Here is a 96,475-nt window from a genome sequence, read left to right as displayed (position 1 = left end):
TCCTTCACGATCTCAACCAAGCCGCACGCTACGCCGACCACATCATCGCGATGAAAGACGGTGAGGTCGTCGACACCGGAACCCCGGCCAAGGTCATCACCGAGTCGCTTGTGTCCGAAGTATTCGGACTCGACGCGCGTGTCATCCAAGACCCGGAATCGGGCAGTCCCCTCGTCCTGCCGCGTTGGCCGCACCCCGTATAGAGGCGCACTTCCGTTGCCGTTGCCGTGACTATCGATCATGCGCCTGCGTCGGAGCGAAACGAGAACCCAGGAGAGTGTTCCGCCCAACATCACGCAAGGAAGGGACCCCACACGCGATCAATGACTCACGGTTCCCATAGTCGTCGTCGACGCACTGCCGCCCGGACTGGCGGTGTAGCTACTCAGGCGATCAAGTTCTGAGCCGCACTCGGCGCCCCGCGGTGGGGTCCGACGCGTCGCCTCGTATCGCCGGAGACAGCCACACGGGCGGGCGCTGACTCTATGCCCAGATGGTCAGGCAGGTCTCCCCTCCCAGCCCCGACACCCGCGTGGCTTCGCGCGGTCAGCATAGGCGCGATTCGCGCATAATCATGAGTGCTCGCCCTTCCCTGCGACCGCACTCGAATTACGTGCCCGGGTCGCGGCGTGGGCTCCGCTGAGTCGGTAGCACCGACTACAGGTATGCCATCGGCCGCAGACATCGCAGCAAATGAGGCTTCCGCTGCCGCCACCACCCGATGGGCCTCCACAGACAGAGCTCCAGACAAGCCATAGAGCGCGCCGATCGGAATGGCGCGCTTGCCGTTGAGGTAGCGGAGCACCGTCGTGCGTACCATCCCGGCACGCCTCGCGACTTCGTCGATCGTGAGTCCTCGAGCCGTGCGTTGGCGGCGGAGTTCAGCAGCTACCGCGTCGTTGAAATCGAGGGCGGTGTCCATCCGGCCACCGTAGCAAACAAACACTCGTTCACACAAATCTAATATTTGACAAGCCGACCGAATGATTCCTATGGTGACCAAATGGACACCATCCCCCTCTCCCAGCAGATCGCTCAACGCATCCAACACGCATTGCTCAACCATGGCCAGACGGATACCCAACTTGCGAACGCAGTCGGGATGCCGCCAGAACAGCTCCGACTGAAGCTCGACGGTCAGCTCGACTTCACCGTGGCCGAACTCGACCGGATCGGCGCCGCCCTTGGGCTAAGAGGCTCTGAATTCCTGCCGTCATCTGCAGCAGCGGCCAACGGCCCCACCAGTGTCTGAGCCCGCAGAGAAGGGGCCGATGGGTCCTCGAGAGTACTTGATCACCGAGGCAGAGTTCATCCGGCCCGAGTTCGACTTCGAGAGCGTACGAGACGCCCGGCCAGCAGCGCCTCGCCCGCGGCAGCGAGAACCGCTCCCCCATCCCGTTCACCTCCGAAGCCAGCACCACCGCCTCGACCATCTTCCAGCCGATCGTGACGAGCGAGATGCAGCAGACCCTCGTCCCCGTCGGCGGCACCATCATCGACCACGCAACCTGCGACCTCTCCCCCGACAGCACCAGCACCGCCTGGCGGCGCAACCGGGACGGCGAAGGCGTCGAAGTCATCTGGGACGTCGCAATCTACGCCAAGCTCCCCGGCGAGGACGGCCTCCCCGACGTCCCAGAAGGTCGGCCGGCGCTCGGCACGGCCATCGCCACCTGTGACGAGGTCGGCGACGTCATGAAGGCAAGCTTCCCCCGAACTGACGAAGCCGACGGCCCGATCACCGCAGTCTGGTCACTCGACCTCGACAAGCAGTCCGACAGGACGAAGTCCGTCCTGCAGGGATCCTGGCACGACGCGTTCGGGTTGCCCGACGAGACGACGGTCATCCCCCGCGTCACGACGAAGGCTGTGCCGTCGGTGATGGAGGGAGAGCAGTACGGCGACACCGCCCACCATGAAGACGTCGCCCTCTACCCCGATACCGCCGTGCAGACCTTCACCGCCTATCGCATCGCCGACGGTCAGCCCGTCTGCGACGCCACGACCGAATACCTGACGGAATCGGCACCGATCATGATCGACGGCCGCACGGATATCCCCGGGCCGACCTTCACCGCCACCCGCGACATGGGCACCGGGGTCAACTGGATCGAGCGCACGTATGCCGATGACACGAAGCAGGTGCTCCTCAGCGAGGGTGTCTGTGGGCAGGAGGGTGAGCAGACGCTCTTCATCGACCGCCCCGGACAGAAGCTCGCGAGCACCGGCTTCGACGGCGCCACGCTCGCCGCCGGCGCTGCCGCCACAACGCTCCTCGGTGCCTCGCCCTTCGTCGTTCGTCGTGTCGTGCGGCGCCGAGCCAGCCGGACCGCCTTGAGCGAGGGGATCGCAGGATGAGCGAGGAACAGACTGGCCCCTCGTCGGACCTGAGCCAGGACCAGAACGAATGGGTGGCGATGTATCGCCACGGGTTACGATTCCGCAAGCCACAGCCGGACTATGACGACGTGCGCGACGACTACGAGGACATTCACGGCGACGGCCCTCGGATGGAGGAGGATATCCAACTGAGGATCGTTGAGACTCAGATGGACCTGCTCCTCCGTTTCACCGGGGCATCGGACTACGACATCCACCGAGACCCTGACTCCTGGCTAGAGACGTACTATGCCTTGGCAGGCAAGTGGCTCGGTCGAGATGCAGGGATCGACGAACAGCTCGAGAGCGTCGACCGAGTCCTTTCGCAGACCGGCGGGCCGCTTTGGCGCCCGGACCTGTACCTCCCGTTAGACGAGGTTCACCAAGCTGCGGTAGAGACCGTGCCTGCGAGCCCACAAACCGCGCCGTCGACCTCCGCTTCTAGCTGGCGAGAGCCTCCCCGTCTTATCGACTGGACTCCGGACGAGGACCCGGCCGCGGGGTACCTTCGGGACCTCCGCGCCAATCGCCAACAGGCACTGGAGTTGGGTCTGCCCGAGCGCTCCGAAGACGTGCAGCCGCAGGATTCGAGGGGACGCCTAACCGAGTTAGCTCGGAAGTTCTCAAGCAGAGTCCTCCGACCGCGCTCAGACGATACCCACCGCGACGCTCACCCGCTGCGCCAGCCCGGGTCTGGCGGGGGTCTGGAGCTCTAGAGCGGCCCGCTCTGCGCGACGGGCAAGATCGACACTCCCCAGGATGTCGACACTAGGTCAACTACTAGCGACTCACGTCAATCGGGCGTCGAGAACCTGCCGGAATTCTCGCCCCGGGCCATGCGTTCAGACGGTTGAAAAACGCATTCCGTCGAGCAGTGTTCGGCTCGATCTGGACAGTTCGCCAGCCCCACATCGGCCTGCTCGAGGCGGGCGCGCAGCTCATCGAGGCGGGCGCGTTTCTCGTCGATCTGGCGCACCCGTTCCGCCAGGAGCGGGCGGAGCTGGTCGCGAACGTCGGTGCAGGAGTCGTCCTCCAGCGACCGGAGATGCCGACCGATGTCAGCGAGTGGCAGGCCGAGTTCTTTGCTCGCTTCGATGAGGTCGAGCCGCCCGAGCACGGCGGCGTCATAGTCGCGGTAGCCGTTGCGGGTGCGGCCGGGGATGATGAGGCCGATGCTCTCGTAGTAGCGCAAGGCGGTCGGTGCGACGCCGGTGCGCTTGCTGACCTCTGAGATGCGCATGCGCCGATCCTACGGCCGGGACCACGGATTGACCTTCCAGCGGCTGGAACGTTTACGGTTGAGCCTCGTGCCCCTCAATGCTCGATCTCAGCTCGTGACGGCGCTCGTGCCGTGGCTGGAACGTCACCAGATCGTCCTCTATCTCGCGGCGATCGCTGCTGGCGGCGTCCTCGGCCTGCTGTTGCCCGGCGCGCACCATCTGGAAGTGGCGATCGAGCCGGTGCTCGCGCTGCTGCTGTTCGCGACGTTCCTCGGGGTCCCGTTCGCCGCGATCGGCCGCGCGCTCCGCGACGTCCGATTCCTCAGCGCGGTCGGGGTCGTGAACTTCGTCATCGTGCCGCTCGTCGCCTACGGGCTGTCGCGGTTCGTCGCGGATCAACCGGCGCTGCTATTCGGGGTGCTGTTGGTGCTGCTGACGCCGTGCATCGACTACGTGATCGTGTTCGCCGGCCTCGCGGGAGGAGCCGCGGAGCGTCTGCTCGCGGCGGCTCCATTGCTGATGCTCACGCAGATCCTCTTGCTGCCCGTCTACCTGCTGCTGTTCATCGGTCCCAGCGGTGTCGCGGCCGTCGAGCTCGGCCCGTTCGTGCGCGCATTCCTGCTGCTCATCGTGCTGCCACTGACCGCGGCCGCGGCGACCCAGCGGCTCGCCAAGCGGCACCGGATCGGGCGCGGGATCGAACGCACCATGCTGGCGCTCATGGTGCCGCTGATGGTCGCCACGCTGTTCACCGTCGTAGCCTCGCAGGCGGGAGCGGTGAGCACCGCGGCCCTGCAGTTGCTCGTGCTCGTGCCGCTGTATGCGGCGTTCCTCGTCGTCATGGCGTTCGTCGGCACGGGTGCCGGGCGCCTGTTCCGCCTCGACGTGCCGGCAACCCGTGCCCTGGTGTTCAGTGGTGCCACCCGCAACAGCCTCGTCGTCCTCCCACTCGCGCTCGCGCTACCCGCGTCACTCGCGCTCGCGCCCGTGGTAGTCGTCACGCAGACGCTCGTCGAGCTGGTCGGCATGGTCGTGTTCGTGCGGCTCCTTCCACGGCTGGTTCAGGACCGAAAATCGGTCCGCTGATCCGACCGTCACCTGTGAGTAACTCAGGCGCCGAGAGCGCTGATACTTGCGCAATCCGCTGGGGTCACCCGTATGCAGCACAAGCCGCTGGGAGCAGTCACACGACAGCCGAATCAGTGCCCACGGAAAAGGAACCGGCGGCCAGTTACTTCCCGTCCGTTCAGGTATGGGAATCGCCGGTTTGGTTCTGGTTGTCACTGTCGGTCTCCTTCGGAGCCGTCGGCGTCGAACCCGTCGTCGGGTCACACCACGCATGATGGTCGATGCGCGGTGAGCGGATCGACGAGTTACGGCCCGCGCAGAATCTACGTCGCGATACAACCCGTTCCGTCGAGCAACGGCTCCGCGACTTGGAGGTCTAGCGCCCAGTGCAAGCGGTGGCGCCGACCTCCGGGTCGGCGCCATGTTGTGTTTCTCCTGACACGCCTCGTCTGGGAGGGTGGCGCCCAGTGCCAAGGACTACGTCGCTGTGGCACGGATGAGGAAACCGTTGAGGGACTCGTTCTGGTAGTCGACCTCGAACGAGGCTCGGGCGAGGTCGCGAGTCACTGCTCGAGCCGAACCGCCCGATTGCGGGCTGAGGGCCAGCACTAGCGAGGCAGGAGCGCCGTCGATGACGCGTCGGATCTGTTGGAGCGCAGCAGGTCGATCCGCCCAAAAGTGGACGTTGTCTATGGCCAGGACAGCATTGAAACGTCCCGTGGCGAAGGGCATCTGGTTCGCCTCACCGACAACGAGTTCGAGACGCCCGCTGCGAACAGCGTCATCATTCCTGGATCGCGCGCGACGGTGCATCAGCAGCGAAGGATCGAGACCGGTGACCTGTCCTCTGGGCACGAGAGCGAGCAGCGCTTCCAAACCCATTCCTGGCCCGAATCCGATCTCCAGCACGTGCGCCGCATCGTGAACATCCAGTGCCGCCGTCGCGAGCTCGCGCAGCGCGGATCCGGTCTTCTCCATAAGATCAGCGCCCCGCTCTCCATCCGCGCCCCTCGGGACGACGAATGTATCGAAGATGTTCATTCCCATCCCTGAGGTCGCTCTAACTCGCCTACTTGGCTCAGCCCATTAGCGCACACGACAGGCCCGTTACGTCAAGTGCACTGTCGGCCCCAAATGTGTCCGCCACAACCGAGTTCCGACCTACCGCCTTCGGAAGCGTTCCCGAGCACCCCTTGCGTGACGAGGCAGAAACGTTCGTTTGCGGCGCGCACTCGCCGCAGGGCTGAGAGGTCTCACGTTAACAGCGACCGGCCCCACCTCTGCATCATCACCCTGGATATGCAACGGTTTGCAGGATTCAGTCCTCTCCGGATCAGGCTGTCATGGTTGCCTTTCGCTATCGGCATCGTCGTGGGCGCAGGCATAGCGCCGAAGCTACTGCTGAGGAGCGGCCCCGCTACGTCGCCGCCCTCGATGCAGTCTTGCGCGATCGGCGTTTTCTGGTTCTCGACGATTGCCGTCGCAGGCGGCTCCTGGACGCTGAAGGCTTCCGCGATACTTCTCGTAGCGCTCGGCGTCGGGCTGGGAACGACCTCGCTCATGCAGGCTGCCGTCTACGGAGTCGCACCTGATCGAGCTGGCATGGCGTCAGCGCTACTGAACACCGCCCAATAGATTGGTATGGCCTTCGGCCTCGCAATCCTCGCCGGCGTCGCCGACAGCATCACGTCGGTTAGCGGTGGCACAGGCGCACATGTGCTCGTAGACGGGAACAGGACCGCCCTAATCGTCGGCGCAGGCATTCTACTCGGAGCCGCGGTCCTAGCTTTGTTCACCCCCCAACAACGTGGGTGTCGGGGGTGCGCTGAACTTGCAGCTCATTGCACCGGTGCGGTCCCTCGAGCATCTCGCATACATCGAGAGTGGCCTATGGCTGTCGAGCAAGTGCAGCAATGGGCTTACAGCGGGAGTCGTGCGCGGCGGCAAGCGCAGGTGGGGGCAGTTGAACGATCGGCGTCATCTCTCTTGAGCGTCATGGCCCGCCACCACGCGTTCAATCGGCTGGGTTCTGGTGGAAGCGCACGGGGTTCACTGGTGCTGGAGTACCTCCGCGACGTGGGCGTTGAGAATCCGGGGCAAGTCGGAGGCGCTATCGAACCCGATTTCAAGTATCGACTGGTACTGCAGACCGTCCCACAGTGCGATCAGCCGTGTCGCTTCGAACCGTGCATCCAGGTTCAGACTCTGGTCCGAGGCCGCGCGAGCAAAGAGGTTCTCGAAGTAAGCGATCGTCCGGACGAATCGTTCCCGGAAGTACCCATGGACGGGATGTTCGAGCGACACGGCCTCGGTGGACAAGACGGCATAGAGACCGATCAGCCCGCTTTCCGCTCCTGCGTCTCGTGCGGCCTCCACCCCGACGGCGAGTAGTTCCTCCGTCGGATCGAGTACCGCACCTGCTCGCCTCGTGACCATGTCGTTGTCGCGTTGTCGCATGACTTCGGCGAACAGGTCGGTCTTGCTGGGGAAGTGGTGTCGCAAGGTGGAGGGCGCGACGTTCACCCGCTCGGAGATCTCTCTCATGGTGGTGGCCCCGAATCCGTTTTCGGCGAACACTGTCGTGGCATCGGCCACGATCCGCGCCCGGCGCCTATGCCCCGGCTCGTATCCGCTGCGTTCAGTCAAGACGGTGTCGATCGCCAGGGGCCGCGGGCGAAGGGCGGGTACAGAACCGCCCCCATCCCCGCTCGCTGTGTCACGTGCAAACAGCCCGGGAGGATTCAGCTCCGGGAGATACCGGCTGATGACGAGCAGCCCCTCCCACACCGCCACCCGAGTGCGCACCCCGTCAGATATGGGCTTGGACTCATCCGTCAGCAGTCGTCGGTGATGGGAATGCGAGGCGGCCTGATCGCTACCCCCGGTCATGGCACGCGAGAGGAGGATCGCTGACAGAGCGGCGTATCCGTCCACGCTGCGTGATAGCCGGGCCGCCACCTCAACCGTGAGAGGGCTGGAGCCCATGACTTGACCGGTCTCGTCATCGAATTCCTGCGCGACGGCGTCGAGCAGCGCCTCTTTCGACGCGAAGTGCTTCAGGAGACCGGGACGCGAGATTCCGGCCCGGTCTGCGATGTCCTGAACCGTCACTGCCAGCAGATCGTCCTCCGCGAAGGCGCGGCGTGATTCGCGCACGATGCTCTGTCGTGTTCGCCAAGCAGCATCGGCTCGGGACACCTGCGTACTACTCACATGCACCAGTTTGTCATGAGGTCGAAACCCAAAAGTTACACTCGGGGCTACTTTGAGTTACATAAGCAACGAGATTCAGTTACATTGAGAGCCATAACTTCCATCTGGCCATCCTGAGGAGCCCGTCGTGACAGAGAAGTCCACTCCATCCCCTACCCGATCCACACCCGTCGGCCCGACATCCGCCGCCTACTTACCCACGCTGGGTCTGGCGAACTTCGGCATCTACCTGGCTGTCCTTACGCCGGTGTTCGTCTCGCTGGCGTTCAAGCTGGAGCACATCACGTCGAGTCGCGAGGAGTCTCTCGGCGCGCTCAGTCTGGTGATGGGCGTCGGGAGCCTGTTCGCGATCATCTTCAACCCGCTGGTTGGGCGGCTCTCAGATCGCACCACGTCCCGGTTCGGGATGCGCCGCCCATGGTTGATCGGTGGAACCGCAATCGGGTTCGGTGCTCTCGTTGTAATCGGCCTCGCGCCCAACGTGTGGGTGGTGCTTGCCGGCTGGTGCCTTGTTCAGGCGTCCCTCAACGGTGCGCTTTCCGCGCTCAATGCCACCATCGCTGACAAGGTCCCTGTCTGGCGGCGCGGGCTTGCATCCGGGATCATCGGCATCACGACATCGCTCGGGATTCTCGGTGGAACGTTCGCGGTCAACTTCCTCGATTCCGATCTCACTCGCTTCGCCGTGCCCGGCGCGGTCGGACTGCTCTTCACGATCCTCTTCGCCCTACTGCTGCAGGACAGCGTGCGTCTGGTTCGTCCCGCCGAGCGGTACGGCTTCAAGGAATTCATCGGCTCCTTCGCGTTCAACCCACGCAAGAACCCAGACTTCGGCTGGACATGGCTTACCACCTTCCTCGTGATGTTCGGATACGCCGGCGTCGCGACATTCCTACCGCTCTACCTGACCGACAAGTTCGGCCAGACCGAGAACGAAGCGATCACGGTCATCCTCATCGCCAACCTCGCCGCAGTCGGAGCGCAGGCGATCTCTGGTCCGCTCGCGGGCTACCTGTCGGACCGGTTGAACCGCCGGAAACCGTTCGTCCTCGCCGCCGGCCTCATCATGGTCGGGGGGCTCGTGGTTCTCGCCTTCGCACCCGATGTGAGCATCGTCATCCTCGGGCAGGGCCTGATCGGATTCGGCATCGGCTCGTTCCTGTCAGTCTCCCTCGCGTTGGCCACCCAGGTGCTGCCCGATGTCGAGGACACGGCAAAGGATCTCGGCGTGATCAACATCGCCAACGCACTGCCGCAGTCCATTGCGCCGGCCATTGCCCCGGCGGTCATCGCACTGGGCGCCTCCACCGCGATCGGCGGGTACTCGCTGTTCTACCTGGTGGGTGCCGCAGCGGCACTCGCTGGCGCACTCGTCGTCTACCGCGTGAAAGGAACCAAGTGATGCAGGAACCCACCAGCCAAGAGGGGACCGAAGTCGACAAGAGCTACTTCGACACCGGCCGGAGCGTCTCGGAGCGCGTCGAGATCCTCCTGAGACAGATGACGCTCGAGGAGAAGGCTGGACTGTTCTTCCACACGATGATCACGATGGGTCCTGACGGGGAGCTCTCGACGGGCGACAGGGAGTTCGATCTCCCTTCCAACAGCGAGTACGTGGTCGGCCGCCACATGAACCACTTCAACCTCCTCACCGGCGGCACCCCGGAGGCGATGGCGACCTGGAACAACAACATCCAACGATTGGCAGCGGAAACCCGGCTTGGAATCCCGGTGACCATCTCCACCGATCCGCGGAACTCCTACAGCGACAACCCCCTGGCCGGCCTTCTCGCCGGATCGTTCTCGGTCTGGCCGGAGGCGCTCGGTCTGGCCGCGACGCAGGACGAGGACCTCGTCGAGCAATTCGCATACACCGCCCGCCAGGAGTACACGGCCGTCGGTATCCGCGTGGCCTTGCATCCGCAGGTCGACCTTGCGACGGAACCGAGGTGGGCACGGCAACTGGACACGTTCGGTGAAGATGCCGAGCTGACCAGCAGGCTCGTGACCGCATACATCCGCGGCTTCCAGGGAGCGGAGCTTGGGCCCGCCTCCGTTGCCACGATGACCAAGCACTTCCCCGGCGGCGGGCCACAGAAGGACGGTGAGGATCCCCACTTCGCTTACGGCCGTGAGCAGGTCTACCCCGGGGGCATGTTCGATCACCATCTCAAGCCGTTCATCGCCGCAATCGCAGCGGGAACCACGCAGATGATGCCGTACTACGGCATGCCGGTGGGGACCGAGTTCGAGGAAGTCGGCTTCGGCTTCAACAAGTCGGTCATCACAACGCTCCTGCGCGAGCAGCTCGGGTTCGATGGCATCGTCTGCACCGACTGGGGACTGCTCACCGATGCCGTCGTCGACGGCGAGCCGTTCCCTGCTCGGGCGTGGGGTGTCGAGCATCTGACACCGCGCGAGCGGATGCGGAAGGCCATCGATGCCGGCGTCGACCAGCTTGGCGGCGAAGCCGCTCCCGACGGGCTCGTGTACCTGGTCGAACAGGGCGAGATTACCGAGGAACGACTCGACGAATCGGCCCGCCGACTGCTGCGCGAGAAGTTCACCCTCGGACTATTCGACAACCCGTACGTGGACGAGACTCGCGCAGCCCGCATCGTCGGAGCACCCGAGTTCCGGGAAGCAGGCCTCCGGGCACAACGCGCATCGTTGACACTGCTCACCAACCGCGAGTCGGCCGGCGACGGGATCCTTCCCCTGGCGCCCGGACTCCGGCTGTACGTGGAAGGAATCAACGCGGCTGTAGCGTCCCAGTACGGGACCGTGGTCGATGACCCCTCCGCAGCAGACGTCGCTATCCTGCGCATTCACGCCCCGTTCGAGAAGCGCTCGACATCGTTCGAAAACTACTTCCATGCCGGATCCCTCGAATTCTCCGCGGACCTGATCGATCACATCGATCGAGTTGCAACCGAAGTGCCGACCATCGTCGACGTCTTCCTTGACCGGCCTGCGATTCTCGGTCCGATCGTCGAGTCGGCAGCTGCCGTCATCGCGAACTTCGGCGCCGATCCCTCCGCGCTCCTCGACGTCCTCACCGGACTTGACGCTCCCAGGGGTCGACTTCCCTTCGACATCCCTTCCAGCATGGAGGCGGTCGTGGCATCTCGTTCCGACGTGCCCTTCGACACCGCTGACCCGCTCTTCGCGTTCGGTCACGGACTCACCTTCCCTGCCCGCCGTCGCACCACCCCCTGACCCTGCTACCCACGAACCTTTCACCGAGACCGACCAAGGAGACCACAATGCTCACGCTCGAATCCGCCACTCGTCGCTTCAGCGAGAGGTTCGCCACATCTGCCCAGCTCACCACGGAGGGACGGGAGGTGATCCCCGGCGGCTACAGCCGCACGTCTTTCAACTTCGGCCCCCACGCCGTGTTCGTCGAGGGCGGTGACGGTGCGTACATCGACACGGTCGACGGACACCGGCTCCTGGACCTGAACAACAACTTCACGGTCAACATCCTCGGTCACGGCAACCAGGCGATCAGCGAGGCGCTCATCGCGGCCATTCCTTCGGGTACGTCGTTCGGCAACCCGGTCGCGGAGGAGGCGGCACTGGCGCGGATTCTCATCGACCGCGTCGCCTCGATCGACATGGTGCAGTTCTCGTGTTCGGCGTCAGAGTCCGTGATGAGTGCGATTCGCGTTGCACGCGCGTTCACGGGAAGAACCCTGATCGCGAAGTTCGAGGGGGGCTACCACGGCTTCACCGACCCGGTCAGTGTGTCCGCCCACCCGCACGGTGGCGAGGAATACGGGTCAGACAGCAACCCCCGTCCGGTCGCCGACAGTGAGGGCATCCCTGACGCGGTCGTCGAGCACGTGGTGATGCTCACGCAGAACGACGAAGCAGGCACAGAACGCATCCTCCGCGAGCACGCCGACGACCTCGCCTGTGTGATCGTCGAACTCGAAAGCGGCGCGGGCGGCCACGTCGTGCTGCGAAAGGGGTTCGTCCAGATGCTGCGTCGGGTCACCGCTGAACTCCGCATCCTGCTCGTCATCGACGAGACGATGACCCTGCGGGCCTCGTTCCACGGCATGCAAAACACATACGGCATCGATGCGGACATCACCGTGATGGGAAAGATCATCGGGGGCGGGCTACCGCTTGGCGCGATCGGCGGCCGCGCAGACGTCATGGGCCTGCTCGCCGATGGCAGGGTGCCGATTTCCGGGACTCACCACGGGCACCGGCTCGCCCTGATCGCGGGCATCGCGTGTATGACCGCACTCGACGAAGCGGCGTACGACCGGCTCAACACGATGGCCGGGCGCGTCCTGTCCGAGGTCGGTGAGTGGACCGCGGCGCGGCGGAGTCCGTTCACGATCTTTGGGAGCGGCTACTCATCACTCGCCTACGCGTACTGCCTCGAGGCGGGAATGACCGTGGAGACCCAACGGGATCACTGGCGCAACGTCGACGCCGAGAAGACACAGACCTTCTCGCTCGAACTCGCGAATCGGGGCTTCTTCCCCGTCGCTCGCGGTGAGTTCTCGCTGTCGCTGGCGATGACCGACGACGACATCACGTCGTACATCGAGACGGTGAAGGACATCATCACCGACCTCGAGGCCTAAGCGCGGTCCATGGTTTCAGGCTCGGCGCGGCTAACCACTCCGACCCCCGTTCCGATCGAAAGAGAACCAGCATGAGCCGCCACGCGGTTATCGATCCTGCCATCGGCGAGCGCCTGGTCCAGCGCAATAGCTCGCTCACAGGAGCCCGTCGGACCAACGTGCGGCTCGTCTTCTCGCGAAACGAGCTATTCTTCTACATGACGTAGAACTGCGTATCCGCGCTAGTGAAGGAGCCCCATGCGACCCCCTGCCCGACGAATCATCTCCTCGACAGGGGCTGCCTCGGTCTTTCTCCTGGTCGCCACCGCTTGCGCCGGGAGCGGCGCACCGGGTTCGACTGCGCCCACGAGCGCCACTGCCGCGAACGGGTATCCGGTGTCGTTGGAGAACTGCGGCCGGACCATCACCGTCGACTCTGCGCCGGACCGTGTGGTGAGCCTGTGGCAGTCCAATACCGAAGCACTCCTTGCGCTCGGACTCCGGGACAAGATCGTCGCGGTCCAGGCGGACTACGCCCCCTACCCGGACTCGGTCGCGAAGGCGGCGGATGGGTTGCAGACCATCGGGAGCATGATGGGGTTCCCGTCGAAAGAGGTTCTGTTGAGCGAGAAGCCGGACTTCGTCACCGGGCAGGTGCTGGAAGGGTTCGCGTTCGACGCCTCACAGGGATACGCGTCGGTCGAGCAGCTCGAGCAGGCCGGGGCGACCGTCTACGGCGCCAACCTCTGTGGGGCGACCGATTCACAGAGCACGAAGATCTGGAACATCGACTCCGTGTCCAAGACGCTCCGCGACTACGGCACGATCTTCAACGTCTCGGCGAAGGCCGATGAAGTTATCGCTCGGCTCGATGCCGAGAAGGAGGAGGTCGTCAAGGCCGTCCAGGGCAAGCCGACGGTGAAGACCGCGTACTTCAACGGCGGATCCGGCCCCGTGATCGTCCTGGCGGGCGGTATCTACGATGACCTGATCAGCACCGCCGGCGGCAAGAACGTCTTCTCCTCTGACTCCGTCTACGTCAGTAAAGAGGAGTTCGCCGCCTCGGACGCCGACGTCATCCTCGTCGGCACGTTCCCGGGCCAGGGCTTCGCGACGCAGAAGGCGTTCCTCGAGGAGAACTTCCCCGACCTCCCCGCGGTGAAGAACGGTCGGATCAGTGAGGTGCCGACGCAGGAGACCGACTCGTCGATCTCGGTCATGGTGGGTCTGACGAAGATCGCCAACGCCCTCCACCCCGATCTGGATCTTCCGGTTCCCTCCTCGTGACAGCAGCTCCCGCACCAGCACGGACACACACCCGAGCCCGGCGGCACCCGCAACCGGTGATCGCCATCCTCCTCGTCGCCTGCATCGTCGCGGTGGTGCTCTCTGTCGCCGTGGGGAGCGTGGGCATCGCAACGGGGCGGGTCGTCGAAGTGATCGGAGCGCGCCTGCTCCCCTGGGGCGGTGGCCCGGTCGCCGGGCTCGACGACCAGATCGTGTGGGAGTTCCGCCTTCCCCGAGCATTGCTCGGGTTCGTCGTCGGTGCGGCGCTTGCAGTCGCCGGTGCCGTGCTCCAGGCCGTCGTGCGCAATCCGTTGGCGGACCCGTTCGTCTTCGGTGTCTCCTCAGGCGCCTCCGTGGCCGCGGTCGCCGCGTTGACGCTCACGAGCGGACTGTTCGCCGCCGTGTCGACTCCCGTCGCGGCCTTCGTCGGGGCCTTGATCACCACGGTTCTCGTCTTCGCTCTCGCGCAGCAGGGTGGGCGGGTGACGCCGAACCGTCTGGTGCTCGCCGGAGTGGCGATGTCGTATCTCCTCAGTTCGATCACGAGTTATCTCGTCCTCCGATCCAGCGGGGCCAGCCAAGGCGTCGGACAAGTCCTGTCCTGGCTCGCAGGCAGCCTCGCCGCGGCCACCTGGAGCGACCTCGGCGTCCCGACTCTCGTCCTGATCGTCGCGACGATCCTGCTCGTCCTCCTCGCTCCGATCTTGAACGCCTTCCTCACCGGCGACGAGACAGCAGCCAGCCTCGGCGTGGACGTCGGCCGGATGCGGCTGATGCTGTTCATCATCACCTCACTGCTCGTCGGTGTCGTCGTCGCGGTGAGCGGGTCGATCGGTTTCGTGGGCCTCGTGGTGCCGCATGCCGTCCGCATGGCGATCGGGTCCGACCATCGCTGGGTGCTTCCCGCGTCCGCACTGGCCGGCGGACTGTTGCTGGTCGTCGTGGACATCGGAGCGCGACTGCTCCTCGCGCCGACCGAGGTCCCTGTCGGGCTGCTCACCGCCGTCGTCGGTGCACCGTTCTTCCTGTGGCTGCTGCGGCGATCCGGTCGGAACCAGCGATGAACGCGGCCGAAGGCAGGTCACTGGAAGTCCAGGGCGTCAGCGTGGACATCGCCGGCCGACGGATCATCGAGGATGTCGCCTTACGGGCGCGTTCGAACGTCGTCGGGCTCGTCGGGCCGAACGGCAGCGGGAAGTCGACACTCCTCCGGACGGTCTATCGGATGCTGCGTCCGTCCGAGGGACAGGTTCTGGCCGACGACCGCGACGTCTGGACAATGCCGGCCCGCCAGGCAGCGCGGGTGATCGCCGCAGTCGTCCAGGACAGCCCAGCAGACCTCGAACTCACCGTGGCCGACTGCGTCGCGACCGGACGCCTGCCACACGGACGACTCCTCGCCACCGACAGTGCTGAGGACCGGCAGGTCGTGGAGCGAGCCATGGTGACCGCGGGCGTCGCGGAGTTCGCGGACCGTGATGTCAGCACGCTGTCCGGCGGCGAACGGCAGCGCGTGCAGCTCGCCCGTGCACTGGCGCAGGAACCGCAGATCCTCGTGCTCGACGAGCCCACGAACCACCTCGACATCCGTCATCAGTTGCAGTTGCTCGCACTGGTGCGCGACCTCCAGATCACCACGCTCGTCACACTGCACGAACTGAATCTCGCCGCCTCCTACTGCGATGAGATCGTCATGCTCGAGCACGGCCGTGTCGTCGCCTCCGGAACCCCGGCTGCAGTGTTCACCCCGCATCTACTCGACCGGGTGTTCGGCGTCCGAGCCGAGACCCTCGTCAACCCACTCACCGGGCGCATGCAGCTCGTCTTCGCCGACAGCTGATCGAACCGGTCCGACAGACACGACACCGACAACCGACAACCAGGCACAGGAGTATCTGCATGCATGACGACGACCAGCCCCTCGAGACCACCGCCCTCCCGGGTCACAGGGTGGGGCACGACCCTTCCGCCAGCACCCTTTTCACGGTGATCGGCGATGATCCCACCAAGCAGCAGGCGGTCGACCGCTCCATCGCCGCCCATCACACGCTCGCCGCACGACCCGGAGTCAGCTTTGCGACGGACAAGACGATCCTCATCGTCCTGCACCCGGGTTTCGAACTCCTCGACGTCGTGGGCCCGTTCCACTTCCTCGCGGGAACCGGTGCGACGGTGCAGTTCGTGACCACCGCAACCACCCTTGAACCCGTGCCGAGTGGGAGCGGGCCGACCCTCGCACCTGCGCTCACGCTCGACCAGGTGACCGATGCACCCGCCGTCATCCTCGTCCCGGGCGGCGATACCGGCATCCTCCTCCGCGACACCCGCGCCATGGCGAACCTCGAGCGCATCGGTCGAAACGCGGAATACGTGACCAGCGTGTGCTCCGGCTCCATCGCTCTCGCTGCCGCCGGGCTGCTCGACGGTCGCCGAGCCACCTCGCACTGGTCCGTCCGCCACCTCCTCGGAGGCTACGGCGCGATAGAGGTCGACGAACGCGTCGTCGAAGACGGCAACCGGCTGACCGCGGCCGGAGTCACCGCGGGTATGGACCTCGGCATCCGCCTCGTCTCCTACCTGTCCGGCGAAGAGCTGGCGAAGTTCGCCGTCCTGGGAGCCGAACACACCCCGGAACCGCCCTTCGACACCGGCACCCCGGAGCGGGCCGGCGCTGAGCTCACCGATCTCTCCCGCGAGTTCCTCGCACCGCTCGTAGTCGAGCTCACAGCACCGACGGTCTGACCGACGAGCCCCGCCGCGACCCGGCCGGCGTTCGTCGATACACCGGCGCTGCCCCCGCTCGAAGAGCGGCGCCTTCGGACATCTGGCTCGACTGACCTGTCCGAAGGCGCCGCAGGGCGGGCCCACTACACGGGGCCGAAGAACGTCCTCGACGCATACACGCGGCCAATGTTCATGCGCACCATCAGTACACGTTCCCGGGCATTCTCATGAATGCAACCGTCTCGATGACCTTCCGGCTCGTCGTGACGAGCGAGATCTAGGCGGGCAATCGCCCGTCCGGCATCCGAACCTCAGCTCTCAGCAGGCCCCCAGAACGTGTCCTCCGCCGGGCCGTCCGCGGAGAACAGGCTCACCTCGACGATGCGCCCGCTACGGACGGTCAGGAGGTCGACACCGGGCATGTCCATGACGACGTCGCCACGGGTCCCCGTGAACCGGACGGGGACTGCGACGAGCTCGCCGTTCACCATCGCAGGTCCGGTCACAGCTAGCTGGAAGGTGCCTTCGCTCGTGGCCATCATGCCGCCGAGGAGCGCACCGACACCGTCGACGCCGCGGTGATCACCCGAGAACTGGTTCGCTCCGGGCTGGTGCCACACCACCTCGGGGTCGAACTGCGCCATCACCGTCGGAATGTCACCGCGGCCGAGGGCATCGAAGTAGGTGACGGCGACGGCTGCGGGGGTCTGGTCGATCATGGTGTGTCTCCTTCGTGAGGGTGAGTGGTAGCACCATAGTTTCAGGCGGTAACCTGTTACCTCAACGTAACTAAGGAGTATTCGCGATGAACTCTGATGCGCCTGTCGACGCACCCGTCTGGAACGTGATGCTGCCGACATGCCCGTCGCGCACCTCGCTCGCCCGGATCGCCAACAAGTGGACCGCGATGATCGTCATCGCATTGAGCGACGGTCCCCTCCGATTCGGGACGCTCCGCGAGACGGTCGGCGGGATCAGCGGCAAGGTCCTCTCGGGCACCCTTCGGGATCTGGAACGCGACGGCATCCTCACTCGCACCGCATACGACGAGATGCCACCCCGCGTCGAGTACACCCTGACGCCACTCGGCCAGACACTGCGCGAACCGCTGACCGCTCTCGGCCAATGGGCGGAGCAGCACATCGCTGAGGTCCTCGACTCCCGCGACACCTTCGACAACGTCGTGCATGGAACCGCGGCCCAGCGCACCGACAGCTAACGACGTCATCAGCACGTCTGCGCGCTCGATAGGGCACCACCCACGCCGGCGGTGATGGGCCGCAATCTCGTCGTATAGGCACCTCAGTCCAGCCCTCGACCCCGGAGCGCGGCAGGCTTTAGGCGGAACCTCGAACTGGGGGTTGGCAATACATACTATGTATGATGAACTGTCTATCAGGCCGAGATGAACTCGGACCCCATCGCCAATGAAGCCGACCCGAAATGGATCCACGATGTCCACACAGCACCGTCGTCACCCCCGTCGCGTTCCACGCGCCCTGTCCCTGTCAGCCACCGCTGCCGTCGGTCTCGCCCTGCTCACCGCCTGCACCGCCGGCCCGAGTGCGACGTCGGACAAGTACGGTTTCCCCGCCGCAGAGCAGGACCCCAACGCGGGTCTGACCGTTCTGGTCGACGCTGCCCGCGAGCCGATCGCCAAGGCGTTCCAGTCGGAGAACCCCGACGTGAAGATGACCATCGAGACCTACGACGGCAGCGCCGGCGGCAGCGATTCGTTCAAGACGAAGATCGCCCTGTTCGACCAGTCAGGTGAAGGGTGGCCCGATGTCGTCTTCTCCACGCAGACCAATGACACCGCCTGGGCGGGCGTCGAGCAGAACGGCGTGCAGGCCTTCGCAGCAGTGCTGAACAAGGGGCTGCTCTCCGATGACTTCCTCGACGGGTTCACCCCCGGCGCCTTGGACCCGATGACGATCGACGAGAACGTCTATGGCGTCCGCAACGACCTCGCTCCGGTCGTGTACTGGTACAACGAACCACTGATGACCCAGTTCGGGTATGAGGTCCCGACCACCTGGGAGGACTACCGGGAGCTCAGCGACAAGGTGGCAGCCGAACACCCCGGCTACATCCTCGGGTCCGTCGGAGACGCCTTCACCGGGCCCTTCACCTACTACTGGAGTGGCGAAGCTCCGGTCTTCCAGGTCGACGGCCAGACGTTCTCCAGCGACTTCGCGGATCCGAAGTCGGAGCAGGTGACGGACCTCATCGACCACATGCTCGCGAACGGCACGCTCGTCCAGGACAGCGTGTTCGGGGCAGACTTCGTGTCGAAGTACAGCGACAAGCTGCTCGGGACGCCGGGACCGGCATGGTTCGCTGGAGCTCTCTTCCAGAATCCCGACAGCCTGAACGCTGCGCCGGGCACCGTCGGCGCCGCTGCTCCCCTGCACTGGGAGGGTGAGGCCGAGGTCACCGGCAACGTCGGTGGTGGGATCTGGTACGGCTCGAGCCACTCGAAGAACCTCGACGGAGTCGCGTCCTTCCTGGAGTTCGTGAGCAGTTCCGACAAGGCCGCAGAGCTCGCTACCGGTCTTCCCGCCTACGGCTCCACCGCTGACGCCTGGCTGGGCGCTCAGGCGGCCTCCGGGTACTTCGCGGGCGACTTCCAGGGCGCCATCACCAGTGCCGCGGACAGCGTCTGGGACGGCTGGGGCTTCCCGTCGTTCAGCCCGGAAACCGGGTTCTCCTCGGTCGTGATCCCGGGTCTCGCCGAAGGGAAGACCCTCAAGGAGCTGGTCCCGGCGCTGCAAGCCGAGTACGAGAACCAGGCTCAGGTCCAGGGCTACACCGTCAAGTAACCACCGTTCATCGCAGGTCCCCCTGCGCGAGCAAAGGACACCCCATCACATTCCCAGCACCGACACCCGCCGCCGTCCGCTCCCCCCTCGAGGGGCGGCGGCGGGTGTCCCGCACTCGCCGGCCAGACCGTTCGCAAGCCCGGATCGGAGCTGTCTTCACGTCTGGCTACGCCCTCCTGCTGATCGCCTTCGGCGTCGTGCCGACGCTGTACACGATCTTCCTCGCCTTCACGACCGACGGTGCCTTCGCCGGCATCTCGAACTTCACCCGGATCTTCGGCGACTATCGCTTCCTCCCTGCGGTGGCACACGTGGCCGTCTACCTCGTGGTGTACCTGGTGACGCTTCTCGTGTTCGTCGTCTTGCTGGCCTTGCTCGTCCATTCGATCGGGCGACGCTGGCTGGCGAACAGCCTCCGGTTCGTCTACTACATCCCGGGCGCCCTCGCAGGAGCGTCGAGTGTGATGCTCTGGCTGTTCCTGCTCGACCCTTCCGTGAGCCCGGTGGCTGCCATCCTGAACGCGTTCGGCTTCGAGAATTTCGTGCAGACCGTCTCCGTCGACAACCTGCCGGTCATCTTCACCATCGTCGCGTTCTGGACGGGTGCCGGCGGGTGGATCGTGATCATGTACGGCGCACTCAACAACATCTCCGCTGATGTCATGGAAGCTGCACGAATCGATGGCGCTGGGCCGGTCAAGGCCGCCTGGTACATCCAGATCCCACTTCTTCGGAAATGGATCTCGTACACCGCGGTGATGTCGCTGGCCGCTGGCACCCAACTGTTCGTCGAACCCCGCGTCCTCTCCCAAGCATCCAAGGGTGTCGTCCCTCCGGACTACTCACTCAATCAACTCGCCTACCTGTACGCCTTCAGACAGGGCGACTTCAACGGTTCCGCGGCGATCTCGCTCCTGCTCCTTGCAGTTGCGGCGGCGCTGTCGGCGATCTTCGTCTTCCGAGGAGGACTCTTTGAACGCGACTGAAATCCGATCCGCCCGCTCCGCCGGGCGCGAAAGCCAGAAGGCGAACCGCTCGGGCGGTCGCGAGTACGTATCTCCTGGCCGATGGCTCGGCCGGGTCACGGTCGTCGCCGTCCTCACCGTCTTCGCCCTCTTCTTCGCGATACCGATCATCTGGCTTCTCCTCGCCCCGACCAAGTCCGCCAGCGATCTCGTTCAGAACGCGCCGTTCAGCATCGGATCGATCGACGTCCTGTTGGCGAACTGGGCGAGCCTCGCCGAGTTCCAGAACGGCATCATCTGGACCTGGCTCGGCAATTCCGTGCTGTACAGCGGCGTTGCGCTCGTGATCACGCTCGTCGTGACGATCCCGGCAGGTTATGCGCTGGCGCTCACCGAGTTCCGCCTGCGGCGGACGTTGCTCGTCGTGACGCTCATCGTGATGCTCATTCCCAACACGGCGTTGGTCCTCCCGGTCTTCCTGGAACTCTCGGCGCTGAAGCTCATCGGCAATCCCCTGGCGGTCATCCTGCCGTTCTCGTTCTTCCCGTTCGGCGTGTACCTGACGTACATCTACTTCACGACGAGCGTCTCGAAGGATTTGCTCAATGCGGCTCGGATCGACGGTGCGACCGAGTTCCGAGTGTTCGCCCAGATCGCCATGCCTCTCGCGACTCCGGTGATCGCCCTCGTCGGCTTCTTCAACCTCGTCGGGAACTGGAACAACTACTTCCTCCCGTTCGTCACCGCTCCGGGACGGAAGTCGCCGATCCAGGTCGGGCTCGTCGAGCTGCTGTCGAACGTTCCGCTCTTCAACCCGACCAGCGCTGCATCGGTGACCATCAGCCTGCCGGTGCTCGCGTTGGCGACCATCCTCTCGGTCGCGCCCGTCCTCGTGATCTTCCTGTTCTCCCAGCGATTCCTCGTCTCGGGGATGACGGCCGGAGGGACCAAGGAATGACCGACGAGCAACAACAGCCGGTCCGTCGTTTCGGGATGGCTGCCCGCCTGGTCGGCTCGAAACGCGACGAGTACATCGAGCTGCATCGCAGCGTCTGGCCGCGAATCGAAACCGCTCTGTCCGCAAGCGGCATCCGGAACTTCACGATCTTCGCGCTGGACGACTACATCCTCGGCTACTACGAGTACGTCGGGTCCGACTACGAGGCCGATCAACGTCGCATGGCGATGGACCCGATCACCCAACATTGGTGGTCCTACACCGCTCCCTGCCAACGCCCCCTGCGCGAGGACTCCACAGCTGACAACTGGGAGCTCTTCACCGAAATCTGGCATCTCAACTGATCTTCGTTGCCCGCCGGCTGACGAGCCGAACCGTCAGCGCTCCCCGCCCCATATGCGTTTCCCTACCTACTGCGAGAAGAACCCATGCGTACGAGACAACTCCGCGGACTGAACGTCACTGAGATTGGTTTCGGTGCCGCCCAGCTCGGCAACCTGTTCCGTCCGACGACCGACGAAGAGGCGAAGGAAGCTGTCGACACCGCCTGGAAGAGCGGGATCCGCTACTTCGACACCGCCCCGCACTACGGACTCGGCCTCTCCGAACAACGACTCGGCGAGTACCTCCGCAGTCGCCCACGAGACCAGTTCGTCATCTCCACCAAGGTCGGACGCCGCCTCGTTCCAACACCGGAACGCGCCGCAGCAGGTGACTTCGACCTCGAGGACGGCTTCGCTGTGCCCGCAACCCATCGTCGGGAGTGGGACTTCAGCCGCGACGGGGTGCTCCGATCGATCGAGAGCAGCCTTTCGCGACTGCATATGGACCGACTGGACATCGTCTATCTGCACGACCCGGACGACCACTGGGACAGCGCATCGACCACTGGGCTGGACGCCTTGATCGAGCTGCGCGACCAGGGCGTGGTCGGGGCGGTCGGGGCAGGGATGAATCAGGCCCCGATGCTCGCGAGATTGGTCCGCGAACGCGACGTCGATGTCGTCATGGTCGCTGGTCGCTACACCCTGCTCGATCGCTCCGCGGAGGATGAATTGCTAGCCGCGGCGGTCGAGCGCGGCGTGGCCGTCGTCGCCGCCGGCGTCTACAACTCAGGACTCCTCAGCCAGCCACAAGTACCGGCAGACGCCACCTACGACTACCAACAGGCTCCATCAGAGATCCTCCGCCGTGCGCGAGCTCTAGCCGCCGCGTGCTCCGAGGTGGGGGTGACGTTGCCACAAGCCGCTGTCCAGTTCCCGCTCCTCCAGCCCAACGTCGCCTCGGTGGTGGTTGGAATGCGCACAGCCGAGCAGGTTGAGGGCACCGTCACCTACTACGACTCGACGATTTCCCCGGAAGCATGGCGACACCTCGGGGTGACCTCATGATCATCGACGCTCACGTTCATGTCTGGGATCTCTCCAGCGCGAGCTATTCCTGGCTCACCGACGCCGTCCACCCCCTCGATCGCACGGTTCTGCTCGATGAGTTCCCCAGCATCCGGCCCGCGACTCGCATCATTCTCGTGCAGGCAGCAGACAACGCGGCCGACACCGCTGTCATGCGGGCGCAGGCCGAGCTCGATCCCCGCGTGGTCGGAATCGTCGCTTGGGTCCCATTGGACCAACCCCACCTCGTGGCCGAGCTCGCCCAGGAGTACGCGAACGATCCGCTCATCGTGGGCGTCCGAAACCTCATCCACGAACGCGCTGCTGGATGGCTGGCTGGTGCTGCGCAGACCGAGTCTCTGAACCTGCTGGCGAACGCCGGGCTGACACTGGACTTCGTCACGGCGGACCACGCCGCACTCTGCGAGGTTCCAGCGCTCGCAGATCGCCATCCGGGTCTGCGCATCGTGATCGACCATCTGGGCAAACCGCCGCTGGCCGGTGACGCCAGGGCTCGCGCAGCCTGGAGATCGGCGCTCGCTGACGCGGCGACACGACCGACGGTGTTCGCCAAGGCTTCCGGTCTGCTGGGACCCGCGGACTCTCTCTCCCCTGGCGCAGGTCATCCGGCGCGTCCGTTCGTCGACACAGCGCTCGATCTGTTCGGCGCGGACCGGGTGATGTACGGAAGCGACTGGCCTCTCGTCGAACTCGTCGAAGACCACCGCAAGGCCTTCGATCTCGTCGCTTCAGCCGCCGGCGATCGAGGCGGAACCTCACTCACTTCCGTCTTCTCGGACACCGCCGCCCACTTCTACGACATTCACGGACTGGACTCATGAAACTCGGACGACTGAACACCCCCACTGGCCCTCTGCCCGTGCTCTTCGAGCAGGACGTGACCTACGACCTGTCCCCCATCACCACAGACATCGACCGGGGGTTCCACGAACGCGGAGGAATCGACATCGCGCGTGCAGCGATGATTGCCGGGGACCTCCGCACCGTCGCTTCCGGGCTCGGAACATCGATGGCGGCGCCCATCGCCCGACCGGGCAAGGTGGTCTGCGTCGGTCTCAACTATCGAGACCATGCCGAAGAGACCGGGGCGGCGATCCCGACGGAGCCGGTGGTCTTCATGAAGGATCCGTCCACGGTGGTCGGCCCCTACGACACCATCCTGATCCCCCGACGCTCACGCAAGACGGACTGGGAGGTCGAGCTCGGCGTCGTCATCGGCCGGACCGCTCGATATCTCGACAGCCCCGCGGATGCTCTCGCGACCGTCGCCGGCTACGCGGTGTCTCACGACGTCTCGGAGCGGGAGTTCCAGCTGGAACGAGGCGGGCAGTGGGACAAGGGCAAGAGCTGCGAGACGTTCAACCCGCTCGGCCCATACCTGGTCACGCGCGACGAGATCCCCGATCCGCAGCGTCTAGGACTCCGCCTGTCCGTCAACGGACAGCAACGGCAGAACGGGAGCACGGCAGACATGATCTTCTCGGTCGAGTACGTGATCTGGTACCTGTCGCAGTTCATGGTGTTGCATCCCGGGGATCTCATCAACACCGGAACGCCCGCGGGCGTCGCCCTCGGACAGGCAGACGACGTGTACTTGCGCACTGGAGACGTCGTCGAGCTTGAGATCGACGGTCTCGGCACATCGCGGCAGACGGTGAGCGCGGCGTGAGCGGCCGGTTCGTCGGGCTCAGCGCGATCGTCACCGGAGGCTCTTCCGGGATCGGAGCCTCGGTCGTCTCGGCGCTCCAAGCCGAGGGCGCAAGAGTCGGTGTCCTCGACATCCAGGTCCTCGGGCTCCCAGAAACGGTTGTCGGTCATGCCGCAAACGTGCGGGATCGGTCGAGCGTCACGACAGCGGTCGAGTCTCTCGCTGATGAGTTGGGCGGCATCGACATCGTCGTCAACTCGGCGGGCATCTCCGCCGTGGGCACGGTCGAGGAGAACGACGACGACGATTGGGCTCGAGTACTGGACGTGAACGTCACCGGCACGGCCAGGGTCGTCGCGGCATCGCTTCCCCACCTCAGGCGGTCCGGCCACGCTTCGATCGTCAATGTCTGCTCCATTGCCGCTCTCAACGGACTTCCGCGTCGTGCTCTCTACGCCGCTTCGAAGGGGGCCATCCTCGCCTTGACCTACGCCATGGCGACCGATCACGTCGCGGAAGGTATCCGCGTGAACTGCGTGAGCCCCGGCACCGTCGCGACTCCGTTCGTCGAGCGCATGCTCGCGGGGTTCGACGATCCCATCACTGAGCGGGCGCAACTGGACGAACGGCAGGCGACGGGGCGAATGGTGACCCCGGACGAAGTCGCCGACGCCATTCTCTACCTCGCCTCGCCCGCTGCCGGCTCGACCACCGGCACCGCTCTCGAGGTGGACGGTGGCGTCACACACCTTCGTCCCCGGCGCCCTGTCTCCAACCAAGCGCACGGCTGATCGAACGACATCGGATGAAACCTCCAGCACGCAAGGCAGCGACGACGCAGCCGAACCGCAACGCCATCGACCTCTCGGGAAGAGCATCATGAAGATCACCGGCTACCGCACCATCCATACCCATCGCGACTGGGGACGGCCCGTGGGCGACGTCAACGGGTTCATCGCTTCGGGTATCACCGACGTCGCGATCGTCATCCTCGAGACCGACGCCGGTGTCGAAGGCATCGGAATGGGCTCTGACCACGCGGTCGAGCTCCTCTTCCCTGCACTCGAAGGCCGCGATCCGAGGGCTGTGACCAGTCTCTATGACGCGATGCTGAGCCATGCCTTCAAGGCCGGGCATGGGGGGACGACCTTCGGCGGTATCGCCATACTCGATGCCGCGCTCTGGGATTTGAAGGCGAAGCTCGCGGGCGAACCACTCTGGAGACTGCTCGGAGCCGACGACCGTTTCGTGCCCGGATACGCATCCGGCCTCGACATCGCGCTGACGGACGAGGAGCTGGTCTCCTTCTACACGACGATGGCCGAGCGGGGTTACACCGCAGGCAAACTCAAGGGTGGCCGTGACGTCAACGCCGACCTTCGCCGGTTGCTGTTGATCGCCGACACCCTCAGTGTGAACACCGATCGGCCGGCGCTCATGCTGGATGCGAACGAATCGTGGAATCTGAAGCAGGGTGTGCGATACGTGTCAGAGATCGAGGAGCATCTGGACCTCACCTGGATCGAGGAGCCGCTGCGACGCTGGGACGCTTCCGGCCACCATCGCCTGTCGCAGCAGGTGCGTGCGGGTGTCGCCACCGGTGAGAACCTCACGGGGTTGGAACTGTATCGGCCCCTGTTCGACCACGGCTCAGTCGACATCGTCCAAACCGGAGCCGTCTGGGGTGTGACGAACTTCCTCCGGCTGGCCGTCGCCGCTCATTCGAGAGACCTCCCCATCAGCCCCGTGGGCCTCACGAGCAATCCGGCCGTTGCACATGCCGCCGCCGCGGTTCCAAATCACCTGACGGCCGAAGTCCAGGATCTGCACGCCCCGTTCGCCGTGACGATCGACCAGACGTACAGCGACGGTGGGATCGTTCTCGGGGACACTCCGGGCGGCGGCATCACCGTGGACGAGGACCTGATCGCTCTGACGAGCGCACAGGGAGACTGGCGGCAGAGCGCCGGACCGCATGTCCGTCCGAAGCGCGCAGGTCTGTCGATGACTCCGGCGGGTGGGCCGGGTGATGAGCTACAGGGCATCACCTATACTGCAGTGGATGAGTGAGCCCGCCACCCGATTCGCCAAGCATGCGATCTTCGCGGACGCTGCGGCGAAGGTGCCCGCTACTCGTCTCGGAGTCGCCGTCGTGCACGACCTCGTCACCGCGATCGTCACCGGCGAGGTCGCCGAGGGGTCCATGTTGCCCATCGAGGCGGAGCTCACGGCGCACTTCGGAGTCAGCCGGACCGTCATCCGTGAGTCGATCAAGCGGGTCGAGGAGAAGGGGCTTGTCAGCGTCGTCCAGGGCAGCGGCACGACAGTCCGCTCCCAGGAGTCGTGGAACGTCTTGGACCCGGTCGTCCTCGAGGTCATGCTCGAACATGACGACTCGCTCGGCGTGCTCGATCAACTCGCGGTCGTTCGCAGCTCGCTTGAAGGTGCCATGGCTGCTGCCACGGCCGTCCGCCGGTCCGCCACCGAGCTGGAGGCGATGGAGCACGCGATTCAGTTGATGTCCGACTCCATGGACGATGAACAGGGGTTCGGCGATGCGGACATGATGTTCCACATGGCCGTCATGGCAGCGTCGAACATTCCGCTGGCCGAAAGCATCAACCGCACCCTGTACACCCGGGCACGAGACACCGCTCGGTTCACGTTGAACGGCACTCGTGAAGCGTTCGAGGCATCTCGAGACGAGCACAGCATCGTGCTGGAAGCGATCCGAGCTGGCGATGCCGATCAGGCAGAGCGCGCGATGCGCCACCACATTCTGGAGTCATGGGGTCGACGTCGACCCCCGACTTCACGGAGGCCCTGACGGCTTCAGCACGGACAAGATTCTCGGCTCTGGCCTCAGCACCCGGCCTCCGCTCCACGGGTAGTCTGTGCTCCATGTCTGAGATGCCGCCGTTCAGCCCGACGGTCACCCTCCTCGCCCTGTCCAGAATCTGGGAGGACTCTCTGACCTCAGCGCTGAAGCCGCTGGGCCTCACGACGCGCAAGTATGCCTTGCTCGGACACATCCGTAGCACCCCTGGCATCTCGTTCAGCGATCTCGCGCGACGATCGAGGATCACCGTCCAGAGCACACATGTCGCCGTCGGTGGCTTCGTAGCCGATGGCATCGTCGCCGATTCCACCGGCCGCGCCGGCTCAGCGGCACAGCTCGAGATCACACCGGCGGGGCACCGGATCCTCGCCGAAGCGGCCGGGGTAGTCGCTCGCCTGGACGCCGATTTCGAGACGAGTCACCCTGCTCTGCGCGCGGCGCTCGCTGAGCACATGCTGCAGATGATGCAGTCCCCTAAACTGCGTGAGTAAGGAAAGCTTCAGTCTGACTGATACCTTCAGCTAGGCTGAAGGTATGGAATCCATCCTTCTCGCCGCGCACGTGCTCGCGGGCATTCTGTTCATCGGCCCGGTTGCGGTGACCGCCAGTCTGTTTCCCCGGTTCGCTCCGATCAGCGGTTCGGCACCGGCAGGCGACATCGATGAACACCTCCACGGCCGAGACCGCGCTATCGGTCCCACCGTGGTCGCCTCGGACCGAAGCATCGCCGTCGCCAGACTCCTGGCACGAATCACGCGGGCCTACGGCCGAATCGCACTCGTCGTCCCAGTACTCGGCCTGATCCTCGCCGCGGTGCAGGGCAGGCTCACGGAGATCTGGATCCTCCTCGCGATGGTCCTGACCGCCGTCGCGGGGGCCCTGCTCGCACTCCGGATCACCCCGATGCAGCAAGAAGCGCTGTCCCAACCGGACGACGGATCACGATTGCGATCGCTACGACCCTTAACCGGGATGTTCAACCTGCTGTGGGCAGTGGTTGTCATCCTCATGATCGTGCGTCCCGGCGCGTCGTCGTGAGCGCGTCGCCACGAATCCTGCGCACTCTTGAAGCGCTGTCCGTCCTCGAGCTCGGCAGCATCGCGGTCCTCTTCGGGAACCTCCTCACCGTACATGTGGCTGGCCTCGCTTCGGTACTCGGACCGGTCCACGGCGCGTTGTACCTGACCGTCGCAGTCACGGCGTTGCTCGGGCGTGGACTCCTACTCCGCACCCGGCTCTTGGCCCTCGTCCCGCTGCTCGGTGGAGTATTCACCTTGATCAACGTCCGGCAAGAGCGACGACGATGCACTTCGGCGTCCCCTCCACACACGCCCAAGTCCTCCGCGACGCGAGGCGACAGCGACAGCGACAGCGACAGCGACAGCGACAGCGACAGCGACAGCGACAAGTTCAACGCGAAAGGCACCTCATGATCGCTCAGATCATCCTCTTCGAGGGATTCGACCCACTCGATGTGATCGCCCCCGTCGAAGTGCTCTGCGCCGGCTCGGACGCTCTCGGAGGAACCCTTGACGTCAGGCTGGTGGCACTCGACCGCATCGGTCCGGTCGTGAGCGGAACGCGGAATTTGGAGCTCACCGCAACCCATGTGTTGGAGCCGGAGGCTCCTGGCATCGTGATCGTGCCGGGCGCTGCCGGCCCCACCGTCGGCGACCCCGATTTCGTGAGGACGATTCCGGTCATCCTCGCTGAGCTTGGTTCGAGCCGCTTGCGGGCGCTCATGGGCCGCGCGTTCGCATCACCGGACACCCTGGTCGCCACAATCTGCGGAGGCGGTTTGGCGCTTGGCATGGCAGGCCTCCTGGCGGGGCGGACCGCGGTGCCCCATACGTTGGGGAACGACGTCCTCGAGGCCACCGGCACCACGGTGGTGCGAGCGCGGGTCGTCGACGACGGGGACCTGGTCAGTGCCGGTGGAGTCACATCCGGTCTGGATCTAGGGCTCTATCTGCTGGAACGCGAATTCGGCCCGCGGATCGCGCACGCCGTCGAGCAACTGTTCGAGTACGAGCGGCGCGGAACCGTGTGGTCAGCCAGAGGACTCGACGCCCTTCCGCTCTGAATCAGCCCCGCCGCTGGTTCAGCCCACCCAGCCGACAGGCTCATATCGAAGGACACCGTCATGCATCGGATCATCGGCACCTGGGACCTCGCCATTCGCACACCGATCGGCACCCTGAACGCCGTGATGACGTTCCAGGACGAACAGGGCGTCTTGTCAGGCTTCGCCGCCAGCAGGACCGAGGACGTCCCGCTTCGCGATCTGCGAGTCGCCACCGACGCGCAGGAGGACCACGTGATGTGGACGCAGACGATCACCACACCCGTGCGGTTGGAGCTCGCGTTCGACGTGACCATCGACGGCGACCGGATGACTGGCGATTCGCGCGCCGGACGGCTCCCGCGCAGCACGGTGACCGGCGTTCGCAGAGTTCCGTGACAGCGGCCTCCCCTCCGATGGGTGTGCATCGCAGGGGAGGCCAGCGCGCTGCGTCGGACAACATGAAGCCGAGGACCACTACCGTGAGTTCCATCGCATCGGCTGATCGCAGAACGGCCGAAACTGGATGGGAGATCGCGTGTCACTCGCTATGAATCCGTTGGGGCAGCTCGCGTTGGACGAGCTACGCACACGAACCAGTATGAAGTGGCGAACGCACCCCGCAGACGTTCTCCCACTCTGGGTGGCGGAGATGGACGTCCCTCTCGCAGCGCCGGTGAGAGATGCGGTTCGGTCCGCCCTCGAGCGTGGCGACACCGGCTACGCGACCGGCATCGGATACGCCTCGGCGTTCCAGCAGTTCGCCGCCCATCGCTGGTCCTGGGCGGGACTCGAGCTGGAGCAAACGGCCATCGTCCCGGACGTGATGCTGGGAATCGTGGAGGCGCTGCGTCTCCTGACAGGACCTGGGGACGTCGTCGTCGTGACGCCTCCCGTGTACGCCCCGTTCTACGCGTTCGTGGAGCACGAGAATCGCTTGATCCTCGAGGCTCCGCTGTCGGGTGAGGGCCGGTTGGATCCGTCCGCCTTGGAGGTCGCCTTCGCAGAAGCAGCGCGACGGTGCCCGTCCCCCACTTTCCTGCTGTGCAATCCACATAACCCCACGGGCACCGTCCACTCGCGGGAGGAGCTGGGGATGGTGGCAACACTCGCGCGTCGCCATGGCATCCGTGTGATCTCCGACGAGATACATGCGCCGCTCGCGCTTGATGGAGTCGAGTTCGTGCCGTATCTGTCCGTTCCCGGTTCCGAAAACGGCATGTCGTTGGCCTCCGCCTCCAAAGCTTGGAACCTCGCGGGACTCAAAGCCGCTCTCCTCGTCGCAGGACACGAGAGCCTCGCCGATCTCGCGCGGCTCCCAGAGGAAGTCAGCCACGGTGTGAGCCATCTCGCGGTCATCGGCCATGCTGCAGCATTCCAGGACGGAGGAACGTGGCTGGACAGCCTGCTGTCCGGACTCTCCGAGAATCGACACCTGCTCGAGGAGCTCGTTGCACGCCACCTGCCTCAAGCGAGGTTGCGACGACCGGAGGGATCGTATCTCGCGTGGATCGACTGCTCGAAGCTCGGCTTCGAGGAAGAGCCTCACCTGGGCCAGCGCGCAACCGTTGCTGAGCTCGAGGGCCCGGCGCAATTCTTCCTCGACCATGCAAGGGTCGCCCTGAGCTCAGGTCACGTCTTCGGCACGGGTGGCCACGGTCACGTCCGGCTGAACTTTGCGACCAATCCCCTCATTCTCGAGCTCGCGCTGCGGCGGATGGGCGACGCTGCCAGGGCGAGGGACTGACTCGACAAGTATGCACGGGCCGGCCGGCCCGGCTCACTGCCCCACGCTGCGGTCCGTCTTCCGGGCCCCGGGGCCATCGCCGACACAGGAAGCCGGAAGCGGCACGGCACCGACATCGTCAGCGTCGGCGTCGACAGCCGGAACAGTGGCCGCCCAGGCGTTCATCGCGTCGAGGACCGACTGCAGACCGCGGCCGACCCCGGTCAGTTCGTACTCGACCCGCGGCGGGAGCTCCCCATACGCCGTCCGTGTCACGATCCCGTACGTCTCGAAGCGGCGCAGGCGATTCGTCAGGGTATGGGCGCTGATGCCTGGGAGTGCCGCCTTCAGATCACCGAAGCGAAGTGGACCACCGAGCAGTTCACGGACGATGAGCGTCGCCCACGGGCCATCCAGCAGGGTCAGGAACCGCGCGATCCCGCATTCCGGCCAGGCTTCCGCAGAGAATGACATGAGTTTCGACCCATCTCCGTTAGTGAACTTGAGGTAACCAGTGCATCATATGCACTAATAGTCACATGACCTACCTCATCCACGGAGCGACCGGTGCACAGGGTGCCCCCGTCGCCGCCGCACTCACCCGTTCCGGCCACCACGTCACCGCAGCCGTCCGCAATACCGCCGCCTACACCGCCGGGCCGGCGGTCGCCGTCGACACCGCCGACCTCGACTCCCTTGTGGACGCTTACACCGGTGCGGACGGCGTGTTCGTCCACCTCCCGCTCGGTTCCCCCGCCCAGCAACTCGAGCAGGCGACCACCATAGCCACCGCGGTCGATCGGGCACGCCCCGGTCGGGTCGTCTTCTCCACCAGCGGCTATACTCTCGGCGGCAACAACAACGAGGACGACAGCGCGCACGGTGTGCTCGTGCGTCGTCTAGAGGCAAGCGGCGTTCCGACTGCCGTCATCGCCCCGCGCCTGTATCTCGAGAACTTGCTCCTGCCGCCCGTCATCACCGCTACCCGCGAGGAGGGGATCCTCCCGTACCCGATCCGGGAGGATTTCCTCGTCTCGTGGAGCTCGCACCTCGACATTGCCGAGGTCGCCCTCCGCCTCTTCGAAGACCCCTCCGTGACGGGCGTCGTCACCGTCGGCGCCCTCCCGGGACTCTCCGGACCCGACCTCGCCAAGGCGTTCTCCAACCACTTCGGTCGCGAGGTGCGCTTCCACGCTCAGACACCAGACGAGTTCGGCGAGATGATCATCCCCATCTTCGGCGCAGACGGCATCGCGCCCGTCGTCGACTCCTACCGCTGGCGTGCCACCCTCGACGACGAACTCATCGACGAGACGCGTAGCGCTCAGGCGCTTCTCGGCCTCGCACCACGCTCCGTCGAGCACTGGCTGCGCGACATCGGCGCCTGATCCCAGAGACACTGCGGCGGAGCGGACGACCGTCTCCGCCGCAGCGCTGGAGGTTCGGGGCACGGCTACAGTGAGTGAATGGACCTATGGACGTTGTCCTGCAGTACACGGAAGCACGACAACCGAGACCTCGTGATACGCACGGAATCGGTCCGGTGACATGATGCGCGGAACATACCGGAAAACGGAACATCGTCGACGCGACATCGTTGCGGCGGGGCTGACAGTGTGTCGGGCTGGAGAAGGTTCGACCGGCCTCCTCCGAAAGACGGCCGCCCAGGCAGGTTTGAGCGAGGCCGGAGTGCTCCATCATTTCGCCGGAGTAGGCGATCTGCTGGAAGCCATCCTGGACCGCCATATGGCCGAAATTCTCGAGTGTGCAGCATGCGATCGGGTCTCGGGGAGAGCCAAGCTGCTCTGTCTGTCGGATCTCTTGGACTGCAGCCTGCGAGACCCCCACCTGGCGCATCTCTACCTCACGCGCACCAGCGAACCTGGGTCGTCGGCGAACAACGCTCAGCAGGCGTCGAACGCCTACACCGACGCCCTCCGCGAGTGCTCGCGCCTGGGCTTCAAGCAATGCCACGACGAGGGCCAACTTCGATCAGGGGCCGATATGGACGCAGCGGTCGAGTCGCTGATCTCACTGGTCCACGGGCTCCAGCTCCGGGCGCTGCGAGAACCAGGTCTGAATGTGCGTGCGGTGTTGGAGACGCACATCGGCACCTACCTCCGCGACGGACCTCAGATGGCCTCCGCAGCGGGCTGAGCGATCGTTCGCCCCGAGCCGGGTGCACTGGTGGCCGGGCATGGGTCGATCAGCTGGCATGAGACCGAGAACGACGAACGAGACTTCATATCCACGTAATCAGGAGGCGACTATGTCAAAGACTCGGCCAACGGCGATCTTGGTGCGCGGCGCCCGCGTGCACAATCTGAAGAACGTCGATGTGGACATCCCGTTGAATCAGCTCGTCGCAGTCGCGGGGGTTTCCGGCTCTGGAAAATCCTCCCTGGCGCTCGGCGTGGTCTACGCGGAAGGATCACGCCGATACGTGGAAGCACTCTCCACCTACACCCGCCGACGCATGACGCACGCTGCCCGTGCCACGGTCGACTCGGTCACCTACGTGCCGGCTGCGCTCGCACTGCGTCAACGGCCGGGTGTGCCCAGCGTACGATCGACGTTCGGCACGTCCACAGAGCTGCTGAACGTTTTGAGAGTCGCGTTCTCGCGGCTTGGGTCGCACCTCTGTCCCAATGGACACCGTCTCGCCCCGACGATCGATGTCGCTGCGAACCTGGATCTCCAATGCCCAATCTGTGGAGCGACGTTCTATCCCCCCGGTGCCGAGTCCCTCGCCTTCAATTCAGACGGTGCGTGCTCGGTGTGCACCGGGACGGGATTCGTCCGCGACATCGACGACGCGGCGCTTGTGCCTGATCCGACGAAATCGATCAGCGAAGGCGCCGTCGCACCCTGGGGGATGTTCGGTCTGTCCGTGATGCCGCAGGTCGCTGCTGAACTCGGAGTACGCATCGATGTGCCGTACCACGACCTCACCGACGCGGAACGGAGCATTGTCCTCGATGGGGCCTCGGTCAAGCGCGAGATCCGAGTGCCCTCGAAATCCGGGAAGCTCTTCGACCTGAACTTCACCTACCGCAATGCCCGACTCGCGGTCCGCGAAGCAATGGACAAGGCAACGAGCGAAACGGGGCTGGCACGAGTCAATCGGTTCATCACAGCGCAGGAGTGCTGGTCATGCCACGGGAGCCGACTGTCGAACGACGCTCTCGGTAGCGAGGTCGACGGAATCAACCTGGCCGCCGCGACCAGCAAGGACCTCAGCGCCGTCATGGACTGGATGGCCACGATCCCGAGCCTCGTCTCATCCGAGCTTCGCCCGATGGCGAGGCTGATCGCCGAACAATTCGCCGAGATGGGCACGCGTCTCCTCGAGCTTGGTCTCGGGTATCTCACCCTCGACCGGGCGAGCTCGACCCTTTCCACCGGCGAGCGCCAGCGGGTGCAACTCGCTCGAGCTGTCCGTAACCAGACGACTGGAGTCCTGTATGTCCTGGACGAGCCGTCCATCGGGCTCCACCCGGCGAACATCGACGGTCTGGTCGGGGTGATGCGCGACCTACTGGACGATGGGAACTCGGTCATCCTCGTCGACCATGACGTGCAGGTGCTCCGCGAAGCCGATTGGGTGATCGAGATCGGTCCCGGTTCAGGCGGAAACGGCGGGACGGTGCTCGCTCAGGGAACCGTCGCGCAGATCGGCGCACATCCGAATTCACTGATCGGGGGCTACCTGGTCGGGGATGAGGACGTCATCGGCCGGAAGCGCGCCACAGCCGATGAGATGTTCTCGATGGGCACGATCCAGGTCGCAACGACGCCCGTCCACACGGTCCATGCACTCGAGGTCGCGATCCCGAAGGGGCGACTCATCGCGGTCACCGGCATGTCCGGCTCGGGCAAGACCACGTTGGTGCTCGACAGCCTGGCAGCGGCCATCAATGCAAGCCGGGACGGCACGAAGATACCCGCCCACGTCCAGAGCTTGAGTGCTGCAGGCCTCTCGAGCGCCGAGGTGGTCGACGCGACTCCGATCGGCACCAACGTCCGGTCGACGGTCGCGACCTACAGTGGCATCCTCGACGAGTTACGCAGACTCTTCGCCGCCACCGATGTCGCGCGGGCTCGAGGACTGGGCGCGGGTGACTTCTCGTACAACACCGGGTCCCTCCGGTGTTCCCGATGCGAGGGTACGGGGCAGGTCGTACTCGACGTCCAGTTCCTTCCGGATGTCGAGATCCCCTGTCCGACGTGTGTCGGAACCCGGTACGGGCCGGACGCGGACAGCGTCAGGATCACCACCAGTCGGGGTGACCGAAGTCTGCCGGAGCTCCTCGCCAGCACGGTCGAGGACGCTGGAGACATCTTGGCCGACCGTCCTCGCATCGCTCAGCGGCTCCAGACGCTCAGCTCTCTCGGCCTCGGTTATCTCACGCTGGGCGAGGACACACCGGCACTGTCCGGGGGCGAGGCTCAGCGGCTGAAGCTTGCAACCGAGCTCGGTCGGAAGCATCGAGGCACGCTCTTCATCTTCGACGAACCATCTGTCGGCCTGCATCCTCGCGATATCTCGGTCCTCCTCGGCGTCCTGGATCGATTGCTGGCCACCGGCGCGACGGTGATCGTCATCGAACACGACCTGGACGTGATCTCGAACGCCGACTACGTGATCGACATGGGGCCGGGTGGAGGTGTCGAGGGAGGCAGGGTCGTGGCGACCGGCACTCCTGAGGAGGTCTGCCGCAACCCGGAAAGCGTCACAGGCCGATACCTGGGACCTGCCCTGAAGATCACTGGTGAGCGGACTGTCGGCTGACGGGAAGAACGGATTCGGGCCGGGCAGGTCATGGCGACGCGGTGACGATATGGGGGCGCCCGGTGATGGGGTGGTCGATGATGCGCGAATCGACGTGGAAGACGTCGTTGGTCAGCGACGGGGTCAGCGTCTGAGCCGGCGGACCATCGGCGTGGACACGACCGTCCTTCATGACGATGATGCGGTCGGCGTGGGAGACGGCGTGATCCAGGTCATGCAACACGATGATGCGGGTGAGCTCCACCGCAGCCAGGAGCTCGAGCAGCTCGTGCTGCGCAGTGACATCGAGGTGGTTCGTCGGCTCATCCAGTAGGAGGACAGGCGCGTCCTGTGCAAGGGCACGAGCCAGGAGTACCCGCTGGCGCTCACCGCCCGACAACGTGCTGTAGCGGCGATCCGAGAGGTGAGCGGCTCTGCAGCGCTGCAAAGCAGACTCGATCACATCGCGATCTCGGACCGACTCACCACGAAACCACGGCTGGTGCACATGACGTCCTGTGGCGACGATGTCACTCACGCGGAGACCGTCGTTGTTCGTCTGGTGTTGCGTGACCACGGCCCGCAACTTCGCAGCTTCCCGGGGTGACGCCTCCCACACGTCTGTTGTGCCGATGATGATCTGCCCCGTGTCAGGCTTCAGCGCACGATACAGGGCGCGAAGCAGCGTCGATTTCCCTGAACCATTCGGTCCGACGATCGCGACGAACGCGCCCGGCTCGATATCCAGCGAGAGCTGCTCGATGAACGGCCGTCCTCCCACGCTCACCTGGAGCTCATCGATGGAGAGCTTCATGACCGCCCCTCCGGCGAACGCATCAACCAGAGGAAGAAGGGCCCGCCGACCAAAGCCGTGAAGATCGTGAGTGGATACTCGTTCGGGCTGCCAATGGTCCGCGCGACGAGATCGACGAGGACCAGGAAGACTGCGCCGGACAGCGCGGAGACGGGCAGCAGCCGCCGATGGTCCGCTCCGACCAGCATTCGAACCGCGTGAGGGACGATCAAGCCGACGAACCCGACGCCGCCTGCGACAGCCACCGTGACGGCGGTCAAGAGCGCAGCGACAAGCAGCAGTCCGAGTCGGAATCGACGGAGATCGACTCCCACGGCGACGGCGTCATCGTCTCCGAGAGCAAGCGCATTCAACCCGCGCGCTTGAATGAGCAGCCAAGCACCAGCTCCGAGCAGAGCGACAGTGGGCAAGGCGAGCGTTTCCCAACGAGCCCCTGCTACGCTCCCCATCATCCAGAAGAGGATGCCCCGAACCTGTCCAGGCTCGGCCTGCAACTGCGCAAAGCTGGTTCCGGCCATCGCGACGTATCCCAACGCCACTCCCGACAGCACCAAACGGATGTCCGTGAACGAACCGGACCGCTGAGCGAACGCGAAGACGAGGAGCAGGAGAACCAGCGCACCGATGAAGGCCGCCGCCGGTGTGCTGAGTCCGAACAGCGCGCCGGAGCCGAAGGACATGACCAACACTGCCCCCAACGAGGCCCCGGACGACACACCGACGATATATGGATCTGCGAGCGGATTTCGGAGCAACCCTTGGAGTGCGGCACCGGCCAGTGCGAGGCTGGCGCCCACGACGGCGGCCATGAGAACCCGGGGGACTCGCAGCTCCCAGACGATCTGCTGGTCGAGCGGATCGAGCCCTGCCGCTCGACGGGTGAGGTTCGCACACAACACGGCGATGACCCGGTCTGCGGAGATGTTGACGCTACCGAAACCGATCGCGAGCAGCGCCACCACAACGGTCACGCAGACCGTCGCCGCCAACCACCATGCGAGTGGCGCATTTCCCCCCGAACGATGCGCGGCACTGGCCGCCGGCACCGTTCTAGAACGCGTCGGGATGTGCGGCACGGGCGATCTTGTCGATGGCTGCGGCGTTCGTAGGGCCGACGTACACCCCGTCGGAGACCTTGACGTAGTTGTTGGTCCGTGAAGCCTCCCACTGGGGGTACGCGGCAAAGATCTTTGCGGCCGCGGCGTCGAGGTCCTCCCCCGGCATGAATCCACCGACGACGAGCAGCTGCACATCGGCTGCCGCCAACTGCTCTTCAGTGATGTTCTCGGTCAGGTCGGTGTCCGCGTTGGCGAAGGTACTCGTGACTCCGGCTCGCTCGAGCACATCGTCGAAAATACCGCCGGCCATGACCGCCGGAAGTCCGTTCGCACTCATCATCGACATCCCTGGGAACACGATGAGCCCGGTCGGTCGGTCCGCTCCGTCCACGGCCAGTGAGACGGCTTCGATCTGTTGACGTTGCTCATCGACGAGTGCCTGTGCCGCGGCCTGCACGTCGAACACGTTGCCGACAAGGTTCAAGAAGTCGAAGGACGACTCGATCGTGGCAGAGGCGAACGTCTCTCGTTCGGCGTCAGTCGCATCATCCTTCCCCATGGCACAGTTGGCAGGATTCACAATGGACTCGATACCGAGACCTGCGAGTTCCTCCCGCGTTGCCTGCCCGGCATCCGCGTCGAAACCTCCAGACCAGGTCGATATCACCAGGTCTGGTTTGAGCGCCAGGAGATGTTCCGACGGGATGTCGAAACTCCCCATGTCGAGATTCGCTGTCGGCAGTGCGTCGATCTGCTCGACGAGTTCGGGACTGTCCGACATGCCGTAGTTCTGCGCATTGGCGAGCACAGCATCGCTCAGCCCCAGCATGACCATCGACTCGACTTCGCTGACCGAAGCGCCGTTGAGGAGCACGACCCGCTCAGGAGCTTTCTCGAACGTCTGCTCGTATCCGCAGTTGTCGATCGTGAAGGGATAGCTGGTCGCTCCCCCGGTCAATTTCGTTCCGTCGGTAAGAGCAGCCTCGGGTGCTGCAGCTTGCGCAGAGCAACCAGCCAGTGCCGCCAGGAGGAATGCCGCTCCGACCGCGAGCGCGGTGCGTCGTTGACGGGGAGAGTTCATGAGCGAGATCGCCTTTCACAGGACACGAGTGCGTGGATGGCCCAACCACTGATCGACGGAAGGACCCAGAGCGTGGAGAACACCCGTATAACGCCAAGGTCGAGCACGAGTGCATGATTCACGACGCTACTCTACATCATGTAGAGCAACGATCCATGGAGCTCGCGGGTTTGTTCTACATGTTGTAGAATCAGCTCGGATGCGATGTCGTCACCTGAGGAGCGTCCCATCCAATCGGAGGCCGGCCCTTCCGCTCGTCACGGAGACACACGGGTCGGCCTCCTCCCTCAAGGTGGTGCGCATCAGGGACGATGACCCCGGCCAGGTTCGAAGACACGTCCACGCCGGCACTCAGATACCGAGGTCCCCGAGCCATTCGTGCACCGCTCGAGGCCGCAGGCCCAACAGGCTCACAGCGGACACTGAACCGTCGGTCGCCCGACTCTGAACCTGAGCACGGTGCAGGCGGTCGACGACAGACTGGCCGGACACCGCGCCCCCGTCGGCGAACGCACTGAGCTCAAGGAACGCGTCCTGCGAGATGGCCTCGTAGGCGATCTCACGTTCGAAGTAGCGACTGAAACCAGCCGCGATGTCGGGACCAGACAGCCCCGGAGAGGCACCGACCAATACGCGCCCGCCGACGTGCTGGTGGAAGAGCTGGGTGACGGTGTCCGCGACATCGAGGTGCGAGCTCCAGCGGAGCCTTACGTCACGGTGCATCGGGAGCCGGAGCACCCCCTCGCGAAGCGCTGCGTCGAAGATCTGCGGCGCCAGCAGGTTCTCAAGCGAGATCTGCGGCTCGACGACGGCGAACGGGACACCGATGGCCTGCAGCTCATGATGCAGGATGGCGATGGCCGAACCGGAGCCGGGGCCAATTGCGTGCCCGCTCGTGGACATGACGACGCGCCTGGGTCGAGCGACGCGAATGGCTCGGCTGACCGCCATCATCTGCGCGCGATGGTCCTCCGGTCGTCCCTCAGGGAGGTGGATGAAGACGCCACCCGAACCGCGATAGGCCCGTATCAGAGCTTCGGTGGACGACAGATCTACGACCATGGCCGGGCCTCCGATGCGAGTGACATCTCGGATAGCCCCGATCGCGTTGAAGCCGGCAGCGGTGAGCGCGGTCACGACGGGTGCTCCTTGCGCCCCTGTTGCACCGTGCACGATGTACCTCAGCGACGGACTACTCATCGGCCTCACCCACTTCCTCTGACACTCGCGCATTGGTCGACAAGCGACGTCGGCAGGTTCACCACACCGGCCAGAAGCCGAGGCACATACCGATCGCCATGAGCGCCATGAGGGAGAGGTTCAGACGAACGACAGAGGGAGCCCGTCGTAGGCGGATGAAACTCGCGAGGTACCAGATCGTCGACACACCGAAGGCGACCATGAACGACACACTGATGACGTTCTCGGCCGTCCACATGAGGCCCTGCGGCGGATCCATGTGCCCCTCGTCGTGGGACATGCCGTTCATCAGGACGCCCATGACGACCATCGCTCCCATCATGAACGCATGGAACCCGACCCTGGCCCAGCCAGCGTGATGATGACTCGAGATGGGCGAATCCGGGTCCGTGTGACGAGCCGGAGCGGGAGTGCCGAAGAGCAGCACCAGATAGAACAGGGTGGCCAACGAGAAGACGATGATCTGGATGACCGGAGGAAAAACGGCCATACCCCAGGACCATGGCATCGCGAGCATGGAGAAGCTCATGACCACGTGGAAGATGTCGCTGAGCCGCCCTACTGGGTCGCGATCTCGCGCGGCACGGATGAGGTAGCCGACGCCGGTGACGAAGAACAGGACGGTCATGATGATCGCCACGGGGGTTGGGTACGGCACGGTGTCCCTTCAGAACGTGGATACGGCGAACGTCGAGCAGATGCTGGGGGAGGTGGCAGCTTGGGGTCGAGGTGTTCCTGAAACCATCACGCTCGCGTCGCACGTCGTTGGAATTCCCCGACCAGCACGTCCGTGACGACGAAGGCGGCGAGACTCAGACCGAGCAGCGGAAGGAACAGCCCGATCACCAGCCCCCCGGCCAGGATCGCCAGCACCCCCCACCAGGGTGCGCGTGCAAGCACCTGTGAGGCCGGCGGCTTCCCGACGAGGCGCCCGCCGCCCGTTGGACGGCGCTTCCACCACATCAGGTACCCGAAGATGACCATTGCCATGATCCCGGCCGCGAGCACGAACAACGCCAGTTGATTGGGGAGCCCGAACATCGATCCCATGTGGGTGTCGATGCCCCAGCGCGTGAGCTTCGCCGCCAGTGGGAATTCCGAGAAATCCGTGCGGTCCGTCACTCGCATCGTCGCACCGTCGATGGCGACCGCGTCTACTTCCGTCGGAAAGCTGCGTTGAATCTCCTGGACCACCCACGCCGAGCCTGCCTCTGCGGGGGGCCTGATCTCCACCAACCCCGTGTTGACGTTGACGCCTCGGGCGACAGCCAGTGCTCGCTCGAAATCCCCGGGAGAGGGTGCAGGAGCCGGAGTACCGCCGTCGGACGCACCTCCCCCGCCATGCCCAGCGTGTTCTCCGCTTGGGGATGAACCGCCGGAGAGGTCCGTCTGTACTGACGGAGTCGACCAATCGAACGCTTGACGAAGCGTGCTGAAGTTCCCCCCACCCCATTGCGACCACGAGATACCCGTGGCCGAGAGGAACAGAGCGCCGATGAGTAGCCACACTCCGGTGGATGCATGCCACGAGAAGATGCGGCGATATCCGCGCGCCGAACGATTGGGGCGGAGGAAGTCTCTTTTGGAGCGACTCCTCCGTATACGCGCTATCCACAGCCCGAGGCCTGCCAGGGCGATGATGCCAAGCCAGGATGCGGCGAGCTCGCTGTACAGTCGTCCCGCATCGCCCAGGTGGAGATTGCGATGCAACTGATCGATCCATGTGCGGATCGGGAGAGCGCCACTCGTCCCATAGGCGGTGAGGTCCCCGCGGATCTCCGCGGTCGAAGGATCGACGAAGATCGCTCTCGTCTCACTCTCCCCGAGACGGCCGTCCGCGTACATCACGCGGGTGGTGTCACCCGGGCGAGGTGCCGGCCGCACTGCGACGATGGTCTCTGACCCACCGACAAACGCCTCCGAGGCAGCAATCTGCTCGGCGAGTGGCACGGTGTGACCACGCACCGGCGCATGCAGCTGCTGGGCGTAGACCATCTGCTCCAACTGAGGCGTCAACGCATACAGAGCCCCACTGCCCGCAGCGACGAGGATGAACGGCCCCACGAAGATGGCGGCGTAGAAATGCAGGCGGAGGAGAAAGGACGGAAACCAGCTGCGCCGGCGGGGCAGCCCCGCCGGAGGGCCCGCATCAGCGCCGCGTGCGTCCTGGCGGTCGTGCAACCTGGTCAATACCTTCTCCTTCGGGCGCGTGGAGTCACCGAGTTCCATGAGGATCTGCGGAAACCGAGAGCGTGCTTTCGCATGTGCTCTACAAATAGTAGAGCACATGCGGCGACCCTCCGTGGCAACGGAACATCGGACAGGCGGGATGACATACGCGCGTACTACTGCTTGTAGAGTAGACGAGGGCAGCTGCCCTCCATCGACTGAGAGAGGTACCTCATGTCCGACATCACGACCACCTACTCGGTATCAGGTATGACGTGCGAGCATTGCGTCGCGTCCGTGACCGAAGAGCTCTCCGAGATCTCCACAGTCCACGCGGTGGACGTCCACCTCGAATCCGGATCCGTGCAGGTGTCATCGACCGCGCCGCTCAGCGAAGCCGCCATCCGGAACGCCATCGAAGGCGTCGGCTACACCTTCAACGGCCTCGCCTCAAGCTGAGGCGCCTCTGTGAACGACATCGCAGCGCGGGAGCGACCGAGCCATGTGCAGGCGCTTCGGCGTCCTTTGACCGCTGCGGTGGCACTGTCGGCGCTCATCGTGATCGGGGTGATCCTGGCGGTCGGTGATTCGAGTTACGTCGACCTCAGCAGAGGCGACCCGGGGCCAACCGTGTCTCTTGGGACCGGTGTCCTTCGGCTGATCGCCGAGTGGGCGGGCATCCTCTGCGTGAGTGCGCTCGTGTACGTGGCGTTCCTGCAGGTCCGAAGCGGGCGAGAACGAACCGTTGTCGAGAACATTGCCGAGCTCTCCGTCGTTCGGGTGAGCGCACTCGTCTGGACGCTCGCCGGAGGTGGGCTGGTCGTCTTCGACGCAGCGGATGCGAACGGGGTGACGCTCGAGCGCGTGCTGTCTCCCGGCGGCCTGCCCTACCTCGTGAGCGCGATGGATCTCCCGAAAGCCTGGATCCTCGTCACCGTCGCGGCTTTCATCATCTTCTGCGGCGCGTGGTGGACGCGATCCTGGACGACCACACTCGTCTTAGCGGCCGTGGCGGTCCTCGCCTTGATCAGTCCAGTCCTGGTTCATCAGGTCCTGGTCGGGCCCGGCCATGACTTCGGCAGTGATCTCGCAACCTTCGGCGTGCCGGCAGCCGGGATCGTGATCGGTGTGCCGATCGTACTCATCCTCGTCACGGCGAGAGGCTTCGGGCTCCCGCCACGGACGCTGCGGCGCGCCCGAGTCCTACTCCGAGGCACCTGGGCCGTCGCGTTCGCGGTGGAGATCGGTTTGCTCCTCTTCAAGACCGTGTTGCTGAGATTCGCCCTCACACCGACAGCAGGACTGATCGCCGTCCGGCTCCTCGTCCTCCTGCTCGTCGCAGCGCTCGCGTCAGCACTCATTGCTCGGCTTCTGGATGCTTCCTCCCCGGACGCGTCGAGGGCGGTCGCCCTCAGGCACCTCTGGCCGCTTGCCCTGACGGCCGCCGTCTACATCGGCGTCACCGTCGCGATGACGAGAATCCCCCCGCCCCAGTACTTCATGCCCGTCAGCGCCATGGAAGTGCTGTTCGGCTTCGAGATGCTGAAGACCCCGACGCTTGCCATCCTCTTCGGCGAATGGAGAGGCAACATCTTGTTCGCCGTCGTCGGTGCTGTGGCGGTCATCCTGTACCTCGGTGCCGTCATCAGGCTCCGCCGCCGCGGGGACGCATGGCCGGTCGGCCGCACCGTGGCCTGGGTCCTCGGTTGGGCCGTCATCGTTTTCGCGACGTCCTCCGGATTCGGATCCTATTCCGGCCCGTCGTTCAGCATCCACATGATGGTGCACATGGGTCTGAACATGTTCGGCCCAGTCCTCCTCGCGATGGGCGGCGTGGTCACCCTCCTCCTTCGGGCTACGCCGCCCGCCAAGCGACGAGACGTGGCTGGACCACATGAATGGTTGATCGACATCATCGGCAGCCCGATCGCCCGATTGGTGTTCAATCCGATACTCGTGTTCCTGGTATTCGTCGGGTCGTACTACGCGTTGTATCTGTCGCCGTTGTTCGAGGAGGCTATGCGCTTCCACTGGTCGCATCAACTCATGAACATCCACTTCCTGGTCTCCGGGTACCTCTTCTACTCGCTGATCATCGGCGTGGATCGCCCCCCGCGGCCGTTGCCGCACCTCGGCAAACTCGGGTTCGTCCTCGCAGCGATGCCGTTCCACGCGTTCTTCGGAGTGATCGTGATGACGAGCACCACGCTGATCGCCGGAAACTTCTACGCCTACATGAGGGCTCCGTGGCACGACGACTTGCTCGCCGACCAGCACCTCGGCGGGGGCATCGCCTGGGCTGCGGGAGAAATCCCGTTGCTCATCGTGGTGATCGCACTGTGCCTGCAATGGGCGCGTCAAGATGACCGAGAAGCGAAACGCAAGGATCGACACCTCGATTCCGGGGTGGACGAGGACTTCGACGCGTACAACGACATGCTGAAACACCTCGCCGACCGGGGTCGGCTCCAGCCCCAGCAGCCGACGGCATCCGCTCAACGAAAGGACACTGGATCGTGAACTTCAGCGACGACTACCTCGAACTGAACGTCAGCGGAATGACCTGTGCCGCGTGCGCCGGCCGAGTCGAACGAAGCCTCAACAAGTTGGACGGCGTGACCGCCTCGGTGAATTACGCGACCGAACGAGCCGTGGTCGCCGGACTCACGCCGGCGGAGTCCGAACGTGCACTCGAAGCCATCACCAAGGCCGGCTACGGTGCGGTGGTCCGCACTGAGGGCGATGACGACTGGAACCGCCGTGCCACGGCGGACCGGATCGCCTCCCTGAGACGGCGCCTCACACTCTCCGCGATACTCACCATCCCCCTCTGCGACCTGACCATCATCCTGGCCCTCGTCCCCGATCTGAGATTTCCCCTGTGGGAACTCGTCTGCATCTTGCTGGCCTTGCCCATCGTCTTCTGGTGCGCATTGCCGTTCCACCGTGCCACGATCAGAAATCTGCGCCATGGCACCGTGAGCATGGACACCTTGGTATCGCTCGGCATCGTCGCCTCCTTCGGATGGGCGGTGACGACTCTCCTCATCGGCGGATCGGACGAGCCAGGCTATTGGCTCGGATTCGGGATGACCCCGGCCGGGGCGGACTCGATCTACTTGGACGTTGCGGCAGGCATGACGACCTTCCAACTCGCGGGTCGATACTTCGAGACGCGTTCGCGCCGACGGGCGGGCGACGTCCTCTCAGCACTCGGCAACTTGGCCGCCACGGAGGCGAGAGTGCTGAGATCTGGCGTGGAACACGTCATCCCGACCATCGAGCTCCGCAAGGGCGACACGATCATCGTCCTCGCCGGCGAGACGATCGCCGCGGACGGCACCGTCGTCGCCGGTTCCGGTGTCGTCGATGCCAGCATGATGACTGGCGAGCCGGTTCCGATAGAGGTCGTCCAGGGATCCCCCGTCGTCGGCGGCACGATCAACACCTCTGGCCGACTGACAGTGGAAGCGACCTCCGTGGGAACCAACACGCAGCTGGCACAGATGGCGTCGCTGGCTGAACAGGCCCAGGAACGAAAAGCCCGAGTACAGAAACTCGTCGACCGGATCATCACCGTGTTCGTTCCAGCGGTCATCTCACTGTCACTCGTCGTCGGATTCGCGTGGCTTGCGTTCGGAGCAGCACCTCGAGACGCCTTCGGCACGGCCATTGCGGTCCTCATCATCGCTTGTCCGTGCGCTCTCGGCCTCGCAACCCCCACCGCGCTCATGGTCGGCGTCGGTCGAGGGGCCCAGATCGGAATCCTCATCAAGGGACAGGACGCACTGGAAGCAAGTGGGCGAATCGACACCGTCGTCTTCGACAAGACCGGAACGGTGACGACGGGCCAGATGCGTGTTGCCGGCGCCGTGATCGCAGGCTCTCACATGGAACGCGAGGTTCTCGCCATGGCGCGGTCCGTCGAATCCGCATCGGAGCATGCGATCGCGAAAGCGCTGGTGGAGTACGCCGATGGACTCGGCGCTCATCATCTCGACGTCACCGACTATGAGACGCTCGCAGGGCTGGGTGCCCGCGGGAGCGTCAACGACAAGGAGGTCCTTGTCGGGAGCGAGAAGCTCGTACGCGCACACGGAGCGAGTCTCGATGACCTGCCGATCGGAGACCCGGAACACACAGCCGTGTACGTCGTCATCGACGGCACTACTGCTGCACGATTCGTGCTGACGGATGAGATCAAGCGCTCCGCTCGACCGACAATCGATCGACTCCGGAACCTCGGACTCCGAACCATCCTCCTCAGTGGAGACGCGACGACCGCGACGGAGCGGGTCGGCGCGCTGGTAGGTGTCGACGAGGTGATCGCCGAGGTCCTCCCGACTGAGAAGGCGGCGACCATCAGTCGACTCCAAGAAGAGGGACACGTCGTCGCGATGGTGGGTGATGGAATCAACGACGCAGCGGCGCTCGCCACCGCAGATCTCGGCCTCGCCATGGTTGAAGGCACCGACGTGGCGATGAAGTCGGCGGACATCATCCTCGTGCGCGATGATCTCGGTGTCGTCGTCGATGCGGTCCAGCTGTCCCGGAAGACACTGAGCACCATCAAGGGCAACCTCATCTGGGCGTTCGGCTACAACCTGGCGGCTATCCCCATCGCGGCAGCTGGTCTGCTCAACCCACTGATCGCCGCGGCCGCAATGAGCGTCTCGTCGATCCTGGTCATCTCGAACAGTCTGCGGCTGCGGAATTACCAGCCGACTCCCCCGACCAGGCCGGAGCGGGGGGTCGCACCGTCCGCTCATGGTCAGCAGAACGCTGCCGGAGCTGGTGTGATCTGACGGATGTGGCCCGCCCCATACCGGACGGGCCGCTTTGAGAAATATAGAATGACTTGGCGAACGAGCGACGGAGGACTCATGGCGGGAGAACGTCTACGAGGGCGCGGCGAGCTGGAGAACACGGTGCTCAGGATCCTCTGGGAGAGTGACGAGGCGCTGCGCGTGCGCGAGATCCAGGAACGTTTCCCCGAGAAGCAGCCTGCGATCACCACACTGCTGACCGTGCTCGAACGGCTGCGGTTGAAGGGGAGTGTCCTACGAGAGGCGGACGGGCCGAAAGGGAACCGCTTCGCCGCGAGCACCAGTGAATCCGGGTACGCCGCAGACGCCATGCTGAGTGCCTTGACCGGGGTCGGCGATCGATCCGCTGCGCTGGTGCACTTCGCTGGAGACCTCGATGACGACGACGTGGAGCTCCTCCGGTCAGCGCTCGACGCCAAAGCACGCCGCTCACGCCGTCAGACCTGAGCGATGTTCCTCGTTCTCGCCCTGTTGGGCTATGCCGCTCTCACGATCGTCATGGCTCCGCTCGTCCTCACACGGGGAATGTGGCGACTTCGATTTCCACGGACGGCACTGTTGCTCTGGCATGGCGCATTCCTCAACGGCATAGCGGCAGCTCTCATCAGCATGGTCGTCGCGGTCGTTCTTGCTGTCGGAGTCCACACCGCTGTACCCGACGGTCGGACCAATGTCCTGGAGCCGACGGTCATCGTCCTTGCTGCATGGCTGGCGCTAGGGACTGTCGGCGGATTGATCGCGCTGGTCTTCGCGAGAGCGGAGCCGCTCTTCGAGCTTGATCGTGAGGCCGAGGCATCGTTCTCGGAATTGCTTGGATCAGGCTTCGCGCGCGTGGAACACGTCGGCAACCTCACCGTGAGGTACATCGACTCCTCCCTGCCGGTCGCGTGCACGACACCGGGACGTCGGCCGGAGGTGATCGTCTCGTCGCGCCTGGAGTATGCACTCACCCCTTGGGAGCTGCGGGCCGTCATCGAACACGAGCGCGCTCATGTCAGACATCGGCATGCATTCGCCAAGCGCCTCGCGCTACTGAACTCAGCCTGTCTCCCGACCGTCCGCGGCGCGACACAGTTCAAGCGTTCCACCAACCTGCTGATTGAACTCATCGCAGACGACAGCGCGGCTCGCGTCTGCGGGAGCGATCAGGTAGCCGCTGCTCTCGCATGCGTTGCGGAGCTGAGCGGAAGTGCCGGAACGGCCGTGAGATCCGAGCGGCTCCTCCAGTTGCCGGCGAAGCGACTGAGTGCCGCTGGCCGTCGGCTCATGGTTGCGGGCGGTTGAGCGTCCTGATCGCAGTCTCCGCCATCCTCTACAATATGTAGAAGTTGTTCGGCATCCACCGCGCGTCGGACAGGGAGGGAAGCCGTATCTCCATACTCCTGGTTCTCACTCAGCTCATCGCCCTTTCTGGACTCATCATCCTCATCGGGTTGGGATCGCCTCCGAGGAACGATGACGTGCCGGACCCCACGTTCGTCGAGGAGATCTCGGGATACGCCGAATCACTTCGCCGATGTCTGGCGCGGCTCAGGAGGCGGGACCACTGAGGTGCGGATCCCATCCTCGAGTCGTCTCAGAGGTCACCAGACTCCTCGGCGCGACCCGTCGAGCTCCCGAGCGGGCCGCGCTGAGTGGTCGGAGATTACTCCGACGGGGAAACTGGCGATCAGTAGACGACGTCGAATGTGGCATCCGCTCGATCAAGCACCGTCGAGATCCGCGTGAGCTCCAGTTGACCGTTGATGTGACGGATGTAGCGATCCGGGTAGTTCACCGACCTGAAGGAGTCCCATCCAGCGTCGGCAAGCCCCGGGACTCTCGTGAAGGTTGCGTCTGCGCGGTAGGCGGCTGTCCCGTCGTTCGGCGCCAGCACCAGCTTGAATCCGGAGTGACGGAGGAAATGCCCCGGGTAGTTCACGGACTCCAACGAGACCGCCGAGGGGTCCGACAATCCAGCGACGATGCGCCATTGCGAGTCAGCCTGAGGGTCGAACGGAACCGCATCGATACGGGCTCTCAGACCCGCATGCCTGACGTACGAGCCGGGGTAGTTGAACGACTTCAGTCGCTCGCTCTGCGATCCGCCGAAGCGTCCGAGCAAGCGATCATAGTCGGCACGGGTGATCGGCTTGATGCTGTTGTGCTTCGACCCGAGCGGTGCGGTGAAGTCGGCACTGCTGACGGCGTTCCATGTTCCAGTCGTGATGTCGCCCTGCCAGTTGACGAACGTGCTGTTGGGGCAATAGTTGTCACCCCACAACGTCCAGGAACCAGGGTCGGTCAACGACCGCACCAGTGTCGGAGCCTCAGCACATCCGGGGAGGTTCGGGGCCTCCGAATATTGACGGAAACTGCCCGGCTCGAGCGTCGATGACCTCGCTCCCATGAGGCCTGCGTCGGGATTCGGCCCTCGATAGTAGAGGTAGTTCTGGCCCCCAACACCCGTCACGACGTCGGAGTCGATCACACCGCCCCGTCCACCGTTGTCGAAGAAGCGGACAGCCGGTGACGCCGTCCGGAAATCGGTGGTGTAGGAGACCATGATGACGCCTTCTGGCCCACCTGCCGGCGAGGCGGAGTAGGTGATCCCATATTGCTGACGAACGGGGTCCCAATGGACCGCCGGCGCCCAGGTGTATGACCCGGGGTTTGCCGAGTTCACGCTCAGCAGCCGATCGCCCGACCAGGTGACGAGGTCGGGTGATGTCCAGACATGCAGGTTGGGATTCGCTTGGCCGAAGGGCACACCGACCTCGAGATCTGTCGCGAGGAGCACCCAGGTGCCGTCCTGCAGTCGATGGATGAACGGGTCGCGAATTCCGCCCGTACCGGCCGTCGGGTCGAGGATCGGCCGGTTGTCGTTGAGTGCCTGCCACTGCCTGCCATCGAGACTCACGGCCAGATGGACGTTGTTGGAGTTCCCGGTGCCGTCAAGGCTCTCCCGGAAGTAGGTCATGACGTAGGCCGCATCGGCGTCCGCAGCTGCTGCCGGGGATACCGGGGTTCCGGCTGTCACGAGCCCAGCAAGTATCGCGACGCTGCTGGCGAGCGCGAGGAGGGATCCTCGGCGCAGCCTGGTCGGCAGATGTCCGGTGCGCTGACGCTGTCGCCGAACGTCCGGAGTGTGAAGTGGGAGCATGCTGGTTCCTTCCAAGGAGTTGCGTGATCGAGCGGTGTCGGGTCGAGAGCGCGTCGCGTTCCGACGCTCCTGATCAGTCGATGGCGAACGTCGCATCGGCCGCACCGACCGTGCCGCTCACCCGCTCCACGTACAGGCGATAGTCGCGGTGCCGAAGGTAGGTTCCGGGTGTGGCGATGGACTCGAAGGACGTCTTGGCGGCGTCCGCAAGCCCTGCACGAATCGTGAACGATGCCGCGGCCGCGAACGTCGGTGTGTTGTTGGATCTGGCCAATGTGATGCCGGACGGTCCTGCGAGCAGGTAGTGGCCGGGGAAATTCGCCGACTCGAGCGAGTTTCCTCCGGCGAGGCCCTCGACGACGCGGAACCAGGAGTCGACACTGGGTTTGGGCGCGGCGTCGAGGCGACCGACGTAGTTGGCGTGACGGACGAAACGGTCAGGGAAGTTGTGAGACCGCAGGCGCGAGGGCAGGATTCCGGCGGCGACGGGGATGCCGAAATCCGGGGTGCCGTCGGCGTTCCAGTACAGGCGCTGCACCCTCGCGTGGCGGTTCGGGTCGAACAGCGGATCTCCCGGGATGTCCCGGTACTCACGCGCGTGGTAGACCAGCACGTCGATCTCCCCACCACGCCCGTCCGGCGCGGTCGTGAAGCAGTTGTGACCGGGTCCGTACTGGCTCGTGGCATCGTTCGACACGAACACCGGTCCTGACGACTTGACCCATGAGTTCGCCGAGAGCAGATCGGCTGAGGCGTTGGCCGTCAGCAACCCGAGGCAGTAGTTCGCGTCGGTTGCGCTCGCAGAGAAGCTGATGAAGACACGGTCGTTGCGGATGATGACCGACGGGCCTTCGTTAACTTTGAACCCGCGGGTCTCCCATGATGCCGTCGGAACCGAGATGCGGGTCTGGGGTCCGGTGAGGGTCGACGGGTCGGACATCTCCGAGATGTAGAGGTTGCTCCCGGCATCGATGCCGGGTTCCCCCTGAGCCCACACGAGGTACTGGCGGCCGTTGTGCGAGAAGGTCGTGGCGTCGAGAGAGAACGTGTCGAACTGGGTGACGATCCGTCCCCGTACCGTCCAGTTGGCGGTCATGGGATCGGGGCCATCTGCCTGGAGCACGTACGGGCGGACGCGGAAGGGTTCGCCGGCATCGCCGGCCGCGAAGTAGATGTACCATCGTCCGCCGACCTGATGGATCTCCGGTGCCCAGATGTACCCACCCATCGTCCCGCTCGGCGGCCGGACCCAGAGCGTGCGCTCAGTCGCGGTGGCGAGCCCGGCCAGGGATGGCGCGGCCCGAAGGACGATCCGGTCGTACTCGGGGACCGATGCGGTGAAGAGGTAGCGACCGTCGGGATGCCGGTTGATGTGCGGATCGGCCCGTTGCCGGATCAGCGGGTTCTGTGCACCGAGCGGGAGAAGCGCGGGCGCCGCCAGGGCGGCGCCGGCAACGCCGAGTGCGGGTAGCGCCAGTCCCGCCGTCAGCCCTGCGGCTCCGATCAGCAAGGTTCGACGCGAGAGTGAGGAGGTCGCTTGGGCGAGAGGGGTGATGTTCACGGGGTGACTCCTTCGTCATCGTGAGGTGGGTTGGTGGGAAACGTCACTTGATGGTGAACCGCTGGCACGCGTTGTCGAGGAGGCTGTACTGCTGCAGCCGCGCGCCGTCGCCGGTTGCGCAGTTGGCGAGGTCGATCGACTTCCCGGTGAGTGCCGACACGAACCGCACGGAGCCGTCCGAGAGTGGCGTGAGGCGCCAGGATGATGCGGTCCCGCAGGCCTCCTGCACGAGGCCGGCGCCGTCAGCAGTGGATCCGCCACTCACGGTGAGGCACAAGGCTGGTGCCGAGGCCGGGTGGATGTGCACCGCGCCACCGACGTCGGAACTGAAGGTGTAGGTCTGGCAGGGCGATCCCAGGTACTGATGCTGTTGGAGGATCGCGCCGATCGCCGTGTCGCAGTTCGGCACGTCGAAGGACTTGCCGGTCGGGACGCTGAGGATCTGGGTCGGTCCGACCGGGCGGATCGACCACTGCTGACAGGCGTTGCCGAGCGCTCTCCACTGCCTCACCTCTCCCCCGGCGGCCGTCGTGCAGTTCGCGACGTCCAGCATCTTGCCGTTGGCGCGGTTCGCGATGGTGAGGTAGCCCTCCGATGCCGGGGCGGGGAGCCACTCCTGGCAGGTGTTCGCCAGCCAGGCCCATTGGCGGGCATCAGTTCCGTCCGCGGTTCCACAGTTCGCGGAATCGAGGACTTTGTTGGTCGAGGCGTTCACGAAACGGTACGCGCCGTCCGCGGTCGAATCCATGACCCAACTGGACGCGGCGGTTGCGCTGTTCGCGCAGGCTCCCTGCACCACGTTGCCGCCGTCGACGGTCGAGCCGCCCGCGACCGTCAGGCAGAGGCCGCTGTTACGATTCACGACTTCGAAGGACGCGCCTTCGACACTGGCGGTGACCGGCCCGCGCTCACCGGAGGGCACCGCAATGGGCGTGCCGGTGGCGATCGGCGTCCCGAAGTCCGGCTCGCCACTCGCATTCCACGTCACCTGTTGTGCCCGCGCCGAACGCTGACGAGCGCATCCACCGTCGGCCCTGGCGTTGCCGTGATAGAGGTTCCACGTCTGGGTGCCGTCGGGTGAGGTGAAGAAGTCGTTGTGCCCGGGGCCGAAGACGCCATTCGCCTTCGAGAAGACGGGACCCGCACTTTTGTTCCAGGATGCTGCGAGCACCGGATCACCGCCGGTGTACCTCAGCGTTCCGAGCTGGTAGTCCTCGGTACCGCAGGAACTGGCCGAGAAGACGATCCACGTCTTTCCGTCCTTCTGCAGTGGCACGGGGCCCTCGTTCACCGGCATACCAATGCGCTCCCAGTCGGCCGTCGGCTGGGACAGGATGTTGATCGGGCCGGTGGCCGTCCACGGGTTCGACATCCTCGCGATGTAGTTGCTCTGCAGGCGATTCGGCTCTGGGGAGAACATGGACCAGGTCACGAACAACTCGCCGTTCAGCTCCAGATACGAGCCGTCGATGTTCCAATCGTTCGTCGGTATCGGCTGTCCTTTGTAGGCGTACGGACCGGTCGGGTCGTCGCCGGCGCTCTCGATCACCTGCAGGTGCTGGCGGTCGAACGTTCCGGCTGTGCCCATGGTGTACATCAGGTACCAGCGCGGACCGTTCGGGCCGGTGAGACGCTTGAGTTCGGGCGCCCACATGTTGGCGTTGCGCCCGGCGGTGGTGTCCGAATAGACCGTGACTGGGGCAGCGGTCTTCAGCCCCTCGAGCGTGGGCGCCTTACGCATCACGACCCGGTTGTCCCAGGTGGTGGCGACGAGGTAATAGTTCCCGTCGAAGAACTCGATCGTGGGATCGGCTCCGTCCGGCAGAACGGGGTTCGTGAACGTCGCCTCGCCGATGGCGTCTGCGGGTGACGTCGGCGCAATCAGCGCGCCGGATAGGACGAACAGCAGACATGCCGCTGCGAGGAGGAAACGACGGAAGAGTGACACGGAGAGCTCCTTCGATCTCGAGTCGCGGCCGAGCGCAGCCACAAGGCCGCACTCAGATGCTGCATCTCTTCGCGTGCCGAGCACGCCAGAGCAGCTGACCGTCCGGGTGCGGGGGCACCCTCTTGACGGAAGTCGGACGGCGTCGTCCGTCACCAACGCTCATGAATTGTGAGCGCTATCAACCGGATCACAATGTGCACCATGTGGGGGGTTTAAGTCAACTGATTGCAGCACAGGCGACCTCGGTCAACCGATGAGAGCGTTCACAGCACACTCTTCGTCGTCGACATACCCGCACCTCAGCGACCGCCGGCCGCAAATGCACGGGTGCCGCGGGAACTACGGGCAGGCCCGTCAGCGATACCGACGTCGAGCACGCACCGCCCTGAAACTGAGCGTTGTGTTCTTTTTTGTTCCGAGATATGTTCTCTGCCGTTGCTGCTCAATCGCAGCGGAAAGGACACCCCCGATGACATCCCGTCAGCGCGCGCTCCTCACGACGTCCCAGGCCCATCCCATCGGAGAGGTCGACAGACGTCTCTTCGGATCGTTCATCGAGCACCTCGGTCGCTGCGTTTACGACGGAGTCCTAGAACCCGGACACCCACTCGCCGACGAGAGAGGTTTTCGAAGCGATGTGCTCGACCTGGTCCAGGAACTCGGGGTTACGACCGTCCGTTACCCAGGAGGCAATTTCGTGTCAGGCTTCCGCTGGGAGGATGCGGTCGGCCCGAAAGAGCAACGGCCACGTCGGCTCGACCTCGCCTGGCATTCGACCGAGACGAACCAGTTCGGCCTCGATGAGTTCATCGATTGGGCGGCAGAAGCCGACGTTGAGCCGATGTACGCGGTCAACCTCGGAACGCGCGGCGTGGAAGAGGCGTTGAACGTGCTGGAATACTCGAACCATCGCTCAGGCACCGAACTCGCAGATGCAAGAATCGCCAACGGGCACCGGAAACCGCATGCCATTCGGATGTGGTGCCTCGGAAACGAGATGGACGGCCCCTGGCAGCTCGGCCACCGCAACGCAACGGATTATGGAAAGATCGCGGCCCGAACCGCGCGCGCGATGAGGCAGTTCGACGAGTCGCTCGAGCTCGTCGTGTGCGGCTCGTCCCACGCGCGCATGCCGACGTTCGGCGCCTGGGAACACGCGGTCCTGTCCGAGACGTTCGATGACGTCGACTTCATCTCCGCCCATGCCTACTTCGAGGAGACGGACGGCGACGCGGCGACATTCCTCGCTTCTGCCGTGGAGATGGACCGGTTCATCGAGGCAGTCGTGGCACAAGCGGACGCCGTTGCCGGCGCCCGCAAGAGCACCAAGCAGATCATGATCTCATTCGACGAGTGGAACGTCTGGTATAGCGCCCGATTCAACCAGGAAGAGAAGATCACGGCTCCCGACCAGTGGCCGGAGGCACCCCGCCTCCTGGAGGACCGTTACTCGGTCCTCGATGCGGTGGTCGTCGGTGGCCTACTGATCTCTCTTCTGAATCATGCTGACCGGGTCAAGGCAGCATCGCTCGCACAGTTGGTGAACGTGATCGCTCCCATCATGACCGAGCCCGGAGGGCCAGCCTGGCGCCAAACGATCTTCTACCCGTTCGCGGCGACGTCTGCGCTCGCCACCGGACGCACACTGCGAACCACCTTCGAAACCCCGACCTACGACACCGAGAAGTACGGAACCGTTCGTACGGTGGATGCGGCAGTCACCTTCGACGAGTCCGCAGGCAGCGGGTCGGTGTTTCTGGTCAACCGTTCCCTCACCGATGAGGTCGACGTCGAGCTCACACTGGACGGCTGCGGCTTCAGCCATGTCGAGTCGACTCAGACGGTCTCGGACGAAGATGTCTCGGCGTCCAACACACTTGAACATCAGGACCGGGTGGTCCCGCACCCGAACGTGACCACCCGGATCGAAGACTCGGTCCTCCGCGTCACGCTCCCCCCCGTGTCCTGGACTGCCATCAAGTTGGTGTGAGGCGAGGCCCGGTACCGAGCGAACGCAGACGAACGTCGTGCCACTGTTGCGACAGACCGAGTCGGCCTATGCGGCGAAGCGGTTTCTTGTCGACCGTGCTTCCAAGGTCACCATCGCACGCGAACTGGGGATGTCCCGGTTCCGCGTCGCCAGGCTCATCGACGAGGCCTACGAGAACGGGCTCGTCGACGTGAAGATCAGCACGCCGGGCGACGTTGATTGGGAACTCTCCAGTGCGATTCAGGAACAATTCGGCCTGGCCTCGGCCTCGGTCGTGCAAGTGACGGCTCAGGACGCAAAGACGGTCCGGAGCGCCCTCGGGCCAGTGGCTGCGCAAGTTCTGCGGGACGAACTCCGAGACGGCGACCTTCTCGGCGTGTCCGTGGGGAGATCGATGCTCGACGTCGCTCTGTCCGCCCGCGGCCTTCCTCATTGCGATGTGGTCCAGCTCACGGGCATCGCCGCCCCCAATCTTGCGTCGGGTCAAGCGATACCGGACATTATGGCGCGAGCCTCCGGAGGCTCTGCCCATCTGCTGCACTCACCGCTGACCCTCCCGGACCCGACAATCGCGGCCGCGATGCGCAACCGCCCGATCAACCGCCGGAGCCTCGCGAAGTTGGATCATCTCGATATCGCCATCGTCACCATCGGCAGCTGGGATCCTCCCCAATCCCAGCTGTTCGAGACTCTGGCCGATGAGGAGTTGCGCCGACGCATCCTGCAAACCGGAGTGCTTGGGGAGGTGGGCGCGACGCTTTTTCTCGGCGATGGCCGACTCTCGGAGGACCTGGCGCCGGTCGCGATCGCCGTGTCCGTGGCACAGCTCGCTCGCGCGCGCTCGGTCATCGCGGTCGCGGGCGGGCCGGGGAAGGCGCGCGCCATCAGGGCGGCCTTGCTGTCGGACATGGTGTCCTCGCTTGTGACCGACGGCCCGACGGCCCGCGAACTTCTCCGATCGCCGCTCACATGAGCGGTGACAAACCCCGGTTCGGCGAACCGCCCTACCGTGTGGAACGCACACTCGACGAAATGGAAACCACATGACCGACCAGGCAGGTACGAAGGAGCACGAAGTAAGGCGGATGCGCGCAAGCGTGCTGACTGGACCGCGACAGCTGGAGGTGCAAGAAGTCCGTGTCCCAGACGTCGGCTCCCGGGACGTACTCGTGCGAGTGGAAGCAGTCGGAGTTTGCGGATCCGATACTCACTTCTATCGGGCCGGACGGATCGGTGATCTGGTCGTCGAGGGACCGATCATTCTCGGTCACGAGACTGCGGGGGTGATCGTCGACGTCGGTGTTGAGGTTGATCGAGCCAGGATCGGGGAACGGGTGTCTATCGAGCCACAGCGGCCGTGTCGTCGCTGCGATCATTGCCGGAACGGCGATTACAACCAATGCTCGGACATCGAGTTCTATGGTGCCTACCCAATCCACGGCTCGTTCGCCGAGTTCGCCGTCATTCCCGATGATTTCGCATACCGTCTCCCCGACGCCATGACGCTCGAGGAGGGCGCCTTGCTCGAGCCGCTCTCGGTCGCGATCTACGCATGCCGCACTGGACGAATCACGGCCGGCTCGAGGGTACTCATCGCTGGCGCTGGACCGATCGGGCTGCTCATCGCGCAGGTCGCTTTCGCATTCGGAGCAGCCGAGGTGTCGGTGACAGACCCCCGGCGGAGCCGCCGAGATTTCGCGGAGGAGTACGCCGAGGTCCGCGGCATGGTCCCCGCCGCGCTCGAGGGAGTGCCGCCCTTCGCAGATGTCTTCATTGATGCATCCGGAGCTCCATCGGCGATCGTCAGCGGGGTGCTAGCGGTGCACCCTCGCGGAAGGGTGGTCCTCGTTGGGATGGGGATGGACGATGTCACGCTCCCGGTATCGGTGATCCAGCATCGAGAGCTCATGGTGACCGGGACGTTCCGCTATGCACACACCTGGCCGCTCGCTATAGAACTCGCTTCGACCGGGAAGGTGCGACTTGCGCCGCTCGTGACGAGCAGGCATTCGCTCGACGACGTCGAGAGCGCTCTTCTAGCGGCATCGACAGATCCATCCAGCGTCAAGTCGGTCGTCGTCCCCACTGCGATGAAGGAGTGACTCACGGAACGGGCTCGGGCTCGCCATGTTCACTGCTGAGCCCGACCGTCAGAGCTTTCGGGTCGAAGCCCGCACGATCAGGGAGCCGAGGAGCGCGGTGCGGGCAGGGCTGACGACTTCTCCGGCGCTGTCCTCAGAACGCTCGATGAGGAAGCGCATCGTCCGAGCGGCTGCTCGACCGAGGTCGAACGTCGGGATGTGATAAGTCGTGAGTGGGGGCGACATGAGCTGGCTCTGGTGGACATCATCGGTCGCGACGATCGAGATGTCCTCTGGAATGCGCAGTCCTGCTTCGGCGATCGCCTGATACGCACCAAAGGCGCTCTTGTCGCTCACGGCATAGATGGCAGTCGGCGGTTCAGACAACGCCAAGAGCTGCACGGTCTGGCGATAGCCCTTGAGGACGTCACCCGGTTCTTGACGAGGCATGAGCCCAGGGTCGGGAGTCAAGCCGGCATCTGAAAGCGCCGCCTGATATCCGTACATCCGGTCTCGGAGGCTCACATATCGTCTGGATCCGAGGAGCATTCCGATACGGCGATGGCCGAGATCCAGCAGGTGGGACGTGCTCAGGTGACCCGCCGTGAAGTTGTCGGCCGTCACGGCATGCGTGCTGGCGTCGTCCTCGAGGTAGTTCTCCAGAAGTACGACGGGTATCGAACTCCGAACGACGCGCCTGACCACATCGCCGTCGACATCACCTCCGTTGGCCAGGATGACGCCGTCGAGGCCGCCTCCGGACATCGAAGCGAGGTCGCGGATCGGATCGTCGCCGACGCGACAGAGTTGAAGCAACATCCGCATGCCGTGCTCTCTGAGTCCCTGCTCGACGCCTGAGACGACCTGCGCCATGAAGCCGTCCTTCGCCGCCTCCGGAGAGATAGCTTCCATGACGAGGCCGACCGTGAGCTTCCGCGCCGTCTCACGCGGCCGCTGCACGTGGACGTATCCGATCTCCTCTATGGCTTGCAGGATCGCCGACCGACGTCGATCGGAGACGCCGCCCTTGCCATTGAGGACCAGAGACACCGCTGAAACGCTTGTGCCGGCCCGCGCTGCCACATCACGCATCGTCGCAACGCTCGCGGCGCCAGCAGCTTTGGCTGGATTCAGGTTCGACATGTGGCTCTTCTCGGTCGAAAGGTGTCCCTCATCTAAACATGCCGTCCAAAAAAAACAAACAAGAACAGGACGCTTTGTTGCGGCACGTTCCATCACGCCCATAGAGTGCTGCCATCAGTCCCGTCGATGCGGACGGGCTCACGGAATCAGGAGAACTTCATCGATGACCACTTCAGCGCGAGCCGACATCAGCCTGGCATCAACGCCGACGACGTACTCCCGGGACATCTTCGGGCACTTCATCGAACACTTCCACCGGCAGGTCTACGGAGGGATCTTCGAACCGGGCTCGCAGCTGACCGACGAGCGCGGATTCCGCCTCGATGTCATCGAGGCGATGCGCGAGTTGCGGCCCTCGGTCGTTCGCTGGCCCGGAGGCTGCTTCGTATCCGGATACCACTGGGTCGACGGAGTGGGACCGGACCGCGTGCCCTTCTACGATAAGGCGTGGCGCGTCACCGACCCCAACACCTTCGGAACGAAGGAGTTCATCGCGTGGTGCGAGGCCATCGGTGCTGCACCCTACATCTGCACCAACGCTGGAACCGGCACGGCCGAGCAGATGAGCGACTGGGTCGAATACACGAACCTCCCGGCCGGGTCCGGGAAGTGGTCAGATCTCCGAGCAGCACATGGCGACCAGCGCCCCTTCGATGTGCGCTACTGGAGTATCGGCAACGAAAACTACGGTGACTGGGAGATCGGGGCCAAGGACGCTCACGAGTGGTCGCGGCTGGTTGCGGAGTCAGCAAAGATGATGCGCCACGTGGACGAGGACCTCATTCTCCTCACCGCCGCTCGAGCCGACCTGGACTGGATGCTTCCGCTACTCAACGAAGCGGGTCAGTTCCTCGACACTCTGTCGATCCACGGCTACTGGGACAAGTTGTCCCAGGTCGACGAGCCCTCCGACTACCTGACCTCGATCGCACAGTCTGTCGCTCCGCAGGACGACATTCAGCGCACTCGCGAGATCATCGGGGCCGCCGGCCTCACGGGGAAGATCTCAATCGCGTTCGACGAGTGGAACCTTCGAGGATGGCATCACCCGAACGGCAACTCACCCGAGAAGCTCGCAGCACGAGACCGCAACGACCTGAACTCGACCTACACGGTTGCCGACGCCCTCTTCTCGGCAAGCTTCTTCAACACGTGTCTTCGTAACGCGGACATCGTGTCAATGGCGAACATCGCGCCCAGTGTGAACACTCGAGGTCCCCTGTACGTCCATGCCGATGGCGTCGTGCGCCGCACGACATTCCATGTGATGGCCATGTATGCCACTCTCCTCGGCGATCGCGCTCTGACCAGTAGCGCTCAGTCCCGAGAGCTCCCGGGAACCGACATCCCGGTCTTCGATCACCTTGCAACGATCGACGAAGCGACCGGTCAGCTGTCGATCGTGCTCATCAACCGTGAGCCTGTCGAAGACCTGCAGGTCACCCTTTCGATCGGGGGAGTCCCCGTGGACGGCACCTTCCCATCCACCGTCCTGTCGGGTCCCGACGTCGACGCCTTCAATGATGTCGACCGGCCGGACGCGGTCGTCCCTATCGAGCGCCAGCTTGGCTTCCACCAGGGCGTCGTCACCCTCGAACCCCACTCCGTGACGATCTGCCAGATCGCACTGCCACTCGCCCATGGAGCAGGCGCCGTCGAAACGCCGGCGCCTGGGCTCGCTTGGGAGCTCGACGGTCGACTCTGGCACCGCAACGCAACCGCTTGACCCGTCATTCGAACCACCATCGATCAAAGGAGATTTCATGGACATCATCACTGGCGGCCCGGTTATCAGCCGGGCGACGCTGCTCCGGGGGATGGGCGCCGCGGCGCTCCTCTCCGTCACCGGCGTTTCCTTGGCAGCATGTGCCCCAGGAGCCGGCCCGAGCGGCCCAACCTCGGGCAAGCTGGTCTTCGTCGTCTACGGAGACGCGGAGGCCCAGAAGACGTACAACCGTCTTTTCGCGGCGTTCTCGAAGCAATATCCGGGCATTCAACTTCAAGCGCTGGCGATCGCGGCCGACACGTGGGCGGACTTCCTCAACACCGTCTCGACACGGATTGCCGGCGGGCAGCAGATCGATGTCATCCAGGTCGCAACCGAGGGGCAGCGGCTGTTCGCATCACGAGATGTCCTCGAGCCACTCGACTCGTTCATCCGCAAGGACCAGTCGCTGGTCGACGAGTACTACGCCGACACGCCGCCGCAGCTTCGTGAATGGTTGAACACCTACGGCTCGCCCGACGGTCGCACCTACTACATGCCGACCGGCTACAACACGATGGCGCTGCAGGTGAGTACGAAGGTGCTCGCGCAGGCCGGAATCGAACTTCCGGACGCCGGCTGGACGTGGGACGAGTTCCGCGCCGCCGGGCAGACGCTGAAGAGTAAAAACGGTGCGTTCATCGGCACTGCCGGAAGCGGATACTTCATCGATGTCATGCCCTGGCTCGTCAACAACGGTGCCAGCACCATGGACGCGGACTGGACGAAGCCGACCTTCTACACCCCGCAGGCTGTGGAGGCGCTCGAGTTCGTCCGGTCACTGGTCGTCGACCAACTCGTGCCGAAGCCCGGCGGCACCTTCGACGCCGCATCGCAGATGCAGAAGGGCAAGCTGGCCACGTTTGGTGGCGGACGCTGGCCGACTGCCGCCTTCCAGGACTTGAAGATGTCAGACCAGGTCACCCTGCGTCCCTGGCCTCGGAACCAGGCTGAAGGGACAGTCGTCGGCTGGGAGGGTTGGCCGATCCTGAAGGGGTCGAAGAACAAGGAGGCGGCGTGGACCTTGATCAAGTTCCTCATGTCGAAGGAGTACGGGGAGGCGATCACGACAGGAGGTGCTTCCTTCGTCCCTGCCCGCGTCTCGATCACCACGGGCCCGCTTTTCACGAAGGACGCACCTTCCAACTCCACGCTGCTGTACGAACAGCTGCCCACCGCGGTGCCGCTCCCCGCGCCGGATCGCTCCACCGAGTTTGCTCGCATCGTCGAGGAGGCTTGGTCACAGGGGGTGACCGGCGCGAAGTCGGCTGACACAGCTCTCCGTGACGCTCAGAAGAAGCTGGAGGGGCTGGTGTCGTGAGCGCTTCTCCAGCTGCCGTACGGGTGGGGACTCCCTCATCTCCACCCGTACGGCGTCACCGCCGACGCAACGGCTGGACCGCGGCCGCCTTCATCGGGCCCGCGATGCTGCTGTTCCTGGTGTTCATCCTCGGGCCACTCATCGCGGCGTTCATCCTGAGCTTCTTCCACTACGACCTCCTGACTCCGCCCGAATACGCGGGTCTGGAGAACTTTCAGGCCCTCGCCACAGATCCGCTCCTCCTCCGCGCGTTAGGGAACACCTTCCTCTTCAGCCTCGGTTCGATGGTGACCCACCTCGTCGGCGGCCTGCTCCTCGCACTCGCCGTGAACTCCGGCATCAACAAAGTGCTCGGATACCTTGTGCGCTCTGCAGTCTTCTTCCCGTTCCTCATCTCCTGGGCAGCAGTCGCGCTCATCTGGCAGTTCGTCCTGGACCCGGCCTTCGGACTCCTCAACCACTACCTCGGAACGATCGGGATCTCAGCACCGAACTGGTTCGCGGATCCTGCCTGGGCGTTGCCCGCGATCATCGGAATCGACTTCTGGCATACCATCGGATACACGTTCCTGATCATGCTCGCTGGCCTTCAGACCATCCCTCGTGAGATCAATGAAGCCGCAACCGTCGATGGGGCCTCTGCCGTCCAGCGGTTCTTCCACATCACGCTGCCACTCATGTCACCGACGCTGTTCTTCGCGACCATCGTGACGTTCATCGGCGCTTTCCAGATCTTCGATCCCATTCAGATCATCACCAAGGGCGGCCCGGACGATGCGACATTGTCCGCCGTCATGTATCTCTACCGAACCGGCTTCCAAGCGTTCGAAATTGGCTACGCCTCGTCAGTCGCGTTGGTGATCTTCGTGGTCATCATGCTCGTCACACTGGTGCAGTTCATCGGACTTCGCAGATGGGTTGACCAGACATGACATCCTCCACAGATCAGACCGGTATCCCGCGGGGCGCCGACGCCCGTGCGACCCGCACCTCTCGGACACGTCGGCGAACGCCCGGTCAACGCGCAGTACGGTGGCTACTCAACCTGGGTCTCTGCCTCATCATCGTGCTCATGGCAGCACCTCTCGTCTGGCTTGTGTCGTCGAGCCTGACCGCTCCTGAAGCAGCCTTCCAGCTGCCGCCCAACTGGATTCCGATCCCGTTCACCCTGGACAACTTCGTGGCGGTCTTCACCGTCGTTCCTCTCGGACGCATGGCGCTGAACAGCCTCATCGTCGCGGTCATCAGTGTCGGCGGATCGCTGATCATCGCGTCTCTAGCAGCGTATGCGTTCTCACGCCTGCAATTCCGTGGCAAGGAAGCGGTCTTCGTCGTCCTCCTCTCGGCTCTGATGATCCCCGGCCAGCTCACGCTCATTCCCGTGTTCATCCTGATGCGCAACATCGGCCTCATCGACTCGCTGGCCGCCCTCTGGCTCCCTGCCCTCATCAACGTCTTCGCGATCTTCTTCCTCCGTCAGTACTTCAATTCCATTCCCCGCGACCTGGACGAAGCCGCTCGGATCGATGGTGCCGGACACGTGCGTATCCTGTTCCAGATCATGCTGCCGTTGGCCACGCCGGCGCTCTCTGCGCTCGCCATCCTCGGCTTCGAAGCATCGTGGAACAGCTACTTCGGACCACTGGTCTTCTTGAACACGCCTGAGAACATGACGCTCCCGATCGGCCTGGTGTCCCTCTCCTCGGGGCTGGGCTCGGCACAACCGACGGTCGTCTTCGCCGGAATCACCCTGGTGGTCCTGCCGATGCTCGTGCTCTTCCTTCTGCTGCAACGGACTTTTGTAGAAAGCGTGGCGGCGGTGGGGGTGCGCGGGTGACGTACAACGCCCTCGCTTCGGTGCCCCGCAACCCCCTCACGAGAGCGGCGGCGGCGATCTGGACGGACCTCCCTGTCCAACTGCTCCTCGGCACCGCTGCCGCCGCTGCGTGGTCCCTTGCGCGCTACTCTGTTCTGTTCACCTTCATTGCACTGCTCATCGTGGTTCCCATTCTCGGACTGCAACTCGCCGTATTCACCGCGTCCTACGACGGTCGGGCAGTCCGGCTGTCTGCGACGTTGGCGCTACTCCCCCGCGCAGCCCTGTCTGCCTGGCTGTTGAGCGGTCCGGGAGTCGCTGCGTTCGCGCTCACCGTCGCGGCGTTCCAGATCTTCGCCGTGAGCGGCCAGTCCTGGATGCTCCTGAGCGGGGGTGCCGGCCTCGCCGTCACGGTCGTCCTGACTGCCATCGGTCTCATGGCGGTACCACCGACGTTGGCCGGAAAGCAACCGCGTAGGTCGGCTTGGGCCGATGCATTCATCCAGTTCGTTTCGAGGCCAGCGTCAGGACTTGCTACCGTCTCGGTGTTCGGTCTCGCCGGTTGGGCCAGTTCCGTGTTGGCTTTCCCTCTCCTCATTCTGTTGTCCCTGCCGCTCGTCGCCCTGTGGCACGCCACCACTCGGCCACTCACGAACTGACGTTCAGGAGCGAGAGGAGAAGTGGGATGGTCACACAAGCGAGGACCGTCTGGACACCGGTGATGGACGCCATCAGCCGCGCGTCTCCGCCCATGCGGGACGCGAGTACATAGGCCGACGGTGCCGTAGGGACGGCCGTGATGAGCAGGATGCTCGTCAGGGTCGGTCCGGTGATCCCGAACGTTATGGCGATGGCGACTGCGCCGAGCGGGAGCGCGATGAGCTTCACGATGGCCGTGATGCCGATATCGAGGATGTCTCGTCGGGAAAATGACCAGCGAAGCGCCGCACCGGAGATGAGCGTGCCGCAGACGAGGGCCGGAGCTGCGAGAAGCATGATCGTCGAGGAGACCGGGCCAGGCAGTGAAACCCCGGAGAGATTGACGATGAGGCCGAGGGCGACGCCCTGGATGAGTGGGTTCACGAGCATCTCTTTCCACAGTGGCGGTTTGCGGCTGTCTCCTAGGCGGTCACCGAACCTGGACAGCGCACTGACGGAGATCACGTTGACGAGGGGCACGACGACCGCGCTGGCCAGAGCAAAGGTCGCCGTCCCCTCTGCCCCGTGGAGCGACGAGGCGAAGACGAGCCCGATATAGGTATTGATCCGGATCGAGCCTTGCACGAGTGACGTCAGCTGTGGACCGCCCGCGCGCAGCGGCCGCCGGAGAACGACGATCACTCCTGTTGCGACGAGGATGGGCGCAGCGACGCTCACAGCAAGCGGTCCGAGGGGGACCGATCCGAGGTCCGTCGACGCCACAGAGGTGACGAAGAGGGCAGGGGTGAAGACTCGGTAACTCATCCACTCGAGGCCGCGCCAGAAGCTCGGGTCGCTGACGAACCAACGTCGGATGGCCGCCCCACCTCCCAAGAGCAGGAGTATCGGGACGATCGCCGTTGCCACACCAGTCATGAGAACCGACTGTGGTGCAATGGGTCAGTGCAGTTCAACCATGACAATATGACCGGCGCCTTCCTCGCCGCGGACCTCGTGAACTTGGCCCATCGACACTGGTCGCGATCAGCCCTCCTCGACGTGCTCACCACGCACGAGATACGTCGTCGCGAGGTTACCGAATCAGGTTCGACGTCCCTTCGGGACTGGACGGGTCGCCTGCGACGAGTGTTCGACAGCGGCGAGGCCGACGCACGATGCACGGCAATCAATGATGTTCTCGATGCGGCGGTCTCCCGTGTCTACGTCACCACCCACAACGAGTTGCGCCCGCACCTGCACTTCGTCTCGGACGAGCTGGATGTCGTCGCGCGTGTCAGAGCCGTCACCGCCGGCGGCCTCGCCATGTTCCTGGTCGAAGCGGGAGGCGAACGCCTCGGTCGCTGCGGCCGTGACGGCTGCGGTCTGGTTTTTGTGGACACCAGCAGAAACGGCCGGAGAGCCTACTGCTCGGCGCGCTGCGGGAATGCAGTCGCAGTCGCTCGTCATCGTGGCCGGGTCGTGCCGAAGGCTGAGACCGAGTCGGAACGACAAACACGCGCGAATCCGGGTTGGCCCTCGAGTCCGGCGTGAGGGATGGCTGCACGCGACGGTAGGCAATGTGGACGGAGCTCTTGACGTGCGAACCCACACTCGGGCACTCTCCAACTGCGCGTTGTTAACGCTCACATTTTCTCAATGACGAGGAGTGCCCCATATGGCGATACACAGAATCAAGCGCAGGACGAGCCCCGTGGATGGAAGTCATGCGGACAGCGGAGCCGACGTCCGGTCCGATCGAACACGGTCTTCGACGCGTGCGCGGCGTCGCGTCTACAGCATCCTGTGCATGATCGTCGCTCTCGTGGCGTCGCTGGTCGGACCACTCGCCGTCTCGTCCTCTCCGGCCGAGGCCGTCGGAGAGCCGACGTTCAGGAACCCGCTGGTGAGTGGCGCGGATCCCACGATCGAATACGCCGACGGCAACTATTACATGGCCACCACGACCTACGTCAACCGCGTCACCATCCGCAAGGCTCCTACGCTCGCAGCGCTTGCAACGGCCGTGCCTGCGACGGTCTACTCGGACACCGTGCCGGGACGGAACGGGACCATGTGGGCGCCGGAACTCATGCGGCTGCAGGGCCCGAACGGTTGGCGCTGGTACATCATGTACACGATCGGGGCGACGAACACGTTCGCCCAGCAGCACCTCCACGTGTTGGAGAGCGCTGGCGACGACCCGATGGGGCCGTACACCTACCGAGGCCGGCCGGTCCCCACCGACGAGTTCAACATCGACGGTTCGTACCTGGAGCTGGGCGGGCAGCTGTACATGATGTGGTCGGAGGTCAAGCCCGGCTCGCAGAACAACTACATCGCACGCATGTCGAATCCTTGGACCCTGTCGACGGCGCCGGCGATCTTGTCCCAGCCGACCGAGGATTGGGAGCGCGTCGGCTCGCCCGTCAACGAGGGTCCGGTGGCTCTCCAACGGAACGGGCAGACCTACGTGGTCTACTCCGCGAGCTTCTGCGGGACAGAGGACTACAAGTTGGGCATGCTGACCTACGGCGGCGGAGATCCTCTGGTCGCCGCGTCCTGGACCAAGAGTGGACCGGTCTTCTCGAAGGCGAATGGCGTGTTCGGGCCAGGCCACAACGACTTCTTCACCTCTCCCGACGGGACCGAGGTGTGGAACATGTACCACGGGAACGCGGGGCCGAACGACGGCTGCGGCACCGGTCGCACGAGTCGCGCCCAGCCCGTGTCATTCGCCGCCTCCGGCGTACCGGCGTTCGGACAGCCCGTGTCCACAACCACCGATGTGGCCGTCCCGAGCGGTGAGCGCAGTGGCCGCACGCAGGCCGTCAGAGGTGCGTCGATGGAGCTCGTGAATCGCAACAGTGGACTCTGCGCAGTCATCACCGGTGGGAGTCCCGCTGATGGGGCACTCCTCCAACAGGGTCCGTGCACCGGAGAAGCATCCACGCGGTGGACATGGGATTCGACCGGCGACGGCTTCTTCCGACTGGTGAACGCCTCCTCCGGAAAGTCACTCGACTCTGCCAACTGCGGAACCGCCAACGGCACCGCCGCCCGACAGTGGTCATGGCTCGCCAATGCCTGCCAGCAATGGAGCGCCTCGCCCTCCAACGGAGGCTATTCGGTCATCACGAACCGCGCCAACGGTCGCGTCCTCGACGCCGCGAACTGCAGCACGGCGCCCGGATCGGCAGTCCGTCAGTGGGCGGCGCTCGGAAACGCCTGCCAGGACTGGACGCTCCGACCCGTCGGAGACGTCGCGGTGACCTCGACGGCGAGCGGCAAGTCGGTCGATCTCCCGAACTGCTCGACGGCGGTCGGTGCGGTTCTGCAGCAGTTCGACTGGCAGGCGAGCCCGTGTCAGCGCTGGTCGTTCACTGCGGCGCCGGGTGGCGGTGTGCAGATCCACGCCGCTTCAGCGCCCGAGCTCTGCCTCGCAGTCGCAGGAGGAAGCACGTCCGACGGAGCGGATGTCGCCCAAACCACTTGTGGATCGCCGGGGAGCTCCTGGAGGGTGGATCCTGCATCGGATGGCGCGGTTCGCTTCGTCGCGCTCCACAGCGGGAAAGCCCTCGACCTCGGGAACTGCCGGCTGGACAATGGCGCTCGCATCGGCCAGTGGACAGATCTCGGGAATCAGTGCCAGCGATTCCGTCTGGCTAGCTGACCACCGGTGTGCGGACGGCGGGGTCGTCCGATCGCACTCGGACGGCCTCGCCTTGCGCCATTCCCCGCAGGCGGTGACAGACGGCTTGAGCGGCGAGCACACGTCCAGACTCCCTACCGGGAGGATCTCAATGGGCAGCGCGGAACTACCTCAGGTGCATGGCATCGCGTGAAACCATGCGATTGGGTCGATTCCGTGCCGACGGCGGCACAACGCAGCCCTGGGTGCGGTCCGCAAGACCGCACCCAAGGCCGCGTGCAAGGCCCTACTGGACCGTCGGAACGGTGAACTCATTCACCCCGAAGCGCGAAGGATCGTGGGAGGTCGAGAAGACCCCCGCATCTGGCGCGGTCGCCAGCCCAGGCAGCGTGACGGCACCGCCCACAGCCGCGAAGTTGGATCCATCCGTCGAGTAGTAGCCGGTGACCTGGTTTCCCGACCGAGTCAGCTTCAGCCAGATGGGTCGACTGGTCGTCAAAGCGACTTTGGACTCGGAGTCGATGTATCCGTCTCCGTCTGAGTCCCACTCGAGGACGACGCCGTTCGATGGGGTGACCGCCAGGACCGCGTACCCGGGAGAATACCCAGGACTGGAGATCGAATTCTTCACCATGAGGCCCGACTTGGCCCACGCGCTGCTGTCGGCTTGTGAGACTACCTTGGTCGTCACAGACTTCCCGGTCGTCAGCCCGCCAGGAACGTAGACCGCGCCGTAGCCATCGTCGAACTGGGCGCCTCCCTTGAACACATCGTTTCCGTTCGCGCCCAGCAGGAGCTGGGTTCCGTTCTGTGCGGCTTCACCTCCGCCGGTCATGAACGAAGACAATGGAGCGGCAACACCGGTACTGACCTGCAGGTCGCTGATGAAGTTGGTGGAAGCCCGTGTCGCATCGTGGGATGTGCTGAAGATGCCGCCGTCTGCCGCTCCCGCGATACCCGTCAACGTGACCGCGGAACCGATCTGGCGGTACGAGCTCCCGTCGATGGAGTAGAAGGCTGTGACCTGAGTACCTGACCGCACCAGACGGAGCGAGATCGGACGCTGTGTCTCCACAGCAACCTTGGACTCCTTGTCCAGGTAGCCGTCTGCGTTCGAATCCCATTCCAGTACGACACCGTTGGCTGGGGTGACCGCGAGGATCGCGTAACCGGGCGAGGAGCCGGCCTTTGTCATGTCGTTGCGGATCATGAGCCCGGTCTTCGCCCAGGGGTTCGTGTCGTTCTGCGCATCGACCCGAGCCGACAGCGTGGTGCCCGATCGGACGACCCCGTCCTGATAGACAGCGCCGAAGGCATCATCGGTCTGCGCCCCACCGCGCCATACATCAGCACCCGCCGCGGAGATCGAGAACTGATCGCCGCCCTCCTGCGCGAAGTAGGACGACGTCGCCGAGGTGCCAGTCGTTTGGTAGGGGGCGGCTACATGCGACCCTCCGGCACCGCAGGAGGGGTAGCTGGTAGCCGAGTAGTTGGCGTTCGCGGGTGTCCGCAGACCGGGTGCGACGCCCGCTTCGCACATGATGACCCGAGCGGTCGTCGGCCACGGCCCGGAAACTGCCTGGTCGTTGGTCACCGTGTTGTTCGTGGTGGAGTTGAAGAGGCCCCAGACATCACCCCTGTTGTGATAGTTGTTATCGGCGTTGTTGTCTTTCGTTTCGTTCGGTCCTTGATTGCCATTGGTGTTGGCGAAGATCCACTGGCCGGCGTCCTGGATGACGTTGTACCGCGCCGACATGTAGCGCGAGCCCTCGTCGAGATACAGGCCGATTGTTGACTGCAGGTCATAGATGTAGTTGTTGCGGTAGACCGTGCCCGGACTCGCGGAGAGGTTGTAGATCGAGCCCCCGTCGCTGAAGCCCTTCTTGGTCCCGTGCACCAGGTTGTATGCCACGACGTTGTTGGCCAGGGTCGTCTTGGTCGAGTACTGCGGGTTGAACGCGTAGTAGCCGCGGTTGCGGTAGTCCGGCGATCCTCCTGGGTCGTTCACTCCCCAGCCCCAGCCAGTGTCGATCCCGTCGTAGGGCACGTCTGCGACCTCGTTCTGCATGATGCGGGCATTGGTCACGTAGGTGGTGAGTATCCCGGAGTTGTCCTTATAGTCCTGGCCGATCTTCGTGACGGTGTTGTTCTGGATCAGAATGTCGCGAACGATCATCCTCGGATCCGACGGGTGGTGGGCGTCTTCACGAATGCCTCCGACAACGACGCCACTTCCGGCGAGCTGGGTGAAGGTGTTGGCCGACACTGTGATGTTGGAGGTGCCGAGGCCGACGCCGGTCGCGTGGGCGTTGGCGTCCATGCCGATTCCGAGGCCCGTCTGACCAAGAGCCGTGAACGTGTTCTTCACGAACGCGACCTGGCTCGCCGCCGAAACTTGCACTGCTGCGGGCTCCTGGAACCAGGTGTTGCGAGATCGCTCGAAAGCAGCACAACCCCGATTGCAGGTGGTGAACGCATCGGCCGGTCGGTAGTCGTAAGCGCCCTTGGAGAAGGTGCCGTTCTGCTGGTTCGTGTAGCCGTCAGCGCTGGAGGGGCCGAGCCACGATGTTCCCGAGAACTGGATGCCTTGGAAGGTCAGGTTCGACACAGGTGCGTCATAGGTGCCGCCGATGTGCACGAGAGACTGCAGCCGCGGGAGCTCTACGGCGAGTGATCCCGGGTCGACTCCGTCAGCCGGCTTGTAGTAGAGCTTTCCTGCCACAGGGTCGATGTACCACTGGCCTGCGGTCCGCAGAAAGTTGAGTGAGTTGTTCAGTGTGAGGGTCGGTCCGTGGAAACCGTTCTGGAGCGTGTCCCAGCCCCAGGTGTTGTTGTCCCACCCTGGCTGAGCCATAGCCACCGATGTGCCGGAGATCGAGGCGACTAGGCTGTAACGATCGGTCCATGCTCCGGTACCGTTCAGCTCGATGCGATCCTGCTGCGGAAGGGAACTCAGGTAGTTGAGGGCCGCGTTGTTGATCGTGAGTCCCGTGGCCGTGAGGGTGACGTCGGTCTTGCTGATCGGGATCGAGGCACGCGGAGCGCGCACGCCGTCGACGTAGAGCTGTCGTGTGTCGAGCCCGACCGGTGTATCGGCGACGTAGATGTTGTTCGCACCGTCGAACTTCGTCCAGCCGCTTACAGGTGTCGCGCCGGTGATGATGGGTGTGCTGCTCGTCTGGTTCTGCCAGATCACGTGGCGACCGGGTGAACCGCCGTCTGATGCGCCGAAGTTCAGCGGCGCGGAGACACGATATGTGCCGCCCCCCAGCAGCACGGTGACGTCTTCGGAAGATGATGCCAGCGCCGATCTGGCCGCGACCTGAGCGTCCGTGATCGAACACGGTGCAGCGGCAGAACACGCCGTGCCAGTTCCAGTAGGCGACGTATAGATCGTCGTGGATGCAGCGCTGGCGGACGGAGCGGGTCCGGCGACGACGGCAAGCGCGACGAGGACTGTGGCCGATAGCGCGGCTAGAGGTCCCAGCTTCATTGTTGGTCCTTTGTTCGTGCGATCCCCGCGGGGATCTGCCCTCCCATGGCGACAACGCCGTCGCACGGATCGAGCTTCCGACAAAGGTTATACATATGATGAAATGCTGTCAACGCGGTCGATGCGCGCTTCGCACGGTCAAACTCATCCGACCTGGCCCGTCGGGATACCGCGCCAGCCCGATAGCAGGAACGGTGAGCACGAGTCAGTCGATACCTGGGTTTCGAGAGTTGGGCGCCGAACGCCTCAGCTTGCGACAAGGATCGAAGCTGGTCAGCTCCAGCGCCCCCGTCGATTCTGGACCGGACCGCCCATGCCTGTTGAGAAGCTCATACTCACTGCCGAAGAGGCTGCAGCGTCCCTCGGGTGGGCCGTTCCACGGGCTACGACCTCAAGAGGCTCGCTGCGCCGTCCGCTGACGGCACTGAAACTCTGGGCGGAGCGACATATCGACGAGGACCTTGAAGCCAGAGACGCCTTCGACGAGCGAGGGCTCGAGGAGGCGACTTCGGCGCTCTGACGCGAGGCGGCTTCGTGCCGCCCCAGGGAGTCTCAGCTATTCGCGCCGCGCGTCGCCGAGCTCGGGAGGTTGTCCTTCGGAAGGCTCGCACCCGCTGCCAAGGCCTCGGTCCAGGCTTCCGTGGTCGAGACCGCCGCGAAGTTGGAGTTGAGCAACGCCATGAGCGTGCCGTGCACGGTCCGGGCGTCCGCAGATCCGGCGTCGTTGGTGATGTTGATGGCCCCGGTCGCGTCGGAGAGGACTTCGGCCTCAAGGCCGAGTGTCTCGGACTGGGCCGCCGACGCGAGGATGCAGTTGTTCGTCATGTAGCCGACGAGTGTGACGGTATTCACATCGTGCTCCTGGAGCCAGTCGAGCAGATCCGTTCCCGCGAAGACCGACCCGTACTGCTTGGTGATCGACTTCCATTCGGGCCGCTGCCGGCGCGCGATCTCGGGGTGCACGTCGAACCCGGTGGTGGCGGGGTTGAAGACCGGGGCGCCCTCGCCCGCCGTGTGCTGGACGACCGCGACGGGCACGCCGGCCGCGACGGCAGCGTCGATCGCCGCGGTGATCCGAGGGAGGGACTCGGCGTGAGGCGGGAATTGGATCTCCAGTGGACCGGAGAAGTACTCCTGCTGGACGTCAACGAGGATCAGCGCGCGTCGTGCGGTACTCATGGTTCATTCCTTACGGTCAGATGGCGCCGTTCTGGCGACCTTCCTAGCCTTCGTTGTCGTCGCATGATCAACAAGTGGCCCAGATGCGCAATACTGATGAGATCAGGCCAAGATTGGAGCGCTCGTGAACATCGCTGTCTACGCTTTCGACGGCATTACGCTGTTCCACCTCTCGGTGCCGCAGATGGTCTTCGACGAGGTACGACGACTGGGACTCGGAGACTGGCGGCCAGTCCTGTTCGGCGAGACCCTTGGCCCGATTCGCACGGCAGAGGGCTACACGATCGAGGGGACTCAGGGGCTGGACGCTGTCGACGCCGCCGACATCGTCGTCATTCCGTCCTGGACGGACGACGCCCGACCCGTTCCGCCGAGCGTGCACGACTCCGTCGTCGGCGCACACCGAAGCGGTGCGATGGTCGTGGGTCTCTGCCTCGGAGCCATCGCTGTCTCCGATATGGGCCTCCTCTCCGGTCGCAGCGCTGCTACCCATTGGCACGCCGTGGAGAGCCTCCGAGCCCGCCACCCCGAGATCTCAGTCGATGCCGACAAGCTCTACGTGGATCACGGCGATGTCCTGACCTCGGCCGGAACGGCGTCGGGTATCGATGCCTGTCTCCACATCGTGCGGACCAGACTCGGCGCGGAGGCTGCCAACCGCGTCGCCCGCAGCCTGGTCGTCGCCCCGCACCGCGAAGGTGGGCAGGCCCAGTACATCGAGCGGCCGATCCCGAGTGACACCGGCGAGGACCCCATCGCCCGGGCGTCCGGATGGGCTCTCGACCATCTCGACGAGGATCTGTCTATCGATCGTCTCGCTGCGGCTGCTCGGATGAGTCGTCGATCATTCGTGCGACTCTTTCGAATGGCGACCGGCGCGACGCCCGCCGCCTGGATCCGCGCGCGACGCCTGGACGAGGCCCGCCGGCTCCTCGAGATGACCGATCTCCCCATCGATCGCATCGCCGCGTCATGCGGATTCACACCGGTCACCTTCCGGCAGAACTTCGCAGCGACCTTCGGCAGCACACCGTCCCGGTACCGTGCCCGGTTCGACGCGCGGCAGGCGGCGGCAGGATAGCCGGCCGGACCCGAACGCCGCGCATCCGGTGACCGTTCACCCACCTCGACCCCAAGCCGCCGAAGTGCTCAGCCGGACCGATCCTCATCGCCTACCGATGAGGATCGGCGAGCCCGTCCGGCTGCCGTAGGCCGTCGCTGAACTCGACTCATCTGATCTCGATCTCGTTCCCACTCTTGACGCGCAATCGGCGCAGGCTTAGTCTCATCTCAAGTACAGACCGTGCGCTCGGTCGGTTCACATTTTGTTCGATAGAGTCATCCATCCGCCCCGCGGAGGGAACTTCAATGAGGAGGTTTCATGTCCATGTCCAACCCGGGCGGTCCGCCGCTCACTGCGGTTGATGCCGTCACCCCAGCACACGAGCGCGTTCCACTGATCGCGCCACCGACCGAGAAGGCGGCGCCGCGCGTGATCGCGGCGATGGTCGGAGCACGCCTAGGACTGATGGTCGCGTTGTCGACGCCGCTGACCGCGGGCCTCGTCCTCAAGCTCCAGACCCTGGTCGACCCGGATGCCATCGTCGGCACCCTCGGCCTCGTCACGTCACTCGGGGCGCTGTCCGCCCTCCTGTTCGATCCCATCTTCGGCCGACTGAGCGACCGGACGACCAGCCGGTTCGGTCGACGCCGCCCGTGGATGCTGATCGGCGCGGCGGGTCTCATCGTCGCTCTCGCGATCATCGCGCTCGCGCCGAACGCCGGAGTGGTCGCACTCGGATGGGTGCTCGGCCAGATGCTCGCTAATGCAGCGGTCAGCGCACACACCGCCACACTCGCCGATCAACTCCCTTCTCGCCAGCGCGGCAAGGTCAGCGGCATGATCGGCATCGCGCAGCAGGCGGCAGCGCTCGGCGCCGCCTACGCCGCCCAGTTCCTGGGGACCCAGCTCCTTCTGCTGTTCCTGGTGCCCGGCGTGATCGGCTTCATCCTTGTGGCCGTGTACGCCTTGGTGCTGCCCGATCAGCAGCTGCCGAAGCGGCCGCGCAGCGAGGGCGGGTTCCTCACGGTCCTGAAGACGTTCTGGGTCAACCCGCTCAAACACCCCGACTTTGCACTCGCGTGGGGCTCGCGGTTCCTGCTCGTCCTCGCGAACTTCATGTTCATCACCTTCCGCCTGCTCTGGATCCAGAACGAATTCGGCCTGACACCCGCCAAGGCTGCCGAGGTGATGGCCACCGGTGTGCTCTGCTACACGATCTCGCTCATCGTGGCCGGCCAGATCGCCGGCTGGTTGTCAGACAAGATCGGCCGTCGCAAGCCGTTCATCGTGGGTTCCGCGCTGATCTTCGCCGTCGGGACGTACATGCTCACCCATGTCGAGAGCAACCAAGGGTTCTTCCTTGCCGAGGTCGTCCTCGGCATCGGTTTCGGCATCTACGTGGCCGTGGATCTGGCTCTCGTGCTCGATGTGCTGCCGAGCGCGAACGACGCCGCGAAAGACCTCGGCGTGTTCAACATCGCGATGGCGGGGCCGCAGGTGCTCGCCCCTGGCGCGTCGGCGATCCTGATCGGTCTTGGCGCCGGGCAGAACTTCGACCTGATGCTCGTCGTCGCCGCCGTCATCGCGATCCTCGGGGCCGTGATGATCCTGCCCGTCAAAACCGTCAAGTAGATCGAAAGAGCTCACAACATGTCACGAACAGCTGAGGACCTCCGCTCGATGGTCTCAACGATGACCCTTGACGAGAAGGTGCGCCTCCTTTCCGGAGACGGGATGTTCATCCTCGCCGCGGACGAGCGCCTCGGCCTCGAAGCGATCGTCCTGTCGGACGGCCCGACGGGTGTTCGTGGCGAGATCGTCGTCGGGGGCAGGCAGGCGTGCCTGCTCCCCAACGCAAGCTCGATCGCGCAGAGCTGGAATCGGGAAGTCCTGGAGGAGGTCGGCGGCATCCTCGCCGAGGAAGCGCTGCTGCAGCGGATTCACGTCGTCCTCGGCCCGACGATCAACTTGCACCGCTCCCCCCTCGGCGGACGCCTCTTCGAGGCGTTCAGTGAGGACCCTCTCCTGACCGGCCACCTCGCGTCGGCCTACATCCGCGGCCTGCAGCGCCACGGTGTCGGGGCGAGCGTGAAGCATTTCCTCGCCAACGAATCGGAGACGGAACGCACGACCGTCGACTCCGTCATCGACGAGGCAACCCTCCGCGAGGTGTACCTCGCTCCCTTCGAGATCGCCGTTCAGGATGCCCAGCCATGGACACTCATGGCCGCCTACAACCGGGTGAACGGCGTGCCCTCCACGGAGCAGCAGGAGCTGCTGGCCGACATTCTGAAGGACGAGTGGGGCTACGACGGTGTGGTCATGTCCGACTGGTACGCGACCTCGCGGACCGCAGAGAGCGTGACCGCGGGCCTCGACCTCGTGATGCCGGGGCCGAGCACACCCTGGGCGGATTCCCTGGTCACCGAGGTGCGCGGCGGCAACGTTCCCGAATCCGTCGTCGACGACCATGTCGCGCGCATCCTCCGTCTCGGAGACCGGGTGGGCGCGCTCGGCGAGCAGCGCAGCTGGCCCGCACACCTCCCCTCCCCGGACTCGCCCGAGCGGCGGGAACAGCTCCGCCGGATCGCCGCGTCGGGAATGGTGGTCCTGAAGAACGACGATCACATCCTCCCTCTGTCGAGTGACGCTGCGGAGACGCTGTTCGTGACTGGCCGTCACGCCCATGACACGGTCGCTCAAGGCGGCGGGTCCGCTCAGGTGCGTCCTCCGCACGTCGTGTCCATTGAGGCCGGACTCCGAACCATGTTCGGGTCGCAGCGGGTAACCGTCCTCGACGGCGTGGAGACGCGCGCTACGCTCCCTGCCATTGACGGGAGGTTGATCAGCGATCCTGTCACCGGAGCCCAGGGCATGCGGATCCGTGTCTTCGACGATGCCGGGGCCGTGCTCCACGACCGAGTGGTCGATGTCGCAGAGGTCGAGGACAACAAGACCGGGTGGCTCGAGCACGCTGCGGCCATCGAGCTCAGCGCAAGACTGAACGTGCCGTCCGGCGACTACCAGATCGGGGTGCGAGGACCAGGCGTCTGGGAGGTCCACGCGCCAGGCCACCGGGAGGAGTTCGAGATCCCGTTCCACCCGGGCCCGGGAGGCGGCTTCTTCCGACCCCGCAGTCACTCGTCGGCCATCCAGTTGGAGACCGGCTCGATCGTCACCGCCACCGTGCAGCGAGCAGGCATGGCGAGGATCCTCGGGCTCGTCCTGAGCGATGCCGCTCGTCCGGCTGCCCAAGCGATCGCCGCGGCCGCGGCCGGCGCTCAGCGCGCCGATGTGGCGATCGTCGTCGTCGGCCTGACCCCGGACGAAGAGACAGAGGGACAGGACAAGCGCACCTTGGCGCTCCCCGGCCACCAGGATGCGCTGGTGACCGCGGTGGCTGCAGCGGCCCACCGAACGATCGTCGTCGTCAACGCTGCGACTCCGGTGCTCATGCCATGGATCGATGACGTCGACGCCGTCCTCGTCGCCGGGCTTCCCGGACAGGAGGCGGGCGACGCTGTCGCGGCCGCGATCTCGGGCCTGGTCCCGCCGGAAGGCCGACTCGTGACGACGTACCCGGCGGCGAACGGCCAGGGCCCTGCCTGGAGCACCACGCCGCAGAACGGCCGTCTCGAATACCGGGAAGGTGCGTTCGTCGGGTACCGCGGGTGGTTGAGGACGGAGGACGAACCGGCTTTCTGGTTCGGAGCCGGCCTGGGATATACCGAATGGGCCTATGGCTCGATCGAGGTGTCGAGCGCCGGCCCGGCCGGAGTCCAGGAGGTGTCGGTCTCTGTCACGAATGTCGGCGAACACGTCGGCCGCGAGACCGTCCAGGTGTACCTCGAACCCGCTTCGGCCGAGCTCCCCACACGTCTAATCGGTTGGTCCTCGGTCGAGCTGGTCCCCGGCGAGAGTGCATCCGTGTCGGTCGAGTGCGACGTGCGCTTCCAGCGCCGGTGGCAACCGTCGCACCAGGCATGGACGCCACTCGTGGACGGCCGGCTCATCGTCGCCCGGGGTCTCGGAGACGTTCGCGCTAGTCTTCCAATCGGACCCGCCGCAGCAGGCGGTTCACTGAACATGTCGAGAACCAGCGTCACAGCAGAGGTGTGAATCCATGTCGTTTCCCGCGAACTACCTGATCGAAGCCCAGACCGACAAGCTCAAGCGCGACGGTGATCTGACCCGGATCACAGCACTCCAGGCGGCGGCCGCTCAGATTTCGGAAGTCGGATTCCACAAGACGACCATTTCAAACGTCGCGGCACGGGCGGGCATCTCCCAGTCCGGCCTGTTGCACCACTTCCCCTCCAAATCGGCACTCCTGGCAGCGGTCCTCGACCAGCGAGAACAGGACGACAGCGACTTCCTCTTCGGCGAGGGTGTCACACCCATGGGCTGGGCAGCGTTCGACTCGCTCGTCGCGCTCACCGCTCGGAACGCCACGCGACCTGAGTGGGTGAGGCTGTTCGTCCTCGTCGCCGCCGAGGGCACAGCGCCGAGCCATCCCGCGCACGATTGGGTGACCAGGCACTATCGCAGCATGCGGTCCTGGCTCACCGACGCCATCCGTGACGGTGTCGCGAACGGCGAGATCAGTGAAGCGGCGCCCATCGACGCCCTCGCTGCGGGAACCATTGCTCTGCTCGACGGCCTGCAACAGCAATGGGTGCTCGACCCGCAGTCGGTGCCACTCGTGCAGACCGTCCGCGTGCACGTCGAGGGGCTCAAACGCCTCTGGACCCCGGGCAGCTAGGACACCGTTCGCCTGCAGGGGAGCCGCATGGCTTCATAACAGACCGAGCGCTCGGCCTGCCTCCACGATTCGATCCATAACTCAGAGGACCCCGCATGATCTTCGGCTTGATCGCCTTTGGCCTCCTCGTTGGAGGTCTGACCGGGATACTCGGCGCCGGCGGCGGCATCATCGCCGTCCCCGCGCTGGTCTACATCGTCGGGATCCCCCTGGAGACGGCTATCTCGACATCACTTCTGATGGGCGCGGTCGGACCGATCGCCGCCCTGATCCCACGTATCCGGACTGCCGTCGACTGGCGCATGGTCGGCGCCGTGGCCATCGCGGGAATCCCGATGGCGTTCATTGGAACCGCGGTCGGTTCCCTGCTTCCCGAGCAGGTGATCTTGGTGGTGTTCGCGGCGCTCATGTTCGCGTCGGCCGTCCAGATGCTCCGACGCCGACCCACCGAAGCCGTCGACGACTCCCGGCCGCCGCTCTGGATACTCCGTGGCTTCGCGGTCGGACTACTGGTCGGATTCCTGACCGGCCTGCTCGGTGTCGGAGGAGGCTTCATCACGGTGCCGGCCCTCGTGCTCGCGCTGCGTCTCCCCATCAAGAAGGCCATCGGAACGTCACTGGCAATCGCCGTCCTGAACTCCGTCGCGGGGATCGTGGCACACGTCGGGATCACCCGCCCGGACTGGGGAGTCGCCCTGGCCTTCGGACTACCCGCGATCGCCGCATCCTTCGTCACGGCGCGATTCGCCCACCGGATTGGTGGTCGAGTACTGCAGACGGGGTTCGCGGTCCTCTTGTTCGTCGTCGCAGGCCTGACGATCCTTCAAGTCCTGACGCAATAGAACCGCGTCGGTACTCGCCCTGGGGCGACTCGTCCGCCCCCGGGGCACCAGGTCAGACGCCGAGCGCGCGGAGCCACGAGTTCGAGCACCGCGAGCACTCCTGACACGTAAGAGCACTCCGGACGCGCACGCCCTTCACACCGCTCGGCGGCCGACCTGGATGCCGGCGCCCATCCATGACGCCGCCTCAGGCGCCGACCGGGAGGCCGAAGTGATCGGCGACGAGTTCCACCGAACTGGTCTGGATTTCACGGGAGTGGCCACCAGTGACAAGCATGATCTCGTCGGCGGACGTCTGCTCGTGCAGGCGTTCCAGCGCTACTCCGACCTCAGAACCGGTTCCGTGCAGGGTGTTCGCCATGTACATGTCGAGCACTCGACGCTCATCGAGTGTGGCCGGATACGCTGCGACCTCCTCCGGGGAGAGCAGAGCGTAGGGCTTGCGCTGGAACATCCGCAGCATCGCCATCGCCGTCGAGCTCGTCTGTCGGCGTGCCTCTTCCGGATCATCGTGAGCCGCAACCGAGACACTGACCATGACGCGTGGTTTGGCTAGCGCCGGAGAGGGCCGGAAGGCGTCACGGTAGATCCGCAGGGCGCTGGTGACATCAGCCCGACCGAACTGCAGGGCGAACGCGTAGGGGCGCCCGAGCCGGGCAGCCAGATGAGCGGAATACGTGGAGGACCCCAAAGTCCAGAGCTCAGGGAGCCCCTCGGTGTGCGGAACGCGGTTCTGTTCAGCCTGCCAAGGCCCTGGCACGGCATGCACAGCCCGGTACGGGTGCCCCTCCGGGAAATCATCCTCGAGGAAGCCGACGAGTTCCCCGATCTGCTCCGGAAAGCGGTCGTCGTGATCGTGCCGTCGGCGCAGCGCGGCAGCCGTTGCTTGATCGGTACCGGGAGCGCGCCCCACGCCGAGATCGATACGACCGGGCGCGAGCGCGCTCAGCATGCCGAACTGCTCCGCGATCAGGAGAGGTGAGTGATTGGGGAGCATGATTCCACCGGCTCCGAGCCGGATGCGTTGCGTCTCGCCCGTCAGCCGAGCCAGCATCATCTGGGGAGAGGAGGTGGAGGCGCCAGGCATCGCGTGATGCTCCGACATCCAGTAGCGCTGAAAACCGCGTCGATCAGCCAGCTGCGCCAGGGCGATCACCTCACGGTACGCCTCACTGGCCGAGGTACCGATACCGGTCAGCGCGTTGTCCAACACGGACAGGCCGAACGGTGCGGTTCCAGAAGAGCTAGCAGCAGTCATCATCTCATCTCACTTCTCATGGCAAAAGGCCGTGAATAACGTGATAATGAGCCTAACACGTTCTCACGGCATCCCTTCTTTGCTACCGTGAGAACATGACGAGGATCACCCTTCCGCCTGCCCCAGGCGAATCTGAGCACCCCAGCCTCGTTCTTGCTAACAGCAGGGTGACGCTGGCCGGCGGTCGCCGAGTCGATGGGCTCGAGAGTCCTGATACAGCCACCGCCTGGCTTATCGAACATGGTCTTGTTCCCTCGGACACCACGCTCCTCCCGTACTGCCAGAACCAGCTGGCCGGATTCCGAGAGACGCTCCGCGATCTGTTCCGAGCACAAGTGGAAGGGCAGGCTCCTCCAGCCGTCGCGCTAGAACACCTGAACTCGGGGTTGATTGCAGCACCGGCGGTCCCGGTCCTCAAGTATGCGCCGGACACGGGCTTCTCCCGCGTGGCTGAGCACCCGACGACGCTGCTGGTTGAGCACGCAATCGCCCAGCTCGCGGAGGATGCAGCGGCGATGTTGAGCGACCAGCAGGTCTCGATGTTGACGCAGTGCGCCGCAGCGCCGTGCGACCGGTTCCTCCTCCGCACGCACGCTCGGCGTCATTGGTGCTCGACCCGGTGCGGCGACAGGGTCCGCGCAGCGCGCGCTTACGAGCGTCGGCAGCGCGCAACCGCGTCGGCGTGAACGGATCGACGCCTCGACGGCGAATGCGCCATGGCTCGAGAGCATGGACTAGCCGCGTTGACGACGCCTCTCGCAATCGACGAAGCCCACAATCCAACCTCACCAACCGATGAGATCCGACTTTCGAGGAGTGCCGCCGCCGGTAGGCGTCGGATCCTGGTCACTCAGCGGGAAAAGGTTCACCCCTTGCGAGCACAGGCCTTGGCGCCTTGCGTCAGGCCGAACTGAGCAAGGAGTGACGTAGTCGTCAGAGACTTGGCATCATCGCTCCTGGCTCAGTCGGTACCTTCGCAGCAGCAATGAGCAACGCAGTACGAGAGACCCATCTATGCGAATGAGCGCTCACCGAAACCAGTTTCGTTCTGGTAGTGAGGACAGCATGACGGTCGACTGCCTTTTGTGAACGACACCCATCGCGGATGTCCTGACGGCTCCTCGATCCCGGGGGTGGCGGATGCTCGCCCTCGCGGTCGCTGGGGCGATCGCCTGCGGTGCCGCAGCGGCCGCCGGATCGGCACTGGCGGTGGAACCGGCCGAGGCGACGCCTCAGAGTGCAGCGGCGTCCTTGACCTCGCAGGACACGACCGCGTGGCTCGACGGGATGCTGCCCGCCGCCCTTGAACGCGAGGGGATCGCCGGTGCCGTGGTGTCGGTGGTGAGCGGCGGTGAGATCCTGGCTGAGCGCGGCTACGGCGTGTCGAAGGCCGCCACCGGGACGGCGGAGCCCGCGACGGTCGACGTCGACCGGACGCTGTTCAGGATCGGCTCCGTGTCGAAGCTGATCACGGCGACCGCGGTCATGCAGCAGGTCGAAGCGGGTGCCGTCGATCTGGACGAACCCGTCCAGTCCTACCTCGACTTCACCCTGCCGGTGACGTTCGACACCCCCGTCACCCTCCGTCACCTCCTGACGCACACCGCCGGCTTCGAGGACCAGCTGGGCGGCCTCATCGCCTCGGCACCCGCTCAGCCGAAGCCCCGATGTCCTGAGCGTGGAACTCCTCCGCTCCGGCTCCGGACGAGGGGGCCGGAGCGGAGGGCTACACCGTCAGCGGCGCCCGGTTCAACCGAACAGTCGGGCAAAGAAGCCTCGTGACGGTTCCTTCGGGTGACCCGAACAGCGGTCACGATTCGGCACCCCCTTCATGACCTGATCGACGTGCTGACCGCAGCCGCTCCAGGTAGTCTTCCCGCAGGTACGGCAGATGACAGCTCTGCACATGGTGTTCTCCTCGATCTCGATAGAGCTGGTGGCCGTGAACCGCGGATGCGCGGAGCGTCAAGCGAGCATGAGGAAGATCTTCTCGAGCTCTTCGGTCGTCAACCGCTCCCCCGGCGTCCGATCCTCCGCCTCTGCGGCGTCTGCGTCCAAGCAGTCCTTCATCGCTGCTGCGACGATCGCGAACCCGGCCCGGTCGAGAGCGCTGGACACCGCGGCCAGCTGAGTGACCACGTCTCGGCACGGATGCCCGTTCTCGACTGCTGCGATGACCGCGTCGAGCGATCCTCGGGCACGACGGAGCCGGTTGGCGATCTTTCGTTGTTGCTGTTCGGGGCTATCGGTCACGGCAGATCTCCTTCGGATCGGTGGTCTTGTCGGCGCTGCTCGGTGTGAACGGTGGTCGTTCGGCGTCCATCATGCACGCACGAGCTCGCCTCGATCGGCTCGGAGGCCGCGGAGCGTTGCGATTCCCCCGGACAAGGATGCCGAGTCGAATCCGCTCTGGGACAGGATTCGATGCACTATATGCGAGCGGACTCCGGAGGCGCAGAACACGCGGACCGGCCGTCCGGCCGCATCGCGACGAACCTCGTCGAGTCGATCACGGAGCTCGGCGTGAGGCACATTCATCGTCCCGGGCACCGGGTCCGCCGCCACTTCGGCTCGCGTCCGCACATCGAGCACGAGCGCGAAGTCCCGAACGGACTCCAGATCCTGGGCGTACCAGAGACGAAGCATTCCGGACCGCACGTTCGCGCCGACCATACCGACGAGGTTGACCGGGTCCTTCGCCTGGCCGAACGGCGGCGAGTAGGCCAGGTCGAGGTCAACGAGATCCTCGACCCGCATTCCGGCACGGAGTGCCGTCGCCAGGACATCGATCCGCTTGTCCACGCCCTCCCGACCGAGGGCCTGGGCCCCGAGGAGCCGACCGTCGCGTGAAGCGAAGTGGACGATCAGATGCACCTGCGAGGCACCGGGGAAATAGCCGGCGTGCTGGTTCGGGTGCAGATGGACGGTTTCGAAGGCGATGCCGGCCGCCCGGAGTTCGGTTCGATTCGCACCGGTGAGCGCAGCGGCGAGGTCGCCGACGCGGACGATCGCCGTGCCCATCGCCGTCGGGATCGGGCGGGCGTCCGCCGGGCTGAGGATATGGTCCGCGACCAACCGCCCGGCGCGGTTCGCGGGCCCGGCCAGCGCCACCGGCCGACGGACGCCGGTGATGGCATCGATGCTCACCGCGGCGTCACCGACGGCCCAGATGTGCGGATCGGAGGTCTGTCCATGGTCGTCGACGATGATCCCACCGTCTCCGACCACGATGCCCGCCTCCTCGACGAAGCCGATATCCGGCCTGACGCCAGTCGCGAGCACGATGATGTCTGCCGACACCCGCGAACCGTCGGAGAGGACGACGACGTCGGACGCCTCGCCGGATTCGACAGCCATGGCCGTCGTCCCGTCGCGCAGCTCGACGCCGATGCGGCGCAGCTCTGCCGACAGCTCCATCTCGAACTCCTCCTCGAGTGGCGACAGGAGGCGCGAGGCCCGGCCGACGAGGGTGACGCGGACTTCCGCCCCCGCGAGCGATTCGGCCGCCTCCACGCCGATGAAGCCGGAGCCGAGCACGACGGCGTGCCGCGCACCCGCTTCGAGCCGATTCCGGAGCTCGACCGCATCGGCCACAGTTCGCAGCGTGCGCACGCGAGGTGAATCGAGACCGGGGATATCCGGACGCACGGCGACGGCCCCCGGTGACAGCACGAGCGCGTCGTAGGTGATCTGCTCGATACCGTCGGGGGTCTGCACGGTGAGCGTCCGCGATCGCGCGTCGATCGAACGCACCTCGTGATTCGTGCGGACGTCGAGGTTGAGCGCCTTCCGGAGGGACTCGGGAGTCTGGACAAGGAGCGAGTCTGCAGATTCGATCTCACCGCCGACGTAATAGGGCAGCCCGCAGTTTGCGAATGAGACATGTTGACCGCGGTCGAGGACGATGATCTCTGCACCCTCGTGGAGTCGGCGCGCGCGAGCTGCGGCGCTCATGCCGCCGGCGACGCCGCCGACGATGACGATCCTCATGCCCGGCCGCCGCTCTGGCCGTCGGCCACCTGCTGCGCAGCCACCTGGGATCGCACGTCGTCCATGTCGAGGCCTCGGGCACCGTCGATGAGCTGTTCGAGCTGACGCTGGTTGAGCGCACCCGGTTGGGCGAAGACCTGGATGCCGTCACGGAAGACCATCAGCGTCGGGATGGAGGTGATCTGGAAGCCAGCGGCGAGCTCCCGCTGGGCCTCGGTGTCGATCTTGCCGAACACGATGTCGGTCTGCTCGTCGGACGCCCGCTCGAAGACCGGACCGAACGCGCGACACGGGCCGCACCACTCCGCCCAGAAGTCGAGCATGACGATTCCGCCCTCTGAGATCGTCTGATCGAGGTTGTCCAGGGTGATTTCACGAGATGTCATGAAGCAATAATACCCCCCGGGGTATTTATTGGATACCTCCAGGGGTATCTTGCTAAGCCCCCGGCCCCATCACGCCTGAGCCGACCGCGCCGTCGCGCAGGAGGTGGAGACAGCCACGGCTCGTTCATCGTCGATCTGGCGGACCGCCTGAGCCAAGGCATGCATCGTGTCGAGGACCGCGCGTAGCTCCCCACCGATCTCGGTGCGTCCGTATTCGACACGCGGAGGGATCTCGGGGTACGCCGTTCGACTGACGACGCCGTAGTCCTCGAAGGCATCGGTGATCACATCACGGAAGCGGCGGACCTGATCATCGAAGCCGACGACTACGTCGCCTCGATCCAACCGGACACGAGCGTAGACGCTCGCTATGAGCAAGTCGTCATGGCGTCCATGGTCGACCCGTCGGGCGCCCTTGCACTCGAACAGAACGGCCAGCGATCCATCGCTCCCTGCCCGACACTCATTCGCAAAGGACTCGCCGTCGACCGCATCATGGTGCTTCTGGCCGAGACCTTCACCAGCTGGGACTATCGTCAAGGCGAGTACTACTGACCCTAGAAAAACTTGGGCCGTTCCATTCCAGACGACTCACCCATGCGCAGCACATCCGACCATCCTGAGGAGTTCCATGCGACGCTGCAGCCGGCGATCACGAACTGCCGGAATCACCCCGTTCCGGTGGACGGAATGACCGACCCTCAGGTGCCCTCGGGGCCGAGGCTGTCTCGGGAGGACGCCTCCAGCCGGATCACGGCCTACGTCTACGGCAACATCGTGATCCTCGCCACGATCGCACCCCTCACAGCGGTGAACGCCGAGAACGGCGGCAGCTTCTGGTACGTGCTCGCCACGGCGTTCACCACCTTCCTGGCGCACACATTCGCCGAATCGATCGGGCGACGCGCCAGGAGCGCCGAGCGGTTGACGCCGGCGATCATCCGCGCTGAGCTGCGCGACTCCCTCCCGGTGCTGACGTCGGCCTTCTTCCCGGCGGCGGTGTTGGGTCTCGCCTGGGTGAGCAACGTCTCCGGCTTCCTGGCGGAGGTCACCGCCCTCACCTACCTGATCGTGCGGCTCGCGCTGATCGGCCCGGTTGTCGCTCGGATCCGGCAGGAGCGCCCGTCGTTCCGCACCTTCGCTGCCGGGATCCTGCTCGCCATGGTCGGTGCCGCGGTCGCCCTCGTCAAGGTTGTTCTCGGGTCCTGACCATATGTGCCAGATCACGAGCAACGTTGGGCAGCTCTGGATCGCATGTGGTCATGGACCGGCATCGCCGAGCCGGGCTCGATGCGGGCCTCGGCGACCATCTGGGACGACAGCCGCGGCGCTCACAGGGCATACTGACCCGCGGTGAGCGGCATCAGCCTGAGCGTAGGAGGAACTGTCGTCGCATCGTCGGATGAGGACGGTTGCCGGGCCGGAGTCACACCGTTCGCGAGTCCTCCGCGGCCGAAACCGACCCGATCGGACTGAGAACTCACCTCGACGGGTCAGCGTCCTGACCGTACGGCACTCGCGCTGCAGTCAGCGCTCGGATCGGCGCGGACGGAGGCAGCGGGCCCAGTCCGCTTTGTGATCCGCCCGGCCAGGAATCGGAACTGCTGCCGGCGATGCCGTCGGTGCATGAGGTTACGGCAACCTGCCGGAACCGCTGGCGCGCAGCCGTGCGAAGGGCCGGGCGGAACGGCATTCGGTCGAGCAGTCGACTCGGTTTAGGCAGCTTCCCCGGAGAAATCGTCTTCGACGTGGAAGTGGCGTCTGAACGCTCACTAGCTGACGCAATCCGCTGAAGTCCGCCGCTTCGTTCGCTAGGCAGCAAGAGCAGCCAAAGGGCATCCACTCGGCAGCCCAATGACTGATCGGATCATGATGCCAATCGACAAGCTCTTGCTCACCGCCGAAGAAGCAGCGGAATCGCTCGGAGTGGGACGATCCACCGTCTACGACCTCATGAGGTTGGGTCACCTTTCCAGCGTCAAGATCGGACGCGCCAGACGCATCCCCGTCGCAGCGCTGCACCGCTTTGCCCAGCACCTCGCAGGTGAAGACCAGGCGTGAGTCAGCGGGCAAACGGCGAGGGGTCGATCTACAAGCGCACCGATGGGAGATGGACAGGTGCCACCTATGTGTTGGCGCCGGACGGATCACAGAAGCGCCGACAGGTCTACGGTCGCACCAAGGCAGAGGTCGCGGCCAAGGTCCGTGACCTCATCACGCAGACAGACAGCGGTGTGCCGACGGCAGTGTCGGGCTGGACGATGCAGACGTACGCGGCGCACTGGATGCAGCACGTCGCTCCGACCGCGCTCCGCCCGACGACACGCGCCAACTACGAATGGATCCTTGGGAAGCACATACTGCCCGCGCTCGGGACAAAGAAGCTCGAGCAGATCACGCCAGCGCACGTGCGCGAGATGCACACCGCCATCGCCCGCACCGGCGTATCAGCGCACACCGTGCGACTCGCCCACGCAGTGCTGAGAAGCATCCTCGCCGAGGCAGCCAGAGAACAACACATTGCTCGGAACGTCGCCTCGCTTGTCCGAGCACCGAAACTCGATGACTCAGAGGTTGAGCCCTGGACTGCCGAGGATGCCTCGACCTTCCTCGAGTCCAGTCGTGAGTCGCAGTTCGCCGAGATCTATACCCTGGCGCTCACCCTCGGTCTGAGGCGAGGCGAGCTCTTGGGCCTGCGCTGGATTGACATCAACGCCGAACGAACAGAGCTCCGGGTTCGTCAGACGGCACATCGCGCCGGCGTCGGCCAGGGCATGAGCATCGGCCCCACCAAGACCAAGCGCTCCCGACGAACACTCCCCCTGCCCGAACGTGCCGCCGATGCACTGAGACGGCGGCACGCGATCCAAGACGGCGACCGCCGAGCCGCAGGACCAGCGTGGGACGACACGGGGCTGGTCTTCACGACGAAGATCGGCACACCGATCGAGCCCAGCAACCTGCGTCGAACCTTCGACAAGGACATCGCGGCCGCGGGCGTCCGCCGCATCCGTTTTCACGACATGCGCCACACCTGCGCATCCCTGCTCCTCTCGCAGGGCGTGCAGATGCGAGTCGTCATGGAGATCCTTGGACACTCGAACATGGCGATCACCTCCGACATCTACTCGCATGTTGCGCCGGCGACGCTGAAGAGCGCTTCTGCGGCGATGAACTCCGCGCTCACCGACCGAGGCCCGAGCCTCGACTGACCACTGTCGTGCGCCGCGGTTCGTCGGCGTCCGTGGGCGTTGCTGTCAGCCGTTGCTGTCAGCGTTGCTGTCAATCGGGCCCAAAACCACACCTGCCCGCCAGAATTGCGAGGCGATCGTGGATGGATGGAGGCGAGAAAAAAGCCGCTGACCTGGGTTTTCCAGGGCAACGGCCGGGTGATGCTGGTGGAGCCGCCCAAGGGAATCGAACCCTTGACCTTCTCATTACGAGTGAGATGCTCTGCCGACTGAGCTAGGGCGGCGCGTGCGCTGGTCGCCCGGCGCACGAGTATCCATGTTAGCGCAGCTTTTGGACCGTCGTGTACAGCTCGGCGAAAGAACGACGGATCCGCTCGGCGAGGGACCCTGGCGTCGGCGCATCGGCCCAGCAGCGCCAGGCGTGACGCAGGCCGGCGAAGCCCACCATCGTCACCATCCAGCAGCGGTCGAACAGTGCCTCCGCGTCCTCCGCGAGCGTCGGGTCGTCGTTCAGCACCCGCCGCTCGACGACCTTGTACAGGCCCTCCTCGAAGCCTCGCATGCTCGCGATCCGCGCACCCAGCAGGTGCGGGTGGTCGCGCAGCACGTCCTTGCGGAGATGGTGGATCTCGACGTCCTCGTCGGCGTCACCGACGGTCCGGGCCAGGAGCTCCCCCAGATCGGTGAGCACGTCGGTGGCGGGGCCAGCAGTGAGGAAGGCGTGGAGGGCGTCGCCGTCCGGGATCAGCGGGATGTCGCCGATCAGCGCCTCCTCCTTCGTCCCGAAGTAGTTGAAGAAGGTCCGCGGCGAGACCTCCGCCCGACGGCTCACCTCCTCGACCGTCACATTCTCGAGCCCCTGCTCACTCGCGAGCGTCAGCACCGCGTGCTGGATCGCCCGACGCGTCGCGAGCCGCTTCCGCTCGCGGAGCCCGAGTTCAGCCGGCGCCGTCATGGTCATCAGGATCCCGCCGTCAACTGCACATCGGGTCCTTCGACGGCACCGTGCCGTCGATGAGGTACTGGTCGACCGCCTGGTTCACGCAGTCGCTGCCCTTGTTGTAGCCGGTGTGACCCTCACCCTTGTAGGTGATCAGCTGACCCTTGTCGAGCTGCTCCGCGAGGTTCTGCGCCCAGACGTACGGCGTGGCCGGGTCGTTCGTCGTCCCGACGACGAGGATCGGCGCAGCACCCTTCGCGTGGATCTCCCCACGCTCGGTCCGCGTCTGGTACGGCCAGTTGGCGCAGAACGTGTCGCCGTAGGCCATGTACTCACCGATCACGGGAGCCGCCTCCTCCAGCTGCTTCGCCTCGTCGGCCATCTTCGTCTTGTCGTCGTCGTAGCTGTAGTCGAGGCAGTTGATCGCGTTGAAGGCCTCGGTCTGGTTGTCGGCGTACTTGCCGGACTCGTTGCGACCGTTGTAGCCGTCGGCGAACTGGAACGCGATGTCGGTCCCACCCTGCATGACCTCGGCGAACATCTTGCTGAGGTATGGCCACGCATCGGCCTGGTACAGCGGGTAGATGATCGCCGTGAGCAGCGTGTTGCCGCCCAGCTCACGTCCGTCGTCGCCGGGGATCGGGTTCGCGTCGACCTCGTCGAGGAGCGTCTTGATCTCGGTCATCGCACTGTCGACGGAGCCCTTGAACGGGCAGTCCTTGCCCGTCATGCAGTCCTCGAGGTAGGCGCGCAGAGCACTCTCGAAGCCCTTGGCCTGCTCCTTGACGACCTCGAAGTTCGACGTCGACGGGTCGATCGCACCGTCGAGCACGAGGCGCCCGACGTTCTTCGGGAAGAGCTCCGCGTAGGTCGCTCCGAGGAAGGTGCCGTACGAGTACCCGAGGTAGTAGAGCTGCTTGTCGCCGACGGCCGCACGCAGCATGTCGAGGTCCTTCGCAGCGCTCTGCGTGTCGACGAACTCGAGCATCTTGCCCGTCTCCTCCGCACACGCGTCGCCGAAGTCCTTCGCAGCCTTCTCGTTCGCGGCGATCCACTCGTCGGAGCCGCGCTTCCCCGGCGTCACGTCGTACAGGTACGCGTCCATCTCGGAGTCGGTCAGGCAGGTCACCGGCGTCGACTTGCCGACACCGCGGGGATCGAAGCCGACGACGTCGAAGTTCTCCTGGAGGTCCTTGTCGACCGCGAAGTCGAGGCTGTCGGCGACGAGGCTGTAGCCGGAACCACCCGGTCCGCCGGGGTTCATGAAGAGCGAGCCGATCGGCTTGCCGTTCGTCGCCTGGTGACGCACGAGCGCCAGGGAGAGTTCGCCGTCCGAGGGGTTGTCCCAATCGATGGGCGCCTTCGCCGTGGCGCACTCGAAGCCGTCGGCACAGCCGCTGGTCTTCCAGTCGAGCTTCTGCTCGTAGAAGGGCTTCAGCTCGGCGGCGACGTCGCTCGTCGCCGGCGAGGAGGACGACGTCGTCGGCTCGGCGGCCTTCGGTGGCAGGAAGGCCGTCACGCACCCACTCAGGGTGAGTGCCGCGACCGCGAGACCGGCCACCAGGGCGACCCGCGCCGTACGGCGCGCACCGGGACCCCTGCGACGGGGCGCACCGGTCGATCCCGTCGAGTCCGACGGCTGCTGCCTGGGCGAAGTCACAGAGGCTCCCTACCGGACCGCCGACACGAGCATGGCCTCCAAGGCCAGCGCCGGGGCGACGTTCCCTTCGATTCGTGTGCGGGCGACGGAGATCGCCTCCAAGGTTTCGATCGTAACCGCAGGCGTCGTCCGGCGAGCGGCTTCCTCGAGTTCCGGACGCAATTCACGGTTGATGATCGTGGCGTCGTGCCCCAGCTGCAGGAGCACGATGTCGCGGTACAGCGAGAGCAGGTCGACCATGATCCGGTCGAGCCCGTCGCGCAGGCTGCGGGTGGCGCGCCGCTTCTGGTCCTCCTCCATCGCCCGCACCTGCGAGCGGAGGGCCGGTGGGACCGATTGACCGGGCTCGACGCCGAGTGAGCGCAGGGTGCTCTCCCGCTCGGCCTCGTCGCGGAGCGAGGTGTACGCCTTCGCGTCATCGCCCGCCAGCTCGAGGAGGCGACCCGCGGTGACGACCGCCTGGCCGGCGCTCCGGATGTCGAGCACCGCACGGAGCGTGGACTCACGGCGCTGCCGTGCGCCGGGGTCGGTCGCGAGGCGGTGGGCCATGCCGACGTGGCTCTGCGCCTCACGGGCGGCACGCTCGGCGAGGTCGGGCTCCACACCGTCGCGCCGTTCCAGCAGCTCGGCGACGTCGTCGATGGTGGGGACGCCGAGGCGGACCGAGCGGACGCGCGACCGGATGGTGGGCAACAGGTCGGCCTCGCTCGGCGCGCACAGGACCCAGATCGTGCTGCTCGGCGGTTCCTCGAGCGACTTCAAGAGCAGGTTGGAGGTGCGCTCGGTCATGCGGTCGGCGTCCTCGACGACCATGACGCGGAAGCGACCGACGGACGGCGCGCGGTAGGCGTTGCGGACGAGGTCGCGGACCTCGTCGATCGTGATGATGACGCGATCGGTACTCAGTGCGGAGAGGTCGGGATGGGTGCGCGCCTCCACCTGACGACGGGTGACGTCGTCGCCCCCGGGCTCACGACTGAGCAGCGCGGCGGCGAACGCGTAGGCGAGGGTCGACCGGCCGGAACCGGGCGGCCCGGTGATGAGCCAGGCGTGGGTGAGGCCCTTGGGCGTGACCGGGTCCGACGCCGACTGGAGGAGCTCGATCGCGTCGCGTTGACCCGTCAAGTCGGTCCAGGAAGCCATGCGTCCAGGATACCGGGCGGCACCGACCTGAGCCGGCGGGCCCTTCGACAGGCTCAGGGACCGGGAGGATGTGCGCTCAGGGACGGGAACGGTGTGCGCTCAGGGACCAGGAGGATGTGCCCTTCGACAGGCTCAGGAACCGGAGTGGGGTGCGCTCAGGGACCGGGAGGGCATGCGCTCAGAGGAGCGGTGCGATGCGGGCCTGGATGTCGGCGGCGAGTTGCTCGGGTGGGAGCGACGCGTCGACGACGAGGAACCGCTCGGGCTCCGCTGCCGCGAGGGCGAGGAACGACTCCCGCACCCGGGTGTGGAAGTCCTGCGCCTCGGCCTCGAGCCGGTCGAACCGCTTGTTGGCGTTGTCGAGACGACCACGGGCGACGGCGACGTCCAGGTCGAGGAGCACGGTCACGTCGGGCAGGAGGTCCTCGGCGGCCCAGAGCGAGATACCGCGGATCTGCTCGGCGTCGAGCACGCGCCCGCTGCCCTGGTAGGCGACCGACGAGTCGAGGTACCGGTCCTGCAGGACGACCTCGCCCCTCGCGAGGGCCGGGCGCACCACGGTGGCGATGTGGTGAGCACGGTCCGCTGCGTAGAGCAGGGCCTCGGCACGCGGGCTGATGTCGCCTCGGTGATGCAACACGATCTCGCGGATCTCGACACCGAGCTCACTGCCGCCCGGCTCACGGGTTCGGACGACCGTCCGCCCCTGCTGCTCGAACCAGTCGCTCAGGAGTCGAGCCTGCGTCGACTTCCCGACACCGTCGCCGCCCTCGAGGGTGATGAACAGGCCCCGAGGGCGTCCTCCCTCGCTCACGTGACGGCGTCGGCCTTCGCCGCAGCCGCCTTGTTCGCAGCGCGGGTCGCGGCAGCCTTCTTCGCCGCTTCCGAGCGGGCGGTCGACGTGGCCGTCGCGGACTTCGTGGCCGCCGTCTTGGCGGTCCCCGTCTTCGCCGCGGCGGTCTTCTTGGCCGGAGCCTTCTTCGCGGGTGCCTTCTTCGCGGGAGCCTTGCGACCGGCCTTCGGCTTCGCCGGGCCCTTCGCGCGCTTGTCCGCGAGGAGCTGGACCGCTCGCTCGAAGTCGACGTCGTCGACCTCCTCGCCACGCGGGATCGTCGCGTTGGTCACGCCGTCGGTCACGTAGGCGCCGAAGCGGCCGTCCTTGATCTTGATCGGCTTCCCGCTCTCGGGGTCGGCCTCGAACTCCTTGAGGGCGCTCGACGCCTTCCGGGCTCCGTACTTGGGCTGTGCGAACAGCTCGACGGCACCGGCGAGGTCGACCGCGAAGATGTCGTCCTCGGAGGTGAGCGACCGGGTGTCGGTGCCCTTCTTCAGGTACGGACCGTAGCGACCGTTCTGCGCGAGGATCTCCTCGCCCGACTCGGGGTCGGCTCCGACGACGCGAGGCAGGTCGAGGAGCTTGAGCGCGGTCTCGAGGTCGATGGTCGCGAGGTCCATCGACTTGAAGAGCGACGCGGTGCGGGGCTTCTCGGCCGCCGCCTTCTTCTTGGCGGGGGCCTTCTTCTTGGCACCCGCAGCAGGCTCGGTCACCTCGCCGGTCGCCGTGTCGACGGAGAGCTCCGCCTCGGGCTCCGGGTCGACCTCGGTGATGTACGGGCCGAAGCGTCCGTCCTTCGCGACGATCTCCTTGCCGGTCGTCGGGTTCACGCCGATGACGCGATCGCCGACGACGGGTGCGTCGATGAGCTCGTGCGCCTTCGCGGGCGTCAGCTCGTCGGGCGCGAGGTCCTCGGGCAGGTTGACCCGACGCGGCGTCGGTGCTTCCTCTCCCTCGGCCGGCGGCGGACCGTCGGGCGTGACCTCGAGGTACGGGCCGTACTTGCCGATGCGGAGCGTGACCCCGTCGTCGATGACGATCGAGTTGATGCGGCGGGCGTCGATGTCGCCGAGGTTGTCGATGACCTGACGCAGGCCGCGACCCGAGTCGTCGCCGAAGTAGAAGCCCTTGAGCCAGTCGACGCGGTCGACCGAGCCGCCGGCGATCCGGTCGAGGTCGTTCTCCATCTCAGCGGTGAAGTCGTACTCGACGAGTTCCTCGAAGTACTCCTCCAGGAGACGGACGACGCTGAACGCCACCCAGCTGGGGATGAGCGCCTGGCCGCGCTGCGTCACGTAGCCGCGATCGATGATCGTGGAGATGATCGATGCGAACGTGGACGGTCGCCCGATGCCGAGCTCCTCGAGCCGCTTCACGAGGCTGGCCTCGGTGTAGCGCGGCGGCGGCGAGGTCTCGTGCCCCTTCGCCTCCGGGTCCTCGATGCCGAGCTGCTGGCCTTCGGTGAGGGGCGGCAACTTCGCCTCGGACGCGTCGTCCTGCGAGTTGCGGTCCTCGTCCTGACCCTCTTCGTAGGCGGCGAGGAAGCCGCGGAAGGTGATGACGGTACCGGAAGCGGTGAACTCGGCGCGGCCCACGTCGGTCTTCGACTCGAGCGTGATCGTCGCCGTGGAGCCCTTCGCGTCGGCCATCTGGCTTGCGACGGTGCGCTTCCAGATCAGGTCGTACAGCTTGAAGTCGTTGCCGCGGAGCGTCGAGGCGAGCGAGGACGGCGTGCGGAAGGTGTCGCCCGAGGGACGGATCGCCTCGTGCGCCTCCTGCGCGTTCTTGCTCTTGCCGCTGTAGAGGCGAGGCTTGTCGGGCACCGTCTCGGCACCGTAGAGGGCAGCAGCCTGCTTCCGCGCCGCGTCGATCGCCTGCTTGCTCAGCGACGGCGAGTCGGTACGCATGTACGTGATGTAACCGTTCTCGTACAGCGACTGCGCGACACTCATCGTCTGGCGAGCGGAGAAGCGGAGCTTGCGACCGGCCTCCTGCTGGAGCGTGGAGGTCGTGAAGGGAGCCGCCGGCCGGCGGGAGTACGGCTTGGACTCGACGGAGAGGACGGTCGCCTTGGACTGCTCGAGTGCTGCGGCGAGCGCCGTGGCCCGCTGTTCGTCGAGCGGGACGGCACTGCCCTTGAGCTGTCCGAGGTCGTCGAAGTCGCGGCCGGTGGCGACGCGGTCGCCGTCGAGCCGGACGAGACGCGCGGTGAAGGGCGCTCCGGTGGCGTCGGCTTCGGGGAGGAAGCGGGCGATGACGTCCCAGTAGGAGGCGGCGCGGAAGGCGAGGCGCTCGCGCTCCCGGTCGACGACGAGTCGGGTGGCGGCGGACTGCACGCGTCCGGCGCTCAGTCCGGGGCCGACCTTGCGCCAGAGCACGGGCGAGATCTCGTACCCGTAGAGGCGGTCGAGGATTCGGCGGGTCTCCTGGGCGTCGACGAGGTCGGTGTCGAGGGGCCGCGTCTTGTCCTTCGCGGCGAGGATGGCGTCCTTGGTGATCTCGTGGAAGACCATGCGGCTGACGGGGACCTTGGGCTGCAGGACCTGCAGGAGGTGCCACGCGATGGCCTCGCCTTCGCGGTCCTCATCAGTCGCGAGGAGGAGTTCGTCGGCGTTCTTGAGCGCGCGCTTGAGGTCCGCGACGGTCTTCTTCTTCGCGTCGGAGACGACGTAGTACGGCTCGAAGCCGTTGTCGACGTCGACCGAGAACTTGCCGAGCGAGCCCTTCTTGAGCTCGGCGGGAAGGTTCTTCGGCTCGATGAGGTCGCGGATGTGACCGACCGAGGACAGCACCTCGTAGTCGTCACCGAGATATCCGGCGATCGACTTCATCTTGGTCGGTGACTCTACGATCACGAGTTTCTTGCCTGCCACGAGGCTCCTTCCATCAGGCACACCATACACACGTGCACAGCAGGCTTGTCCAATCGTGGGGCGGCCACGCGCGTGTCCATCCCCTTGCGTTCTGCGGCGTTCGGAGCAGAATGTCTGCCATGAGTACCCAGACGAGTTACACCGTGAAGTTGACCGACGGTCCACTGGAGGGCAAGACGATCAGCGCCCGACTCAGCGACCACGGATCACCGACGCCCACCGTCGACGTGCCGAGCGGCACCGCCGGCAAGGTCTACCGGTACGCCCGGACGACCGGCGAGGAGTACGACCACTCCGGTGCCCCGAGCGCCGTCGACTACCGCTTCCTGGAGGCGGTCTTCACGACCGACTCCGGTCAGGGCTGACCGATCGCACCGCTACCTCTTAATAGGTGGCGGTCGCGGGCACCCCGACGACTGCGCCGGACGCCTCCGGAGGAGGTCCGGCTCTCGCAGCGACCGTGATGGCGCCGAAGGCCGTGTCGACAGTGGCGTCGACGAGGACGGTGACGCCCTCCACACTGCAGGTGCCGAGCGACGCGTCATTGCGCGCCGCGACCATGCGAGCAGTTTCGCAGGGGAAGCCTGGGAGACGGCCGGACGCGGTGTCGGCTGCCGCCAACGCGGCTGCGTCGGCCGCGTTGGCCGCTCGCTGATGAGCGGCGAACAGCGTCACGACGGGCAGACTCGCCAGGAGGACGGCGACCAGGGCGCCGAGGATGCCTGCCGCGAGAACCGACCCGGCCCCGCTCTCCTCCTGGATCCCGTCCTTCGCGTGGAGGACCAGGAGGCGCCACCTCACGCTCATCGGCCGCCGCCCATGGCGCACGAGGATGCCGACACCGGGACGACGCCGGCCAGGCCGGATCCGCCCACCGCGTCGACGCGCACGCAGACGAGGTCGCCCTCCACGCCGCTCGTCATGGTCGCCCCTGGGAGGACGCGCGCGACCCGACCCGCCGCGGTCCCGGCGTCGTC

90 protein-coding genes, 1 tRNA gene and 1 pseudogene are annotated in these 96,475 nt (G+C 65.2%); 60 read left to right on the top strand and 32 right to left on the bottom strand.

Annotation, left to right across the window (positions count from 1 at the left end):
- Positions 1–203, top strand: a pseudogene (locus tag IFT89_RS05900) (hypothetical protein); the annotation flags it as partial.
- A gap of 182 nt (positions 204–385) precedes the next feature.
- On the opposite strand, the gene IFT89_RS20905 reads toward IFT89_RS05900, so the two are convergent.
- Positions 386–922 carry a helix-turn-helix domain-containing protein gene (locus tag IFT89_RS20905; RefSeq protein ID WP_202938483.1) on the bottom strand — a complete coding sequence of 179 codons (537 nt, stop codon included), beginning with the start codon at positions 920–922 and terminating at the stop codon, positions 386–388.
- An 81-nt stretch (positions 923–1,003) separates the two neighbouring features.
- Between IFT89_RS20905 and IFT89_RS05890 the strand changes: the two genes are divergently transcribed.
- The 3 genes from IFT89_RS05890 to IFT89_RS05880 all read left to right on the top strand — a co-directional run bounded on the left by IFT89_RS05890 (position 1,004) and on the right by IFT89_RS05880 (position 3,095).
- Positions 1,004–1,252, top strand: a complete 249-nt coding sequence (locus IFT89_RS05890; protein ID WP_202938482.1) for a hypothetical protein — start codon at positions 1,004–1,006, stop codon at positions 1,250–1,252.
- 206 nt (positions 1,253–1,458) lie between these two features.
- The gene (locus IFT89_RS05885; RefSeq protein ID WP_202938481.1) at positions 1,459–2,358 is read left to right on the top strand and encodes a hypothetical protein; all 900 of its coding nucleotides are present in this window, start codon (positions 1,459–1,461) and stop codon (positions 2,356–2,358) included.
- Positions 2,355–3,095, top strand: a complete 741-nt coding sequence (locus tag IFT89_RS05880) for a hypothetical protein (protein ID WP_202938480.1) — start codon at positions 2,355–2,357, stop codon at positions 3,093–3,095. The genes IFT89_RS05885 and IFT89_RS05880 overlap by 4 nt, the downstream gene beginning before the upstream one ends.
- A 77-nt stretch (positions 3,096–3,172) precedes the next feature.
- Here IFT89_RS05880 and IFT89_RS05875 read toward each other — a convergent pair whose 3' ends face one another.
- Complete coding sequence (locus IFT89_RS05875) at positions 3,173–3,619, bottom strand: MerR family transcriptional regulator (protein WP_124769839.1); 447 nt, start codon at positions 3,617–3,619, stop codon at positions 3,173–3,175.
- Positions 3,620–3,686: 67 nt separating this feature from the next.
- On the opposite strand from IFT89_RS05875, the gene IFT89_RS05870 reads away from it, so the two are divergent.
- Entirely contained in the window at positions 3,687–4,685 is a 999-nt protein-coding gene (locus IFT89_RS05870) for an arsenic resistance protein (RefSeq protein WP_240044056.1), read from the top strand.
- A gap of 459 nt (positions 4,686–5,144) precedes the next feature.
- On the opposite strand, the gene IFT89_RS05865 is transcribed toward IFT89_RS05870, so the two are convergent.
- From IFT89_RS05865 to IFT89_RS20160, 3 genes are all read right to left on the bottom strand, one after another.
- Complete coding sequence (locus IFT89_RS05865) at positions 5,145–5,708, bottom strand: class I SAM-dependent methyltransferase (RefSeq protein WP_161578638.1); 564 nt, start codon at positions 5,706–5,708, stop codon at positions 5,145–5,147.
- Positions 5,709–5,920: 212 nt separating this feature from the next.
- Positions 5,921–6,229 carry a hypothetical protein gene (locus tag IFT89_RS05860; RefSeq protein WP_202938479.1) on the bottom strand — a complete coding sequence of 103 codons (309 nt, stop codon included), beginning with the start codon at positions 6,227–6,229 and terminating at the stop codon, positions 5,921–5,923.
- A 487-nt stretch (positions 6,230–6,716) separates the two neighbouring features.
- Complete coding sequence (locus IFT89_RS20160) at positions 6,717–7,823, bottom strand: TetR/AcrR family transcriptional regulator (protein WP_307783449.1); 1,107 nt, start codon at positions 7,821–7,823, stop codon at positions 6,717–6,719.
- A 184-nt stretch (positions 7,824–8,007) separates the two neighbouring features.
- Here IFT89_RS20160 and IFT89_RS05850 point away from each other — a divergent pair, with 184 nt between their 5' ends.
- From IFT89_RS05850 to IFT89_RS05820, 7 genes are all read left to right on the top strand, one after another.
- Positions 8,008–9,282, top strand: coding sequence for an MFS transporter (locus tag IFT89_RS05850; protein ID WP_202938477.1), 1,275 nt, complete (start codon positions 8,008–8,010; stop codon positions 9,280–9,282).
- Positions 9,282–11,099 carry a glycoside hydrolase family 3 protein gene (locus tag IFT89_RS05845; protein WP_202938476.1) on the top strand — a complete coding sequence of 606 codons (1,818 nt, stop codon included), beginning with the start codon at positions 9,282–9,284 and terminating at the stop codon, positions 11,097–11,099. The genes IFT89_RS05850 and IFT89_RS05845 overlap by 1 nt, the downstream gene beginning before the upstream one ends.
- Positions 11,100–11,146: 47 nt before the next feature.
- A complete protein-coding gene (locus IFT89_RS05840) occupies positions 11,147–12,487 on the top strand; it encodes an aspartate aminotransferase family protein (protein WP_192019680.1) in 1,341 nt (446 codons plus the stop codon).
- 432 nt (positions 12,488–12,919) lie between these two features.
- Positions 12,920–13,753 (top strand): ABC transporter substrate-binding protein, encoded by an 834-nt coding sequence (locus IFT89_RS05835; protein ID WP_164486977.1) that lies wholly within the window; start codon positions 12,920–12,922, stop codon positions 13,751–13,753.
- A 56-nt stretch (positions 13,754–13,809) separates the two neighbouring features.
- The gene (locus IFT89_RS05830) at positions 13,810–14,817 is read left to right on the top strand and encodes a FecCD family ABC transporter permease (protein ID WP_202938475.1); all 1,008 of its coding nucleotides are present in this window, start codon (positions 13,810–13,812) and stop codon (positions 14,815–14,817) included.
- Positions 14,814–15,593, top strand: a complete 780-nt coding sequence (locus tag IFT89_RS05825; protein WP_202938474.1) for an ABC transporter ATP-binding protein — start codon at positions 14,814–14,816, stop codon at positions 15,591–15,593. Before IFT89_RS05830 ends, IFT89_RS05825 begins: the two co-directional genes overlap by 4 nt.
- A 59-nt stretch (positions 15,594–15,652) precedes the next feature.
- Positions 15,653–16,495, top strand: coding sequence for a DJ-1/PfpI family protein (locus tag IFT89_RS05820; protein WP_202938473.1), 843 nt, complete (start codon positions 15,653–15,655; stop codon positions 16,493–16,495).
- 293 nt (positions 16,496–16,788) lie between these two features.
- Here IFT89_RS05820 and IFT89_RS05815 read toward each other — a convergent pair whose 3' ends face one another.
- Complete coding sequence (locus IFT89_RS05815; RefSeq protein ID WP_175117521.1) at positions 16,789–17,196, bottom strand: nuclear transport factor 2 family protein; 408 nt, start codon at positions 17,194–17,196, stop codon at positions 16,789–16,791.
- A gap of 86 nt (positions 17,197–17,282) precedes the next feature.
- Between IFT89_RS05815 and IFT89_RS05810 the strand changes: the two genes are divergently transcribed.
- The 17 genes from IFT89_RS05810 (at position 17,283) to IFT89_RS05730 (ending at position 30,930) form a co-directional block, all read left to right on the top strand.
- Positions 17,283–17,696, top strand: a complete 414-nt coding sequence (locus IFT89_RS05810) for a winged helix-turn-helix transcriptional regulator (protein ID WP_202938472.1) — start codon at positions 17,283–17,285, stop codon at positions 17,694–17,696.
- 235 nt (positions 17,697–17,931) lie between these two features.
- Entirely contained in the window at positions 17,932–19,299 is a 1,368-nt protein-coding gene (locus IFT89_RS05805) for an ABC transporter substrate-binding protein (protein WP_202938471.1), read from the top strand.
- A 104-nt stretch (positions 19,300–19,403) separates the two neighbouring features.
- Positions 19,404–20,285 carry a carbohydrate ABC transporter permease gene (locus tag IFT89_RS05800; protein WP_175117518.1) on the top strand — a complete coding sequence of 294 codons (882 nt, stop codon included), beginning with the start codon at positions 19,404–19,406 and terminating at the stop codon, positions 20,283–20,285.
- On the top strand, positions 20,272–21,222 hold the full coding sequence (locus IFT89_RS05795; protein WP_213014181.1) for a carbohydrate ABC transporter permease: 951 nt from the start codon (positions 20,272–20,274) through the stop codon (positions 21,220–21,222). The genes IFT89_RS05800 and IFT89_RS05795 overlap by 14 nt, the downstream gene beginning before the upstream one ends.
- Positions 21,219–21,566, top strand: a complete 348-nt coding sequence (locus IFT89_RS05790; RefSeq protein WP_202938470.1) for an L-rhamnose mutarotase — start codon at positions 21,219–21,221, stop codon at positions 21,564–21,566. The genes IFT89_RS05795 and IFT89_RS05790 overlap by 4 nt, the downstream gene beginning before the upstream one ends.
- Positions 21,567–21,650: 84 nt before the next feature.
- Positions 21,651–22,613 carry an aldo/keto reductase gene (locus tag IFT89_RS05785; protein ID WP_202938469.1) on the top strand — a complete coding sequence of 321 codons (963 nt, stop codon included), beginning with the start codon at positions 21,651–21,653 and terminating at the stop codon, positions 22,611–22,613.
- Positions 22,610–23,455, top strand: a complete 846-nt coding sequence (locus tag IFT89_RS05780) for an amidohydrolase family protein (RefSeq protein WP_202938468.1) — start codon at positions 22,610–22,612, stop codon at positions 23,453–23,455. The genes IFT89_RS05785 and IFT89_RS05780 overlap by 4 nt, the downstream gene beginning before the upstream one ends.
- Positions 23,452–24,303, top strand: a complete 852-nt coding sequence (locus IFT89_RS05775) for a fumarylacetoacetate hydrolase family protein (protein WP_202938467.1) — start codon at positions 23,452–23,454, stop codon at positions 24,301–24,303. The genes IFT89_RS05780 and IFT89_RS05775 overlap by 4 nt, the downstream gene beginning before the upstream one ends.
- A complete protein-coding gene (locus tag IFT89_RS05770; protein WP_137243645.1) occupies positions 24,300–25,073 on the top strand; it encodes an SDR family NAD(P)-dependent oxidoreductase in 774 nt (257 codons plus the stop codon). The genes IFT89_RS05775 and IFT89_RS05770 overlap by 4 nt, the downstream gene beginning before the upstream one ends.
- Before the next feature lie 88 nt (positions 25,074–25,161).
- Positions 25,162–26,352 (top strand): mandelate racemase/muconate lactonizing enzyme family protein, encoded by a 1,191-nt coding sequence (locus IFT89_RS05765; protein ID WP_137243646.1) that lies wholly within the window; start codon positions 25,162–25,164, stop codon positions 26,350–26,352.
- Positions 26,345–27,109, top strand: coding sequence for a FadR/GntR family transcriptional regulator (locus IFT89_RS05760; protein WP_202938466.1), 765 nt, complete (start codon positions 26,345–26,347; stop codon positions 27,107–27,109). The genes IFT89_RS05765 and IFT89_RS05760 overlap by 8 nt, the downstream gene beginning before the upstream one ends.
- A gap of 74 nt (positions 27,110–27,183) precedes the next feature.
- Positions 27,184–27,612, top strand: a complete 429-nt coding sequence (locus IFT89_RS05755; protein WP_202938465.1) for a MarR family winged helix-turn-helix transcriptional regulator — start codon at positions 27,184–27,186, stop codon at positions 27,610–27,612.
- A 43-nt stretch (positions 27,613–27,655) separates the two neighbouring features.
- On the top strand, positions 27,656–28,159 hold the full coding sequence (locus tag IFT89_RS05750) for a hypothetical protein (protein ID WP_192019667.1): 504 nt from the start codon (positions 27,656–27,658) through the stop codon (positions 28,157–28,159).
- Positions 28,156–28,554, top strand: a complete 399-nt coding sequence (locus IFT89_RS05745; protein WP_202938464.1) for a hypothetical protein — start codon at positions 28,156–28,158, stop codon at positions 28,552–28,554. The genes IFT89_RS05750 and IFT89_RS05745 overlap by 4 nt, the downstream gene beginning before the upstream one ends.
- The gene (locus IFT89_RS05740) at positions 28,551–29,204 is read left to right on the top strand and encodes a DJ-1/PfpI family protein (RefSeq protein WP_202938463.1); all 654 of its coding nucleotides are present in this window, start codon (positions 28,551–28,553) and stop codon (positions 29,202–29,204) included. Before IFT89_RS05745 ends, IFT89_RS05740 begins: the two co-directional genes overlap by 4 nt.
- Before the next feature lie 60 nt (positions 29,205–29,264).
- The gene (locus IFT89_RS05735) at positions 29,265–29,582 is read left to right on the top strand and encodes a hypothetical protein (protein WP_137243650.1); all 318 of its coding nucleotides are present in this window, start codon (positions 29,265–29,267) and stop codon (positions 29,580–29,582) included.
- A 202-nt stretch (positions 29,583–29,784) separates the two neighbouring features.
- Positions 29,785–30,930 carry a MalY/PatB family protein gene (locus IFT89_RS05730; RefSeq protein ID WP_244650613.1) on the top strand — a complete coding sequence of 382 codons (1,146 nt, stop codon included), beginning with the start codon at positions 29,785–29,787 and terminating at the stop codon, positions 30,928–30,930.
- Between the two features lie 33 nt (positions 30,931–30,963).
- On the opposite strand, the gene IFT89_RS05725 is transcribed toward IFT89_RS05730, so the two are convergent.
- The gene (locus tag IFT89_RS05725) at positions 30,964–31,383 is read right to left on the bottom strand and encodes a winged helix-turn-helix transcriptional regulator (RefSeq protein WP_202938461.1); all 420 of its coding nucleotides are present in this window, start codon (positions 31,381–31,383) and stop codon (positions 30,964–30,966) included.
- Positions 31,384–31,448: 65 nt separating this feature from the next.
- Between IFT89_RS05725 and IFT89_RS05720 the strand changes: the two genes are divergently transcribed.
- From IFT89_RS05720 to IFT89_RS05710, 3 genes are all read left to right on the top strand, one after another.
- Entirely contained in the window at positions 31,449–32,297 is an 849-nt protein-coding gene (locus IFT89_RS05720; protein ID WP_202938460.1) for an SDR family oxidoreductase, read from the top strand.
- Positions 32,298–32,460: 163 nt separating this feature from the next.
- Positions 32,461–33,066 carry a TetR/AcrR family transcriptional regulator gene (locus IFT89_RS05715; protein ID WP_137243658.1) on the top strand — a complete coding sequence of 202 codons (606 nt, stop codon included), beginning with the start codon at positions 32,461–32,463 and terminating at the stop codon, positions 33,064–33,066.
- A gap of 58 nt (positions 33,067–33,124) precedes the next feature.
- On the top strand, positions 33,125–35,701 hold the full coding sequence (locus IFT89_RS05710) for an ATP-binding cassette domain-containing protein (protein ID WP_244650612.1): 2,577 nt from the start codon (positions 33,125–33,127) through the stop codon (positions 35,699–35,701).
- Between the two features lie 28 nt (positions 35,702–35,729).
- Here IFT89_RS05710 and IFT89_RS05705 read toward each other — a convergent pair whose 3' ends face one another.
- The 6 genes from IFT89_RS05705 to IFT89_RS05685 form a co-directional block, all read right to left on the bottom strand.
- Positions 35,730–36,494, bottom strand: a complete 765-nt coding sequence (locus IFT89_RS05705; RefSeq protein ID WP_124769860.1) for an ABC transporter ATP-binding protein — start codon at positions 36,492–36,494, stop codon at positions 35,730–35,732.
- Positions 36,491–37,570 carry a FecCD family ABC transporter permease gene (locus IFT89_RS05700; protein ID WP_240044063.1) on the bottom strand — a complete coding sequence of 360 codons (1,080 nt, stop codon included), beginning with the start codon at positions 37,568–37,570 and terminating at the stop codon, positions 36,491–36,493. The genes IFT89_RS05705 and IFT89_RS05700 overlap by 4 nt, the downstream gene beginning before the upstream one ends.
- Complete coding sequence (locus IFT89_RS20155) at positions 37,545–38,633, bottom strand: ABC transporter substrate-binding protein (protein WP_137243660.1); 1,089 nt, start codon at positions 38,631–38,633, stop codon at positions 37,545–37,547. The genes IFT89_RS05700 and IFT89_RS20155 overlap by 26 nt, the downstream gene beginning before the upstream one ends.
- A gap of 351 nt (positions 38,634–38,984) precedes the next feature.
- A complete protein-coding gene (locus tag IFT89_RS05695; protein WP_244650611.1) occupies positions 38,985–39,833 on the bottom strand; it encodes an SDR family oxidoreductase in 849 nt (282 codons plus the stop codon).
- 58 nt (positions 39,834–39,891) lie between these two features.
- Positions 39,892–40,473 carry a DUF5134 domain-containing protein gene (locus tag IFT89_RS05690; RefSeq protein ID WP_137243662.1) on the bottom strand — a complete coding sequence of 194 codons (582 nt, stop codon included), beginning with the start codon at positions 40,471–40,473 and terminating at the stop codon, positions 39,892–39,894.
- Positions 40,474–40,577: 104 nt separating this feature from the next.
- Complete coding sequence (locus tag IFT89_RS05685; RefSeq protein WP_137243663.1) at positions 40,578–42,062, bottom strand: PepSY-associated TM helix domain-containing protein; 1,485 nt, start codon at positions 42,060–42,062, stop codon at positions 40,578–40,580.
- Positions 42,063–42,236: 174 nt separating this feature from the next.
- On the opposite strand from IFT89_RS05685, the gene IFT89_RS05680 reads away from it, so the two are divergent.
- Genes IFT89_RS05680 through IFT89_RS05655 form a run of 6 tightly spaced genes read left to right on the top strand, consistent with a single transcriptional unit; the run spans position 42,237 to position 48,378 of the window.
- Positions 42,237–42,461, top strand: a complete 225-nt coding sequence (locus IFT89_RS05680) for a heavy-metal-associated domain-containing protein (RefSeq protein ID WP_124769866.1) — start codon at positions 42,237–42,239, stop codon at positions 42,459–42,461.
- A gap of 9 nt (positions 42,462–42,470) precedes the next feature.
- On the top strand, positions 42,471–44,522 hold the full coding sequence (locus IFT89_RS20715) for a cytochrome c oxidase assembly protein (protein ID WP_137243664.1): 2,052 nt from the start codon (positions 42,471–42,473) through the stop codon (positions 44,520–44,522).
- Positions 44,519–46,807: a heavy metal translocating P-type ATPase gene (locus IFT89_RS05670; RefSeq protein WP_275068422.1), complete on the top strand. Its 2,289-nt coding sequence runs from the start codon at positions 44,519–44,521 to the stop codon at positions 46,805–46,807. Before IFT89_RS20715 ends, IFT89_RS05670 begins: the two co-directional genes overlap by 4 nt.
- Before the next feature lie 48 nt (positions 46,808–46,855).
- Positions 46,856–47,275 (top strand): BlaI/MecI/CopY family transcriptional regulator, encoded by a 420-nt coding sequence (locus tag IFT89_RS05665; protein WP_191941604.1) that lies wholly within the window; start codon positions 46,856–46,858, stop codon positions 47,273–47,275.
- Positions 47,276–47,278: 3 nt separating this feature from the next.
- A complete protein-coding gene (locus IFT89_RS05660; protein WP_137243666.1) occupies positions 47,279–48,112 on the top strand; it encodes a M56 family metallopeptidase in 834 nt (277 codons plus the stop codon).
- A 44-nt stretch (positions 48,113–48,156) separates the two neighbouring features.
- Positions 48,157–48,378, top strand: coding sequence for a hypothetical protein (locus IFT89_RS05655; protein ID WP_137243667.1), 222 nt, complete (start codon positions 48,157–48,159; stop codon positions 48,376–48,378).
- Positions 48,379–48,497: 119 nt separating this feature from the next.
- Here the strand turns inward: IFT89_RS05655 and IFT89_RS05650 are convergent, their stop codons facing one another.
- From IFT89_RS05650 to IFT89_RS05640, 3 genes are all read right to left on the bottom strand, one after another.
- Complete coding sequence (locus tag IFT89_RS05650; protein ID WP_202938459.1) at positions 48,498–49,787, bottom strand: glycoside hydrolase family 43 protein; 1,290 nt, start codon at positions 49,785–49,787, stop codon at positions 48,498–48,500.
- 256 nt (positions 49,788–50,043) lie between these two features.
- Complete coding sequence (locus IFT89_RS05645) at positions 50,044–51,531, bottom strand: family 43 glycosylhydrolase (RefSeq protein ID WP_202938458.1); 1,488 nt, start codon at positions 51,529–51,531, stop codon at positions 50,044–50,046.
- A 43-nt stretch (positions 51,532–51,574) separates the two neighbouring features.
- Positions 51,575–53,479 carry an RICIN domain-containing protein gene (locus IFT89_RS05640; RefSeq protein WP_197977584.1) on the bottom strand — a complete coding sequence of 635 codons (1,905 nt, stop codon included), beginning with the start codon at positions 53,477–53,479 and terminating at the stop codon, positions 51,575–51,577.
- A 469-nt stretch (positions 53,480–53,948) separates the two neighbouring features.
- Here IFT89_RS05640 and arfA point away from each other — a divergent pair, with 469 nt between their 5' ends.
- The 3 genes from arfA (at position 53,949) to IFT89_RS05625 (ending at position 57,571) form a co-directional block, all read left to right on the top strand.
- Entirely contained in the window at positions 53,949–55,469 is a 1,521-nt protein-coding gene (gene arfA / locus IFT89_RS05635) for an arabinosylfuranosidase ArfA (protein ID WP_137243670.1), read from the top strand.
- A gap of 37 nt (positions 55,470–55,506) precedes the next feature.
- Positions 55,507–56,442 carry a sugar-binding transcriptional regulator gene (locus IFT89_RS05630; protein WP_202938457.1) on the top strand — a complete coding sequence of 312 codons (936 nt, stop codon included), beginning with the start codon at positions 55,507–55,509 and terminating at the stop codon, positions 56,440–56,442.
- 70 nt (positions 56,443–56,512) lie between these two features.
- Positions 56,513–57,571: an NAD(P)-dependent alcohol dehydrogenase gene (locus IFT89_RS05625; RefSeq protein ID WP_137243672.1), complete on the top strand. Its 1,059-nt coding sequence runs from the start codon at positions 56,513–56,515 to the stop codon at positions 57,569–57,571.
- Between the two features lie 48 nt (positions 57,572–57,619).
- Here the strand turns inward: IFT89_RS05625 and IFT89_RS05620 are convergent, their stop codons facing one another.
- Positions 57,620–58,693, bottom strand: a complete 1,074-nt coding sequence (locus tag IFT89_RS05620) for a LacI family DNA-binding transcriptional regulator (protein ID WP_161578646.1) — start codon at positions 58,691–58,693, stop codon at positions 57,620–57,622.
- On the opposite strand from IFT89_RS05620, the gene IFT89_RS05615 reads away from it, so the two are divergent.
- The 5 genes from IFT89_RS05615 to IFT89_RS05595 all read left to right on the top strand — a co-directional run bounded on the left by IFT89_RS05615 (position 58,692) and on the right by IFT89_RS05595 (position 64,254).
- A complete protein-coding gene (locus IFT89_RS05615; protein WP_197977585.1) occupies positions 58,692–60,419 on the top strand; it encodes an alpha-L-arabinofuranosidase C-terminal domain-containing protein in 1,728 nt (575 codons plus the stop codon). The genes IFT89_RS05620 and IFT89_RS05615 overlap by 2 nt on opposite strands.
- The gene (locus IFT89_RS05610) at positions 60,334–61,779 is read left to right on the top strand and encodes an ABC transporter substrate-binding protein (protein ID WP_197977586.1); all 1,446 of its coding nucleotides are present in this window, start codon (positions 60,334–60,336) and stop codon (positions 61,777–61,779) included. Before IFT89_RS05615 ends, IFT89_RS05610 begins: the two co-directional genes overlap by 86 nt.
- 104 nt (positions 61,780–61,883) lie before the next feature.
- Positions 61,884–62,711, top strand: a complete 828-nt coding sequence (locus IFT89_RS05605) for a carbohydrate ABC transporter permease (RefSeq protein WP_137243674.1) — start codon at positions 61,884–61,886, stop codon at positions 62,709–62,711.
- Between the two features lie 140 nt (positions 62,712–62,851).
- On the top strand, positions 62,852–63,616 hold the full coding sequence (locus IFT89_RS05600) for a carbohydrate ABC transporter permease (protein WP_197977588.1): 765 nt from the start codon (positions 62,852–62,854) through the stop codon (positions 63,614–63,616).
- Positions 63,613–64,254 carry a hypothetical protein gene (locus tag IFT89_RS05595; RefSeq protein ID WP_137243676.1) on the top strand — a complete coding sequence of 214 codons (642 nt, stop codon included), beginning with the start codon at positions 63,613–63,615 and terminating at the stop codon, positions 64,252–64,254. The genes IFT89_RS05600 and IFT89_RS05595 overlap by 4 nt, the downstream gene beginning before the upstream one ends.
- Here IFT89_RS05595 and IFT89_RS05590 read toward each other — a convergent pair.
- On the bottom strand, positions 64,244–65,170 hold the full coding sequence (locus tag IFT89_RS05590; protein ID WP_137243677.1) for an AEC family transporter: 927 nt from the start codon (positions 65,168–65,170) through the stop codon (positions 64,244–64,246). The genes IFT89_RS05595 and IFT89_RS05590 overlap by 11 nt on opposite strands.
- 27 nt (positions 65,171–65,197) lie before the next feature.
- Here IFT89_RS05590 and IFT89_RS05585 point away from each other — a divergent pair, with 27 nt between their 5' ends.
- Positions 65,198–65,785, top strand: a complete 588-nt coding sequence (locus IFT89_RS05585; RefSeq protein ID WP_137243678.1) for a CGNR zinc finger domain-containing protein — start codon at positions 65,198–65,200, stop codon at positions 65,783–65,785.
- A 256-nt stretch (positions 65,786–66,041) separates the two neighbouring features.
- Entirely contained in the window at positions 66,042–67,904 is a 1,863-nt protein-coding gene (locus tag IFT89_RS05580; RefSeq protein ID WP_137243679.1) for an RICIN domain-containing protein, read from the top strand.
- 265 nt (positions 67,905–68,169) lie between these two features.
- Here IFT89_RS05580 and IFT89_RS05575 read toward each other — a convergent pair whose 3' ends face one another.
- Positions 68,170–71,376, bottom strand: a complete 3,207-nt coding sequence (locus IFT89_RS05575; protein WP_202938456.1) for a right-handed parallel beta-helix repeat-containing protein — start codon at positions 71,374–71,376, stop codon at positions 68,170–68,172.
- 313 nt (positions 71,377–71,689) lie between these two features.
- On the opposite strand from IFT89_RS05575, the gene IFT89_RS05570 reads away from it, so the two are divergent.
- On the top strand, positions 71,690–71,896 hold the full coding sequence (locus IFT89_RS05570) for a hypothetical protein (RefSeq protein ID WP_202938455.1): 207 nt from the start codon (positions 71,690–71,692) through the stop codon (positions 71,894–71,896).
- Between the two features lie 32 nt (positions 71,897–71,928).
- Here the strand turns inward: IFT89_RS05570 and IFT89_RS05565 are convergent, their stop codons facing one another.
- Positions 71,929–72,555: an isochorismatase family protein gene (locus IFT89_RS05565; RefSeq protein WP_137243680.1), complete on the bottom strand. Its 627-nt coding sequence runs from the start codon at positions 72,553–72,555 to the stop codon at positions 71,929–71,931.
- A 124-nt stretch (positions 72,556–72,679) separates the two neighbouring features.
- Between IFT89_RS05565 and IFT89_RS05560 the strand changes: the two genes are divergently transcribed.
- From IFT89_RS05560 to IFT89_RS05540, 5 genes are all read left to right on the top strand, one after another.
- Positions 72,680–73,636 carry a GlxA family transcriptional regulator gene (locus IFT89_RS05560; RefSeq protein ID WP_202938454.1) on the top strand — a complete coding sequence of 319 codons (957 nt, stop codon included), beginning with the start codon at positions 72,680–72,682 and terminating at the stop codon, positions 73,634–73,636.
- A 300-nt stretch (positions 73,637–73,936) separates the two neighbouring features.
- Entirely contained in the window at positions 73,937–75,250 is a 1,314-nt protein-coding gene (locus IFT89_RS05555) for an MFS transporter (protein ID WP_137243682.1), read from the top strand.
- A gap of 60 nt (positions 75,251–75,310) precedes the next feature.
- The gene (locus IFT89_RS05550) at positions 75,311–77,737 is read left to right on the top strand and encodes a glycoside hydrolase family 3 protein (RefSeq protein WP_244650610.1); all 2,427 of its coding nucleotides are present in this window, start codon (positions 75,311–75,313) and stop codon (positions 77,735–77,737) included.
- Positions 77,738–77,741: 4 nt separating this feature from the next.
- Positions 77,742–78,380 carry a TetR/AcrR family transcriptional regulator gene (locus IFT89_RS05545; protein ID WP_202938452.1) on the top strand — a complete coding sequence of 213 codons (639 nt, stop codon included), beginning with the start codon at positions 77,742–77,744 and terminating at the stop codon, positions 78,378–78,380.
- A 95-nt stretch (positions 78,381–78,475) separates the two neighbouring features.
- Positions 78,476–79,222, top strand: a complete 747-nt coding sequence (locus tag IFT89_RS05540) for a sulfite exporter TauE/SafE family protein (RefSeq protein WP_202938451.1) — start codon at positions 78,476–78,478, stop codon at positions 79,220–79,222.
- A gap of 187 nt (positions 79,223–79,409) precedes the next feature.
- On the opposite strand, the gene IFT89_RS05535 is transcribed toward IFT89_RS05540, so the two are convergent.
- Positions 79,410–80,483, bottom strand: a complete 1,074-nt coding sequence (locus IFT89_RS05535; RefSeq protein WP_244650609.1) for an LLM class flavin-dependent oxidoreductase — start codon at positions 80,481–80,483, stop codon at positions 79,410–79,412.
- Between the two features lie 92 nt (positions 80,484–80,575).
- On the opposite strand from IFT89_RS05535, the gene IFT89_RS05530 reads away from it, so the two are divergent.
- Together IFT89_RS05530 and IFT89_RS05525 are read left to right on the top strand one after the other, a co-directional pair.
- Positions 80,576–81,166, top strand: coding sequence for a CGNR zinc finger domain-containing protein (locus IFT89_RS05530; RefSeq protein ID WP_202938449.1), 591 nt, complete (start codon positions 80,576–80,578; stop codon positions 81,164–81,166).
- Between the two features lie 454 nt (positions 81,167–81,620).
- Positions 81,621–82,262: a serine hydrolase domain-containing protein gene (locus IFT89_RS05525; protein WP_202938448.1), complete on the top strand. Its 642-nt coding sequence runs from the start codon at positions 81,621–81,623 to the stop codon at positions 82,260–82,262.
- Positions 82,263–82,445: 183 nt separating this feature from the next.
- On the opposite strand, the gene IFT89_RS05520 is transcribed toward IFT89_RS05525, so the two are convergent.
- The 4 genes from IFT89_RS05520 to IFT89_RS05505 all read right to left on the bottom strand — a co-directional run bounded on the left by IFT89_RS05520 (position 82,446) and on the right by IFT89_RS05505 (position 85,396).
- A complete protein-coding gene (locus tag IFT89_RS05520; RefSeq protein ID WP_202938447.1) occupies positions 82,446–82,733 on the bottom strand; it encodes a metal-sensitive transcriptional regulator in 288 nt (95 codons plus the stop codon).
- Between the two features lie 69 nt (positions 82,734–82,802).
- Positions 82,803–84,470 carry an FAD-dependent oxidoreductase gene (locus tag IFT89_RS05515; protein ID WP_202938446.1) on the bottom strand — a complete coding sequence of 556 codons (1,668 nt, stop codon included), beginning with the start codon at positions 84,468–84,470 and terminating at the stop codon, positions 82,803–82,805.
- Positions 84,467–84,856 carry a thioredoxin gene (gene trxA, locus IFT89_RS05510; RefSeq protein ID WP_202938445.1) on the bottom strand — a complete coding sequence of 130 codons (390 nt, stop codon included), beginning with the start codon at positions 84,854–84,856 and terminating at the stop codon, positions 84,467–84,469. The genes IFT89_RS05515 and trxA overlap by 4 nt, the downstream gene beginning before the upstream one ends.
- Positions 84,857–84,925: 69 nt before the next feature.
- The gene (locus IFT89_RS05505; RefSeq protein WP_244650608.1) at positions 84,926–85,396 is read right to left on the bottom strand and encodes a winged helix-turn-helix transcriptional regulator; all 471 of its coding nucleotides are present in this window, start codon (positions 85,394–85,396) and stop codon (positions 84,926–84,928) included.
- Between the two features lie 150 nt (positions 85,397–85,546).
- On the opposite strand from IFT89_RS05505, the gene IFT89_RS05495 reads away from it, so the two are divergent.
- The 3 genes from IFT89_RS05495 (at position 85,547) to IFT89_RS05485 (ending at position 88,068) form a co-directional block, all read left to right on the top strand.
- On the top strand, positions 85,547–86,065 hold the full coding sequence (locus tag IFT89_RS05495; RefSeq protein ID WP_202938485.1) for a hypothetical protein: 519 nt from the start codon (positions 85,547–85,549) through the stop codon (positions 86,063–86,065).
- 645 nt (positions 86,066–86,710) lie between these two features.
- A complete protein-coding gene (locus IFT89_RS05490; protein ID WP_197977590.1) occupies positions 86,711–86,917 on the top strand; it encodes a helix-turn-helix domain-containing protein in 207 nt (68 codons plus the stop codon).
- Positions 86,918–87,117: 200 nt separating this feature from the next.
- Positions 87,118–88,068: a site-specific integrase gene (locus tag IFT89_RS05485; protein ID WP_274598651.1), complete on the top strand. Its 951-nt coding sequence runs from the start codon at positions 87,118–87,120 to the stop codon at positions 88,066–88,068.
- Positions 88,069–88,255: 187 nt separating this feature from the next.
- Here IFT89_RS05485 and IFT89_RS05480 read toward each other — a convergent pair.
- The 6 genes from IFT89_RS05480 to topA form a co-directional block, all read right to left on the bottom strand.
- A tRNA-Thr gene (locus IFT89_RS05480) sits at positions 88,256–88,331 on the bottom strand.
- A gap of 35 nt (positions 88,332–88,366) precedes the next feature.
- Positions 88,367–89,002 (bottom strand): TetR/AcrR family transcriptional regulator, encoded by a 636-nt coding sequence (locus IFT89_RS05475; RefSeq protein ID WP_175117477.1) that lies wholly within the window; start codon positions 89,000–89,002, stop codon positions 88,367–88,369.
- 19 nt (positions 89,003–89,021) lie between these two features.
- Entirely contained in the window at positions 89,022–90,647 is a 1,626-nt protein-coding gene (locus IFT89_RS05470) for an alpha/beta hydrolase (RefSeq protein ID WP_124769879.1), read from the bottom strand.
- A 9-nt stretch (positions 90,648–90,656) separates the two neighbouring features.
- Positions 90,657–91,790: a DNA polymerase III subunit delta' gene (locus tag IFT89_RS05465; RefSeq protein WP_124769880.1), complete on the bottom strand. Its 1,134-nt coding sequence runs from the start codon at positions 91,788–91,790 to the stop codon at positions 90,657–90,659.
- A gap of 178 nt (positions 91,791–91,968) precedes the next feature.
- The gene (gene tmk, locus IFT89_RS05460) at positions 91,969–92,604 is read right to left on the bottom strand and encodes a dTMP kinase (protein WP_124769881.1); all 636 of its coding nucleotides are present in this window, start codon (positions 92,602–92,604) and stop codon (positions 91,969–91,971) included.
- Complete coding sequence (topA, locus tag IFT89_RS05455) at positions 92,601–95,456, bottom strand: type I DNA topoisomerase (protein ID WP_159880371.1); 2,856 nt, start codon at positions 95,454–95,456, stop codon at positions 92,601–92,603. Before topA ends, tmk begins: the two co-directional genes overlap by 4 nt.
- A 161-nt stretch (positions 95,457–95,617) precedes the next feature.
- Here topA and IFT89_RS05450 point away from each other — a divergent pair, with 161 nt between their 5' ends.
- The gene (locus tag IFT89_RS05450; RefSeq protein WP_124769882.1) at positions 95,618–95,863 is read left to right on the top strand and encodes a hypothetical protein; all 246 of its coding nucleotides are present in this window, start codon (positions 95,618–95,620) and stop codon (positions 95,861–95,863) included.
- Positions 95,864–95,882: 19 nt separating this feature from the next.
- On the opposite strand, the gene IFT89_RS05445 is transcribed toward IFT89_RS05450, so the two are convergent.
- Positions 95,883–96,305: an Rv3654c family TadE-like protein gene (locus IFT89_RS05445; RefSeq protein ID WP_202938444.1), complete on the bottom strand. Its 423-nt coding sequence runs from the start codon at positions 96,303–96,305 to the stop codon at positions 95,883–95,885.
- Positions 96,306–96,475 lie beyond the last annotated feature (170 nt).

This window comes from Plantibacter sp. CFBP 13570 (genome assembly GCF_014841395.1).
Lineage (GTDB): Bacteria > Actinomycetota > Actinomycetes > Actinomycetales > Microbacteriaceae > Plantibacter > Plantibacter auratus.
Note: the sequence above shows the minus strand (reverse complement) of the source record. Positions and strands in the feature narration are given on the sequence as shown.

Coding starts and splice junctions, on each gene's coding strand:
- IFT89_RS05620 (WP_161578646.1), bottom strand. CDS start 58,693: ATGTCGAACCTGAATCCAGCCAAAGCTGCTGGCGCCGCGAGCGTTGCG.
- IFT89_RS05545 (WP_202938452.1), top strand. CDS start 77,742: ATGTCGTTTCCCGCGAACTACCTGATCGAAGCCCAGACCGACAAGCTC.
- IFT89_RS05590 (WP_137243677.1), bottom strand. CDS start 65,170: ATGACTGGTGTGGCAACGGCGATCGTCCCGATACTCCTGCTCTTGGGA.
- IFT89_RS05445 (WP_202938444.1), bottom strand. CDS start 96,305: ATGAGCGTGAGGTGGCGCCTCCTGGTCCTCCACGCGAAGGACGGGATC.
- IFT89_RS05695 (WP_244650611.1), bottom strand. CDS start 39,833: ATGAGTAGTCCGTCGCTGAGGTACATCGTGCACGGTGCAACAGGGGCG.
- IFT89_RS05555 (WP_137243682.1), top strand. CDS start 73,937: ATGTCCATGTCCAACCCGGGCGGTCCGCCGCTCACTGCGGTTGATGCC.
- IFT89_RS05730 (WP_244650613.1), top strand. CDS start 29,785: ATGAAGTGGCGAACGCACCCCGCAGACGTTCTCCCACTCTGGGTGGCG.
- IFT89_RS05840 (WP_192019680.1), top strand. CDS start 11,147: ATGCTCACGCTCGAATCCGCCACTCGTCGCTTCAGCGAGAGGTTCGCC.
- IFT89_RS05755 (WP_202938465.1), top strand. CDS start 27,184: ATGTCTGAGATGCCGCCGTTCAGCCCGACGGTCACCCTCCTCGCCCTG.
- IFT89_RS05685 (WP_137243663.1), bottom strand. CDS start 42,062: ATGGAACTCGGTGACTCCACGCGCCCGAAGGAGAAGGTATTGACCAGG.
- IFT89_RS05465 (WP_124769880.1), bottom strand. CDS start 91,790: ATGGCTTCCTGGACCGACTTGACGGGTCAACGCGACGCGATCGAGCTC.
- IFT89_RS05825 (WP_202938474.1), top strand. CDS start 14,814: ATGAACGCGGCCGAAGGCAGGTCACTGGAAGTCCAGGGCGTCAGCGTG.
- IFT89_RS05525 (WP_202938448.1), top strand. CDS start 81,621: ATGCTCGCCCTCGCGGTCGCTGGGGCGATCGCCTGCGGTGCCGCAGCG.
- IFT89_RS05650 (WP_202938459.1), bottom strand. CDS start 49,787: ATGACCTACTTCCGGGAGAGCCTTGACGGCACCGGGAACTCCAACAAC.
- IFT89_RS05665 (WP_191941604.1), top strand. CDS start 46,856: ATGACTTGGCGAACGAGCGACGGAGGACTCATGGCGGGAGAACGTCTA.
- IFT89_RS05845 (WP_202938476.1), top strand. CDS start 9,282: ATGCAGGAACCCACCAGCCAAGAGGGGACCGAAGTCGACAAGAGCTAC.
- IFT89_RS05600 (WP_197977588.1), top strand. CDS start 62,852: ATGGCAGCACCTCTCGTCTGGCTTGTGTCGTCGAGCCTGACCGCTCCT.
- IFT89_RS05575 (WP_202938456.1), bottom strand. CDS start 71,376: ATGAAGCTGGGACCTCTAGCCGCGCTATCGGCCACAGTCCTCGTCGCG.
- IFT89_RS05880 (WP_202938480.1), top strand. CDS start 2,355: ATGAGCGAGGAACAGACTGGCCCCTCGTCGGACCTGAGCCAGGACCAG.
- IFT89_RS05735 (WP_137243650.1), top strand. CDS start 29,265: ATGCATCGGATCATCGGCACCTGGGACCTCGCCATTCGCACACCGATC.
- IFT89_RS05515 (WP_202938446.1), bottom strand. CDS start 84,470: ATGAGGATCGTCATCGTCGGCGGCGTCGCCGGCGGCATGAGCGCCGCA.
- IFT89_RS05540 (WP_202938451.1), top strand. CDS start 78,476: ATGATCTTCGGCTTGATCGCCTTTGGCCTCCTCGTTGGAGGTCTGACC.
- IFT89_RS05580 (WP_137243679.1), top strand. CDS start 66,042: ATGATCGTCGCTCTCGTGGCGTCGCTGGTCGGACCACTCGCCGTCTCG.
- IFT89_RS05820 (WP_202938473.1), top strand. CDS start 15,653: ATGCATGACGACGACCAGCCCCTCGAGACCACCGCCCTCCCGGGTCAC.
- IFT89_RS05485 (WP_274598651.1), top strand. CDS start 87,118: ATGCAGACGTACGCGGCGCACTGGATGCAGCACGTCGCTCCGACCGCG.
- IFT89_RS05605 (WP_137243674.1), top strand. CDS start 61,884: ATGCTGCTGTTCCTGGTGTTCATCCTCGGGCCACTCATCGCGGCGTTC.
- IFT89_RS05725 (WP_202938461.1), bottom strand. CDS start 31,383: ATGTCATTCTCTGCGGAAGCCTGGCCGGAATGCGGGATCGCGCGGTTC.
- IFT89_RS05760 (WP_202938466.1), top strand. CDS start 26,345: ATGAGTGAGCCCGCCACCCGATTCGCCAAGCATGCGATCTTCGCGGAC.
- IFT89_RS05535 (WP_244650609.1), bottom strand. CDS start 80,483: ATGATGACTGCTGCTAGCTCTTCTGGAACCGCACCGTTCGGCCTGTCC.
- IFT89_RS05750 (WP_192019667.1), top strand. CDS start 27,656: ATGGAATCCATCCTTCTCGCCGCGCACGTGCTCGCGGGCATTCTGTTC.
- IFT89_RS05865 (WP_161578638.1), bottom strand. CDS start 5,708: ATGAACATCTTCGATACATTCGTCGTCCCGAGGGGCGCGGATGGAGAG.
- IFT89_RS20905 (WP_202938483.1), bottom strand. CDS start 922: ATGGACACCGCCCTCGATTTCAACGACGCGGTAGCTGCTGAACTCCGC.
- IFT89_RS05890 (WP_202938482.1), top strand. CDS start 1,004: ATGGACACCATCCCCCTCTCCCAGCAGATCGCTCAACGCATCCAACAC.
- IFT89_RS05570 (WP_202938455.1), top strand. CDS start 71,690: ATGCCTGTTGAGAAGCTCATACTCACTGCCGAAGAGGCTGCAGCGTCC.
- IFT89_RS05805 (WP_202938471.1), top strand. CDS start 17,932: ATGTCCACACAGCACCGTCGTCACCCCCGTCGCGTTCCACGCGCCCTG.
- IFT89_RS05790 (WP_202938470.1), top strand. CDS start 21,219: ATGACCGACGAGCAACAACAGCCGGTCCGTCGTTTCGGGATGGCTGCC.
- IFT89_RS05785 (WP_202938469.1), top strand. CDS start 21,651: ATGCGTACGAGACAACTCCGCGGACTGAACGTCACTGAGATTGGTTTC.
- IFT89_RS05495 (WP_202938485.1), top strand. CDS start 85,547: ATGACCGACCCTCAGGTGCCCTCGGGGCCGAGGCTGTCTCGGGAGGAC.
- IFT89_RS05765 (WP_137243646.1), top strand. CDS start 25,162: ATGAAGATCACCGGCTACCGCACCATCCATACCCATCGCGACTGGGGA.
- IFT89_RS05810 (WP_202938472.1), top strand. CDS start 17,283: ATGAACTCTGATGCGCCTGTCGACGCACCCGTCTGGAACGTGATGCTG.
- IFT89_RS05565 (WP_137243680.1), bottom strand. CDS start 72,555: ATGAGTACCGCACGACGCGCGCTGATCCTCGTTGACGTCCAGCAGGAG.
- IFT89_RS05710 (WP_244650612.1), top strand. CDS start 33,125: ATGAGACCGAGAACGACGAACGAGACTTCATATCCACGTAATCAGGAG.
- IFT89_RS05740 (WP_202938463.1), top strand. CDS start 28,551: ATGATCGCTCAGATCATCCTCTTCGAGGGATTCGACCCACTCGATGTG.
- IFT89_RS05815 (WP_175117521.1), bottom strand. CDS start 17,196: ATGATCGACCAGACCCCCGCAGCCGTCGCCGTCACCTACTTCGATGCC.
- trxA (WP_202938445.1), bottom strand. CDS start 84,856: ATGACATCTCGTGAAATCACCCTGGACAACCTCGATCAGACGATCTCA.
- IFT89_RS05875 (WP_124769839.1), bottom strand. CDS start 3,619: ATGCGCATCTCAGAGGTCAGCAAGCGCACCGGCGTCGCACCGACCGCC.
- IFT89_RS05610 (WP_197977586.1), top strand. CDS start 60,334: ATGGAGCAGGCGCCGTCGAAACGCCGGCGCCTGGGCTCGCTTGGGAGC.
- IFT89_RS05490 (WP_197977590.1), top strand. CDS start 86,711: ATGACTGATCGGATCATGATGCCAATCGACAAGCTCTTGCTCACCGCC.
- IFT89_RS05860 (WP_202938479.1), bottom strand. CDS start 6,229: ATGAGCGAGGTCGTTCCCAGCCCGACGCCGAGCGCTACGAGAAGTATC.
- arfA (WP_137243670.1), top strand. CDS start 53,949: ATGACATCCCGTCAGCGCGCGCTCCTCACGACGTCCCAGGCCCATCCC.
- IFT89_RS05780 (WP_202938468.1), top strand. CDS start 22,610: ATGATCATCGACGCTCACGTTCATGTCTGGGATCTCTCCAGCGCGAGC.
- IFT89_RS05550 (WP_244650610.1), top strand. CDS start 75,311: ATGACCCTTGACGAGAAGGTGCGCCTCCTTTCCGGAGACGGGATGTTC.
- IFT89_RS05450 (WP_124769882.1), top strand. CDS start 95,618: ATGAGTACCCAGACGAGTTACACCGTGAAGTTGACCGACGGTCCACTG.
- IFT89_RS05715 (WP_137243658.1), top strand. CDS start 32,461: ATGCGCGGAACATACCGGAAAACGGAACATCGTCGACGCGACATCGTT.
- IFT89_RS05775 (WP_202938467.1), top strand. CDS start 23,452: ATGAAACTCGGACGACTGAACACCCCCACTGGCCCTCTGCCCGTGCTC.
- IFT89_RS05680 (WP_124769866.1), top strand. CDS start 42,237: ATGTCCGACATCACGACCACCTACTCGGTATCAGGTATGACGTGCGAG.
- IFT89_RS05720 (WP_202938460.1), top strand. CDS start 31,449: ATGACCTACCTCATCCACGGAGCGACCGGTGCACAGGGTGCCCCCGTC.
- topA (WP_159880371.1), bottom strand. CDS start 95,456: ATGAAGTCGATCGCCGGATATCTCGGTGACGACTACGAGGTGCTGTCC.
- IFT89_RS05530 (WP_202938449.1), top strand. CDS start 80,576: ATGACGAGGATCACCCTTCCGCCTGCCCCAGGCGAATCTGAGCACCCC.
- IFT89_RS05705 (WP_124769860.1), bottom strand. CDS start 36,494: ATGAAGCTCTCCATCGATGAGCTCCAGGTGAGCGTGGGAGGACGGCCG.
- IFT89_RS20155 (WP_137243660.1), bottom strand. CDS start 38,633: ATGAACTCTCCCCGTCAACGACGCACCGCGCTCGCGGTCGGAGCGGCA.
- IFT89_RS05475 (WP_175117477.1), bottom strand. CDS start 89,002: ATGACGGCGCCGGCTGAACTCGGGCTCCGCGAGCGGAAGCGGCTCGCG.
- IFT89_RS05625 (WP_137243672.1), top strand. CDS start 56,513: ATGACCGACCAGGCAGGTACGAAGGAGCACGAAGTAAGGCGGATGCGC.
- IFT89_RS05615 (WP_197977585.1), top strand. CDS start 58,692: ATGTGGCTCTTCTCGGTCGAAAGGTGTCCCTCATCTAAACATGCCGTC.
- IFT89_RS05885 (WP_202938481.1), top strand. CDS start 1,459: ATGCAGCAGACCCTCGTCCCCGTCGGCGGCACCATCATCGACCACGCA.
- IFT89_RS05660 (WP_137243666.1), top strand. CDS start 47,279: ATGTTCCTCGTTCTCGCCCTGTTGGGCTATGCCGCTCTCACGATCGTC.